General features: G+C 64.4%; 100 protein-coding genes, 1 other RNA gene, 1 pseudogene, 1 CRISPR repeat array and 1 riboswitch (1 of these 104 cut by a window edge). Of the genes and pseudogenes, 60 read left to right on the top strand and 42 right to left on the bottom strand.

Going from position 1 to position 112,955, the window contains the following annotated elements:
* The first annotated feature begins 11 nt into the window (after positions 1–11).
* Together XaFJ1_RS14340 and alr are read left to right on the top strand one after the other, a co-directional pair.
* A complete protein-coding gene (locus XaFJ1_RS14340) occupies positions 12–1,319 on the top strand; it encodes a D-amino acid dehydrogenase (protein ID WP_012917405.1) in 1,308 nt (435 codons plus the stop codon).
* Positions 1,298–2,371 carry an alanine racemase gene (gene alr / locus XaFJ1_RS14335; protein WP_012917404.1) on the top strand — a complete coding sequence of 358 codons (1,074 nt, stop codon included), beginning with the start codon at positions 1,298–1,300 and terminating at the stop codon, positions 2,369–2,371. Before XaFJ1_RS14340 ends, alr begins: the two co-directional genes overlap by 22 nt.
* A gap of 24 nt (positions 2,372–2,395) precedes the next feature.
* On the opposite strand, the gene XaFJ1_RS14330 is transcribed toward alr, so the two are convergent.
* From XaFJ1_RS14330 to XaFJ1_RS16585, 3 genes and pseudogenes are all read right to left on the bottom strand, one after another.
* Positions 2,396–2,965 (bottom strand): DUF3016 domain-containing protein, encoded by a 570-nt coding sequence (locus XaFJ1_RS14330; protein ID WP_012917403.1) that lies wholly within the window; start codon positions 2,963–2,965, stop codon positions 2,396–2,398.
* Between the two features lie 96 nt (positions 2,966–3,061).
* Positions 3,062–3,772: pseudogene (locus tag XaFJ1_RS14325) on the bottom strand (transposase); the annotation flags it as partial.
* A complete protein-coding gene (locus tag XaFJ1_RS16585; protein ID WP_012917401.1) occupies positions 3,703–3,978 on the bottom strand; it encodes a transposase in 276 nt (91 codons plus the stop codon). The gene XaFJ1_RS16585 and the pseudogene XaFJ1_RS14325, both read right to left, overlap by 70 nt.
* Positions 3,979–5,172: 1,194 nt before the next feature.
* Between XaFJ1_RS16585 and XaFJ1_RS14315 the strand changes: the two genes are divergently transcribed.
* Positions 5,173–7,173 (top strand): hybrid sensor histidine kinase/response regulator, encoded by a 2,001-nt coding sequence (locus tag XaFJ1_RS14315; RefSeq protein WP_012917399.1) that lies wholly within the window; start codon positions 5,173–5,175, stop codon positions 7,171–7,173.
* Between the two features lie 322 nt (positions 7,174–7,495).
* Positions 7,496–8,830 (top strand): PQQ-dependent sugar dehydrogenase, encoded by a 1,335-nt coding sequence (locus XaFJ1_RS14310; RefSeq protein WP_012917398.1) that lies wholly within the window; start codon positions 7,496–7,498, stop codon positions 8,828–8,830.
* Positions 8,831–8,988: 158 nt separating this feature from the next.
* Here XaFJ1_RS14310 and XaFJ1_RS14305 read toward each other — a convergent pair whose 3' ends face one another.
* Positions 8,989–9,252 carry a hypothetical protein gene (locus XaFJ1_RS14305; RefSeq protein WP_012917397.1) on the bottom strand — a complete coding sequence of 88 codons (264 nt, stop codon included), beginning with the start codon at positions 9,250–9,252 and terminating at the stop codon, positions 8,989–8,991.
* A gap of 142 nt (positions 9,253–9,394) precedes the next feature.
* Between XaFJ1_RS14305 and XaFJ1_RS14300 the strand changes: the two genes are divergently transcribed.
* Complete coding sequence (locus XaFJ1_RS14300) at positions 9,395–10,468, top strand: class I SAM-dependent methyltransferase (protein WP_012917396.1); 1,074 nt, start codon at positions 9,395–9,397, stop codon at positions 10,466–10,468.
* Positions 10,465–11,163 carry a pseudouridine synthase gene (locus tag XaFJ1_RS14295; protein WP_012917395.1) on the top strand — a complete coding sequence of 233 codons (699 nt, stop codon included), beginning with the start codon at positions 10,465–10,467 and terminating at the stop codon, positions 11,161–11,163. The genes XaFJ1_RS14300 and XaFJ1_RS14295 overlap by 4 nt, the downstream gene beginning before the upstream one ends.
* 174 nt (positions 11,164–11,337) lie before the next feature.
* Here XaFJ1_RS14295 and XaFJ1_RS14290 read toward each other — a convergent pair whose 3' ends face one another.
* Positions 11,338–11,892 carry a DUF1415 domain-containing protein gene (locus tag XaFJ1_RS14290; RefSeq protein ID WP_012917394.1) on the bottom strand — a complete coding sequence of 185 codons (555 nt, stop codon included), beginning with the start codon at positions 11,890–11,892 and terminating at the stop codon, positions 11,338–11,340.
* 141 nt (positions 11,893–12,033) lie between these two features.
* On the opposite strand from XaFJ1_RS14290, the gene XaFJ1_RS14285 reads away from it, so the two are divergent.
* The 5 genes from XaFJ1_RS14285 (at position 12,034) to XaFJ1_RS14265 (ending at position 16,265) form a co-directional block, all read left to right on the top strand.
* Entirely contained in the window at positions 12,034–12,516 is a 483-nt protein-coding gene (locus XaFJ1_RS14285; protein ID WP_012917393.1) for a YajQ family cyclic di-GMP-binding protein, read from the top strand.
* Positions 12,517–12,587: 71 nt separating this feature from the next.
* Positions 12,588–13,484 carry a DMT family transporter gene (locus XaFJ1_RS14280; RefSeq protein ID WP_012917392.1) on the top strand — a complete coding sequence of 299 codons (897 nt, stop codon included), beginning with the start codon at positions 12,588–12,590 and terminating at the stop codon, positions 13,482–13,484.
* A gap of 105 nt (positions 13,485–13,589) precedes the next feature.
* On the top strand, positions 13,590–14,597 hold the full coding sequence (locus tag XaFJ1_RS14275; RefSeq protein WP_045757416.1) for a methionine ABC transporter ATP-binding protein: 1,008 nt from the start codon (positions 13,590–13,592) through the stop codon (positions 14,595–14,597).
* Positions 14,594–15,289 carry a methionine ABC transporter permease gene (locus XaFJ1_RS14270; RefSeq protein WP_012917390.1) on the top strand — a complete coding sequence of 232 codons (696 nt, stop codon included), beginning with the start codon at positions 14,594–14,596 and terminating at the stop codon, positions 15,287–15,289. Before XaFJ1_RS14275 ends, XaFJ1_RS14270 begins: the two co-directional genes overlap by 4 nt.
* A 169-nt stretch (positions 15,290–15,458) precedes the next feature.
* Complete coding sequence (locus tag XaFJ1_RS14265) at positions 15,459–16,265, top strand: MetQ/NlpA family ABC transporter substrate-binding protein (protein WP_012917389.1); 807 nt, start codon at positions 15,459–15,461, stop codon at positions 16,263–16,265.
* Between the two features lie 112 nt (positions 16,266–16,377).
* On the opposite strand, the gene XaFJ1_RS14260 is transcribed toward XaFJ1_RS14265, so the two are convergent.
* A complete protein-coding gene (locus XaFJ1_RS14260) occupies positions 16,378–17,010 on the bottom strand; it encodes an OmpW/AlkL family protein (protein ID WP_012917388.1) in 633 nt (210 codons plus the stop codon).
* Between the two features lie 152 nt (positions 17,011–17,162).
* Between XaFJ1_RS14260 and XaFJ1_RS14255 the strand changes: the two genes are divergently transcribed.
* The gene (locus XaFJ1_RS14255) at positions 17,163–17,729 is read left to right on the top strand and encodes a DNA-deoxyinosine glycosylase (RefSeq protein ID WP_045757043.1); all 567 of its coding nucleotides are present in this window, start codon (positions 17,163–17,165) and stop codon (positions 17,727–17,729) included.
* A gap of 3 nt (positions 17,730–17,732) precedes the next feature.
* On the opposite strand, the gene XaFJ1_RS14250 is transcribed toward XaFJ1_RS14255, so the two are convergent.
* Entirely contained in the window at positions 17,733–18,464 is a 732-nt protein-coding gene (locus XaFJ1_RS14250; protein ID WP_045757415.1) for a hypothetical protein, read from the bottom strand.
* Between the two features lie 232 nt (positions 18,465–18,696).
* Here XaFJ1_RS14250 and aceF point away from each other — a divergent pair, with 232 nt between their 5' ends.
* From aceF to XaFJ1_RS14190, 12 genes are all read left to right on the top strand, one after another.
* Positions 18,697–20,409 (top strand): dihydrolipoyllysine-residue acetyltransferase, encoded by a 1,713-nt coding sequence (gene aceF, locus XaFJ1_RS14245; protein WP_012917385.1) that lies wholly within the window; start codon positions 18,697–18,699, stop codon positions 20,407–20,409.
* Between the two features lie 133 nt (positions 20,410–20,542).
* Positions 20,543–22,342: a dihydrolipoyl dehydrogenase gene (lpdA, locus tag XaFJ1_RS14240; protein ID WP_012917384.1), complete on the top strand. Its 1,800-nt coding sequence runs from the start codon at positions 20,543–20,545 to the stop codon at positions 22,340–22,342.
* Between the two features lie 559 nt (positions 22,343–22,901).
* The gene (locus XaFJ1_RS14235; RefSeq protein ID WP_012917383.1) at positions 22,902–23,267 is read left to right on the top strand and encodes a hypothetical protein; all 366 of its coding nucleotides are present in this window, start codon (positions 22,902–22,904) and stop codon (positions 23,265–23,267) included.
* Between the two features lie 26 nt (positions 23,268–23,293).
* Entirely contained in the window at positions 23,294–24,088 is a 795-nt protein-coding gene (atpB, locus tag XaFJ1_RS14230) for a F0F1 ATP synthase subunit A (protein ID WP_012917382.1), read from the top strand.
* An 82-nt stretch (positions 24,089–24,170) separates the two neighbouring features.
* Positions 24,171–24,470, top strand: coding sequence for a F0F1 ATP synthase subunit C (gene atpE, locus XaFJ1_RS14225; protein ID WP_012917381.1), 300 nt, complete (start codon positions 24,171–24,173; stop codon positions 24,468–24,470).
* A 114-nt stretch (positions 24,471–24,584) separates the two neighbouring features.
* Positions 24,585–25,055 carry a F0F1 ATP synthase subunit B gene (locus tag XaFJ1_RS14220; RefSeq protein ID WP_012917380.1) on the top strand — a complete coding sequence of 157 codons (471 nt, stop codon included), beginning with the start codon at positions 24,585–24,587 and terminating at the stop codon, positions 25,053–25,055.
* 1 nt (position 25,056) lies between these two features.
* Entirely contained in the window at positions 25,057–25,584 is a 528-nt protein-coding gene (locus tag XaFJ1_RS14215) for a F0F1 ATP synthase subunit delta (protein WP_012917379.1), read from the top strand.
* 147 nt (positions 25,585–25,731) lie between these two features.
* Entirely contained in the window at positions 25,732–27,279 is a 1,548-nt protein-coding gene (atpA, locus tag XaFJ1_RS14210; protein ID WP_012917378.1) for a F0F1 ATP synthase subunit alpha, read from the top strand.
* A 146-nt stretch (positions 27,280–27,425) separates the two neighbouring features.
* Entirely contained in the window at positions 27,426–28,289 is an 864-nt protein-coding gene (atpG, locus tag XaFJ1_RS14205) for a F0F1 ATP synthase subunit gamma (protein WP_012917377.1), read from the top strand.
* A 118-nt stretch (positions 28,290–28,407) separates the two neighbouring features.
* Positions 28,408–29,814 (top strand): F0F1 ATP synthase subunit beta, encoded by a 1,407-nt coding sequence (gene atpD, locus XaFJ1_RS14200; protein WP_012917376.1) that lies wholly within the window; start codon positions 28,408–28,410, stop codon positions 29,812–29,814.
* A gap of 170 nt (positions 29,815–29,984) precedes the next feature.
* A complete protein-coding gene (locus tag XaFJ1_RS14195; RefSeq protein ID WP_012917375.1) occupies positions 29,985–30,407 on the top strand; it encodes a F0F1 ATP synthase subunit epsilon in 423 nt (140 codons plus the stop codon).
* Between the two features lie 318 nt (positions 30,408–30,725).
* A complete protein-coding gene (locus XaFJ1_RS14190; protein WP_012917374.1) occupies positions 30,726–31,298 on the top strand; it encodes a chorismate mutase in 573 nt (190 codons plus the stop codon).
* Positions 31,299–31,468: 170 nt separating this feature from the next.
* On the opposite strand, the gene XaFJ1_RS14185 is transcribed toward XaFJ1_RS14190, so the two are convergent.
* Entirely contained in the window at positions 31,469–31,852 is a 384-nt protein-coding gene (locus XaFJ1_RS14185) for a GtrA family protein (RefSeq protein ID WP_045757041.1), read from the bottom strand.
* A 134-nt stretch (positions 31,853–31,986) separates the two neighbouring features.
* Here XaFJ1_RS14185 and glmU point away from each other — a divergent pair, with 134 nt between their 5' ends.
* Positions 31,987–33,354: a bifunctional UDP-N-acetylglucosamine diphosphorylase/glucosamine-1-phosphate N-acetyltransferase GlmU gene (glmU, locus tag XaFJ1_RS14180; RefSeq protein WP_012917372.1), complete on the top strand. Its 1,368-nt coding sequence runs from the start codon at positions 31,987–31,989 to the stop codon at positions 33,352–33,354.
* Between the two features lie 30 nt (positions 33,355–33,384).
* Here the strand turns inward: glmU and XaFJ1_RS14175 are convergent, their stop codons facing one another.
* The 8 genes from XaFJ1_RS14175 to XaFJ1_RS14140 form a co-directional block, all read right to left on the bottom strand.
* Positions 33,385–34,752 (bottom strand): sensor histidine kinase, encoded by a 1,368-nt coding sequence (locus XaFJ1_RS14175; RefSeq protein ID WP_012917371.1) that lies wholly within the window; start codon positions 34,750–34,752, stop codon positions 33,385–33,387.
* Positions 34,749–36,086, bottom strand: a complete 1,338-nt coding sequence (locus XaFJ1_RS14170; RefSeq protein WP_012917370.1) for a sigma-54-dependent transcriptional regulator — start codon at positions 36,084–36,086, stop codon at positions 34,749–34,751. The genes XaFJ1_RS14175 and XaFJ1_RS14170 overlap by 4 nt, the downstream gene beginning before the upstream one ends.
* Before the next feature lie 99 nt (positions 36,087–36,185).
* On the bottom strand, positions 36,186–37,427 hold the full coding sequence (locus tag XaFJ1_RS14165; protein WP_012917369.1) for an ABC transporter permease: 1,242 nt from the start codon (positions 37,425–37,427) through the stop codon (positions 36,186–36,188).
* A 7-nt stretch (positions 37,428–37,434) separates the two neighbouring features.
* Positions 37,435–38,766: an ABC transporter permease gene (locus XaFJ1_RS14160; protein ID WP_012917368.1), complete on the bottom strand. Its 1,332-nt coding sequence runs from the start codon at positions 38,764–38,766 to the stop codon at positions 37,435–37,437.
* Between the two features lie 47 nt (positions 38,767–38,813).
* Complete coding sequence (locus XaFJ1_RS14155; RefSeq protein ID WP_012917367.1) at positions 38,814–40,028, bottom strand: ABC transporter permease; 1,215 nt, start codon at positions 40,026–40,028, stop codon at positions 38,814–38,816.
* Positions 40,029–40,043: 15 nt separating this feature from the next.
* Positions 40,044–41,366, bottom strand: a complete 1,323-nt coding sequence (locus XaFJ1_RS14150; protein WP_012917366.1) for an ABC transporter permease — start codon at positions 41,364–41,366, stop codon at positions 40,044–40,046.
* A gap of 30 nt (positions 41,367–41,396) precedes the next feature.
* Positions 41,397–42,113: an ABC transporter ATP-binding protein gene (locus XaFJ1_RS14145; RefSeq protein ID WP_012917365.1), complete on the bottom strand. Its 717-nt coding sequence runs from the start codon at positions 42,111–42,113 to the stop codon at positions 41,397–41,399.
* Between the two features lie 118 nt (positions 42,114–42,231).
* The gene (locus XaFJ1_RS14140) at positions 42,232–43,500 is read right to left on the bottom strand and encodes an efflux RND transporter periplasmic adaptor subunit (RefSeq protein WP_012917364.1); all 1,269 of its coding nucleotides are present in this window, start codon (positions 43,498–43,500) and stop codon (positions 42,232–42,234) included.
* Positions 43,501–43,714: 214 nt separating this feature from the next.
* Between XaFJ1_RS14140 and glmS the strand changes: the two genes are divergently transcribed.
* Entirely contained in the window at positions 43,715–45,547 is a 1,833-nt protein-coding gene (gene glmS / locus XaFJ1_RS14135; RefSeq protein ID WP_012917363.1) for a glutamine--fructose-6-phosphate transaminase (isomerizing), read from the top strand.
* A 12-nt stretch (positions 45,548–45,559) separates the two neighbouring features.
* Positions 45,560–47,450: direct repeats of the CRISPR family, unit length 31 nt; unit sequence GTTTCAATCCACGCGCCCGTGAGGGCGCGAC.
* A 188-nt stretch (positions 47,451–47,638) separates the two neighbouring features.
* Here the strand turns inward: glmS and cas2 are convergent.
* The 9 genes from cas2 to XaFJ1_RS14090 form a co-directional block, all read right to left on the bottom strand.
* Positions 47,639–47,929 (bottom strand): CRISPR-associated endonuclease Cas2, encoded by a 291-nt coding sequence (cas2, locus tag XaFJ1_RS14130; RefSeq protein WP_012917362.1) that lies wholly within the window; start codon positions 47,927–47,929, stop codon positions 47,639–47,641.
* Positions 47,930–47,944: 15 nt separating this feature from the next.
* Positions 47,945–48,979 (bottom strand): type I-C CRISPR-associated endonuclease Cas1c, encoded by a 1,035-nt coding sequence (cas1c, locus tag XaFJ1_RS14125; protein ID WP_012917361.1) that lies wholly within the window; start codon positions 48,977–48,979, stop codon positions 47,945–47,947.
* Positions 48,980–48,981: 2 nt separating this feature from the next.
* A complete protein-coding gene (gene cas4, locus XaFJ1_RS14120; RefSeq protein ID WP_012917360.1) occupies positions 48,982–49,614 on the bottom strand; it encodes a CRISPR-associated protein Cas4 in 633 nt (210 codons plus the stop codon).
* Positions 49,615–49,632: 18 nt separating this feature from the next.
* The gene (cas7c, locus tag XaFJ1_RS14115; protein WP_012917359.1) at positions 49,633–50,499 is read right to left on the bottom strand and encodes a type I-C CRISPR-associated protein Cas7/Csd2; all 867 of its coding nucleotides are present in this window, start codon (positions 50,497–50,499) and stop codon (positions 49,633–49,635) included.
* The gene (gene cas8c / locus XaFJ1_RS14110; RefSeq protein ID WP_012917358.1) at positions 50,496–52,343 is read right to left on the bottom strand and encodes a type I-C CRISPR-associated protein Cas8c/Csd1; all 1,848 of its coding nucleotides are present in this window, start codon (positions 52,341–52,343) and stop codon (positions 50,496–50,498) included. The genes cas7c and cas8c overlap by 4 nt, the downstream gene beginning before the upstream one ends.
* Complete coding sequence (cas5c, locus tag XaFJ1_RS14105; protein ID WP_230596870.1) at positions 52,340–52,954, bottom strand: type I-C CRISPR-associated protein Cas5c; 615 nt, start codon at positions 52,952–52,954, stop codon at positions 52,340–52,342. The genes cas8c and cas5c overlap by 4 nt, the downstream gene beginning before the upstream one ends.
* Before the next feature lie 246 nt (positions 52,955–53,200).
* Positions 53,201–53,506, bottom strand: a complete 306-nt coding sequence (locus XaFJ1_RS14100) for a hypothetical protein (RefSeq protein WP_012917356.1) — start codon at positions 53,504–53,506, stop codon at positions 53,201–53,203.
* Between the two features lie 63 nt (positions 53,507–53,569).
* The gene (locus tag XaFJ1_RS14095) at positions 53,570–55,861 is read right to left on the bottom strand and encodes a CRISPR-associated endonuclease Cas3'' (protein WP_012917355.1); all 2,292 of its coding nucleotides are present in this window, start codon (positions 55,859–55,861) and stop codon (positions 53,570–53,572) included.
* Positions 55,862–56,041: 180 nt separating this feature from the next.
* The gene (locus XaFJ1_RS14090) at positions 56,042–56,542 is read right to left on the bottom strand and encodes a hypothetical protein (RefSeq protein ID WP_012917354.1); all 501 of its coding nucleotides are present in this window, start codon (positions 56,540–56,542) and stop codon (positions 56,042–56,044) included.
* Between the two features lie 156 nt (positions 56,543–56,698).
* Here XaFJ1_RS14090 and XaFJ1_RS14085 point away from each other — a divergent pair, with 156 nt between their 5' ends.
* Positions 56,699–58,930 (top strand): NADP-dependent isocitrate dehydrogenase, encoded by a 2,232-nt coding sequence (locus XaFJ1_RS14085; protein WP_012917353.1) that lies wholly within the window; start codon positions 56,699–56,701, stop codon positions 58,928–58,930.
* A 199-nt stretch (positions 58,931–59,129) separates the two neighbouring features.
* Here the strand turns inward: XaFJ1_RS14085 and rho are convergent, their stop codons facing one another.
* The gene (rho, locus tag XaFJ1_RS14080) at positions 59,130–60,875 is read right to left on the bottom strand and encodes a transcription termination factor Rho (protein ID WP_045757038.1); all 1,746 of its coding nucleotides are present in this window, start codon (positions 60,873–60,875) and stop codon (positions 59,130–59,132) included.
* Between the two features lie 241 nt (positions 60,876–61,116).
* The gene (gene trxA, locus XaFJ1_RS14075; protein WP_012917351.1) at positions 61,117–61,458 is read right to left on the bottom strand and encodes a thioredoxin TrxA; all 342 of its coding nucleotides are present in this window, start codon (positions 61,456–61,458) and stop codon (positions 61,117–61,119) included.
* Between the two features lie 203 nt (positions 61,459–61,661).
* Here trxA and rhlB point away from each other — a divergent pair, with 203 nt between their 5' ends.
* The 7 genes from rhlB to XaFJ1_RS14040 all read left to right on the top strand — a co-directional run bounded on the left by rhlB (position 61,662) and on the right by XaFJ1_RS14040 (position 68,583).
* On the top strand, positions 61,662–63,374 hold the full coding sequence (rhlB, locus tag XaFJ1_RS14070; RefSeq protein ID WP_012917350.1) for an ATP-dependent RNA helicase RhlB: 1,713 nt from the start codon (positions 61,662–61,664) through the stop codon (positions 63,372–63,374).
* A gap of 75 nt (positions 63,375–63,449) precedes the next feature.
* Entirely contained in the window at positions 63,450–64,136 is a 687-nt protein-coding gene (gene ftsE / locus XaFJ1_RS14065; RefSeq protein ID WP_012917349.1) for a cell division ATP-binding protein FtsE, read from the top strand.
* A complete protein-coding gene (gene ftsX / locus XaFJ1_RS14060) occupies positions 64,133–65,077 on the top strand; it encodes a permease-like cell division protein FtsX (protein WP_012917348.1) in 945 nt (314 codons plus the stop codon). Before ftsE ends, ftsX begins: the two co-directional genes overlap by 4 nt.
* 7 nt (positions 65,078–65,084) lie before the next feature.
* A complete protein-coding gene (locus tag XaFJ1_RS14055) occupies positions 65,085–65,909 on the top strand; it encodes a response regulator (RefSeq protein WP_012917347.1) in 825 nt (274 codons plus the stop codon).
* A gap of 43 nt (positions 65,910–65,952) precedes the next feature.
* Positions 65,953–66,693: a uracil-DNA glycosylase gene (gene ung, locus XaFJ1_RS14050; RefSeq protein WP_012917346.1), complete on the top strand. Its 741-nt coding sequence runs from the start codon at positions 65,953–65,955 to the stop codon at positions 66,691–66,693.
* 212 nt (positions 66,694–66,905) lie between these two features.
* Positions 66,906–67,784: an RNA polymerase sigma factor RpoH gene (rpoH, locus tag XaFJ1_RS14045; protein ID WP_012917345.1), complete on the top strand. Its 879-nt coding sequence runs from the start codon at positions 66,906–66,908 to the stop codon at positions 67,782–67,784.
* 310 nt (positions 67,785–68,094) lie between these two features.
* Entirely contained in the window at positions 68,095–68,583 is a 489-nt protein-coding gene (locus tag XaFJ1_RS14040; RefSeq protein ID WP_012917344.1) for a glycosyltransferase family protein, read from the top strand.
* A 16-nt stretch (positions 68,584–68,599) separates the two neighbouring features.
* Here the strand turns inward: XaFJ1_RS14040 and XaFJ1_RS14035 are convergent, their stop codons facing one another.
* Positions 68,600–70,789 (bottom strand): primosomal protein N', encoded by a 2,190-nt coding sequence (locus tag XaFJ1_RS14035; protein ID WP_012917343.1) that lies wholly within the window; start codon positions 70,787–70,789, stop codon positions 68,600–68,602.
* A 428-nt stretch (positions 70,790–71,217) separates the two neighbouring features.
* Between XaFJ1_RS14035 and XaFJ1_RS16280 the strand changes: the two genes are divergently transcribed.
* From XaFJ1_RS16280 to sppA, 3 genes are all read left to right on the top strand, one after another.
* On the top strand, positions 71,218–72,648 hold the full coding sequence (locus XaFJ1_RS16280; protein ID WP_012917342.1) for a hypothetical protein: 1,431 nt from the start codon (positions 71,218–71,220) through the stop codon (positions 72,646–72,648).
* Between the two features lie 162 nt (positions 72,649–72,810).
* Positions 72,811–74,169: an MATE family efflux transporter gene (locus tag XaFJ1_RS14025; protein WP_012917341.1), complete on the top strand. Its 1,359-nt coding sequence runs from the start codon at positions 72,811–72,813 to the stop codon at positions 74,167–74,169.
* Positions 74,170–74,245: 76 nt separating this feature from the next.
* Entirely contained in the window at positions 74,246–76,138 is a 1,893-nt protein-coding gene (sppA, locus tag XaFJ1_RS14020) for a signal peptide peptidase SppA (protein ID WP_012917340.1), read from the top strand.
* Between the two features lie 82 nt (positions 76,139–76,220).
* Here the strand turns inward: sppA and XaFJ1_RS14015 are convergent, their stop codons facing one another.
* Positions 76,221–76,448, bottom strand: coding sequence for a hypothetical protein (locus XaFJ1_RS14015; RefSeq protein WP_012917339.1), 228 nt, complete (start codon positions 76,446–76,448; stop codon positions 76,221–76,223).
* 66 nt (positions 76,449–76,514) lie between these two features.
* On the opposite strand from XaFJ1_RS14015, the gene XaFJ1_RS14010 reads away from it, so the two are divergent.
* Complete coding sequence (locus XaFJ1_RS14010) at positions 76,515–77,288, top strand: SDR family oxidoreductase (protein ID WP_012917338.1); 774 nt, start codon at positions 76,515–76,517, stop codon at positions 77,286–77,288.
* 141 nt (positions 77,289–77,429) lie between these two features.
* Here the strand turns inward: XaFJ1_RS14010 and XaFJ1_RS14005 are convergent, their stop codons facing one another.
* From XaFJ1_RS14005 to XaFJ1_RS13965, 9 genes are all read right to left on the bottom strand, one after another.
* Positions 77,430–78,056, bottom strand: a complete 627-nt coding sequence (locus XaFJ1_RS14005; protein ID WP_045757413.1) for a DUF4124 domain-containing protein — start codon at positions 78,054–78,056, stop codon at positions 77,430–77,432.
* Complete coding sequence (locus XaFJ1_RS14000) at positions 78,056–78,808, bottom strand: hypothetical protein (protein WP_045758463.1); 753 nt, start codon at positions 78,806–78,808, stop codon at positions 78,056–78,058. Before XaFJ1_RS14000 ends, XaFJ1_RS14005 begins: the two co-directional genes overlap by 1 nt.
* Before the next feature lie 94 nt (positions 78,809–78,902).
* The gene (tsaC, locus tag XaFJ1_RS13995; RefSeq protein ID WP_012917335.1) at positions 78,903–79,463 is read right to left on the bottom strand and encodes an L-threonylcarbamoyladenylate synthase type 1 TsaC; all 561 of its coding nucleotides are present in this window, start codon (positions 79,461–79,463) and stop codon (positions 78,903–78,905) included.
* Positions 79,464–79,599: 136 nt separating this feature from the next.
* On the bottom strand, positions 79,600–82,095 hold the full coding sequence (locus XaFJ1_RS13990) for a DNA topoisomerase I (protein WP_012917334.1): 2,496 nt from the start codon (positions 82,093–82,095) through the stop codon (positions 79,600–79,602).
* Positions 82,096–82,342: 247 nt separating this feature from the next.
* Entirely contained in the window at positions 82,343–83,275 is a 933-nt protein-coding gene (locus tag XaFJ1_RS13985) for an RDD family protein (protein WP_012917333.1), read from the bottom strand.
* Positions 83,276–83,312: 37 nt separating this feature from the next.
* Entirely contained in the window at positions 83,313–84,029 is a 717-nt protein-coding gene (locus tag XaFJ1_RS13980; RefSeq protein ID WP_012917332.1) for a pilin, read from the bottom strand.
* A 22-nt stretch (positions 84,030–84,051) separates the two neighbouring features.
* Positions 84,052–84,525 (bottom strand): DUF494 family protein, encoded by a 474-nt coding sequence (locus XaFJ1_RS13975; protein WP_012917331.1) that lies wholly within the window; start codon positions 84,523–84,525, stop codon positions 84,052–84,054.
* 43 nt (positions 84,526–84,568) lie between these two features.
* Entirely contained in the window at positions 84,569–85,723 is a 1,155-nt protein-coding gene (gene dprA / locus XaFJ1_RS13970) for a DNA-processing protein DprA (protein WP_012917330.1), read from the bottom strand.
* An 81-nt stretch (positions 85,724–85,804) separates the two neighbouring features.
* Positions 85,805–86,938 carry a LysM peptidoglycan-binding domain-containing protein gene (locus XaFJ1_RS13965; protein ID WP_012917329.1) on the bottom strand — a complete coding sequence of 378 codons (1,134 nt, stop codon included), beginning with the start codon at positions 86,936–86,938 and terminating at the stop codon, positions 85,805–85,807.
* A gap of 138 nt (positions 86,939–87,076) precedes the next feature.
* On the opposite strand from XaFJ1_RS13965, the gene def reads away from it, so the two are divergent.
* The 8 genes from def (at position 87,077) to XaFJ1_RS13925 (ending at position 96,114) form a co-directional block, all read left to right on the top strand.
* A complete protein-coding gene (gene def, locus XaFJ1_RS13960; RefSeq protein WP_012917328.1) occupies positions 87,077–87,589 on the top strand; it encodes a peptide deformylase in 513 nt (170 codons plus the stop codon).
* A gap of 104 nt (positions 87,590–87,693) precedes the next feature.
* Positions 87,694–88,617, top strand: coding sequence for a methionyl-tRNA formyltransferase (fmt, locus tag XaFJ1_RS13955; protein WP_012917327.1), 924 nt, complete (start codon positions 87,694–87,696; stop codon positions 88,615–88,617).
* A 17-nt stretch (positions 88,618–88,634) separates the two neighbouring features.
* Entirely contained in the window at positions 88,635–89,954 is a 1,320-nt protein-coding gene (rsmB, locus tag XaFJ1_RS13950) for a 16S rRNA (cytosine(967)-C(5))-methyltransferase RsmB (protein ID WP_045757036.1), read from the top strand.
* 25 nt (positions 89,955–89,979) lie between these two features.
* Positions 89,980–91,695, top strand: a complete 1,716-nt coding sequence (locus XaFJ1_RS13945; protein WP_012917325.1) for an ArnT family glycosyltransferase — start codon at positions 89,980–89,982, stop codon at positions 91,693–91,695.
* Between the two features lie 76 nt (positions 91,696–91,771).
* A complete protein-coding gene (locus XaFJ1_RS13940) occupies positions 91,772–92,809 on the top strand; it encodes a glycosyltransferase (protein ID WP_045757412.1) in 1,038 nt (345 codons plus the stop codon).
* A 68-nt stretch (positions 92,810–92,877) separates the two neighbouring features.
* Positions 92,878–94,164 (top strand): O-antigen ligase family protein, encoded by a 1,287-nt coding sequence (locus XaFJ1_RS13935; protein WP_045757035.1) that lies wholly within the window; start codon positions 92,878–92,880, stop codon positions 94,162–94,164.
* Positions 94,165–94,243: 79 nt separating this feature from the next.
* Entirely contained in the window at positions 94,244–95,077 is an 834-nt protein-coding gene (locus tag XaFJ1_RS13930) for a glycosyltransferase family 2 protein (protein ID WP_012917322.1), read from the top strand.
* Positions 95,077–96,114: a CDP-glycerol glycerophosphotransferase family protein gene (locus XaFJ1_RS13925; RefSeq protein ID WP_012917321.1), complete on the top strand. Its 1,038-nt coding sequence runs from the start codon at positions 95,077–95,079 to the stop codon at positions 96,112–96,114. Before XaFJ1_RS13930 ends, XaFJ1_RS13925 begins: the two co-directional genes overlap by 1 nt.
* Positions 96,115–96,226: 112 nt before the next feature.
* On the opposite strand, the gene XaFJ1_RS13920 is transcribed toward XaFJ1_RS13925, so the two are convergent.
* A non-coding RNA gene (locus XaFJ1_RS13920) (sX9 sRNA) lies at positions 96,227–96,299 on the bottom strand.
* Positions 96,300–96,355: 56 nt separating this feature from the next.
* A complete protein-coding gene (gene ribA / locus XaFJ1_RS13915) occupies positions 96,356–97,486 on the bottom strand; it encodes a GTP cyclohydrolase II RibA (RefSeq protein ID WP_012917320.1) in 1,131 nt (376 codons plus the stop codon).
* A gap of 271 nt (positions 97,487–97,757) precedes the next feature.
* Here ribA and XaFJ1_RS13910 point away from each other — a divergent pair, with 271 nt between their 5' ends.
* A complete protein-coding gene (locus XaFJ1_RS13910) occupies positions 97,758–98,279 on the top strand; it encodes a GNAT family N-acetyltransferase (protein ID WP_012917319.1) in 522 nt (173 codons plus the stop codon).
* 27 nt (positions 98,280–98,306) lie between these two features.
* Here the strand turns inward: XaFJ1_RS13910 and XaFJ1_RS13905 are convergent, their stop codons facing one another.
* Positions 98,307–99,221: a lauroyl acyltransferase gene (locus XaFJ1_RS13905; RefSeq protein WP_012917318.1), complete on the bottom strand. Its 915-nt coding sequence runs from the start codon at positions 99,219–99,221 to the stop codon at positions 98,307–98,309.
* A gap of 173 nt (positions 99,222–99,394) precedes the next feature.
* Here XaFJ1_RS13905 and dtd point away from each other — a divergent pair, with 173 nt between their 5' ends.
* Together dtd and rpoD are read left to right on the top strand one after the other, a co-directional pair.
* Positions 99,395–99,835: a D-aminoacyl-tRNA deacylase gene (gene dtd, locus XaFJ1_RS13900; RefSeq protein ID WP_012917317.1), complete on the top strand. Its 441-nt coding sequence runs from the start codon at positions 99,395–99,397 to the stop codon at positions 99,833–99,835.
* A gap of 152 nt (positions 99,836–99,987) precedes the next feature.
* Positions 99,988–101,850, top strand: a complete 1,863-nt coding sequence (gene rpoD, locus XaFJ1_RS13895) for an RNA polymerase sigma factor RpoD (RefSeq protein ID WP_012917316.1) — start codon at positions 99,988–99,990, stop codon at positions 101,848–101,850.
* Between the two features lie 178 nt (positions 101,851–102,028).
* Here the strand turns inward: rpoD and ettA are convergent, their stop codons facing one another.
* Positions 102,029–103,690, bottom strand: coding sequence for an energy-dependent translational throttle protein EttA (gene ettA, locus XaFJ1_RS13890; RefSeq protein ID WP_045757033.1), 1,662 nt, complete (start codon positions 103,688–103,690; stop codon positions 102,029–102,031).
* A 237-nt stretch (positions 103,691–103,927) separates the two neighbouring features.
* Here ettA and XaFJ1_RS13885 point away from each other — a divergent pair, with 237 nt between their 5' ends.
* From XaFJ1_RS13885 to XaFJ1_RS13835, 11 genes are all read left to right on the top strand, one after another.
* Entirely contained in the window at positions 103,928–104,368 is a 441-nt protein-coding gene (locus XaFJ1_RS13885; protein WP_012917314.1) for an RcnB family protein, read from the top strand.
* A 118-nt stretch (positions 104,369–104,486) separates the two neighbouring features.
* Positions 104,487–105,740 carry a serine hydroxymethyltransferase gene (gene glyA, locus XaFJ1_RS13880; RefSeq protein WP_012917313.1) on the top strand — a complete coding sequence of 418 codons (1,254 nt, stop codon included), beginning with the start codon at positions 104,487–104,489 and terminating at the stop codon, positions 105,738–105,740.
* 144 nt (positions 105,741–105,884) lie between these two features.
* Positions 105,885–106,415: a transcriptional regulator NrdR gene (gene nrdR / locus XaFJ1_RS13875; protein WP_012917312.1), complete on the top strand. Its 531-nt coding sequence runs from the start codon at positions 105,885–105,887 to the stop codon at positions 106,413–106,415.
* Between the two features lie 6 nt (positions 106,416–106,421).
* Positions 106,422–106,898: a GNAT family N-acetyltransferase gene (locus tag XaFJ1_RS13870; protein ID WP_012917311.1), complete on the top strand. Its 477-nt coding sequence runs from the start codon at positions 106,422–106,424 to the stop codon at positions 106,896–106,898.
* Entirely contained in the window at positions 106,895–108,004 is a 1,110-nt protein-coding gene (gene ribD / locus XaFJ1_RS13865; RefSeq protein ID WP_012917310.1) for a bifunctional diaminohydroxyphosphoribosylaminopyrimidine deaminase/5-amino-6-(5-phosphoribosylamino)uracil reductase RibD, read from the top strand. Before XaFJ1_RS13870 ends, ribD begins: the two co-directional genes overlap by 4 nt.
* Positions 108,005–108,118: 114 nt before the next feature.
* A riboswitch (FMN riboswitch) is annotated at positions 108,119–108,278 on the top strand.
* Between the two features lie 77 nt (positions 108,279–108,355).
* Entirely contained in the window at positions 108,356–108,955 is a 600-nt protein-coding gene (locus tag XaFJ1_RS13860) for a riboflavin synthase (protein ID WP_012917309.1), read from the top strand.
* Between the two features lie 106 nt (positions 108,956–109,061).
* The gene (gene ribB, locus XaFJ1_RS13855; RefSeq protein ID WP_045757411.1) at positions 109,062–110,195 is read left to right on the top strand and encodes a 3,4-dihydroxy-2-butanone-4-phosphate synthase; all 1,134 of its coding nucleotides are present in this window, start codon (positions 109,062–109,064) and stop codon (positions 110,193–110,195) included.
* 101 nt (positions 110,196–110,296) lie between these two features.
* The gene (gene ribH / locus XaFJ1_RS13850) at positions 110,297–110,764 is read left to right on the top strand and encodes a 6,7-dimethyl-8-ribityllumazine synthase (protein WP_012917307.1); all 468 of its coding nucleotides are present in this window, start codon (positions 110,297–110,299) and stop codon (positions 110,762–110,764) included.
* On the top strand, positions 110,761–111,228 hold the full coding sequence (gene nusB, locus XaFJ1_RS13845; protein ID WP_012917306.1) for a transcription antitermination factor NusB: 468 nt from the start codon (positions 110,761–110,763) through the stop codon (positions 111,226–111,228). Before ribH ends, nusB begins: the two co-directional genes overlap by 4 nt.
* A 94-nt stretch (positions 111,229–111,322) precedes the next feature.
* Positions 111,323–112,297 carry a thiamine-phosphate kinase gene (gene thiL, locus XaFJ1_RS13840; protein WP_012917305.1) on the top strand — a complete coding sequence of 325 codons (975 nt, stop codon included), beginning with the start codon at positions 111,323–111,325 and terminating at the stop codon, positions 112,295–112,297.
* Positions 112,298–112,708: 411 nt separating this feature from the next.
* Positions 112,709–112,955, top strand: partial view of an outer membrane beta-barrel protein gene (locus XaFJ1_RS13835; RefSeq protein WP_012917304.1) — the start only. The gene runs 1,268 nt beyond the window's last position; 247 of the gene's 1,515 nt are visible here — the first part of the coding sequence; it begins with the start codon at positions 112,709–112,711; the stop codon falls past the right edge of the window.

Below are 112,955 nucleotides of genomic sequence, written 5' to 3'. Positions count from 1 at the left end.
GAGGTAGATGCATGCGGGTCTTGATTCTCGGCAGTGGTGTGATCGGTACGGCCACGGCGTGGTATCTGGTCCGCAGCGGTTGCGATGTGACCGTGGTCGACCGCCAGCCAGCGGCCGGGCTGGAGACCAGCTATGCCAATGCCGGGCAGGTCTCGCCCGGCTACGCCTCGCCGTGGGCTGCCCCCGGTGTGCCGCTGAAAGCGTTGAAGTGGTTGTTTCAGCGCCACGCGCCGCTGGCGATCACCCCCACCGTCGATCTCAAGCAGTACCTGTGGCTGGCGCAGATGTTGCGCAATTGCACGGCTGAGCGCTATGCGATCAATAAGGCGCGCATGGTGCGCCTGTCCGAGTACAGCCGCGATTGCCTGGATCAGTTGCGCGCCGAGACCGGTATCGCCTACGAAGGGCGTCAGCTCGGCACCACCCAGTTGTTCCGTACCCAGGCCCAGTTGGACAGCGCGGCCAAGGACATCGCGGTGCTGCGCGAGTACGGCGTGCCCTACGAGTTGCTGGACCGCGCCGGCATTGCCCGGGTCGAGCCGGCCCTGGCCGACGCACCCGCCACGCTGGTTGGTGCGTTGCGCCTGCCCAATGATCAGACCGGCGATTGCCACTTGTTCACCCAGCGTCTGGCCGCGCTGGCGGCGGCGGCGGGTGTGCAGTTTCGCCATGGCGAGACGATCCAGGCGTTGCTGGCCGATGGCGACCGCCTCGATGGCGTGCGCATTGGTGGCCGTGTGGAGCGCGCCGACCGCTATGTGGTCGCGCTGGGCAGCTATTCCCCGGCGTTGCTCACGCCGTTGGGGATCCGCCTGCCGGTGTATCCGTTGAAGGGCTACTCGCTGACCCTGCCGATCCGCGATCCTGCACGGGCGCCCATCTCCACCATCCAGGACGAAACCTACAAGGTAGCGATCACTCGCTTCGACCAGCGCATTCGCGTCGGTGGCATGGCCGAACTGGCCGGTTTCGACCTGTCGCGGCCGGCGCGGCGCCGCGCCACTCTGGAGAAGGTAGTGCGCGAGTTGTATCCGTACGGAGGCGATCTGGCCGCCGCCGAATTCTGGACCGGGCTGCGCCCGGCCACCCCGGACGGCACCCCGGTGGTCGGCGCCACCAGCTACCGCAACCTGTTCCTCAATACCGGCCACGGCACCCTTGGCTGGACCATGGCCTGCGGTTCCGGCCGCTATCTGGCCGACTTGATTGCCTCGCGTCAGCCGCAGATCGACGGCGAAGGTCTGGATCTGTTCCGTTATTCACGTGCTGCCAGCGCACTTGCTGCGGAGGCTGCTGCGTGCGCCCAGCTCGTGCGCTGATCGATCTCGACGCGCTGCGCCATAACTATTGTCTGGCTCGGCGGCTCGGGGGCGGCAAGGTGCTGGCGGTGGTCAAGGCCGATGCCTATGGGCATGGCGCGGTGGCATGCGCGCGCGCGCTGGAGGCCGAGGCGGACGGGTTCGCGGTGGCCTGCATCGAGGAGGCGCTGGAACTGCGTCAGGCCGGCATCGCGGCGCCGATCCTGCTGCTGGAAGGTATCTTCGAGGCCGACGAATTGCCGCTGGTCGCCGCGCATCGGCTGTGGTGCGTGGTGGCCTCGCCCTGGCAGGTGGAGGCGATCGCCGCCTTCGACGCACCGCAGCCGCTGTGCCTGTGGCTGAAGCTGGACAGCGGCATGCACCGGCTCGGTCTAGCCCCGGACGCGTTTCGTGCCGCGCATGCGCGGCTGAGCGCGTTGCCGCAGGTCGAGCGGCTGGTGCTGATGAGCCATTTCGCGCGCGCCGACGAGCTGGAGAGCGCACGCACACTGGAACAGGTCGAGGTGTTCCGACAGACCACCGCCGACCTGGCCGGGGAGATCAGTCTGTGCAATTCGCCAGCCTTGCTGGGCTGGCCACAGGTGCACAGCGATTGGGCGCGTCCCGGTCTGATGTTGTACGGCGCCGACCCGTTCGCGGCGGCAGCGGCGCTACCGGGCGAACTGCGTCCGGTGATGACCCTGCAATCCAAGGTCATCGCGGTGCGCGATCTGGCGCCCGGCGAGCCGGTTGGCTACGGTGCGCGCTTCGTCGCGCCGCGGCCGACCCGGGTGGGGGTGGTCGCGATCGGCTATGCCGACGGTTATCCGCAGTTCGCGTCGAACGGCACGCCGGTGCTGATCGACGGGATGCCGGGCGAGCTGATCGGACGCGTGTCCATGGACATGCTGACCGTGGATCTGACCGAGCATCCGCAGGCCGGGCTTGGCAGTGTGGTGCAGTTGTGGGGCGCACAACCGCGGATCGATGCGCTGGCCGCACGCTGTGCTTCCAGTGCCTATCGCCTGCTGTGCGGGCTCAAGCGCGCGCCGCGCCACTACCTGGGCGGTTAGGGGGCGGCTCGCGCTCCCGCCGCATCAGCGCTCTGCAACGGTGGCATCCTTGCGCAACTCGCGATGCAGCCAGTCGTCGAGCATGCGCTTTTCGTAGCGCAGGGGATCGGTGTTCAGGCCGAGCGAGCTATTGAGCAGATAGCTGCCGTCCAACAGCTTGCGCTCGCCCTGTTCCACGACTTGGCCATTGGCACCATACAGGGTGAAGGTCAAATTGATCCGGGGCGGGTAGATGTCGCGCATCACCCGGACATCGCTCCATTGCAGGCCGTGCCAGGGCTCGTAGTCGCCAGCGCGCTTGATGTCGGTCAGCTCGATGTCCAGGCGTTGCCCGGGCTGCAATTGCTTGCTTGCCTGCTTCTGCAGGTATGCGGCCAGATCGTGTACCCAGTCGCCGCGCTCGGCGTCCCAGCGGTTGCGGCTCTGGCGCAGTTCGCTGAAGGTGGCCGGGTCGGCCCAGCCGACATGCACCGGGCTGTCGCCGGCGATGCTGCGCGCGGCCTGCGGATCGGTGACGTTGCGGACCTCGGCGCAGGCCCCGCCCGCCCACAGGCAGGCGATAGCCAGCGCCATCCAGGCAGAACGGATCGTCATGGCGGATCTCCAAGCACGTGTCGATCAAGTGTGCGCGCGTGCCGCCATGTCTGCAATCGCGGTGACCGGTGCATGTAAAGGTAGTTTTCGCCTGTCTCATGCGGCAATTGGAGTCTGCGTCGTTGCCGCGACGACCGTATCGTTTTCGGGATTGAGCGTGACCGCCTGGATCCGTTCCCAGCTTCGCGTTGGGCCACTCCAACGCAAGGGATGGGCATGACGGGCCTGTTGATACAGTGCATGGCGTGCTTGCAGCAGGTCCAAGTCCTGGCCGGTATGGCGTTGTTGCTGACTCACATACCCGATGCCGCTGTGCCGATGCGCGTGGTTGTACCACTGCACGAAGCTGGCCGCCCATTGGCGCGCAGCCTCCAGGTCAGCAAAGCCCTTGTTCGCAAACTCAGGCGGGTACTTGGCGGTGCGGAACAACGATTCGACGAAGGCGTTATCGTCGCTCACACGCGGGCGCGAGTACGAGGGCTTGATGCCCAGCCAGTGCAGCATCGTCAGCGCGCTGGTGGCCTTGAGCGCGGCGCCATTGTCGCCGTGCAGCACGGGGCGTTGGTCTGGTGCCTTGAGCGCGATCTGCTCGGCCAAGGCGGTGCGCTGGACCAGTTGGGTGGCGTGGTCGGCGCCGTCGCGCTCATGGACCTCCCAGCCGATGATCTTGCGGCTGTACACGTCCATGATCAGGAACAGGTAATACCAGTGCCCTACCACGTCGGTGGGCAGATAGGTCATGTCCCAGCACCAGACCTGGCCCGGCGCGGTGGCGATGTGCGTGCTCGGCGCTCGGCTTGGACGTGGCTCGCCGTCGTCAACACCGCATCAAACCGCGCCGCCGCCGTCCACACGCCGGCTCGCGGTGGCTCGGCCAACGATTGGCTCAGCCAGCGTTCCAGCGTCGCTTCCGAGACTCCAATCTCCAGCGAAAGCGCATCCACCGACGTACTCTCTGGCGACAGCAACCGCGCCACCGCCTTGTCCTTGAACTGCTGTCCGTATCGTGCCACGTCAACCTCTCGTTATCGCCCCCGCTGTAAATCCTATCCGGGCGACAACTACGCTGACATGGGGGGCGTCGATGGCACGGCGGATTGTTCGCTGATTCATCTGTGCGCCGTCCGCACCCGTTTGGTGGCTGCGTAGTAGTTTTGTTAGCCGCTCTAAATGGTGTCCCCTGGCCCATATCCTGACAGGGCGGGGCGATGCGATCGTGTCTGGAAGCGTCGCGCTCAGTCCACTGTAAATATTTTGTGATACGAAACTCATTTCGTCGTTGCTTCATGGCGAACTACTACGAAGCCTGCCTAATAATGGCGAGTGTCTTGCATTAACAACCGGTCCCCCAACGGTTGGTCAGTGCATCGCATCCCCCGCCACATTATCAAGAGGCATCCTCATGTACACACATTCGACCATTCGGAATTTCCGCAAAGCCGCGATATGCACGGTGCTCGCACTGGCTGCAGGTGCTTCCACATCCGGTAGCGCACAAGTAAAAATCGTGTCTGCTATTACGAAAAATTATGACGTCGGGGCGAAATCACTGATGATACAAGTCACCGGTCATCATAGTAACACGCCGGGGTGTGTCCAGCTGGTTCCGCCGACAAATAATCAGCCCGGCTACGGCCGCGTTCCGATTCTATTAGTCGGTTCCACTTACGACGTGTATGCGATGCGAGATGATGCCTGTAATTCATATGTAATCGGATCATACGTGACTGGGTACAACGTGAATAGTACGCGCAATCTACTGATTACTATTTCGAAAGAATTATATGATGCAGGGACTTTAACGATCGAACCGTTGAAATAAACAATTAACAGCCGTTGATGTACGCGGCGGCCCACCGTGCTACGGGCCGTCGCGTTGCCGATGTCAGCGCTACCGCGCACAATCCATCCAGCGGCGCGCATGATGTTCGTATCTCAGTCAAGGCGTTGCACACGCGCTGCCATACGCCCGACCCGCATGCCACAGATGGATTGCCGAAGGTGCCGAAGCGTTCGTGCAGAGCGTGTCGCTGCGTCTGCTAAGGCAAGTGGCGCTTCTGGCCGGTTGCGGCCAAGGCTTGACGGCAGCCGGGCCGTTTCAACAAGATGGAGGTTCATCCTTGGTGTCCTGGCGTGCTGTCTGTGCTGGGGAGGCTGATCGCATCGCCCATTCGCCAACGCAGGCCGCGTCTAGAACAATTGCCGTCATGTATGCCAGTTCCGATTCTTCCTCGTCTCCACTCGCGCAGGCGAAGGATCTGCATTACCGCGAGATTTTCGACAAGATCGATTACGGCTTTTCGGTGGTCCAGGTGTTGTTCGATGGCCCGCGTGCGGTGGATTACGTGTTCCTGGAGGTCAATGCGGCGTTCGAACGCCGAACCGGCATGCACGACGTGGTCGGCCGACGCATGCGCGAGTTGTCGCCGGCTCATGAGGAGCTCTGGTTCCAGCGTTACGGCGAAGTTGCGCTGAGCGGCCGTTCGGCCAAGTTCGAGAGCTTTGCCGCCGAGCAGGGCCGTTGGTGGGCGGTGGATGCGTTTCGTATCGGCGCGCCAGAGCTGTGCCAAATCGCCGTGCAGTTTCTCGACATCACCGAGCGCAAACGGGTGGAGCGCGATCTTGCCGAAAGCGAGGCGCGCTTCAGCGCGCTCGCCGAGGGCTTGCCCATGCCGGTGTGGGTGCTGGATGTCAGCGGTGAATTGCGCTTCACCAATACCGCCTACGCGGAATTCTTCGGCATCGATATGCAGGCCGACGATGCACGTCCGAGTTGGAGCGATGTGCTGCATCCTGAGGATGCAGGCGTGTTCGCTTTCGAATTGCGGAATGCGTTGTGCGATCAACGCAACCTGCGTGCGCTGGTGCGTGCGCGCCGCCATGACGGCCAATGGCGCTGGGTCGAAATGACCGCAGTGCCGCGTTACTCCGCCGAGGGTCAGTTCATCGGTCTGGCCGGCAGCAGTCCGGACGTCACCGAACGCCGCGATATCGAACTGGCGCGTGAGCAACTGCTGGAATCCGAGCGTACTGCGCGTAACGCTGCCGAGAGCATGGCACGGCTGAAAGACGAATTTCTGGCCACCTTGTCGCACGAGCTACGTACGCCGCTGACCACCATCCTCGGCTGGAGCGACCTGCTGTTGCAGCGATTGCTGCCGGACGATCCGAGCAGCAAGGGGTTGTCGGTCATTGCCAGTAGCGCGCGTGCGCAGCAGCGGTTGATCTCGGACATGCTCGATCTCAGCAGCATGCTGCTGGGCAAGGTGCAGTTGGAAGTAGAAGCGCTGGATCTGGCCGAGCAGGTGCGCGAGGCGATGCGCGCGCAGGAGCCTGTGGCCGATGGCAAGGATCAGGCATTGACCCTGCAGGCGCCATTGCAGCCGTGCATGGTGCTGGGCGACGCCACGCGTTTGCAGCAGGTGTTCTGGAACCTGTTGTCCAATGCGATCAAATTCACGCCTGCGCATGGGCGCATTGCCTTGACGATCGAGGTGGATGCAGACGGCGAGCACGTCAACATCGCGGTGCGCGATTCCGGCGATGGCATTCCTGCCGATTTCCTGCCGCATCTGTTCGGTCGGTTTCGCCAAGCCGACAGCACCACCACGCGCCTGCATGGCGGGCTGGGTCTTGGCTTGGCGATCGTGCAGCAATTGGTGGAGATGCACGGGGGACAGATCAGCGCGGCCAGCGAGGGTCGCGGTTGCGGCGCGGTGTTCACCGTGCGCCTGCCGTTGCACCGCGATGTATCGTGCAAGCGTCCGTTGCGCGAGGTGCGTGCGTTCGCGACGTCCGAGAAGGTGGTCGAGGCTTATGCGCTCAAGGGCATGCGTCTGCTGGCGGTGGAAGATCAGCCGGATATGCTCGATTACCTGCGGCGCTTGCTTGAAGCGCAGGGGGCGGAGGTCGTCGTGGCCGGTTCCGCCAGCGAAGCGCTGGAGGTGCTCGATGATGGTGGCCATACCGCCATCGACGTCTTGGTCACCGATATCGGCATGCCGGGCATGGACGGCTATGGCCTGATTCGCACCGTGCGCGAGATCATGTGCCTGGGTGCGGCCGAACTGCCGGCGGTGGCGGTGACCGCGCTGGCGCGCGACGACGATCGTCGCCGCGCGTTGCAGTCCGGGTTCCAGGAGCATCTGGCCAAGCCGTACAGCGTGGCGCAGTTGGTGTCGGCGGTGCGCTTCGCGCGACAAGCTTGAGTCGCGTCGCAGGCCGATGTGCGTCGCGGGTGCGATGATGGGCGCGTGTGCCCCAGGACGGTCTCGATTTTGCAGGGGATACAGGCTGCGCGGCGCAGGCGGCGGTGAAGGTGGTACTGCTCAGGAGCGCATTGACGACCTGGGCGATCCCGTCGATGCGGCATGAATTTTCTGGTTGCACGATCCGCACGGTGTGCCGATGGCCGTGGCGGTTCTGGTGCCGTGATCCCTGTGCTGCCGCTTCTTGACATGACTTTCACTTTTTCTGTGGCGGGGCTGTGCATCATCGTCGTCCGCCCGATTTCCTGGATCTCTACGACGCATGTCCATGTTTTCGTCGATTCGTGCCCGCTGGGTGGTGTGCTCCCTTGCGGTTGCCCTGCTCGCCGCTTGCGGCGACACCGCCAAATATTCCATCGAGGATGGCATGGGGCCGGATCCAGTATTGCCCGATCCGGTGAAGCAGATGATTCCCACTGTGAAGATCGCCGAGGTCAAGGGCTGGGTCGACGGTGCCATGCCGGTACCGGCCGCTGGCCTGGCGGTGCATGCATTCGCGCGCGATCTGGATCATCCACGCTGGCTGTATGTCCTGCCCAACGGCGATGTGTTGGTGGCCGAGACCGCGGCACCTCCAGCGCCGGATACGCAAGGCGGTGGCCTGCGCGACAAGATTCAGAGTGCGATGATGGCCAAGGCCGGTGCCGCGGTATCCAGTGCCAATCGCATTACCTTGCTGCGCGATGCCGACGGCGATGGCGTGGCCGAAGTGCGCACGCAGTTTCTGAAGGGCCTGTATTCCCCGTTCGGGATGGCCCTGGTCGGCGACCGCCTGTACGTTGCCAATGCCGATGCGCTCGTCAGCTTCCCCTACAATGATGGCGATACCCAAATCAGTGCTGCGCCCAGTTTCGTCGCCAACCTGCCCGGCGGTATCAATCACCACTGGACCAAGAGTCTGTTGGCCAGTCGCGATGGTAAGAAGCTCTACGTTGGCGTGGGTTCCAATAGCAACGTTGCCGAGAATGGCATGGAACAGGAGCTCAACCGCGCGGCGATCCTGGAAGTGGATGTGACCAGCGGCGCCACCCGGGTATTCGCCAGTGGCCTGCGTAATCCGGTGGGGTTGGCTTGGCAGCCCGGCACCGACACGCTGTGGACGGTGGTCAACGAGCGCGACGAACTCGGCAGCGATCTGGTCCCGGACTATATGACCTCGGTGCGCGAGGGTGGTTTTTACGGCTGGCCCTATAGCTATTACGGCCAGCATGTGGACGAGCGGGTGCAGCCGCAAAATCCGCAGTTGGTAGCGAGCGCGATCAAGCCAGACTATGCGCTTGGCGCACATACGGCGTCGCTGGGCCTGGTCTTTTACGAAGGTACGTTGTTGCCGCCGGCTTATCGTGGTGGCGCCTTCGTCGGCCAGCACGGCTCCTGGAATCGCGATCCGCCCTCCGGTTACAAGGTCATCTACGTCCCCTTTGTCGGTGGCAAGCCCATTGGCAAGCCGCAGGATGTGCTGACCGGTTTTCTCGACGTCGAAGGCCGCGCGCAAGGCCGCCCGGTGGGTGTGGCGGTGGACAAGCCGGGCGCGTTGCTGGTCGCCGACGATGTCGGCAACGTGGTCTGGCGGGTCACGCCGAAGATGGGCAGATAGGCATGAGCGGTTGCCGCACTCCCACGCGGAGTAACTAACAAAACGACTGCGTCGCCGCTGGACGGACGCTGACAGTGCTCGGAATTTTCATGTCCTCCGCGCTGCCCGCCACTGCCCGACAGCAACTCGCGACGTTTTGTGAGCCACTTTTAGAGCGCTCAATGCGCCACCAGCGCCGGTTCCACTCCGAAGCGGCGCGCATAGCCGCGTTCGTTGAACACGCGCTTGACCTCGGTGTCGTCCAGTCCTGGTGCGGCGTAAATGGCGTAGACCACTCGGCCGTCGTCGCGCTCTCCACGCTGGTGCAGACGATAGCGCAGGCGTTGACTGTCGGCGCTGTCCGGATAGTGCAACGGCGGTTGGTTGCCATCCAGTTCCACTTCGCTGTTGTCGACGACACCACCGATGAAGACTGCGCGCATGTTGCTTCTCCAAGCATTGGGTGCATCCCACACTAGGCGCGCACATGTTGCCGGCGCATCAAAGCGACGTTGGATTCGCGCAAAGTCCAGTCAACTGTCGCACTCCCGGTAGAATGGGCGTCCCACCCGAGTGCGATTCCAGATGCCGGCTGTGCAAGATGCTCCCCTCGACACGCTGTTCCTGCCGTTCGCCCAGGGCAGCCTGCGTTGGCCGGACGGCAAGGTGCTGTTCTTGCGCGCGCGCGAGGGTTGGGCGCTGCGCCAGCATGCGCAGGCGACGCAACTGGTCTGCGAACAGGATTACCGCCCATTTGCCACGGCTTTGCAGCAGGGTGGCTGGGAGGTTCGTGCGGAGCAGGTTGATAGCCACGACGATCCTGGCGGTTATGCGCTGGTGCTGGTGTTACCGCCACGCCAGCGCGAGGAGGCGCGGGCCCTGCTGGCACGTGCGTTGGCGCTGGCCGCGCCCGGTGGCGTGGTGGTCGCCTGCCAAGCGAATAATGAGGGCGCGCGCTCCGGCGAGGACGACCTGCGGCAATTGACTGGCCTCGGCGGCAAGCTGACCAAGCACCACTGCCGGGTGTATTGGACCGCGCCCCTGCACCAGACGCACGACGCCGCTTTGCAGCAGCGCTGGGCGGCCCTGGACGCGCCGCGGCCGATCCTCGACGGGCGCTTCCGTAGCCGTCCCGGTGTGTTCGCCTGGGACCGCATCGACCCGGCTTCGGCGCTCTTGGCCGCGCATTTGCCGGCGGACTTGCGCGGCCGTGCCGCCGATCTCGGTGCTGGCTACGGTTATCTGTCGGCCGAATTGCTGGCGCGCTGTCCACAGATCACGGCGTTGGATCTGTTCGAGGCCGATGCGCGCGCGTTGGCGTTGGCGCGCCACAACCTGGCACAGACTGCGGCCACGGTGGCGTTGGGTTTCCACTGGCACGATGTGACCGTGGGATTGCCTGCGCACTACGACGTCATCGTCAGCAATCCGCCGTTCCACGCGCCCGGGCGGATGGAACGACCGGACATCGGTCGCCGCTTTATCGCGGTGGCCGCGCAGGCGCTGGCGCCCGGCGGGCGCCTGTATCTGGTCGCCAACCGGCACCTGCCCTACGAGGCGGTGCTGGATGCCAGCTTCGGCGCGACCGAAGTGGTTGCCACCCGCGACGGTTTCAAGCTGATCTGTGCAGTGCGCAGTCGCATGACGGAACGTCGATGAAGCTGGTCAAACACCTGGCCAACCTGGGCTACGGCAGCCGCAAGCAAGTGGCGCTGATGTTCCGTGAGGGACGCATCACCGATGCCGATGGCGATGTCCTGTATGCCGACGATCAGGTCCCGCACGCGGCGATCCGGGTCGATGGCGAGGTGCTGGATCCGCCGCCGGGGCTGATCCTGGCGTTGCACAAGCCGGTCGGCTACACCTGTTCGACCAAGGACCCTGGACGTATCGTCTACGACTTGTTGCCATCGCGGTTTCGCCTGCGGTCGCCGCTGATGTCCACGGTCGGACGCCTGGACCGCGATACCAGCGGTCTGCTGTTGATGACCGACGACGGCGCCTTGCTGCATCGCATCGTTTCGCCGAAGTCGCGTCTGGCCAAGATCTACGAGGCGACCCTGGCCGAGGATCTGCGTGGCGATGAGGCCGCGCAGTTCGCCAGTGGCACGTTGTTGCTGGATGGCGAAACCACGCCCTTGTTGCCGGTGCAATTGGAGGTGCTGGGGCCGCGTCAGGTGCGCGTCGTCTTGCACGAGGGCCGTTACCACCAGGTGCGACGCATGTTCGCCGCGGTCGGCAACCATGTGCTCGCGCTGCACCGTAGCCGTATCGGTGGCCTGGCGTTGGACGCACTACCGGCCGGGCAGTGGCGTGCGCTGGAGCCAATGGAGCTGGCGCAGGTATTCGAGTAGCCGTCTGGATTGCGCAAAGTGCGCATGCCTTGCGCCGGGAACATCCTGGGTTCAGGAAAACCACGATGCGCGATGTGCGGTGACAGTGGCAGGGGTGACTGGGCAACCTGTCGCGATTGGTCCTGCTCCTACAATGGTCGATCCTTGCCGGAGGAAAACGCCCGGATCGGCGGCTTATCCGAATAATGTTTTCCAGCCGTCCACGCCCAGTGTCTCCAGCGTCTGCAGATTGCGTTCCACGATCACGTCCGCGTCCGGGAACGCGGCCACGGCACGTTCCACGCTGTCCTCGCGCAGCAGGTGCAGGGTGGGGAAGGGGGCGCGATTGGTGTAGTTGCCGATGTCGTCCGCTGCGGTGCCGGCGAATTGATAGTGCGGGTGGAAACTGGCGACTTGCAGGATGCCCAGCAGTTCCAGTGCGTCGACCGCCGCGTCGGCGTTGTCGAGGAAGTCGTTGTAGTCCAGGAAATCCTGCAGCACCTGCGGATGCACGATCAGCGTGGTGTCGATCTGTTCGGCTGGGGTATCGCGCAGCAGCAGCAGTTCCTCGGCCAATTCTTCGAGCAGGGCCTCGGGCGTGGTCGCATCGCTGAGCACGTAGCGCACTTGCTGCTTGACGTACACCGCCTTGGCGAACGGACACAGGTTCAGACCGATCACCGCGCGTTCCAGCCACTGGCGGGTCAGTGCGATGGGATCGGCGGTGTGGTGGGCGGGCGTGGGGTCCATGGCGGCGGCGACGTTGTGTAGAGCGCGGGCGGGCAAGTGTATGCCGGATGCGGGGTGTCCCGATGCGGCGGCTGGCACGGTGCGGGCAGCAGCGCGGCAACGACATCGGTAGGATAGACGTTCTTTTTTCGAGGAATCGCCATGCCGTCCTTCGACGTCGTTTCCGAAGTGGACAAGCACGAATTGACCAATGCGGTGGATCAGGCCAATCGGGAACTGGCCACGCGCTTCGACTTCAAGGGCGTGCAGGCCGCGTTCGAACTGGACGATCAGGTCATCGCCCAGTCCGCGCCCAGCGACTTCCAACTCAAGCAGATGACCGACATTTTGCGCGCGCGCCTGCTTGCTCGCGGCATCGACGTGCGCTGCCTGGAGTTTGGCGATGTGGAGACCAATCTGGCTGGCGCGCGGCAGAAAGTCACCGTCAAGCAAGGCATCGAGCAGAAGCTGGCCAAGAAGATCGTTGCCACGCTCAAGGAGGCCAAGCTCAAGGTGGAAGCCCAGATCAACGGCGAAAAACTGCGCGTCAGCGGCAAAAAGCGCGACGATCTACAGGATGCGATCGCCTTGCTGAAAAAGAGCGATTTCGAACTGCCGTTGCAGTTCGACAACTTCCGCGATTGATCCCAAGGCGGTGCGTGGACAACGCCGCATGCGCATAGGCATCCGGCGTCGATTGCGGCGATAATCCGCGCATGCCCCGTTCCCGTTCCAATGCTGTAGCTGCAGCGTGGATGATCGCTGCGGTCGCGTTTTTCTCGCTGATGGACGTGGCGATGAAGTTGCTCAGCGCGCATTATCCGGCGCTGCAGGTTGCAACGCTGCGCGGCGCCGCCTCGCTACCGTTCGTGTTGCTGTGGGTGCTGCTCAGCGCTGGGCCACGGGCGATCATGCCGGTGCGCTGGGGACTGCATCTGCTACGCGGTGTGCTTGGCATCGCGATGATTGCCTGCTTCGCCTGGGCGTTGCGCCACCTGTCGCTGTCCACCGCTTATACCATCTACTTCGTTTCGCCGCTGCTGGTGGCGGCGCTGTCGGTGCCGTTGCTTGGCGAACATGTCGGCCCGCGGCGCTGGGCCGCGATCGGCATCGGCTTGGTGGGCGTGTTGGTGGTGCTGCGGCCGGGTGTGGGAGGGCTGGTCTCGCTGCCAGGTCTGATGGTATTGCTGGCGGCCGGTGCCTATGCGGTGGCGACGATCCTGGTCAGCCTGCTGGCGCGCAGCGATACGCCACAATCGTTGGTGGTCTGGTTTTTATTGCTCATGGCATTAGGCGCTGGCGCGTTGGCGTTGCCGGGATGGACGCCGCTGCAACCGGCCGATGCGGGCTGGATCGCCCTGATGGGCTTGGCCGGGGCGCTGGGCCAAGTCGCGCTGACCCAGGCATTCCGCCGCGGCGACGCCTCCCTGATCGCGCCGCTGGAATACAGCGGCCTGCTGTGGGTGATCCCATGGGATTGGCTGCTGTGGCGCACGCTGCCCGATATCTGGACCTGGGTGGGCGGTGCGATCATCGTCGCCAGTGGCCTGTACCTGCTGCATCGCGAACGGGTACGCGCCGTACCCCATCCGCCGCCGCAGATGCACCCATGACCTAGTCGGTGCCGGCCACGCGATGCGGGGGTTAGAATCCGATGGAATAACACCCGCCATCCTGGCCTGATAGGCTTTGTCCCCCTTTGCTGATGGCACCGTGTGGTGATCCAGTTCGAGCGCTTGCACAAATCCTATCGCGTTGCCGGTCAGTCGGTCGTGGCGCTGCATCCGCTCGATCTGCGGATCGAGGCTGGCGAGGTGTTTGGCATCATCGGCCACTCCGGTGCCGGCAAATCCACCCTGATCCGGCTGATCAACCGGCTGGAGGAGCCCAGCGGTGGATGCTTGCGCATCGGGGGCGAGGACGTCACCGCGCTGGACCGTGCTGGGTTGCGTACGCTGCGCCAGCGCGTGGGCATGATCTTCCAGCACTTCAATCTGTTGTCCTCGCGCACGGTCGCCGGCAACGTCGCCTTCCCGCTGGAACTGGCAGGCACGCCGCGCGCGGACATCGACTTGCGGGTGGCCGAACTGCTGGCTCGGGTCGAATTGACCGAACACGCCGGGAAGTATCCGGCGCAATTGTCGGGCGGACAGAAGCAGCGCGTCGGCATCGCCCGCGCCCTGGCCACGCGGCCGCGCATCCTGCTGTGCGATGAGGCCACCAGTGCATTGGATCCGCAGACCACCGCCTCGGTGCTGGCGTTGCTGGCGCAGATCAACCGCGAGTTGGGCCTGACCATCGTGCTGATCACTCATGAAATGGAAGTGATCCGCCGGGTCTGCGATCGCGTGGCGGTGCTCGATGCCGGGCGTCTGGTGGAAATTGGAGCGGTGACCGATGTATTCCTGCATCCGCAGCATCCGACCACCCGCCGTTTCGTCTCCGAAGCCGAGCATGTGGACGAGAGCGAACTGCATCGCGACCTTGTCGCGGTGGCCGGGCGCGTCTTGCGGCTGACCTTCCTCGGTGCCGACACCTACGCGCCGCTGCTCGGGCATATCGCCCGCACCACCGCAGTAGACTACAACATCCTGTCCGGGCGCATCGATCGGATCAAGGACACCCCGTATGGCCAGCTCACCGTGGCCCTGGTCGGTGGCGACATCGACGCGGCGCAGGCCGCATTCGTCGCTGCCGGCGTGCATGTGGAGGAACTGCGCCGATGATTTGCTTCGCGATCGCTGCCGGCGGCTTATTCCGGCATCTCGATGCCGATAAATGGAACGAGATCGGCCGTGCCACGCTGGATACGCTAATGATGCTGGTTGGCGCGCTGCCGCTGACCTTGCTGATCGGCTTGCCGCTGGGCGTGCTGTTGTTTCTGGTCGGACCGCGCCAACTCCATCAGCGACCGTTGCTGTACGGCATGCTGGCGCTGGCGATCAATATGCTGCGTTCGGTCCCCTTCATCATCCTGATGATCGCGATGATTCCGCTGACCCTGTGGGCGATGGGCACTTCGTTGGGGGTGCGCGGTGCGATCCTGCCACTGGTGGTGGGCGCAGCACCGTTCTATGCGCGCTTGGTGGAGACGGCGTTGCGCGAAGTGGAGCGTGGCGTGGTCGAAGCCAGTCTTGCGATGGGCGCGACCACCTGGCAACTGGTGACGCGGGTGCTATTGCCGGAGGCGCGACCTGGCTTGATCGCCGGTGCCACCGTCACCACGATTGCGCTGATCGGTTTCACCGCGATGGGGGGCGCGATCGGTTCCGGTGGCCTTGGTGACCTGGCCTATCGCGATGGCTATCAACGCTCGCATGCCGACGTGGCGCTGGTCACGGTGTTGTTGCTGCTGGTATTGGTGCAGGCGTTGCAGATGCTCGGCGATCGTCTGGTTGCTCATTACAGCCGGCGCTGAGTGCAGTTGTCGCAGCGGCTTCAGCCGCGCATGCGTTTCATGCAATCCCCCGATTGCGGCGAAAACCGTTCTGACGCCGGGGGTGTTCCGTACGTTGCAGCCAGTCTGCTAGCGTGCGTTCATTGCGGTTGCTAGCCGCACTTCTTTCTCACGTTTTTGGATTCCTGCCATGACCAGACTCCCGTTTCGTCTCTTGCTCGCCGCAGCTGCCGTGCTTGCACTGGGTGCCTGCGCCAAGTCCGATTCCGCTGCCGACGTGTCGCACCTCAGCATTGCCGCCACGGCGGTGCCGCATGCCGAGATTCTGGAGGTGGTCAAGCCGATGCTGGAGCAGCAGGGTGTGATTTTGGACGTGCGCGTGTTCAACGATTACGTGCAGCCCAACGACCAGGTGGTGCAGAAGCAAATAGACGTGAACTACTTCCAGACCGAGCCGTATCTGCAAGCCTATAACCACGATCGCAAGAGCGATTTGGTCACCGTGGTCGGCGTGCATATCGAGCCATTCGGCGCCTATTCGCGTCGTTTCAAGTCGCTGGCCGAGTTACCGCAGGGCGCCGACGTGGTGATTCCCAACGATCCCAGCAACAACAGCCGTGCGTTGATCCTGCTGGACAAGGCCGGGGTCATTAAGCTCAAGGATCCGGGTAACGCGCTCTCGACTCAACGCGACATCGTGTCCAATCCCAAACAGTTGAAGTTTCGCGAACTGGATTCGGCGATGCTGCCACGGGTGCTGGAGCAGGTCGATCTGGCGTTGATCAACACCAACTACGCGCTCGATGCCGGGCTCAATCCGACCCGTGACGCGCTGGCGATCGAAAGCAAGGATTCGCCATACGTCAATTTCCTGGTCGCTCGGGCCGACAATAAGGACGATCCGCGCGTGCAGAAATTGGCCAAGGCGTTGACCAGTCCGGAGGTGAAAGCTTTCATCCTGCGCAAGTACCAGGGCGCGGTGCTGCCTGCATTCTGATGCGGGTGCTGGTGGTCAGGCAGTTGTGATCTTGTCTGTCGGCGTGTGGTGTCGCGACAAAAACAAACGGGCCCGTTCGGGCCCGTTTGCGTCTGCGATGCAACTCCGATGCTTAGAAGCGCGCACCGACACCGAAGCTGACCAACCACGGATCCAGCTTCAGCTCCTGACCGGTGCCGCTGCCGGCAACCTCCACTTCCGGACGCGAGCGCATGTAGCGGGCGTCGGCGCGGGCGAACCAGGTGGAGTTGATGTTCATGTCCACGCCGACGGTGCCGATCGCACCCTTGGCGGTGTCCAGACTCACGTGGTTGCCGGTGGCCGAGAGCGCATCGATCTTTTCGTGGCTGAAGTTGGACTGGTAGTAGCCGACGCCGACGAACGGACGGAACACGTTGTCCGCCGCACCGAAGTGGTACTGGCCGCTCAGCGCCACCGGCTGCTGCTTGACGTTACCGACCTTGCCGACGGCATCGGTGCGGACGCGGTGGCTGAACTTGTCTGGCGCGCCCCACAGTTCGACCGCCCAGTTGTCGTTGATCAGCCAGCTGGCGCTGATGGTCGGCGCCGGGCCGCCGTCAACGTGCAAGCCATTGGCAGGCTTGGAGTGCGGATCCAGCAGGGTTGCACTGCCGACGACGGAAAAGTGCTTGCCGGATGCGGTGTCGTCATCCTGCGCGAATGCGGCAGGCGCAAACGCAAGGGCGGAAAGCACAGCCAAGCTCAAAATTTGAATGGACCGCATGGGAATCTCCTCATTTTTCTTGTTGGCCACGGGAAGTGGGCGGGGACACCGTATCGATGGAAAGATGAATCCTCGCCGACCCTGGTCGGGCGAGTGCGGATGACGTTCAGGCACGTCCCTGCGACGCCCCAAATAACGAGGTTTTAAGACTTATGAGTGTTCAATTATGTGAAGTTGATGTGAAGGTTTTGCCATTATTGCAGGGCTTGCCTGCGCAGATCCGCGACGATTGTCGGGTGCTCGTGCTTGGCTCGATGCCTGGTGCGGCTTCCTTGCAACAGGCGCGCTACTACGCGCATCCGCGCAATCGGTTCTGGCCCCTGATGGCGGCGCTGTGCGGTTTCGATCCGGCCCTGGACGACGTGCAGCGCCTGCGCGCGCTGCACCTGGCTGGCATTGGTCTGTGGGACGTGATCGGTCAATGCCAGCGCCATGGCAGCCTGGACGCGGCGATCGTGCGCGGCAGCGAAGTACCCAACCCTTTGCCTCAGCGCATCGCGCAGTTGCGTCAGTTACGTGCGATTGCCTGCAACGGAGCTGCCGCAGCGCAGGCGTTCGCCCGTTTCGTGCACCCGCAGTTGTTGCCACGCGATCCACCGTTGCACCTGTTGAGATTGCCGTCCACCAGCCCGGCCAATGCGGGTTTTGCCCTGCCGCGCTTGCTGCAAGCGTGGATGCCGCTGCAGTCGTGGCTGATGTTGCCGCCGGCGTCGCGCTGAACATCAGCGCCGCGCGCGCAACCACAGCGTCTGTGCCAGCAGTGCCGCCGCCAGTGCCAGTGCCGCCCAGGCCGCGCTGTAAGCCCCGTCCAGGGGGCTGCCGATCTGCTTGACGTAGACCGCCGCCAGCGCCCACAGCGCGGCGGCGGCGTAGACCGGGTTGCCGCGCATCGCACGGTTCATGCTCAGTAGCAGTGCGGCGGCCAGTGCGAGCAACACCAGGTTCCACGGCAACATGTGCGTGGTCGACAGCCAGCGGTAAGCCACAATCACCTGCGCGGTGTTCAGGAAAACTGCCAGCGAGAGCCAGCCCGCATGTAGCGACAGTGGCAGCCACGCCCACGTCGTCTGCCTGGGTTCGGCAGCTCGCGTACGCGACAGCCGCAGCGCCGCCAGCGCGAGGCTGCCCAGCGCGGCCCAGATCACGGCCAGTGCCAGCAGGAAATGCTGTTGCGAAAACACCGGCATCCAGGCCGCAGTGAGCGCGAATCCCAGCGCCGCCGGCCATCGCACCCGTGCCAGGGTGCCGTCGCGTCGCGGTGTCAGTTGCCACAGGCCGAAGCCCACGTCGAGCAGGAAGATCAGGCCCCAGATCGCGAAGGCGTAGCCGGCGGCGACGATCAGAGTGGGGTAGCCGTCCGAGATCGCGCCGTTGCTCGGGCCGAACGTGCCACGTTGCGAAAACCAGGCGACCAAGGGCATCGCCAGCGACATCAACAACACTAGGACCCGCATGACCATCCTCACAAGAACCTGAGGGGATGCTAGAGATGCCCTTGTGAAGGCAGTGCGCCGTCGCGCGCTGCGCATCGGCGCAACATGCGCCAGCGTACAGTCCATTGTCGACGTTGTTTGCGTCGCTCCGCAGGCGTGCCATGATGGTTTTTGCTCCGGCAATGGTTGGCGCTGCGGCTGCATGCGGCCACAATAGGGGTTTCTACTCATCAAAGTTGCCGGAGTTCCCCGCATGGCCGAAATCAAGGAAGCACGTGTCCCCGATATCGGTGACTACAGCGACGTCCCGGTAATCGAAGTGCTGGTGGCGGTCGGCGACACGGTGAAAAAGGATCAGAGCCTGGTCACCCTGGAGTCGGACAAGGCAACCATGGAAGTGCCCTCGCCGTTTGCTGGCGTGGTCAAAGAGGTCAAGGTCAAGGTGGGCGACAGTCTGTCCGAGGGCAAGCTCGTGGCGCTGATCGAGGTGGCCGCAGCGGGCGCTTCCAGCGCGCCTGCGGCCCCGGCCGCCGCCAAGGCGCCGCCCGCGCCGGCCAAGCAGGACGTCGCCCCGGCTGCTCCCATCAAGCAGGAGACGGCCACGCCAGCACCGGCCGCAGCGGGCGGGGTGGTCGAGGCGCGGGTGCCGGACATCGGCGACTACAGCGATGTGCCGGTGATCGAGGTGCTGGTGGCCGTCGGTGACACGGTGAAGAAGGACCAGAGTCTGGTCACCCTGGAGTCGGACAAGGCGACGATGGAAGTGCCCTCGCCGTTCGCCGGTGTCGTCAAGGAGCTTAAGGTCAAGGTGGGCGACAGCCTGTCTCAAGGCAAGGTGGTGGCGCTGATCGAAGTGGCCGCCGCCGCTGCGCCGGGCGCTGGCGCGGTGCAGCCCAGCGCTCAAGCTGCTGGCGGTGCGACGGTGCCGGCAGCGGGCTCGCAGGCTCGGCGGGAGGACGCGCAGGCTCCGGTCAGGGCCGCTGCGCCGGCCGCGACGCAGAGCAGCCCACCAGTGGAATTCAATGCCGACAGCGTGCTGCCGCAAAAAGTGCCCTATGCCAGTCCGGCGGTGCGGGTGTTCGCGCGTGAGCTGGGAGTGGATCTGTCCCTGGTCAGTGGTTCCGAGCAGGGCGGCCGCATCAGCAAGGACGATGTGCAGCGCTACGTCAAGGCGGCGCTGTCCGGCGCTGTCCCGGTCGGTGCCGGGGCGGCGGCCGGCGGCAACGGCCTGAACCTGCTGCCGTGGCCGAAGGTGGACTTCGCCAAATTCGGCGAAGTCGAGGTCAAGCCGTTGTCGCGGATCAAGAAGATCTCTGGTGCCAATCTTGCGCGCAACTGGGCGATGATTCCGCACGTGACCCAGTTCGAGCAGGCCGACATCACCGATCTGGAAGCGCTGCGCGTGTTGCTGAACAAGGAGAACGAGAAGGCTGGCATCAAGTTGACCATGCTCGCCTTCCTGCTCAAGGCCAGTGCTGCGGCGCTGAGACAGTTCCCTGATTTCAACGCTTCGCTGGACGCCAGTGGAGAGAACCTGACCCTGAAAAAATACGTCCACATCGGTTTTGCCGCCGATACCCCGAACGGATTGGTGGTGCCGGTGATCCGCGACGTGGACAAGAAGGGCGTGGTCGAATTGGCACGCGAGAGCGGCGAGCTGGCCAAGAAGGCCCGCGATGGCAAGCTCGGCCCGGCCGAGATGAGCGGCGGCTGTTTCTCGATCAGCTCGCTCGGTGGCATTGGCGGCACCGCGTTCACTCCGATCGTCAATGCGCCGGAAGTGGCGATCCTGGGCGTGTCCAAATCGTCGATTCAACCGGTCTGGAACGGCAAGGAATTCGCGCCGAAATTGCTGCTGCCGCTGTCGCTGAGCTACGACCACCGGGTCATCGACGGTGCCGCGGCCGCACGCTTCACCACGTATCTGAGCCAGGTGCTGGCGGACATGCGTCGCGTGCTGCTGTAACGCTAGCTGCGCCGGCGCCGCGCTTGCCGCGGCGTCCGCTCCCCCTTACCTGCGTGCGCCGCGCTCAAGCGCGGTGCGTGCCGACGAACTGAAAATGCCCATCGCTGTGCCGGTGGGTCACAGGAGAAGCTGCATGGCGGTCATTGAGGTCAAAGTCCCGGATATCGGCGATTACCACGACGTTCCGGTCATCGAGGTGCTGGTCGCCGTCGGCGATGTGGTGAAAAAGGATCAGAGCCTGGTGACACTGGAGTCGGACAAGGCCACGTTGGAGGTGCCGTCCCCGGCGTCTGGCGTGATCAAAGAATTGAAGGTCAAGCTCGGTGACACCTTGTCCGAAGGGTCAGTGATCGCGCTATTGGAAGCCGAGCAGGCCAGTGCCGCGTCGTCGGTAGCCACGCCCGCCGGCAAAACCGAGGCGCCTGCCAGCACGCCGCCACTGGCGTCTTCGCAGCGTGCCCCGGCCGAGCCGTCGGCGCCAGCGATGTCCAGCGGCAAGCCTGCCGATATCACTTGCAAAATGGTGGTGCTCGGCGCCGGCCCTGGTGGCTACACCGCCGCGTTCCGGGCCGCCGACCTGGGGTTGGACACGGTGCTGGTCGAGCGCTATTCCAGCCTCGGCGGGGTCTGCCTCAATGTCGGTTGTATCCCCTCCAAGGCGCTGCTGCACGCGGCGGCGGTGATCGATGAGGTTGCGCATGCCGGCGAGTTCGGTGTGAATTTCGGCGCGCCCAAGATCACCCTCGATCGGTTGCGCGGGTACAAGGAAAAAGTGGTCGGCAAGTTGACCGGCGGCCTGGCTGGCATGGCCAAACAGCGCAAGGTCCGCACTGTCACCGGCGTGGCCAGTTTCGTCTCGCCCAATGAGCTGGAGATCGTCGGTAGCGACGGCAAGACCCAGTTGCTGCGCTTCGAGTATTGCGTCGTCGCCGCCGGTTCGCAGGCGGTGAAGCTGCCGAACTTCCCGTGGGACGACAAGCGGGTCATGGATTCCACCGACGCACTGGAATTGCAGGAGATCCCCAAGACCCTGCTGGTGGTCGGCGGCGGCATCATTGGTCTGGAAATGGCCACGGTGTACAGCGCATTGGGCAGCAAGGTTAGCGTGGTCGAGTTCATGGACCAACTGATGCCGGGTGCCGACAAGGACCTGGTCAAGCCGCTGGCCGACCGGCTGAAGCAGCAGGGGGTGGAGATCCACCTCGGGACCAAGGCGGCGACGGTGAGGGCCGAGAAGAAAGGCATCACGGTGACGTTCGAGGCCGCTGCGGCGGGGGCGGCGCCAGCATTGGCCGCGACCACCTACGACCGGGTGCTGGTCGCGGTGGGGCGCGCGCCCAACGGCAAGAAGATCGGTGCTGACAAGGCCGGCATCCATGTCACCGAGCGCGGTTTCATCCCGGTCGATCGGCAAATGCGCACCAACGTGCCGCATATCTTCGCCATCGGCGACATCGTCGGGAACCCGATGCTGGCGCACAAGGCCACTCATGAAGGCAAGCTGGCCGCCGAAGTGGCCGCTGGCGAAAAGAAGGAGTGGGTGGCGCGGGTGATCCCATCGGTGGCCTATACCAATCCGGAGGTCGCCTGGGTCGGGGTTACCGAGACCGAAGCCAAGGCCAAGGCGCTGAAGGTGGGCGTGGCCAAGTTCCCGTGGGCGGCCAGTGGCCGCGCTATCGGCATCGGCCGCACCGAAGGCTTCACCAAGCTGATCTTCGACGAGCAGACGCACCGGGTCATTGGCGGCGCCATCGTGGGCGTGCATGCCGGTGACTTGCTGGCCGAAATTTGCCTGGCGATCGAGATGGGAGCTGAGGGCGAGGATATCGGCCACACCATCCATGCGCATCCGACCCTGAGCGAGTCGGTCGGGATGGCGGCGGAGATCTACGATGGCACGATTACCGATTTGTACATCCCGAAGAAGAAATAGCAACCAGGCCGCGCCGCTTCCTGCTCGCGCTGAAGCGGCGCATGGAGACATCGGCAGGTCGCGCGCTGCGCAAGAAAGCTGCGTCGGCATGAGAAGGCGGCACCATCGGCCGACAGGCAACATGCAGCGAAGGGTGAGTTGGTTGTCTAACTCCTTCAGGTCGGTCGGTTGTCGTGGTGCCGCGATAAGTGCTCGCCATTCGCAGGAGTATGTGGCCGCGCTTGCCGCGCAGAGGATAAGCACAAGGGCAGGAAAAAGAGCCCCGGGGCGACCGGGGCTCCGTGGGTCTGCGCGCTGGTGACGACGAGGATGAGCGCAGTCCCTATGTCATAGACAGCAGGTGCGATCAAACGTTCCCTGCAGATTCTTGTTGCGTTGCGACAATCCGGGGCCGATACCGCACGTTCTGCGTGTTATGGTGCTCCACCCCGCCCGTGGCTGATGTCGGGGGCGGTAAAGGGCCGATGGCGGTTGTCTGGCAAATTGTCCCATTGCTATAATTCTGCGTCTCGATGGACGCCAAAACGTCCTCAATCCACCACCAACTGCAGGTTTTTCCGTGCTGAACTCCGTTGATGCGAGTCGGCGGCTGATGCTGCGCGCAGCGATTTACCCATTGGTGGCGGTGGTTGTGGTGTCCCTGGCGTTTTCGTGCCTGGGGATGAAATACGCCATCGGTGCCGCTGTGACCGGGCTGGCGACTGTGGCAGGGGGGTGGTTGGCGGCACGCACGGCGCTCGGTGGCGGTGTGCAGGCAGCGGGTTCGGCGATGGCGCGGTTGATCGTGGCCATGGTGTTCAAATGGGTGTTGGTGTTCGCGGTACTGGCGCTGGGTTTTGCCTGGTGGCGGTTGCCTCCTATGGCCCTGTTGGCGGGTATCGCCGTCGGGTTGATGTTCCAGGTTCTGGCTTTGGCCAGGCGTTGATCGAATCGAAAAAAGGCTCAGGACTCATGGCGGGCGAGGCAGCAACCCCTACCTCCTACATCCAGCATCACCTCAAGAACCTCACCTTCCAGGTGCAGGAGGGCGGTTTCTGGCAATTGCATATCGACACGCTGGTGATGTCGCTGCTGATGGGCCTGTTGATGGTGTTTGCCTTCTGGATGGCCACGCGCAAAGCCACCGCTGGCGTGCCGGGCAAGTGGCAGGCGTTCGTGGAAATCATGCTGGAGTTCGTCGACCGTCAGGCCAAGGACACCTACCATGGCACCAGCAAGTTGGTGACGCCCATCGCGATCACGCTGTTTTTCTGGATCTTGATGATGAACCTCATCAAGCTGATCCCGGCGGACTTCATCGCCAAGCCGCTGGAGTTGGCTGGCGTGCATCACTGGAAGCCGGTGCCCACGGCCGACGTCAATGCCACGCTCGGCATGTCGATCAGTGTGTTCTTCCTGATGGTGTTTTTCTCGCTGCGCTCCAAGGGTGTGGGCGGGATGGCCAAGGAATTCCTCACGGCGCCGTTCGGCAAGTGGATGCTGCCGTTCAACCTGATTCTCAACATCGTCGAATGGCTGAGCAAGCCGGTGTCGCTGGGAATGCGATTGTTCGGCAACATGTTTGGCGGCGAGATCGTGTTCCTGCTGATCTGGGTGCTGGGCGGTGCCGGCATCTTCGGTGCGTTGGCCGGCGGCGCGTTCGGCTTTGGCTGGATGCTGTTCCACCTGCTGGTGATCCCGTTGCAAGCGTTCATTTTCATGATGTTGTCCATCGTGTACCTGAGCCTGGCGGAAGACAGCCACTAACGTTTCGTTTTCTGTTTCATCTGTTTCTGTAACCCTTCGTTCGCTTCACCATCCTCAAGCAACTTTGTTCCTGGAGAAAACCATGTTCTTTGCCGTTCTGACCAACCTCGCCCAAGTCCAGAGCTCCACCATCCTCGCCGTCGGCATCATGATCGGCTTGGCCGCGCTGGGTGCTGGCCTCGGTTTGGCCATCATGGCCGGCAAGTTCCTGGAGTCGGCCGCGCGCCAGCCGGAATTGATCCCGGTGTTGCAGGTCCGCATGTTCATCACCGCCGGCCTGATCGACGCCGCGTTCATCATCAGCGTCGCGGTCGGTCTGCTGTTCGCGATCGCCAACCCGATGATCGGCGAGTTCGTCGCGCGTCTGCCGCAGGTCGGTTGATCCCGTCGCACCGGCACGCGGTCGCCTCAGGCGGCCGCCGTTGCGGAGGAAGGTTCGGACGCGTCGCCGTGCTGGCGGCGCGCCCACCACGTCACCTTTGGTTGAGCGTACCCCATGAATATCGGTCTCACCCTTTTTGCCCAGGCGCTGGCCTTCGCCGGTCTGATCTGGATCGTCGCGACCAAGATCTGGCCGCCACTGATGCAGGCCATCGAAGCGCGTCAGCAGAAGATCGCCGAAGGTCTTGCCGCGGCCGATCGCAGTCAGAAGGATCTGGCGCAGGCACAGGAAAAGGTCAACGAAGCGTTGAAGGACGCGCGCAGCAAGGCTAACGAGATCATCGACCAGGCCCACGCGCGTGCCAACCAGATCGTCGAGGCGGCCAGACACGAAGCGGTTGTCGAAGCCAACCGGCAGAAGGAGCTGGCGCAGGCCGAGATCGAGGCGGCGGCCAATCGTGCGCGCGAAGACCTGCGTCGCCAGGTCTCGCTGCTGGCGGTGAGCGGTGCCGAAAAGCTGCTCAAGCGCGAAATCGATGCCAATGCGCACAAGACGCTGCTCGACGCGTTGGCGGCGGAGCTCTGAGATGAGTCAGTCCCTCACACTGGCACGTCCCTACGCCCGTGCCGCGTTCGCTGCGGCGAGTGATGCCGGCAAGCTCGTGCCGTGGTCGCAGGCGCTGGCGTTCTCCGCCCAGGTCGCGGCCGATCCACGCGTGGCCGCGTTGTTGCACAACCCGCAGTTGCAGCGCGAACAGGCGGTGACGCTGCTCGCGCCGGAGCAGGCCGACGAGCAGTATCGGCGCTTTCTGAGCCTGCTGGCGGAAGGTCAGCGCCTGCCGCTGCTGCCGGAGATCGCCGGGCTGTACGATCAGTTGCGTGCCGACGCCGAGCGCGTGGTCAAGGCCAACGTGACTTCCGCCGCCGCCCTGAGCGATGCGGAAGTGGCCTCGTTGAAGCTGGCATTGCAGCAGCGTTTCGGCCGCGAGGTCGAGATCGCCACGATGGTGGACGCCTCGCTGATCGGCGGTGCGGTGATCGACGCGGGCGATGTGGTCATCGATGGCTCGTTGAAAGGCAAGCTATCGCGTCTGCAATCCGCATTGGTCCACTAAGAACCGGGAATGGCGAAGAGAGAAGAGACAACCCGGCCTGGCGACGATGCCCTGCGCGATTTCCGATTCTCCATTCCCGATTCTCAAAAAAGCTAACCACACGTCGCCATTCGCCGCTGTGCGATGGACGATACGAAGGAAACCAAGATGGCAACCACGCTCAACCCCTCCGAAATCAGCGAACTGATCAAGAACCGCATCGAGCAGGTCAAGCTGGCCGCGGAGTCGCGCAACGAAGGCACGGTCACCAGCGTGTCCGACGGCATCGTGCGCATCTTCGGCTTGGCCGACGTGATGCAGGGCGAAATGATCGAACTGCCGAACGACACCTATGCCCTGGCCCTGAACCTGGAGCGTGACTCGGTCGGTGCCGTGGTGCTTGGCGACTACGAGAACCTGCGCGAAGGCGACATCGCCAAGACCACCGGCCGCATCCTGGAAGTGCCGGTGGGCAAGGAGTTGCTGGGCCGCGTGGTCAACGCGCTGGGCGAGCCGATCGACGGCAAGGGCCCGCTGGGCACCCGTGCGACCGCGCCGGTGGAGCGCGTGGCGCCGGGCGTGATCTGGCGCAAGTCGGTGGATCAGCCGGTGCAGACCGGATACAAGTCGGTCGATGCGATGATCCCGATCGGCCGCGGCCAGCGCGAGTTGCTCATCGGGGATCGTCAGACCGGTAAGACCGCGCTGGCCATCGACGCGGTGATCAACCAGAAGACCACCGGCATCAAGTGCGTGTACGTGGCAATCGGGCAGAAGGCTTCGACCGTCGCCAACATCGTGCGCAAGCTGGAAGAGAACGGCGCGCTGGCGCACACCATCGTGGTCGCCGCGACGGCCTCCGAATCGGCGGCGATGCAATACATCAGCGCCTACGCCGGCTGCACCATGGGCGAATACTTCATGGACCGCGGCGAAGACGCGCTGATCGTGTACGACGATCTGTCCAAGCAGGCCGTGGCCTACCGGCAGATCTCGTTGCTGTTGAAGCGCCCGCCGGGTCGCGAAGCGTATCCGGGCGACGTGTTCTACCTGCACAGCCGTCTGCTGGAGCGCGCCGCGCGCGTGTCCGAGGAGTACGTGGAGCAGTTCACCAAGGGCGAGGTCAAGGGCAAGACCGGGTCGCTGACCGCGCTGCCGATCATCGAGACCCAGGCCGGCGACGTATCCGCGTTCGTGCCGACCAACGTGATTTCGATCACCGACGGCCAGATCTTCCTGGAAACCGACCTGTTCAACGCCGGCATCCGCCCGGCGGTGAACGCGGGCATTTCGGTGTCGCGCGTCGGCGGCGCCGCGCAGACCAAGATCATCAAGAAGCTCTCCGGCGGTATCCGCATCTCGCTGGCGCAGTACCGCGAGCTGGCGGCGTTCGCGCAGTTCGCCTCGGACCTGGACGAAGCCACCCGCAAGCAGCTCGAGCGCGGTCAGCGCGTCACCGAGTTGATGAAGCAGAAGCAGTACCTACCGATGTCCATCGCCAACCAGGCCTTGTCGATCTACGCGGTCAACGAGGGTTACCTGGACGACGTGCCGGTCAACAAGATCGGCGCGTTCGAGGAAGGCCTGCACGCGCACTTCGCCAACACCGCCGGCGAGTTGATCGCCAAGGTCAACGAGACCGGCGACTGGAATGGCGAGATCGAGGCGGCGTTCAAGAAAGGTATCGGCGAATTCAAGACCACCGGTAGCTGGTAAAGCGCCGGGACCCGGAATCCGGGACCCGGGACCCGCGAAAGCGGAGTCCCTGGGACCGTGACCTGGGCGCCGGGTGACAACAACGAGTCGTGATCCAGGGCCTTTACCGGGTCCCGGATTCCGGGTCCAGAGTCCCGAGAAGAGAAATGGCAGGCGGACGCGAAATCAAATCCAAGATCAAGAGCGTGCAGAACACCCGCAAGGTGACTCGTGCGCTCGAGATGGTCTCGGCCTCCAAGATCCGCAAGGCGCAGGATCGGATGAAGACCTCGCGGCCCTACGCGCAGGCGATGAAGCAGGTGATCGGGCATCTGGCGCAGGCCAACACCGAGTACACGCACCCGTTCCTGGTGCAGCGCGAGACGGTCAAGCGCGTCGGTTATATCGTGATCTCCTCTGATCGCGGCTTGGCCGGTGGCTTGAACAACAACCTGTTCCGCAAGATGCTGGGCGAAGTGCGCCAGTGGCAGGACCAGGGCGCTGAGGTGGACGTGGTCACCATCGGGCAAAAGGCGTCGGTGTTTTTCCGCCGGCTCAAGGTGAATATGGTCGGCAGCGTCAGCCACCTTGGCGATGTGCCGCACCTGGAACAGTTGGTCGGTGTGATCAAGGTCATGCTGGACGCGTTCACCGAGGGCACGCTGGATCGCGTGTATCTGGTCTACAACCACTTCATCAACACGATGACGCAGAAGGCCAGTTTCGACCAGTTGCTGCCGCTGCCAGCGGCGGAATACAAGGTCGCGCACCACGACTGGGATTATCTGTACGAACCCGATGCCGCGACCGTGCTGGAGCATGTGATGCGCCGTTACATCGAGTCGCTGGTGTACCAGGCGGTGCTGGAGAACGTGGCCTCCGAGCATGCGGCGCGCATGGTCGCGATGAAGGCGGCCAGCGACAACGCCAGCAAGCTGATCAGCACCTTGCAGTTGGTTTACAACAAGGCACGTCAGGCGGCGATTACCCAAGAAATTTCCGAAATCGTCGGCGGCGCGGCCGCTGTGTAGCCGGGAATCGGGAAAGATGCCGGAGTGCTCGCTGCCGTAAGCCGCTCCTCCCGCGTCAGATTCCCCGTTCCCCATTCCCGATACCAGATTCGCATAGACATTAAGTGGAGTTACCCAAATGAGTCAGGGCAAGATCGTTCAGATCATCGGCGCGGTCGTCGACGTCGAATTCGCGCGGGCCGATGTGCCGAAGATTTACGACGCATTGAAGGTCGAAGGCACCGCCATCACGCTGGAAGTACAGCAGCAGCTGGGCGATGGCGTTGTGCGCACCATTGCCCTCGGCTCCACCGATGGCCTCAAGCGCAACCTGGTCGCGACCAACACTGGCCGCGCGATCGCGGTGCCGGTCGGCGCGGGCACGCTGGGCCGCATCATGGACGTGCTGGGCCGTCCGATCGACGAAGCCGGTGAGGTGCAGGCCACCGACCATTGGGAAATCCACCGCGCTGCGCCGACATATGAAGATCAGTCCTCGGCCACCGAATTGCTGGAAACCGGCATCAAGGTCATCGACCTGATGTGCCCGTTCGCCAAGGGCGGCAAGGTCGGCCTGTTCGGCGGCGCCGGTGTCGGCAAGACCGTCAACATGATGGAGCTGATCAACAACATCGCCAAGGCACACGCAGGCTTGTCGGTGTTTGCTGGCGTGGGCGAGCGGACCCGCGAGGGCAACGATTTCTACCACGAAATGAAGGACTCCAACGTCCTGGACAAGGTCGCGATGGTGTATGGCCAGATGAACGAGCCGCCGGGCAACCGATTGCGCGTCGCACTGACCGGCCTGACCATGGCCGAGTACTTCCGCGACGAAAAGGATGCTTCGGGCAAGGGCAAGGACGTGCTGCTGTTCGTCGATAACATCTACCGCTACACCCTGGCCGGTACCGAAGTGTCGGCGTTGCTGGGCCGCATGCCGTCGGCGGTGGGTTACCAGCCGACCCTGGCCGAGGAAATGGGCGTGTTGCAGGAGCGCATCACCTCCACCAAGAACGGCTCGATCACCTCGATCCAGGCGGTGTACGTGCCCGCGGACGACCTCACCGACCCGTCGCCGGCGACCACCTTCGCCCACCTCGACGCCACCGTCGTGCTGTCGCGTAACATCGCCTCGCTGGGCATCTATCCGGCGGTGGACCCGTTGGATTCGACCAGCCGCCAGCTCGATCCGAACGTGATCGGCCACGAGCATTACGACACCGCGCGCCGCGTGCAGTCCACCTTGCAGAAGTACAAGGAGCTGAAGGACATCATCGCGATCCTGGGCATGGACGAACTGTCCGAAGAGGACAAGCAGGCCGTGTCGCGCGCGCGCAAGATCGAGCGCTTCTTCAGCCAGCCGTTCCACGTGGCCGAAGTGTTCACCGGCTCGCCGGGCAAGTACGTGTCGCTGAAGGACACCATCCGCGGCTTCAAGGCGATCGTCGATGGCGAGTACGACCACCTGCCGGAGCAGGCGTTCTACATGGTCGGCGGCATCGAGGAAGCGGTCGAGAAAGCCAAGAAGATGGCCGAAAAGGCCTGATCTGTGCAGCCGGCTGCACGCGGTCGGCGCACGCATCCGCACGTCAGTTGTCAGCTATCGTCAAGGTGGGGCGCAGGACATCGAAGCACCGGGCAAGTCACGCGACCGTTGAGCCGCCTGGCCAATTCCGCCGCCGCAGTCCAGCGTCCCACCTCATCCAGTGAGGCACCATGAGCACCATCCGTTGCGACATCGTCAGCGCCGAGAATGAGATCTACCACGGCGAGGCGACCCTGGTGGTCGTCACCGGCGAGCTGGGCGAGTTGGGCATCGCACCCAAGCATGCACCGCTGATCACCCGGCTCAAGCCCGGCAAGGTGGTGGTGACCACCGCCAGTGGCGAACAGTTGGACTTCGCCATTTCTGGCGGCATTCTTGAGGTGCAGCCGCAGGTGGTCACGATCCTGGCCGACACCGCGATCCGTGCGCAGGATATCGACGAGGCGTCGGTGCGCAAGGCCAAGGAAGAAGCCGAGCGTTTGCTCGCCGGTCGCGGTGAAGGCATCGACGTGGCCGAAGCGCAGGCCAAGCTGGCGCAAGTGACTGCCCAGTTGCAGGCGCTGGAACGCCTGCGCAGGAATCTCAGGCACTGAGTGCCATGTGCGGCCGATGGGCGGTCGCATGCGCGATGAAGACGCCGGCGGTTGCCGGCGTTGTCGTGTCTGCGCGATGCCATGTCGCTGCCGCTTCAAGCCGCAGGACTGCGACGGGGATGTTGGACACGCCTGTTGCATCGCTGTCGTGGTGGATTGTGACGGAAGCATGCTTCTGGCTTTATCGTTGCTGACTCGATGGCGGTGGCGAGAGACAACATGGCGTTGCGTCATTGCATGCCTCAACGGCTGCGGCAAGATGTCGGCCCGATCTGCGCATCCTTCCCCTCGCCTGCAGACGGTTCTCGGAGACTCACGATGACCACAACCGCTTCCTCTTCCCTTACGCATGCGCTGACGGCGCTGCTGGCCGGTGCCGCTTTGATGGGGTGTGCGATTCCCGCCCGCAGCTCGACCCCGCTGGAGCCGCTGCTCGATCGTATCGTCGCGCGCAATGCCATCGCCGACCAGGTGGCGCTGAGCAAATGGGATAGCGGCAAGCCGGTGCTGGATAGCGTGCGCGAGGCCGCCGTACTGGCCAAGGTGCGCGAACAGGCCCCGGCGCATGGTGTGGATCCCGACGATGCGGCGCGCTTTTTCAGCATGCAGATCGAATCCAACAAGCTGGTGCAGTACGAATTGTTGTCGCGTTGGCACCTGCGTGGTCGCGCGCCCAACCGTCCGCGTCCGGATCTGAGCGCGCTGCGCACACGCCTGGATCAATTGCAGGGCGAGATGCTCGATGCCTTGCAGGCCAGCGCGACGCTGCGGCAGGCGTCGGACTGTCCGACCACGACTGCCCGCGCCGCAGAAGTCTATGCCCAGCGCTGGCAACTGGATCAACTCCACCACACCGCGCTGGTCCGCAGCCTGGGCGATTTCTGCCACTGAGTGTCGAGGTGGCGCGGCGGGTGTTGCACCGAGGTGCTTTAGGAACGAGTCGAGTCGCGGCTGCGCTGTCGTCCGTCCTGTGTCGGTCGCAGCCAACAGCGTCGACATGAACAAGCGCGTGCGATGGCGTCCATGCCATCGCACGCGGTCGAGTGCCGCAGGCCGCGCGGTCAGCGATACACCAACTGTCGGCCGAGAAAGAACGACGCCACGGACAGCATGCCTTCGACCAGCGGCTTGCCCAACCAGGCCAGACGCAGACCCAGCGCGGTCGCGCACAACGACACCAGCCAACTGCTGAGGATGGTGAGCGCAAGCCACAGCGCGGCGAAGCGACCGAAGCGTTGCCAGCCCAGGCGGGGGACGTTGCCGTTGGCGAAGGTGATGCGGCCGTTGAGCCAGAACCCGAGCATGGCTCCGCAGATGCGGCCCAGCACGTTGCCGGGAATCGGCGGCATGCCTGCGGCGGTCGTCCCCACGAAGACACTCCAATCGACCAGCAATTGCAGCAGGCCGATCAGCACAAATTGGCTGCTCTGTCGCAGGAGACTCATGCACATCCAGGGTGAGGGGCTGACCGCGCATGCTAGCGGTTGCCGTGCCGAGATACACTCCCGCCTCGTGCAGGACACAGCGCACGGCACTGCAAGCCTTTAACATTGCCCATCGTCCGAAACGGAACCGCCGCATGAGCCTGCCACTGCACGTCGTGATTCTCGCCGCCGGCGCGGGCAAACGGATGAAGTCGGCCAAGTCCAAGGTCCTCCACTGCATTGCCGGCCGCCCGATGCTGGCGCACGTGATCGAGGCCGCACGCCAGTTGCATCCGCAGGCGATCCACATCGTCTACGGGCATGGCGGCGACGCGGTGCGGGCCGCCTTCGCCGAGCAGACGGATTTGCTGTGGGCCGAACAGTCCCAGCAATTGGGAACCGGCCATGCAGTGCAGCAGGCGATGGAGGCGGTGCCGGATGCGGCCACCGTATTGGTGTTGTATGGCGACGTGCCGTTGATCCGTACCGACACGTTGTTGCGCCTGTTGCACGCACCAGGCCGTTTGGCGGTGTTGGTGGCCGAGCCAGACGACCCGACCGGCTATGGCCGTATCGTGCGCGATGCAGCCGGCAAGGTCGCGGCGATCGTCGAACAGAAGGACGCTGACGATGCGCAGCGCCGCATCCGGACCGTCAACACCGGCATCGTCACCGCCGAATCCACGGCATTGCGACGCTGGTTGGCGGGGCTGCGCAACGACAACGCGCAGGGCGAGTATTACCTGACCGACGTGTTCGCCGCCGCCGCTGCCGAGTTCACCCCGGCGGAGATGGTGCTGGTGGACGATCCGATCGAAGCCGAAGGCGCCAATGATCCATGGCAACTGGCGCAGTTGGAGCGCGCCTGGCAGCTGCGCGCGGCACGCGCGCTGTGCGAACAGGGCGTGCAGGTGCTGGACCCCAATCGCCTGGACCAGCGCGGCCGCGTGCGCGTGGGCCGCGATGTGCGTATCGATGTGAATGTGATCCTGGAAGGCGAGGTGGAGCTTGGCGACGATGTCAGCATCGGCCCATTCGTCCGGCTGAAGGATGTGGTGCTGGGGCCAGGCACCGAGGTGCGCGCGCATTGCGATCTGGAAGGCGTGGTCGCCGAAGGCGCGGTGCAGATCGGGCCGTTCGCGCGGCTGCGGCCGGGCACCGTGTTGGCCGATGGTGTGCACATCGGCAACTTCGTCGAGACCAAGCAGGCGGTCCTCGGTGTCGGCAGCAAGGCCAATCACCTGAGCTACCTGGGCGATGCGAAGATCGGCAGCGGGGTCAATCTCGGCGCCGGTACCATTACCTGCAACTACGATGGCGTGAACAAGTCGCAGACCATCATCGGCGATGGCGTGTTCGTCGGTTCCAACAGTGCGCTGGTGGCGCCGCTGGAGATCGGTGCCGGCGCCACCATCGGTGCCGGCTCGGTGATCACCCGCAGCGCGCCGGCCGGCAAGCTGAGCGTGGCTCGCGTGCGCCAGGAAACCATCGAGGGCTGGAAGCGCCCGAGCAAGCGCGACTGAGTCGGCGGCATGGGGGGCGTGGAGTGCGACTCAGCCCAGACTGTTAATCGAGATGGTGATGGGCAGCGCAATGGTCACGCATAGCCCGCCGGCATCGCGGTTGTGCAGCGACAGGCGGCCGCCGTGCGCTTCGACGATTTCCCGGGTTAATGCCAAGCCGAGGCCGGTGCCATTGCGCTTGGTCGAGTAGAACGGCATCAGCGCGTGATGCAGCACCGCTTCGCTCATGCCGCTGCCGCGGTCCAGCACCTCGATGCGCAGCCAGTCCGGACGCGTGGACACGCGCACGCGCACGCCGTCGGCTGACATCAACTGCTCGGGGCTGGATTCGTGTGCGTTTTTGAGCAGATTGAGCAGCGCCTGCTGCAGTTGTGCTGGATCGACTCGGCTGTGCAGATCAGGCGCTTCCAGGTCCAGTGCGAACGGAATCTGCTGCTGGAGTCCGGCCAGGAATTGCGCCCAGTGCACGCTCTGCAATTGCGGCTGGGGTAGTTTGGCGAAGTGCGCGTAGCTGCGGATGAAGCCCTCTAGGTGTCGTGCGCGTTCCTCGATGGTGCCGAATACTTCTTCTAGTCGCTCTACTTTCTGTCGCCGTACCAACTCGGCGCCGGAATGCGCCAGCGAAGCGATCGGGGCCAGCGAGTTGTTCAGTTCGTGGCTGATGACCCGGATCACTTTTTTCCAGGTATGCACTTCCTGTCGGCGCAGTTCGGCGGTGAGCAGGCGCAGCAACAGCAGTTCGTGCGGACGCCCGTTGAGATGAAAGCCACGCCGCGACAGATGATAAATCTGTTCTTCCTCCGGATCCTGCGTGTGGTCCTCGATCGAGAACAGGCTGTCGCCGCCGCGCGCGATGGCGTCGCGCAGCGGCGCCGGTACAGCCAGCAGCAGATCGTCCAGGCGTTGTCCTTCCAGCTTCCAGCCGCCATGCAGCAGCTTGCGCGCGGCCAGGTTGGAGAAGATCACACGGTGCAGGCCATCGCCGCCCTTGCAGGTCAGCAGCATCGCCACCGGGGTGTTCTGCACCATGGTGTCGAGCATCAGCTCGCGCTGTATCAGTGCTTGTCGTTGCTCGCGCAGGATCTCGCCGAGCTGTTGGTGCGCTGCCACCATTTTCCCCAATTCGTCGTCGCTGCGCCATGACACGCTGACGTTGTACTCGCCGTCGCGGTAGCTGCCGATGATGCTGGCCAGGGCGCGGAACAGCGAACGCATCGGCGCGGTGGCGTGGTGCAGGGCCAACCACGTCAGTGCGATCAGCACCAGAGCCGACAGCGTCATTGCTCCCCAGCTGTGCTCCATGCAGTGCGCCAGCAGCCACGGCAATGTCGCCGCCAGCGCCAGCAGTGGCAGCAGGCGCAGGAACAACTCGGTGGTGAAGGAAGGGCGCAGTCTCATTCGCGTGGGATGCCGTAGCGTTCCATGCGTCGGTACAGCGCTTGCCGGCTCATGCCCAGTTCGGCCGCGGCCTGGGCGATGACACCGTGAGCGCGCTTCAGCACGGTTACGATGCGCTCGCGGTCCGGTTCGTCCGTGTGGCTGCTGCGTTGCGGCGCGGGCCTGGGCAGATTGAGGTCGGCGGACTGGATCTGTGCGCCGCTGGCCAGTAATTCGGCACGTTGGATTACGTTGCGCAGCTCGCGCACGTTGCCGGGCCAGGTATGCCGTTGCAGTGCCTGCGTGGCGCCGATCGACAGCGTCTTGGTGCTGGATAGAAACCCTTCGGCCAGCGGCAGGATATCCCCAGGACGCTCGGCGAGCGCCGGCAGCGACAGTTCCACCGCATTGAGCCGGTAGTACAGATCCTCGCGGAATGTACCTGCGCGGATCATCGCGCTCACGTCGGCATTGGTGGCGCTGATGACCCGGACCTTGACCTGCCGCTCGCGGTTGGAACCGAGCCGCTCGAAGCGACCGGTCTCCAGCACGCGCAGCAGTTTCATCTGCCCGGCCAGCGATAGATTGCCGATCTCGTCTAGGAACAGCGTGCCGCCATCGGCGGCCTCGAACTTGCCTTCTCGGGCCTTGGTGGCGCCGGTGTAGGCGCCGGCCTCGGCGCCGAACAGTTCGGCTTCGATCAGTTCGGCTGGAAGCGCAGCGCAGTTCAGGGCTACAAATGGGCCGTCTCGCACCGGCGAGTTGGCCTGGATGATCTCGGCGATCTTTTCTTTACCGCTGCCGTTGGGCCCGGTGATGAGCACCGGCAACGCCGAGCGTGCAATCTGGCAGGCCAGGGCGATGGCGCGCGCGCTGGCGGGATCGGCGAACACGGCGCCGCGTAGATCGTAGCGGCGTGCCAGATCCGCGCGATGGCGGCGCTCGCCGTCGCGGCGGCGCTCCAGTTCGCGGCGGGTTTCGGATAGCTCCAGCAAATTGTTGACCGTGGTCAGCAGCTTGCGATCGTCCCAGGGCTTGGCCAGGTAGTCGGCGGCACCCGCCTTGACCAGCTCCACCGCGCTGCTGAGTTGGGTCCAGGCAGTCAGTAGGATCACCGGCATGTCCGGGTGGCGTGCGCGGATCGCCTCGAACAATGCGGCACCCTCCTCGCCGGAGGTGGTGTCTGCGCTGAAGTTCATGTCCTGCAGTACCAGATCGATGCCGCCATCGGCCAGGCGTTGCAGGCCGGCCTGCGGGCTGTCGGCGTAGGCGGTCTCGATCTCGTGCAGGGAAAACAGCACTTCCAGCGCAGTGGCGACGGCGGGGTTGTCGTCGATGATCAACAGGCAGGGCATCGTGAACCTTGAAGGCGGGCCGGCATGCCGACGCCGGCAGATGGACAGGATGGCATCATCGCAGCCCGTGCCAGACTTGTCGTGTGGATTGCCGCGCTATCAGGCATGACGGGTGGCGATGGCCGGCGGCATGGCGGCGGCGCGACGTGCCGGCCCGAACACGGCGAGCTGACCCATTATCAACAAGACACCCACCCCGATCGGCAGGCAGATCGCCGGTAAGCGCGTCAGTTCGTAGTGCTGCATCAGCCACAGATTGGCGGCGTAGGCCATGGGGATGCCCAAGACCAGCCCGGTGCCGATAATCAGCAGGTTCTCCAATTGGAACTGGTGCAGGATCTGCGTGCGGGTCGCACCGAGTGCGCGGCGGATGCCGATCTGGCGCGTGCGTTGCTGGATCCAGAAACCGCTGAGGCTGGCGATGCCGATCAAGGTGATGGCCGTGACCAGCACGCTCACCGAGCCGAACAGCCACACAGCGGCGCGGCGTGGTTTCAGGTGTGCGTTGCGCTGTGATTCGTAGTCACTGACCTTGGGTTCGGTGCCGTGCATCAGGTCTGCACCGAGTGCGCGCTTGAGCTGTGGCGCGATCTGTGCAATCACTGCATCGCGTTGTTCCGGCGCGACGCGCACGGCATAGTTCAGAATGGGCGTGTTGGTGATTTTGCCGGGTGTCAGCATCGAGAACTCGGCTTTGCCATCGTCGAGTTCGTCGAGCTGGTAGCGCAGCAGGTGCCTTACCAGACCGACCACCACGAAGTGATCGGTGTCTTGCGGATCCCTGCTGGTGAGGATGCCACCCAATGCGGGGTGCGCGCCGAACAGCCTACGCGCCAGCGCCTCGGTGAGGATGACGGGGGTGTTACCTTTGTTGAGCACGGCCGACGTTAACAGGTCGATGTTGTACATTTCATTGGGGCTGAAGCGGCGGCCAGCGCTGAGCTCCAAGCCCAGCGCATCGAGTGCGGTGTCGCCGCTGTACAGGCTTGGGATTTCCGATCCGGCGGGACCTTTCAGCAGGACCGTCACCGTTAACGAAGAGCTCATCGGCAATCCAATCATCGGTGACACCGCCTTGACGCCAGGGATCTTGCGTAGCGCATCGGTTGCCGTGAGGATCTGCGCGGCGTTCCAGTTGCCGGCCTGGTTGATCACTTGGTCCACGATCACCAGCTCCCCGCGTGGGATGCCATCGGCGACCAACATCGGTGCGAGCTTTTGCCAGAGCAGAAACAGCACGTTGAGCAGAATCGCGCATGCCACGGTGGTTTGTGCGATGACCAGTAGCGGCATCAGCGGATGTCGTCGTAACGGAGCGAGATAAGGACGCAGAATAGACATAAGCACCTCAGAGGCTCTTGACTTGCATGGCCGGTGAAAGTCGCGACGCGCGCCATGCGGGGATGAGGCCGACCAGCAGGCCGGTGCCGATCGCCAGCAGCAGCAACAGGCCGAATAGATCAGCCCGGAACTGGGCCAAGTCGCTGTACGTCGTGTTCTGTATGCGCACCACCCACAGGCCGAATAGTGTCGCCGGTAATGCCAATATGCCGCCCAGCAATCCGATCAACCCGGACTCGGTCAGGCAGCGCACAAACACCGCGTGGCGTGGTGCGCCCAGTACACGATGGATGCCGATTTCGTTAGCGCGGCGCAGGAAGCGTGCCGCGAGCAAGCCGGCGACGTTGAGAATACACAAGCCCAGCAGTGCCAAGGCCAGCCACGCGTTTAAATGCACGGTATCGGGCACGATGCGATTGGCGGCCAGCCATGCGAACACGTTGTACAGCATGGCTTTCGGAGCTCGTGGAAATACACCGGCAGTGTGCTGTGCCTGTGCGAAGGTCAACAACGCTGCGCGGTAGTTGTCTACTTGTGCCTCGGTCTGCAACTGCGCCCACAGCATCAGCCAGCGGCAGGCGTGCAGATTGATCTCATTGAAGCGCATGCCACCGGAGCTATTATCGTCACACTGCATCCCCACCGATGGTGGGGCATCGGCATCGAGCGCGGCTTGCGCTGGGACAAAGAATTCGATCGGTAAGTCGCTCCATGCCTGATCCAGTGATTGCAGGAAGTAGAACGCCGGCCTCGGTCCCCAATTGTCGCTGATGCCGATGACCCGAAACAGATGTTTGCCCAAGCGCAGTTGGTGGCCCAGCCCATGTTCGGTGCCGAATAACCGCAGACTCTGCCGATGGCCGATGATCGCCACCGGCACACGGTCGCGCTCTTCCTGCTCGGTCCAATAGCGGCCTTCGCGCAGTGGCACGCCAAAGATGCGGGGCATCGGACCCAATGCCGCCACGCCACCAACAGATGCGCTCTGGCGCTGATCTTCGTTGGTGATCGTGAACTGGCTGGAAGCCAGTGCGGTCTGTGGGATGTCCGGATGTGACGCCATGAAGCGTTGAACATCGGCTATTTTCCACTGTGATGGCGGCAGTGGGTGTGGTTCGTCGAGCGTGTTGTCGGTGGCGGCCTCGCGCGAATCCACCCAGCCCAGATACAACTGCTGGCTGAGTCCTGGTAATGGATCGGCGGAGAGCACCTTCAGCAGTGTCAGCATCGTCATCACCGCAGCCAGGCCGAGCGCGAGCGTCAGCATGGTCAGTAGCATGGTGCGCGGATGGCGACGTGCGCCGCGTATTCCGAGTTCAACGGCGTATGGCAGTGGCATCAGTGGATCCGCGAGGATGGAGATGGAAAAACATCGCGTACTTCTGCTTACGCGCTGCGCGTAGCGATGGCCGGTGGCACGGCAGCGGCGCGCAGCGCCGGGCCGAGGACGGCGAGTTGGCCGAGTGCGCACAGTAGTACGGCGCCGACAGGTAGATCGCCGACCGGCAAGCGCTCTACTTCGAAGAACCGCATCAGCAGCACGTTCCCGCCATAGGCCAACACCATGCCCAGTGCCACGCCCGCACCGACGATGAGCAGGTTCTCGATCTGGAAGTAGTGCAGGATGTCGTGGCGGGTGGCGCCGAGCGCGCGGCGGATGCCGATCTGCTTGGTGCGTTGCTGTACCCAAAAGCTGGCTAGGCCGATGATACCGAGCGCGGTGACCAGCAGCATCGCGACGATGACGGCGACCAGCAAGCGGGTCATCGCACGGTCGTTCTGGAAATAGACTTGGCGCAGTTCGTCCAGCGGTCGGCTGTACACCTTGTCCAGGACGGCGTCGGGCGCGGCGCGCGTTACCGCGGCGCGCGCCTGCGCGAGGACGCGCGGCAACGCATGCGGATCGGCGCGCAGCACGTACATGCCCGATTGCGCCGCCTCGCTTACCGGGATCAGCACCGACCAGTCGCTGCCGATCGCGCCATCTTCGCTGCGGCCTGGATCGGGCCGGGCCAGGTGATCGAGCACGCCGATCACCCGGAAGTGGCTGCTCGACCAGAATTCTCGGCCCAACGGATCCTGCCCTGGCCACAGGTGTTCGGCCAGCGCGCGGGTGATCCAGACGTCGGCCTGTGCCGAGGCGAAATGCTCGAACGGTTGATAGTCCGCGTCGTTGAACTCGCGACCACGGCTGGGGTGCAGGCCCAGGGCGGCGACCGCGCCAGGGCTGGCGGTGTAGAAGTGCGGCACTCCATCGTTCGTGGTGCAGTCTCGATCCAGGCACACGCCGTTATTGCCGGTCGGCGGGACGAAGGGCACGCTGTTGATGCTGCCTGCCGCGCGCACGCCGGGCGTGCGGCGAATGGCATCGAGTACCCGCGCGTCCAGATCCATCGTGTTGCAGCCGTCGCAGCCGTGAAGGGACACCAGCCCCAGCGCGGCTTCGTCGATACCGCTATGCAGATGCACCAACTCCAGGCGGTTGCCGATCAGCAAGAAGGCATTGCACAGCACCGCGCAGGCCAACGCGACTTCCAGCCCGATCAGCATTGCGGCGATGCGGTGGCGGAACAGGGCGGACAGAATGGGTCTGATCTGCATCGGATGTTCCCTCGCTCACAAGCTCTTGAGTTGCAGGGCCGGCGCGATGCGGCTGGCACGCAGCGCGGGAAACACGCCGGCAGCGAGGCTGCAGGCCACGGTCAGGACGAAGGTGCCGGCAAACATCGGCACGTCCAAGTGCGCCAGATCGGCGTAGGCGGTGGATTGCTGGCGCACGCTCCACAGTCCGATCAGGGTCAGTAGCCAGCCGCCGCTGCCACCGATGACGCCGATGACGCTGGCTTCGACCAGGCACTGGGCGAAGATCGCGCGCCTGGATGCACCCAGCGCGCGGCGCACGCCGATTTCACCGCCACGGCGTAGGAACTTCGCCAGTAGCAGGCCGACGCTGTTGAACAGACACAGGCCCAGAAACGCCAGCGCCAGCCAGTTCTGCAGGCGCACGTCGTCGGGGACGACCCGGTTGTGGTCCAGCCACTGCGGCAGGGATAGCAAGCGTGCCGTGTCGGAGTGGCCGATGCGTCCGGCGGCGTGTTGCTCGGTGGCGTAGTCGGCGAGCAGGCGACGGTAGGCGGCGACCTTGTCGGGCGAGTCCAGTTGTACCCACAACTGTAGCCATACGCACGGTGCGCTGCGCAGATCCAGTGGCTGTGTCGACCGGCCGAAACAGGTCCACGGCTGTAGATTGCCGGCGTTGATCTCCAGGCTGCTGGACAGCGGCATGAACACGTCCTGCGGCTTGCCGTAGAAGCTGGCGGTATCGCCATGTGCGAAGCTGCCGCCGGCCAGTGTGTAGAACTGCGGCGAGGGCCGCCAGGGCGCCAGTACGCCGACGATGCGCACGACGGCGCCGCGCACCAGCAGGTGCTGGCCGACGCTGTTGCGGCCCTGGAACAGCTTGGTATTCAAATCGTCCGAGATCACCGCTACGCGCGCATGGTCGCGGTCATCCTGCGCGCGCCAGCCACTGCCGTCAGCGAACGGCACCTGAAACATCGGGAAAAAATCCGCTTGCGTGGACAACAGTTGGGTCATGAACGCCGGGCCGGTGCCGTCGGCTGCGCGCAACTTGATCTCACTCTCGGCGACCATGGCCTGGCGATCGGCGTGCGCGTTCTTCCACAGATCCATCGCGGTGAGGTAGTCGAGTTTGTCGAGCGGCTGCCGGGCTTGGCTGCCGGGCGGGCGCGGGTCGACCTGCGGATAGAAGATCCGCTGGCTGTGTCCGGGCAGTGGATCGCCGGACAGCAAGCGCATCACCGTCAGCGTGGTCATGGCCGCGCCGATGCCCACGGCGATGGACAGCACCATCAGCGTGGTGAGCACCGGGCTGCGGCGCAGGCTGCGTAGCGCCAGATGCAGGTAATAGCCGAGCATGGCGTTCCTCGTGGTTCTTTGCCGTGCCGGTTACGTATTCGTCGCTGCGTCGTTGCCGGCATCCGTTAGCATCGGTTCGCGCAGCAGGTCGGTGGCCTGCCCGTCGACAATATGCACGTTGCGTTGTGCGCGTGCGGCCAGGTCGGGGTCGTGGGTGACCATGACGATGGTGGCGCCCTGTGTGTTGATCTCCTCCAGCAGTTCCATTACTCCGCGCGCCATCTGCGAGTCGAGGTTGCCGGTCGGTTCGTCGGCCAGCAACAGGCGCGGACTGCCAGCCAGTGCACGCGCGATCGCCGCGCGCTGCTGCTGGCCGCCGGAAAGTTCGGACGGGTAATGTTTCATCCGCGACCCCAGCCCGACCCGGCCCAGCGCGTCTTCGATACGTCGCTTGCGTTCGGCGGCGGCCATGCGGCGATAGCGCAACGGCACATCGACGTTGTCGAACAGGTTCAGATCGGGGATCAAGTTGAAACCCTGGAAAATGAAACCGATTTTTTGGTTGCGCATGCGCGAGCGCGCATCGTCGTTGAGATGGCTCACGTCCTGCCCGTCGAGCAGATACTGGCCGCTGCTGAAGGTTTCCAGCAGCCCGGCGATGTTGAGGAAGGTGGTTTTGCCGGAGCCCGATGGCCCGGTCACGGCGACGAATTCGCCTTCGCGCACATGCAGATCCAGCGAGCGCAACGCATGCGTCTGGACCTGTTCGGTACGAAAAACTTTGGAGACGGAGTGCATTTGCAGCATGACGGTGTTCCTTGAAAGGGGAGTGGTGTGTGGAGTCGGGATTTGCAAACGCCAACGTATTCGATTCGCTTGTGCCGTTGCTGTTGATGTTTCGTTTGCATGTTCCGAATCGCAGATGTCAGTGGATCGTCACGCGCGGCGCATCCCCGAACAAGTCGCTGCCGGAGACCACGACCCGGTCGCCCACCTGTAGGCCCGAGCGCACTTCGACTTCGCTCAGGCTGGTGACGCCCAATTGCAACGGGCGGCGGACTGCGGAGTCGCCGTCCATGACGTAAGCGAAGTGGCCGCCGGATTGTTCGACGAACGGACCGCGTTCGAGTTTGAGCACGTTGTGGCGGGTGTCCAGCAACACCCGCGCGCTCATCCGCTGGCTCTGGCGCAGGCCCGGCGGTTGTGTGTCGGTGAAACGAATGCGTGCGTTGACCTCGCCGTTGACCACTTCCGGGGACACCGCCGAGAGCGCGCCGGCGAACGGTTCGCCGGCGCCGCTGGTCAACTGTGCCGGCATGCCGATCGCCAAGTCGCGGGCAAAACTTTCCGGCACTTTGATCTCCAGTTCGAACTTGGACAGATCGACTACGCTCAACACCGGTGCGTTGGCGGCGAGGTTGGTGTGCTGCGACACCTGCACCTGGCCGACCTGACCATCGAACGGCGCGCGCAAGGTCAGCAGATCCACCTGGCGCTGCACCTCGGCGACCACCGCGCGTTGGCGCTCGGCCAGCAGGCGCTTGTTGCGCGCGTCCAGGCTCGCGCCGCGGCTCTGCAGATCGGCGTCTTTTTGCGCGTGGCGCATCGCGATATCGGCTTTTTTCAAGGTGTCCTCCGCCTTGGCCAACTCCACCTGCGGCACCGCGCCGCCAGCGTAACCGCGCTGGTAGCGCTCCAGATCGCGGCTGGCGGCCTGACGCTCGATCTGCGCCTGGTCGATGGATTTGCTGGCGTTGGCACGCGCCAGCACCGCATCCAGATCGGCGCGGCTTGCCTCCGCTTCCAGGCCGGCCAGCGTCGCTTCTTCCTGGGCCAGCTTGCTGCGCAGTTCCGGACTGTCGATCTCGGCCAGTTCCTGATCTTTTTTGACCACGTCGCCGGCGACTACTTTCAGCGTTACGGTGCCGGCGGAGATCGCGTACAGGATGGGGCTGTTGGCGGCAATCAGGCGACCGTCGGCGGAGATATCGCGGACCAGGTCGCCGCGATTGACCGTGGCGATGCGGACCCGTTGCGCGTCGAACGAGCGGCTGCCGGCGATCCAGCCACGCACGGCGAAGCCGATGCCCAGCAGTAACGCCAGCCCGATCAGTCCCGGCCATAGCCAACGGCGCCACGCGACGGTGCGGGGGAGAGTGAGGACCTGATCCTGGGCGGAGGTGTCGCGGATCATCGAGTGGTGGTAGCGTGGTAGTGAGGATGGTCCATCCCAAGCACGGCTTGTGCCAGCTGCAACTAATTGAATTTCATTGAATTTGTGCGGTCGAGATGGGTGTCCGGCTGTCCGCGGACGTGTTCGCGGACATCTTGTCCATTCGACGTCAATGACGAGACATTTCGTGGACACGGTGAATAAAATGCATGCTTTCGACAAATAAGGCGTGGCTATGTGCGGAATCGTCGGCGCGATTGCGGATCGCGATGTCATCGCACACCTGATCGAGGGGCTGAAGCGGCTGGAGTACCGCGGCTACGACTCCGCCGGCATCGCCGCGATTGCCGATGGTCGCGTGCATCGTGTGCGTCGTACCGGTCGCGTGGCGGAAATGGAAAGCGCCGCACTCGCTGACGGATTGCGGGCCACCGTGGGTATCGGCCACACCCGTTGGGCCACCCATGGCGGCGTCACCGAGGCCAATGCGCATCCGCACGTGAGCCATGGCGATCTGGCCCTGGTCCACAATGGCATCATCGAAAATCACGAACAGCAGCGCGAACGCCTGCGTGCGCTGGGTTATACGTTCGAATCGCAGACCGACACCGAGGTCATTGCGCACCTGATCCACCATCACATGGCCCAGGGCCGCGATCTGCTCGGCGCGTTGCAGGCGACAGTGAAGGAACTGACCGGCGCCTATGCGCTGGCGGCGCTCAGTAAGGCGTATCCAGATGTGCTGGTCTGCGCGCGCATGGGCTGTCCGTTGCTGATTGGCTTGGGCGAGGGCGAACACTTCATCGCTTCCGACGTTTCAGCGGTGATCCAGGCCACGCGCCGGGTGATTTTTCTGGAGGAGGGCGACACGGCGCTGCTGCGCCGCGATGGCGTGCAGGTGTACGACGCGGCCGACCATGCGGTGCAGCGCGAGGCGCACGTCTCCGACGTCTCGCTGGCGTCGCTGGAACTGGGGCCCTACCGCCACTTCATGCAGAAGGAAATCCACGAACAGCCGCGTGCGTTGGCCGACACGTTGGAAGCGTTGTGCGATGCCGGCAGTTTCGATAGCGCGCTGTTCGGCGCCAACGCCGACGCGCTGTTGGCCGATGTGGACGGCGTGCAACTGCTGGCTTGCGGCACCAGCTACTACGCCGGGCTCACCGCGCGTTACTGGATCGAAGCCATTGCCGGCGTGCCGTGCAGTGTGGAAATCGCCAGCGAATACCGCTATCGCGACGCCTGCGCCAACCCGCGGCAATTGATCGTGACCATCTCCCAGTCCGGCGAAACCTTGGACACGATGGAAGCGCTGAAATACGCCAAGTCACTGGGCCATACCAAGACCTTGTCGATCTGCAACGTGCCGGAGAGCGCGATCCCGCGCGCCAGCGCACTGGTGATGTACACCCGTGCTGGCGCCGAGATCGGCGTGGCCTCGACCAAGGCGTTCACCACCCAATTGGCGGCGCTGTTCCAACTTGCCTGTGTGCTGGGCAAGCAGCGCGGACGGCTGAGCGCGACGCAGGAAGCCGACTACCTGGAGCAACTACGTCATCTGCCGGGCAGCGTGCAGCACGTGCTCAACCTGGAGCCGCAGATCGCGGTGTGGGCCGAGCGTTTTGCCGACAAGCACAATGCGCTGTTTCTCGGTCGCGGACTGCATTATCCGATTGCGTTGGAGGGCGCGCTCAAACTCAAGGAAATCACCTATATCCATGCGGAAGGCTATCCCGCTGGTGAACTCAAGCATGGCCCATTGGCGTTGGTGGACGCGACCATGCCAGTAGTGGTGATCGCGCCCAACGATGCGCTCCTGGAAAAGGTGAAATCCAACATGCAGGAAGTGCGTGCACGCGGTGGTGAACTGTTCGTCTTCGCCGATCAGGACAGCAATTTCCACGCATCCGAAGGCGTACACGTGATTCGCACGCCGCGTCACGCGGGCCTGCTCAGCCCGGTGCTGCACACCGTGCCGGTGCAATTGCTTGCCTATCACACTGCGCTGGCGCGCGGCACCGATGTGGACAAGCCGCGCAATTTGGCTAAGTCGGTGACGGTGGAGTAATCCAAGGTGTTCGTTTCAATACAGGCGCCCTTGAGGGCGCGACTAGCCTAGCCACCACCAGCGTGCGAAATGACAAGGTTTCAATCCACGCGCCCGTGAGGGCGCGACGCCTGCAGGGTGTGCCGGATGGCTGGACGCTTGTGCCGTTTCAATCCACGCGCCCGTGAGGGCGCGACAAGCCGCGCTGCCGTGAATCTCTCCACGTTGACTGGCGTTTCAATCCACGCGCCCGTGAGGGCGCGACCGGCTCATGCGATGGCCCTCCCGTGTACGTAGTACATGTTTCAATCCACGCGCCCGTGAGGGCGCGACCTGGCATCAGCCCATACAGCTACGGAGAGGACGAAATCGTTTCAATCCACGCGCCCGTGAAGGCGCGACCGCGCGCGCCCAGTCCTCAGCGGCCTTCCTACCGTTGTTTCAATCCACGCGCCCGTGAGGGCGCGACTTGCCCATTTGAACAGTGAGGGAGAGTCAGATGAGTTTCAATCCACGCGCCCGTGAGGGCGCGACCTGTAACGCCAGACCAGCGGGCCGCGGCTGAACTCGTTTCAATCCACGCGCCCGTGAGGGCGCGACGCGCCGCCCTTGACAATTGCGACAATAGCCAGGATGTTTCAATCCACGCGCCCGTGAGGGCGCGACCTTGCTGAAGCGCATCGCTCAAGAGGCCCAGACTGTGTTTCAATCCACGCGCCCGTGAGGGCGCGACCCAGATAGCGCATGGGGTGGGTGAGCATTTCCAAAGGTTTCAATCCACGCGCCCGTGAGGGCGCGACCCGGCTCATAGGCGGGTTCTTTGCCGAGGTCTAGGCGTTTCAATCCACGCGCCCGTGAGGGCGCGACCCATCATTCGGCCCCGACCGTCGTGCATTCGCACATGCGTTTCAATCCACGCGCCCGTGAGGGCGCGACCGTCAGATCACGTCCGGACGCAACAGGGTTAGGAGTTTCAATCCACGCGCCCGTGAGGGCGCGACCCACTCCCAAGATGCCAACGGCGCAGCTGTATACCGTTTCAATCCACGCGCCCGTGAGGGCGCGACAGTTGCAGACCCTGCTGGGCAATCAGGATGAAGTCGTTTCAATCCACGCGCCCGTGAGGGCGCGACCGACCATCAATCTCTATGAGTACGCCAGCAAGGTCGTTTCAATCCACGCGCCCGTGAGGGCGCGACCGTACAGATTGAGTCGGGAAGGCAATACGTCGTAGTTTCAATCCACGCGCCCGTGAGGGCGCGACCTCGCGACTACTACGACGGCGCGCAGCTTACGGCTGTTTCAATCCACGCGCCCGTGAGGGCGCGACCTCGATGAAATTGTCGGGGCGAATGCCCCTGTGCAAGTTTCAATCCACGCGCCCGTGAGGGCGCGACCCCGTACCGAGTGCCAAGCGTTGCTGGCACGACAAACGTTTCAATCCACGCGCCCGTGAGGGCGCGACCCCAAGCGCGAGCGCCAAGAAGGCTAGCTCGCGCAAGTTTCAATCCACGCGCCCGTGAGGGCGCGACCTCTGCATCGCCTCAGCGTCCGCACGATCATTGCGGTTTCAATCCACGCGCCCGTGAGGGCGCGACCCATCTGACACTGAAAGGAGCATCCCCGTTATGAAGTTTCAATCCACGCGCCCGTGAGGGCGCGACGCATGGTGCTCGAACAGGTCTCGCGCAGCTACCAAGTTTCAATCCACGCGCCCGTGAGGGCGCGACGTGTGCGCGGCGCCAGGACGAAGCGCGATTGGTGGTTTCAATCCACGCGCCCGTGAGGGCGCGACTCGCTACGACAAGGTGCGCGGCGGCGTGCGCAACGTTTCAATCCACGCGCCCGTGAGGGCGCGACCATGCCGTGCTGTTCGGACATGCGGCGGATCCAGTTTCAATCCACGCGCCCGTGAGGGCGCGACCCCCGTCAGGATAAAGCCTGGCGTGTGCTTGAGGAAAAAACCTGTTTTCGCGAATCGCATCTCGACCGGGCGATTGCATGCTCTTGTGTCCGGGGGGGGAGGGTCTGAGAGTCGGCTTTCTTTTTTATATCAATAGTTTGCATTTTTTGCGAACCTGCGGGTGAATTCCCGGTCGCTTGGGGTTCGCGTCAAAAGATCAGTGGGCCTTTGAGGTCAAGGCTGGGTTTGGCGCCGACGTGTTCGACGCGGGCTTCCCACTTTGCACCGAGGTGGTAGAACCTCAGGCTGTCGATGTCCGGGTCTATCAGGTCGCACAGGCGTTGTCGTAGTGCGGTCCATTGCGCCGGGTCCACTTCGATCTCGAAGACCGAGAACTGCACGCGTTGACCCAGGTCGCGACAGGCTTTGGCTACCTTGCGCAGGCGCTTGTCGCCTCCCGGTGAGCTAGTGCTGACATCGTAGCTGACCAAGACCATCATGTGACGACTGCCATTTTATTTCCAGAAAAAGGAGGGGTAGCCATCGAGGTCGCCGCGCAAGTGCCGGGCCAGGAGTTGCGCCTGGACGAAGGGCAACAAGCCAATGTCGACTTTTTCGCCCAGGAATGCATGCTGGAGTTGCTCGCGTTTTCGTTCCTGATAAGCGATCAGGACAGTTTTGCGAGCATCGTCCTTCAGTAGGACTGCACCATTGTCGAAGACCTGGAAATCGCGTTCGTTCAATTGTCGGCGGTTGATCAGCGACAGCGCCAGCCGCTCCCCTAGCAAGGGCCGGAATTCCTCTGCCAGATCCAGGGCGAGACTGGGGCGTCCTGGTCGGTCGCGATGCAGGAAGCCGACCGCCGGGTCCAGGCCGACGGTCTCCAGGGCCGAGCGGCAATCGTGGGTGAGCAGGGTGTAGAGGAACGAAAGCAGTGCGTTGAAGGCGTCGCGGGGCGGTCGGCGATTGCGTCCGCCGAAGCGCAGTAGCGGCTGTTCGGTGCGCACCAGTTGATCGAAGACGTTGAAGTAGGCCTGCGCCGCTTCACCTTCCAATCCGCGCAACACGTCCACCTCGGTTTCGATGAGGATGCGCTGGGGAATGCGCTTGAGCCGCTTCAATGCGTGCTGAAAGGCGGGCACATCGGTCAGTCGGTCGCCATGGTCGCGCCAGCCGCGCGCCAGCACCGCACGCTGGTTGTGGATCTTGCCCGCCAACAGGTGACGGACGATGGTGGCGCAGCGGGCCGGATCGTCGCTGCGCCGGTATTGCTCGCGTCGCAGCAGCACGTTGCCGGAGACCGGGCCTTCGACGCGCGCCAGGAAGCGCCCCTGCGGAGTGAGGTAGCAAATACTGATGCCTTGCTCGGCGCAGAAACCCAGCAGTTGCGGTGAGACCGCGACGCGGCCGATGCAGACCAGGCTCTCGAGCATGTGCACGGGTAGCCGGGCGCGCTCCTGGCGCTCCACTTCCATGACGATATTGGCGCCGTCCTTGCGTAGCCAGGCGCCATCGGTGGTGGCGTACAGGGTGTTGAGCTGGCGGCGCATGTTCAGTCTTCCTCGGCGTCGATCTGACGGCGCAACCAGGCTTCGACGCTGCCTTGGCCAAGCAGGCGTGGCTGGCAGAGGTCGATCAAGGAGCAGGCATCGCAGCGCCGTGCATCGTAACGTGCGCTTGGTGTGGTGCCAGCGTGCAGCATCGCGCGTGTGTCGGCGATGGTGCGCAGGGTGAGGTCGCGCAAGGCGGAATCGAAGGCAACCTCCTTGCGTCGGCGTGTTTGTCCATAGAACAGCGCGCCGCTGAGAATCGTGCGGCCCAGCATGTGTTCCAGGCACAAGGCCTGTGCGCATAGCTGCACTTCGTCGGCGCGATGCGCCTTGGGGCGACCGCGCTTGTATTCCACGGGGAAGGCGATCTCGCCATCGCCGTCGTGATGGAATTCCACCACGTCGGCTTTGCCGGTAATGCCCAGGTCCTGTGCCAACAACGGCATCGCGGTGACGGTACGCACGCCACGCCGGCGCTCGGCCTGCGGCGCATCGGCGCGCTGATGCAACAGCCGCCCCTCGGCGGTCTGTCGGTTCTCCGCCCATTGCTGCTCCACATGGATCAGCGCGCACTGACGCGGGCAATACAGGTAGTGCTGCAGGGCGGAGAGCGGGATCAGGTCGGCGTCGTCCATGTCCCGCTCCCGGGTCGATCAGAACAGCTCGGTCAAGGTAATGCCAGCCGGCAGATCGCGATCGATGACCACGCGGTAGTCGGCGAAGCTACGTGCCGGTCCGTTGTCGGAACCTTCGTCTCGCTCAACCTTGACCTTGTCGAATAGCATGTGTGCTGGCGCGTTACCCATTGGATGTTCGTGTTTGAACACGATCAGCTTGCGTGCGGCCATCTCGCCGCGCGCAGCGGAGCGGTCGTGCTCGAACAGGTTGGTGAGCGCACGCCACAGCAACTGTAGGTCTTCCTCGGAGAAACCCGTGCGTTCGGCCAGTTTTGCGGAAATGAAGCCGTGAGCGCGGTACAGGCCGTATGGCAGGATGTGCTTGCGGCCCATGGTGCGCTCTTTTTCGAGGTCTTTCTCGTGGGTGACCGCCACGCGGGTGATCGATACTTCCAGCGGCAGCACCGGCTCCACCGAACTGGCGAAGGCAAGTTGGACAGGGCCACGCACTTGTCCGGAGTTGACCTCGGTGGTCATCACGGCACCGAAGCTGCGTACATCGAAGAAATTGGCGCACATCCACGCGGTGAGTTCGCGCGCTTTAGCCTCGTCCTTGGGTAGCTTCTTGGTCTCTGGTTCGATGCCCAGTGCAGCATAAGCCTGCTTGTGCTGATTATTGAGTACCGACTTTTCCTGCATGTAGATCGCATAGCCGGATTGGCCTTCCTTTTCCAGCGCGACGTAGTTGCGGATCTTGCGCTTGAGCGCCACATCGGTGACGAGCCCACGGTTGGTTTCCGGGTCCAGTCGCGGCAGGTTGCCAGCGTCGGGATCGCCGTTGGGATTGCCGTTGGTGACGTCGAACAGGTAAACGAACTCGTAGCGGTGGGCAATGGCGCTCATACGTTCTCTCCTTCGGAAGTGGTGTCGTGGGCGTCCTGGCCGTCCTTGCGGACGAAGCGCGCTTTGGACTGATGGTAGTAGCCAATCGAGAAAAATCCTTGGCTCTCAATTTTTAAGGATCGCGGATATGGACCTTTCAGATGACTAATGATTTCTTCGACATCTCGCTCGATAGCACCGGCAATGCGCTTTTCACCTTCGCCCATCTTTCTTAACTTTGAAATATGATTCTGGAAGTTTTTTATTAGGGAAGGGAAGACTAGCCTTGGAGTGGTTGATGCAGATCCATAGTACTTGTCCTTTATATTTGAGCTTACAGCGCCCAATGCTTTCTCTTGAGCGTTATAAAATAGGAAAAAAAGCCGTCCGAGTAGGTAGCCTGGGTCGGTGTTGCTTGTGTCAAGACTCATGGGTGGTTCCTTCTGGTCGGTGGGCAGTCCCTGTTGCGTGTTCAAACGCGCCTGGCGTGCCAAAACGGCTCGGCACAGGGCAATGCGTAATGGAGTGAGTTGTCCGTCGGCGCGGAAGCGCATGACGATCGCGCCGAGCAAGCTGCCCGGATAGCGTGTGCCGGCAAGAATCGACCGGGTCAATTCGCCTGCGAGCAAGGGCGAGACGTCTTCGGCCTTGGGTTTGCCATGCTCGCCGTAAACGGGCGCGGTTTGCAGGGCAAGGAAGGCGGGCGTTGGCGGGCGTTTCCATGCCGCTGGGACGAGCGTCAGATCGTCGTAGTGGTCTGCCTGGCGTTTGACGAACTGGCGGAGTGTCTGTGTCTCCCAGAAGCGGATGGACAGGCGCGAGGCATTGGGTGCCAGCCCGAGCACGAAAATGCGGGCGTCGTCATCCAGCGTGTCGTCCAACTCGCGCAGGGGCAGTGCCTGTCTTACCTGTTCGAGGGCCAACTCCAGGCGTCGGGTAACCTGGCCGTCGGCTATGCTGGGGTCGTCAGCTTCGTCGACGCGCATGAAGTCGGCGAAGACGTCCTCGGCATTTTGTGCGTGTTCCGCCGTTTTCGCTTGCGCCCAGAACACCACGGTGGTGTCGCCGATCTGCACGCGCTGACGGTTATGCGGGTCGCGCCGCAGCAGGTGATTGAGTGCGGTGGTGTAGGCGAAGGCGGCCTGCTCTGACACTGGGGCGTTTTCGCCCTGGCTTTTGCCGTAGGAGGTGAAGGCCTCGAGATTGAACGAAACGATGGAAGCGCCGGAACTCTGTGCACCGTTCACGCCCTTGATGGCAGGATGCAGCCGCGCTAGCGGCGCGTGCCTGCCGCTGACCAGGCAGATGCCTTCGGGGCTATCAGTGCCATGGCCTTGTTGTCGGTCCCACGCCGCACGCGCGGCTGTGCGTTGATGCAAATAACCGCTGTCGCCTTGCAGCTTGAACACGATGTTCGCATCCAGCAAGGCCTCGCCATGACTGACGAACTGCGGGTGGTCTGTATACTGCGCAGGCGTCCACGTTTGCAGAAACGCCAGCAACGCCCGCAGGCCAGGATCGTCGCTGCCGGCCAGCGCTTGCTGATGTAAGGCGATGAAGGCGGCATGTTCCTGCTCGCTGCGCTTGCTGCTGGCGCTGATGCCGAGTGTGTAGCTGGTTTTGTCCCACAAGAAGTTGGACTTGATTCCCGCAGTGCGCTTTTCCGGCTGTGGCACGCTCATCGCCATGGCGAGCCGTTTTTTGCCCTCGGTGCTGTGTTCGTCATTCACATCGACGACGCGACCGTCGGCGGCCAGCACGACGGTGTAGCCGATGTTCTGCTGGCTGTAGCCGGGCGCAGCGATACCAGATTCGGGATCGTCCAGTAATCGCTGGTAGAAATCGGCGAGGGCAGACAGAATCATGTGTGCACCTCGTCGTCGTGCGAGGGTGGCACCACGACGCGACCATCCACCATGTGTGCGCGAAAGAAGCGTGGGGTCATGCCATCGGCAAAGTCGATGTCGTGCAGCATCCAGCCCAGGTCGCGTTCGCCGCCCAGCGACGGATCGCTGGGCGGTGGTGCATCGTCAGCTTCGAGCAGGGAGAAGCTGGCCGGGAATTCGCGGGTGCCCAGACAAGGCGCCTGGAAGCATTGTCCGCGCCGCGCGCGGCGGTTGAAGATGTCCAAGTGCTTGCCGACGTTGTCGTCGGGGCCAGCCTTATCGGTCAACTCGAAGTGCGCGGCGATAACGTAGCCGACATCGCGTAGCAGGGTGGCTGCGCGCTGTTGCCGATCCTCATCGACGTAGCTGACCAAGCCATCGGTGCGCCCGGCTTTGATCGCCTTGCTGACGCTGGCGGCCGACAGCTTGCCACCAACTTCGTTGCGGCGGATCGACTCGAAGCGGATGGGCTTGAGCACCTGGATGCTGTCCACCACCCAGCGGATCGATGGCTTCCAGTGGATCGCTTCCAGAATGCCGCGTGCCGCTGATGGCGTGATGATGTCATACGACATCCGTTCTACTTTCATTTCCGGACGCGTAAACAGCGCCCGTTCGCCCCAGATATGGAGCCTGACTCCGTAGCTCATCCTTGTTCTCCTTTGCTTATTTAAGGTATTTCCAAAGTTATTGCATCCGCATTTGATTAAGTTGAAGTGCATTCGATGACATCAGGAGCATCAACGATAGCAAGATGTTTGGAAGTCCCTCTCTGACAGTCGTCAAAGAGGGAGTGCTTCCGATTCAGCATTTCTCCGTCAGTTTCAATCCACGCCCTATAACAATTTCTCGATCAAATGGTCGATGAAATGGGAGCCGAGAATCGTGGCAACGAGGGCGACAATCCAAACCCAGGTCGATGGCGTGTCACGTCTTTTGATGTCCATCTTGTCGATCAACTTATCGATGAATGCTTGCGCGACAAGCATGCGTTCTATATCAGTAGAGGTGATATCCATCTTGTCGATCAAATGATCGATGAGGGAAGGCTGGACGAGAATCGCGGCAACGAGTAGAGCAATCCAAACCCAGGTTGATGGGTACTTGGAGTCCGGATCTTTTTCGTATGGCGACGAGTTCATGTCTGTGGCCGCTTTGGTTTGGACGGCGCCACTATAACATTTCTTCTGACGAAGTAAAGCTGATCACCAAAAAAGCTGCTCTCCCTCCAAAAACTGCGGGTTGTCCCAATGCAACCCGAACCGGGCGTCGTACAGGCGTGGATTACACAGGCGCACGAATTGCTCCTCGCCGCAGCGCTCGGGTGCGACCGGGGCGATAGCGTGCGCCTGCCAGAGCGCCTTGTAGGCCTGCTCGGGCACCTGGACCAGCCAGGATTGCAGGCGGCGGGCGGCACCGGCCACGCTGACACGCTCGGCATGCTCAAGCTCGTGCAGGACTTCGGCGACCTCGGGCACTTCCTTGTCCGACTCCATCGCGTAGGGGGCGTAAGGCACGATCAATGGACGCATGGTGGTCTGGATCACGTTGAACTTGCGCGCAAGTGTGTTCAGGGGAAGATTGTCGATGGTGGACTTGCGCAGTAGGCTCAGGATTGCCTCGTTGTCGAGTCTGTCATCGCCAAGACGATGATAGAGTTTGCGAAAGTAGCTGTGGATGGCGTCCATTGCCAGCAGGTCGCCGTGATGCTCGCGCTCGACATCGCGGAAGACTTCGGCGAACAGTTCCAGTTCCCTCGGTGGCTTCCAGTTTGTGTTGGTTGGCGCGAAGACGCGTACTTCGCTGCTGTCGATGTCCCACTCCATGTTGCGATTGCAGCGACCAGCGGCCTGGGCAATGGAATCCAGTCCTGCTTCGGCGCGTAGCACCAGCGGTACGCTCAGATCTATCCCAGCTTCAATCAAACTGGTCGAGACAATCCGGCATGGCCGGCCTTCCTGCAAATCTTTTCGTATCTGTGCGAGCACCACACGGCGATGCCGCGCATGCATCAGCGTGGTCAGATGGCGTGCGCCCGGCTGATCGGCGATTGCGTTGAACAAGGCATGTGCGTGGCGACGGTTGTTGACGATGCATAGCACCTGCTCGCGTTGCCGGAGCTGATCGGCCAGCGCATCGTCGTCCAGAGGGCCGACATGCCGCACGCGTACACGGCGCAGTTGCGTGTACAGCGCCTGCGGTTCATTCGCCAGTTCCTCCACCTGTTCGAGGCCGTCGGCGAAGCCCTGGTCCTGGCGCAGCGCGGGTTGGGTGGCGGTACACAGCACCGGGCTGACCCGATAGTTGAGCGCCAGCTCGTCCAGCAGCGCCACACACGGGCGCAATAATTTGTATGGCAGGGTCTGTGCTTCGTCCAGGATCACCACGCTGCCGGGGATGTTGTGCAGCTTGCGGCAGCGCGAGGGGCGGTCGGTAAACAGGCTTTCGAAAAACTGCACGGCGGTGGTGACCACGATCGGCGCGTCCCAGTTGTCCATCGCCAGTTTGCGCTTTTCGATCGCCTGCGGCGCCTTGCTCGGATCGTCGAAGAAGGCGCTGTGATGTTCCAGCACCACAGCGCTGTTGTCCTGCGCGCCGAGCGCGTGACGGAAGACGCTGGCGGTCTGGTCGACGATGCTGGTGAACGGAATGACGTAGATCACCCGGCGCAGCCCGTGCACGATGGCGTGATCCAACGCGAATGCCAGCGATGCCAGGGTCTTGCCGCCGCCGGTCGGCACGGTGAGCGAGAACAGGCCAGTGCGCAGATGGGCCTTGGCGCGCACGTCGTGCAGAATCTGCGCCCGTACCGGATTGATGCCACCTTTGCTCGGGAGGCCAGCCAGATGCGTGTCGAGGCGTTCGCGCAGTTCTGCCAGTGTCGGCTGCGCACCCACTTCTTCTTCGCGTGTCTTGCGGCCTTCGATGCGCCGGTAGAAGTCGTCGGTATCGACGAAATCGGCATCCACTAGACAGGAGAAGATCATCCGTGCCAGTAGCGTCATCTGGAAGGCGCGGCGTTCTGGACGGGGATGGCGGGCGAAGCCCTGCGGAAATTCCAGCTTGGCCGGCAGTGTCAGTTCGCGCTCCCAGTCAGGTAATAAGGGAGGCAACGCCTGTGCGCGATACTCCTCCGACAGCCGTTCGTGTAGCGAGGTGCGAGAGGAGTCTTTGTCCTGGCGTCCGTCCGCCAGCCCGGCGTGATGTCCAGCGATGGTGTAGGCCAGAAGTTTCCCACCATCGCCATAACGCGCACAAGCAATCCGCGCCCCCCAAGTGGCGTGATCCACCTTGGCGGGGTCGCCGTCTAGGCGCGCCTGGAATTTCTCGGTGTATTTGCCGAGATCGTGCAATTGCCCAGCGACCCGGGCCAGCAGTTGTCCGCCGAAGGGCCCGGCGTGGCGCGCGGCACGCTCGCCGACGCCGTTCAGATGATCGGCCAGACCTTGCCAATTGCTACGATCGCTGCGTTCGGTCGAATGCGCATAGAACGCCATCGTGTCTCCCTGTCTCCATTCCATAGAGGGCGTGCCCTGGAACCGCCGCCGATGCGCCGAGCATACGCTGGCCGTGCGTGGGGGATGCAGACAAATCGCAGGAGCATGCTGGGGTCGTGCCGACCGCTACCAAGCGCCGTGCGGCGGCCTTTGGGCAGGCGCACGGCACGGCGCTTTACCTCATCGCGTGGGCGGTGTCGCGGTCACCGGGAAACGATGGTCCAGCAATTCGATCAAGTTACGTTTGCGTTGATAACGCTGCCGCAGTTGCGCAAGGTAAAGGTCGAAGCGGGTCGGGTCGCCCTGGTGGCGATAGATCCGTTGCAGTGTCGGTAACAAGTCCATTGCCGTCAGATACTCTTGGTGCTGGGTGCGCGCGATGGCGGTTTCGATCAGGTGCTCGCAGATCGGCAGGGTGGCGGTTGGATCGAGTGCTTCTGCCTCGGTCAGGAGGTACGTCAAGGTTCGGGACGAGAGCGTCGGGATGTGTCCTTGCGCCATGTCCAGGGCGCGCTGCGCTTGTCCTTCGGCAAGCAACAGGCAGATGCGCAGCTCACGCACACTGGTACCCCTGCGCCGCGCTGTGCGGTCATCGCGTGCTTCCAACGCACGTTCGCGCCATGGCGCCCAGGGGGCGAGTGCCAGTGCGGCTTCGCGCAGTGCCAGGTAGGTGCTTTCCATCGGCCGCTGGCGCTTTGCCCGCGGCCTAAAGACACGCGACAATGCACGGTATAGCCGATGTTCGGCGTTCCTCGGTTTCGCGCTCATTGGTCGAAACATACCTCGCCGCACTGTCGGTCCTGCTTTCTTCTCATGCCAGAGGTCATCCATCGCGTCATGTCGAATACGCCCAAAATCCTTTACACGCTCACCGATGAAGCTCCGTACCTGGCGACGCAGTCGCTGCTGCCGATCGTCGCGGCGTTCGCCGGTACCGCGGGCATCGCGGTGGAGACGCGCGACATCTCATTGGCCGGTCGTTTGATCGCGCAGTTTCCGGAGTCTCTGCGCGAGGACCAGCGCATCGCCGACGATCTGGCCGAATTGGGGCAGCTGGCCACCACGCCGGAAGCCAACATCATCAAGTTGCCCAACATCAGCGCCTCGGTGCCGCAGCTCAAGGCGGCGATCAAGGAACTGCAGCAGCAGGGCTATGCGTTGCCCGATTACGTGGACGAGCCGAAGAACGCGCAGGAGCGCGACGCCAAGGCGCGCTACGACCGGGTCAAGGGCAGTGCGGTCAATCCGGTGCTGCGCGAGGGCAATTCCGACCGCCGTGCGCCGGCGTCGGTGAAGCAGTACGCGCGCAAGCATCCGCATCGTATGGGCGCGTGGAGCGCGCAGTCCAAATCGCATGTGGCGCATATGGACGCGGGCGATTTCTACGGTAGCGAGCGCTCTGCGCTGATCGAACAAGCCGGCAGCGTCAAGATCGAGTTGATCGGCAAGGACGGCACGGTGTCGGTGCTGAAGGAAAAGACCGCGGTGCAGGCCAGCGAGATCATCGATGCGGCGGTGATGAGCAAGCGTGCGCTGGCGGCCTTCGTGCAGGCGCAGATCGCCGATGCCAAGCAGCAGGGCGTGTTGTTCTCGCTGCATCTGAAGGCGACGATGATGAAGGTCTCCGACCCGATCATGTTCGGTGTGGTGGTGGAGGCGTTCTATCGCGACGTGCTGGACAAGTACGCGGCCACGCTGAAGCAGGTGGGCTTCGATGCGAACAATGGCATCGGCGATCTGTATGCGCGCATCGCGGCGTTGCCGGACGCGCAGCGTGCTTCCATCGAGGCCGATCTGCAGGCCCTGTACGCGCAGCGTCCGAGCTTGGCGATGGTCAACTCCGATAAGGGCATCACCAATTTGCACGTGCCCAGCGACGTGATCGTCGATGCCTCGATGCCGGCGATGATCCGCGACTCGGGCTGCATGTGGAACGCGCAAGGCAAGCTGCAAGATACCAAGGCGGTGATTCCGGACCGCTGCTATGCCGGCGTCTACCAGGCGGTGATCGAGGACTGCAAGCGGCATGGCGCGTTCGATCCGGCGACGATGGGCAGCGTGCCCAACGTCGGCCTGATGGCGCAGAAGGCCGAGGAATACGGTTCGCACGACAAGACCTTCCAGATCGCCGCCGATGGCGTGGTGCGGGTCAGCGCTACCAGCGGTCAGGTGCTGTTGGAGCATGCGGTGGAAGCCGGCGATATCTGGCGCATGTGCCAGACCAAGGACGCGCCGATCCAGGATTGGGTCAAGCTGGCGGTCGAGCGCGCGCGCCTGAGCGCGACCCCGGCGGTGTTCTGGCTGGATCCGCAGCGCGCCCACGATGCGTTGATGATCCAGAAGGTGGAGCGTTACTTGCGCGATCACGACGTGACTGGCCTGGATATCCGCATCCTGCCGCCGGTGGAGGCCACCGCGTTGTCGTTGCAGCGCATTCGCAAGGGCGAGGACACCATTTCGGTGACCGGCAACGTGCTGCGCGATTACCTCACCGACCTGTTCCCGATCATGGAACTGGGCACCAGCGCGAAGATGCTGTCGATCGTGCCGTTGATGGCCGGTGGCGGCCTGTTCGAGACCGGTGCCGGCGGTTCGGCGCCCAAGCACGTGCAGCAGTTCGTCGAAGAGAATTATTTGCGCTGGGATTCGCTGGGCGAGTTCCTGGCCCTGGCCGCGTCGCTGGAACATCTGGGCCAGCGCCACCACAGTGCCACCATCGGCGTGCTGGCGCGCACCCTGGATCAGGCCAACGGTCGGTTCCTGGACACCGACAAGTCGCCCTCGCGTCAGGTGGGGGGGCTGGACAACCGTGGCAGTCACTTCTACCTCGCGCTGTACTGGGCGCAGGCGCTGGCCGCCCAGCACGAGGACGCCGCGTTGCAGGCGCGCTTCGCGCCGCTGGCCAAACGGCTGACCGAGCAGGAAGCGACCATCGTCGCCGAACTCAACGGCGTGCAGGGCCAGCCGGTGGACATCGCCGGTTATTACCGCCCGGACCTGGCCAAGGTGGCCGCTGCGATGCGACCGAGCAAGACCTTCAACGACGCGCTGGCGTTGTTGTCGGCCTGAGTCGTCGCACGTCACGCACCCGCTGCCGCAGATCGCGGTCGCGGGTGTGTGTGGGGCCGTTGTGCTGCTGCGTGCGTCGCGACGCCGCTCGATAGACAGACGCTCGGATCGTCCGCTGCGCAGCGTCGGCGGGCATTGACCGCCAGAAACGCAAACGCCCCGCCGAAGCGGGGCGTTTGGGGCGAAGCGGCGCCGGACTTCAGCGCTTCATCGAGCTGAAGAACTCGTCGTTGGACTTGGTGTTCTTCATCTTGTCCAACAGGAATTCCATCGCGGCGATCTCGTCCATCGGGTGGAGCAATTTGCGCAGGATCCAGATCTTCTGCAGCAGTTCCGGATCGATCAACAGGTCTTCGCGGCGGGTGCCGGAGCGGTTGATGTCGATGGCCGGGTACACGCGCTTCTCAGCGATGCGGCGGTTCAGATGCACTTCGCTGTTGCCGGTGCCCTTGAACTCTTCGTAGATCACCTCGTCCATCTTGCTGCCGGTCTCCACCAGTGCCGTGGCGATGATGGTCAGCGAGCCGCCTTCCTCGACATTGCGCGCCGCGCCGAAGAAGCGCTTCGGGCGGTGTAGCGCATTGGCGTCGACGCCGCCGCTGAGCACTTTGCCGGAGGACGGCACCACGTTGTTGTAGGCGCGGGCCAGGCGGGTGATCGAGTCGAGCAGGATCACCACGTCCTTCTTGTGTTCGACCAGGCGCTTGGCGCGCTCGATCACCATTTCGGCGACCTGCACGTGGCGCGCGGCCGGTTCGTCGAAGGTGGAGGAGATGACCTCGCCGCGCACGGTGCGCTGCATTTCGGTCACTTCTTCCGGGCGTTCGTCGATCAACAGCACGATCAGGTGTACGTCCGGATGGTTGGTGGTGATCGCCGTGGCCACCTGCTGCATCAGCATGGTTTTACCGGCCTTGGGCGGGGATACGATCAGTGCGCGCTGGCCTTTGCCTTGCGGCGCCATCAGGTCGAGGATGCGGCCGGAGATGTCTTCGGAGGAACCGTTGCCGCGTTCCAGGGTGAAGCGCTTGCGCGGGAACAGCGCGGTGAGGTTCTCGAACAGGACCTTGTTCTTGCTCGCTTCCAGCGGCTCGCCGTTGATGGTGTCGACGATCGACAAGGCGAAATAGCGTTCGCCGTCCTTGGGAAAACGGATGCGACCGGAGAGATGGTCGCCGGTACGCAGGTTGAAGCGGCGGATCTGGCTGGGCGAGATGTAGGTGTCGTCCGGGCCGGCCAGGTAGCTGGCCTCGGCCGCGCGCAGGAAGCCGAAGCCGTCCGGCAGGATCTCCAGCACGCCGTCGGCGGCGACGCCTTCGCCGTGGCGGGTGAGCACCTTGAGCAGCGCGAAGATCACATCTTGCTTGCGCGCACGCGCCACGCCGTCCTGGATGTTGAGTTGTTCGGCGATGTCGAGCAGCTTCTGCGCCGGCATCCGCTTCAGGTCGCTCAAGGAGTAGATTGGGAAGCCTTCAGGCACGCTGGCGTGCACCCGCGGGACGAAGACTTCGTTGGCGCCGTTGTCGCTGGGCAGGCCGTTGTCCTGGAAGCGCTCGCGGTTGCGGTCGCGGCGATTGCGGAAGCGGTCGCGGCGATTGCCCTGCTGATTGTTGTTCTGGTTCTGATTGTTGAAGCGCGGGTTGCCGCCTTCGCGCGGCTCTCCGCCATCGTTGGCGTTGCTTGCGTGTGGCGGCGGAGCCGGTTGCTCGCCGTTGCCGGCTGCGCCGCCATGGCTGGATGGCGCCGGTGCATGTTCTTGGGCAACTGGGCGGGGCGCATCGGCCTGGACCGGCGCAGCGGGCAGCGGCAGGTTCGGCGGCGCAGGCGTACCGTGGTCGGCGCCACCCTCGGTGTCAGCCGTGGCCCTGTTGACGCGCGGCTTGCGCACGCGTTTCTCGGCGGGAGCGTCGATGCTCCCGGGTTCGGAGATGGTGTGATCGGACAAAGTGGTGGTTCCTCGCTTAAGAGTGCGAGCACCCAAACGTAGGGAGCAAATGGATTGGGAGCGGGTCTGGGAGAGAAACTTCCAGAGGGGGTGCGGTGCGCGAATGCCACCGGATGCGCCGACACTATCACCGCCGTGTAACTACGGCAAGCCCGCGCTTGCAGGCGGTTCAGCTACCAGCGTAAGGCCACCGGCGTACCCGCGAGCCGCTACGGAACGGAGCGGCTCGCCACGGCGGGCGTCAGGCGGCTGCGCCGCCCAGAGTCTTGTCGATCATCTGGGTCAGCTGGCCCTTGCCGACCGCACCGATCTGGGTGGCCTGGATCTGGCCGTTCTTGAACAGCAGCAGCATCGGAATCGAGCGGACGTGGTACTTGATGGCCGTGGCGCGGTTCTCGTCCACATTGATCTTCGCCACCTTCAGCCGGCCGTCGTAGGCCTCGGCGAGATCGTCTAGGACCGGCGCGATCATCTTGCACGGGCCGCACCATTCGGCCCAGAAATCCACTAGGACCGCCTCGTCCGATTGCAGCACCGCGGTATCGAAATCGGCGTCGCCGACGTGTAGGACCTTGTCGCTCACTTTGGAAAATCTCCTGGGTCAATGCGAGCGACCGGACCGGGTGGCCGCCGCATTGCGGTAAACTGGGGTATTGCGCGTCGAAATCAAGGGATTCCCCCTGTCGCGCGACCCGGTATGGAAGACGCCAGTGTGCGACGCTGCCGGGACCGACGCAAGCTGCGACCTTACGCCTTGGGCGGGGGTGGCCCCAAGAAGATGGAAAGATGAGCGACAAACCGCTGACAGATTTGACTTTTTCCGCGTTCGACCTGCAACCGGCACTGCTGGCAGGGCTAGAAGGCGCGGGCTTTACCCGCTGTACGCCGATCCAGGCGCTGACCCTGCCGGTGGCCTTGCCGGGCCGCGACGTGGCCGGGCAGGCCCAGACCGGCACCGGCAAGACACTGGCGTTCCTAGTGGCGGTGATGAACCGTCTGCTCAGCCGCCCGGCGTTGGCCGATCGCAAGCCGGAGGACCCGCGTGCGCTGATCCTGGCGCCGACCCGCGAACTGGCGATCCAGATCCACAAGGACGCGGTCAAGTTCGGCGCCGACCTCGGTCTGCGTTTTGCGCTGGTCTATGGCGGTGTGGATTACGACAAACAGCGCGAACTGCTGCAGCAGGGCGTGGATGTGATCATCGCCACCCCTGGGCGGCTGATCGACTACGTCAAACAGCACAAAGTGGTGTCCCTGCACGCCTGCGAGATCTGCGTGCTGGACGAAGCCGACCGCATGTTCGATCTGGGTTTCATCAAGGACATCCGTTTTCTGCTGCGGCGCATGCCCGAGCGCGGGACTCGGCAGACCTTGCTGTTCTCGGCCACGCTCAGCCATCGCGTGCTGGAGCTGGCCTATGAGCACATGAACGAGCCGGAAAAGCTCGTGGTCGAAACCGAAAGCATCACCGCCGCGCGCGTGCGCCAGCGCATCTATTTCCCTGCCGACGAGGAGAAGCTGACCCTGCTGCTGGGTCTGCTCTCGCGCAGCGAGGGCGCGCGCACCATGGTGTTCGTCAACACCAAAGCGTTCGTCGAGCGCGTGGCGCGGGCGCTGGAACGCAACGGCTACCGGGTCGGCGTGCTTTCCGGCGACGTGCCGCAAAAGAAGCGCGAGACGCTGCTCAACCGCTTCCAGAAGGGCCAGTTGGAAATCCTGGTGGTCACCGATGTGGCCGCGCGCGGCCTGCATATCGACGGTGTCAAATACGTCTACAACTACGACCTGCCGTTCGACGCGGAGGATTACGTGCACCGCATCGGCCGCACTGCGCGGCTGGGCGAGGAAGGCGATGCGATCAGTTTCGCCTGCGAACGCTACGCGATGAGCCTGCCGGACATCGAGGCCTACATCGAGCAGAAGATCCCGGTCGAGCCGGTGACGGCGGAGCTGCTGGTGGCACTGCCACGCACCCCGCGCGTGGCGGTGGAAGGCGAGGCCGCCGAGGCCGAGGGTGATGACAGCATCGGTGAGATCTTCCGCGAGGCGCGCGCTCAGCGCGAGGCCGACGAGCAACGTCGCGGCGGCGGCAAGTCCGGCGGTGGCCGTAGCGGCCCTGGTGGGCGCGGTGAATCGCGCGGTGCCGATGGCAACCCACGACGCCGGCCACGCACCCCGCGCCCAGTCGACGCCGCCGCAGTGACCGATGCTCCTGCGCCCGCCGTACCGAAGCCTGCCCGCGTGGCCGCCGAGGGCGTGCCGCTGGTAGAGGGCGAGCGTCCGCCGCGTAAGCGCAGGCGCCGTCGCGGTGGGCGGCCACTGGACGCGGCCGAGGGCGTGCAGTCCGGCAACGTCGCGGTGTCGGCCAAGCCGGTGCAGGTCGTGGCTACGCCGGTCAAGGCCGCACGCCAGGGCGAGCGCGCGGCGGCGTCGGTCAAGAACGATTCGTTCCTGACCCGTCTCGGCCGCAAGCTGCGTTCGCTGGTCTCCGGTTCCTGAGCCGCGGCGTCCGTCCGCCGTGCGCTGTATGTGTTCGGTGGACGAATACCCTGGGCGCTCCGGCATAATCGTCTGATGAGCGTTCTGCGATTCGACAATGTCAGTAAACAATACGCCGGCGGCCATACGGCGTTGGTGGATGTCAGCTTCCAGGTTGAGGAGGGCGAGATGCTGTTCGTCACCGGTCATTCCGGTGCGGGCAAGAGCACCTTGCTCAAGCTCATCCACCTCAGCGAGCGGCCCACCCACGGTGCGGTGCTGTTCGATGAGCGTAACCTGCTCAAAGTGCGTGGGCGGCGCGTGCCGTTGCATCGGCGCGAGGTCGGCGCGGTCTACCAGGACCATCGCTTGCTCAACGATCGCAGCATCGCCGAGAACGTTGCACTGCCGTTGATCCTGCGCGGCACCCGCCGCGCCGAGATCGGCAAACGCGTGCGCTCGGTGCTCGAACGCATGGGCCTGGGGCATCGCGAGAAAGCCTTGCCCTCGCAGTTGTCGGCCGGCGAACAGCAGCGCGTTGGCATCGCCCGGGCGATGGTCGGCGAGCCGCGGTTGCTGGTTGCCGACGAACCCACCGGCAACCTCGACCCGACCCTGTCTGCCGAGATCATGCAACTGTTCGCGCAACTGCCGGCGCGCGGTACCAGCGTGCTGGTGGTCAGCCACGACCTGGCGCTGCTCAGACAGATGCGCAAGCGCGTATTGATCCTGGATCATGGCCGTCTGGTCGACGATATTTCTCCGCAGGATCTGGCCGAATGAGCGCACGCAATACCGGCGCCACCGCGCCATCGCGTCTGGGCGTGTGGTGTGACCACCACCTGCATAGCATCGTCTATAGCCTCGGCCGCGCCATGCGCAAGCCATGGGCCACGCTGCTGACGATGGCGGTGATGGCCCTGGCTTTCACCTTGCCATTGGGGTTGTCGATCGCGCTGGATAACCTCAAGCAGTTCGCCGGCACGGTGCAGCAGTCGCGCGAGATCAACGTGTTCCTGAAGACCAATGTGGATGTCGCCGCAGCACAGACGCTGGCGCAGACGTTGCGTGGGCGTGCCGATGTCGCCGCAGTGAACTTGCGTACACCTGCGCAGGGCATGGCCGAACTGCGCGATAGCGCTGGGCTGGGCGAGGCGCTGGATGCCCTGCACGACAATCCATTGCCGACATTGCTGACCGTAATCCCCGCCGTAGCCGACGACACCCCGCTGGCGATGGCGTTGAGCGCCTTGCCGCAAGCCGATTTGGTCCAGCACGACGCGCTGTGGCGTAAACGCCTGGACGGTTGGCTGCATTTCGGTCAGCGCCTGGTGCAGGTGTTGTCGCTGCTGCTCGGCGTTGGTGCGGTGCTTGTGGTCGGCAACACCGTGCGCCTGGATATCCAGGCGCGGCGCGAGGAAATCGGCGTGCTGCAATTGCTCGGCGCCAGCGATGGCTTCATCCGTCGCCCGTTCCTGTACCTTGGGGCCTGGTATGGCTTCGGCGCCGGTGTGTTGGCGCTGGCATTGCTTGCCGTCGCCGGTGCGGCACTGGGGCCGCCGCTGGCGGCGCTGGCGGACAGCTACGGTAGCCATTTCCTGCTGCATGGACTGGACGTATTACACGTGCCGCTGGTTCTGCTCGGCACCTTGTTGCTTGGCTGGCTCGGCGCCTGGCTGGTGACCGGCCACTTCCTGCGTCAGACACGGCCCACCGATACGTGAAGTGCGCATGTCTGTGCACGAGTTCAAGCACCTGATCAACGCCGCCCCGCGGGTGATGGTGGTCGATGGATCCAAGCTGGTGCGCAAGCTGATCGCCGATGTGCTGCACCGCGAGTTGCTGGATGTCGAGGTGGTCGGCTGCGCCAGCATCGCCGAGGCGCGTGCGGCGCTGGAGGCTGGCCCGGTCGATCTGGTCACCACCTCGCTGGCGCTACCCGATGGCGACGGCCTGGCCCTGGCGCGCAGCGTGCGCGAGGCCGCTGGGCAGGCTTATGTGCCAGTGATCGTGGTCTCTGGCGATGCTCAGCGGCATCTGGTGGAACGCCGATTTACCGAATACGTCACCGACTATTTCGACAAGGCCCTGGGCCACAAGGCGTTGGCGACCTTCGTCCGCGGCTATGTGCAGCCGCAGCCGATGGTTGGGGCAACCGTCCTTTATATCGAGGACAGCCGGGTGGTTGCCGAGGCGACCAAGCGCATGCTCGAGCGCCAGCGATTGCAGGTGCTGCATGTCTTGAGCGCCGAGGAGGCGTTCGTTTTGCTGACCGCCGAATCCCTTGGTCACACCACGCACCGCATCGATCTTGTGTTGACCGACGTCACCCTCAAGGGTGAACTCAACGGTCGCGACGTGGTCCAGCGGATCCGCTTGGATTTTGCCTACGGCAAGCGGCGCATGCCGGTGTTGGTGATGACCGGCGACAGCAATCCTTACAATCAGTCCGCGCTGCTGCTTGCTGGCGCCAACGACTTGGTGCAAAAGCCGATCGAAGAGCGTTTGCTGGTGACCAAGGTGTTGTTCCAGTTGCGTCTAGCCAGACTCAATTAGGAACGCGGTGACCTTTTGACTTGACGTGCCGAGTCCGTATGCAATGACCAACAACGAAGACGAGAGCCGGATCCAGTTGGAGCCGTCGTGGAAGGCGCAGGTCGGCGACTGGCTGTTGCGCCCGGAAATGCGCGAGTTGGCCGCCTATCTGCGCCAGCGCAAGGCGGCCGGCGCACACGTGTTCCCGCCGGGACGGCAGATCTTCGCCGCATTCCAGGCTACCCCGTTCGATGCGGTGAAGGTGGTGATCCTGGGCCAGGATCCTTACCACGGGCGTGGTCAGGCGCATGGCTTGTGTTTCTCGGTGCTGCCCGGCGTGCCGGTGCCGCCATCCCTGCTTAACATCTACAAAGAGATCGAGGACGACTTGGGCATCCGCCGTCCCGATCATGGCTGCCTGCTGCCCTGGGCGCAGCGCGGTGTGCTGCTGCTCAATGCGGTGCTCACGGTCGAGGAAGGCCGTGCCGGTGCCCACCAGGGCAAAGGCTGGGAAGGCTTCACCGACCACGTGGTGGAGACACTCAACCGCGAGCGCGAGGGGCTGGTGTTCCTGTTATGGGGGAGTTATGCGCAGGCCAAGGGCAAGGTCATCGATACCCGGCGCCACCGGGTGCTGAAGGCGCCGCATCCCTCGCCGCTGTCCGCGCACCGTGGTTTCCTGGGCTGCAAGCATTTCTCCGCCGCCAACGAATACCTGTGCCGTCGGGGGAGCGCCCCGATCGACTGGAGCCTGCCGGCGCGCGTAGATCTGGAAGCGCGGGGTTACCCGATGCCTGAACTGTGATGGGATGTCGCGTCGACACGGGGGCTGTATGGACGCCATTTTCGCGAAGCGGGTGCTAAATTCGTAACCCAAACGGGCTGCTTCATTGTTCCGTCCGATCGTTGCAATATCTCTGTCATGGCATTTTTTTGACTCGAATGTTTCATAAACAGAACGAAGGAACTTTTTACTGAACCCGGCAGTCCAATTAGTTGACTGCTAAGATGACCACTATGAGCCAGACTCTTCCTACCACCGCATTGGTGGCCAACAATCTTCCGATTCCCAGTCCGCTCGGTTCGCTGGATGCCTATATCGGCGCCGTGCACCAGATCCCGGTGCTGACGTCCGAGGAGGAGCACGCCTTGGCGGTGCGCTACCGCGACCAGGAGGACCTGGATGCGGCCCGCGAACTGGTCCATTCCCACTTGCGCTTCGTGGTCCATGTAGCCCGCGGCTACAACGGCTATGGTCTGCCGCTGGGCGATCTTGTTCAGGAGGGCAACATCGGCCTGATGAAGGCGGTCAAGCGCTTCGACCCGGACATGGGCGTGCGTTTGGTCAGCTTCGCGGTGCACTGGATCCGTGCCGAGATGCACGAGTACATTCTGAAGAACTGGCGTATCGTCAAGGTCGCTACGACCAAGGCGCAGCGCAAGCTGTTCTTCAACCTGCGCAAGTCCAAGACCCGCCTGGGCTGGATGAACGCGGCAGAAGTGACGGCGGTCGCCAAGGACCTCAACGTGTCCGAGCGCGAGGTGCTGGAGATGGAATCGCGTCTGTCAGGTCGCGACATCGGCTTCGACGCCCCGTCCGACGAGGACGACGATCATGCGCCGCCCTCGCCGGCTGCCTATCTGATGGCCAACGAGGAAGATCCTTCGCAGGCCTACGAACGTGCCGACAGCGATGACAATCAACTGCAACTGTTGCGCGAAGGCTTGGCGGAATTGGATGCGCGCTCGCGCGACATCATCGAGCGTCGCTGGTTGGACGCGGACAGTAAGATCACGCTACAGGAACTAGCCGACGAGTATGGCGTTTCGGCCGAACGCATCCGCCAGATCGAGGCCAACGCGCTGAAGAAGATGAAGGCGCTGTTCGTCGCCTGATACGCCTGCACGCCGCCCGAATCCGGAAGGCATAAACGCCCGTTTCGGCCCCATGACAGCCGGTTAAAGCTGCCGTTGGCTTGAGACGCAACTGGACTTAAGCTTGGATCGACAAGCGCAGCCTAACAAGCCCGCCCGCCAGCGCTTAGGCGAAGCATCTGGCGGAGCGTTTCTAGCCTGCTGAGACTGGTCCCGTACCGAACCGGCAAGGCACGGGCAGGCATCGCAGTCACTCCGATCTGCCGATGTGCGTGCCACCTAGCGCGCGGCCCTGGCGCAGGCGCGTCACTGGATTACCCCGCACGGCGAGTTGCTGGCGCTTGCGGATGGACGTGGCATCGCGCTGGCCTGGCAGGTGCCGGCGCTGCCGGCAGTCCCGGCCACGGCTATTGCCATGGTCGAAGACACTACCGAATGCACCACACCACGGGTGTTGCTGGCCGCCGCCTCGCTGGCGCGCAAGGGCGCGTTCGAACTGCGCGAGGCGCTGCGTGGTCTCCCGCTGCAATTGTTACTGCCGCCTGGTGCGCAGGAAACGATGGATTTCTGGAGCGGCTTCGACGTGCGCCGGGTGGCCTCGATGGCGGCGGGCGTGCATGCGGCGACCATCGTGGTATTGCCTGCCTGGATCGAACAGCAGCCGCGCGGGCTGCTGTTGGCGTTGGTCGCTGACAAACCGGTGGTGGCCACCGCCGCCGGCGGCCTTGGTACGGATGCCGGCCTCTGGCGCTGCGTGGAGGCTAGCGACTACGCGGCGCTGCGCGTGCAGCTGCTGCTGGCGTTGCAAGGCGGCAGCTGAGCAGCGCGCTGGCGCTTCAATACAGATCCTGCGGGTCCACGTCCAGCGACCAGCGTACCCGCCGTGCCTGCGTTAGTGCATGGATTGCCGGCACGGCCGCATCCAGCAGGCGATGCAGTGCACGCCGGGTACTGGCCGAGAGCAGCAGCTGGGTACGTTGGAAACCTGCGCGGCGTGGCATTGGCGCCGGCATTGGGCCGAAGCGCTGTACCTGATCGTGCGCTGGCAGCAGCGCACGCACTGCGGCGAGAAAGGCGTTGGCGTGATCGACCTGCTTGGCCTCGGCGCGCAGCAGTGCCAGATGCGCGAATGGTGGGAAGCCGGCGGCTTCGCGCTGCGCCAGTTCCGCTGCGGCGAAGGCGTGGTAGCCGCCGTGCACTAAGATTTCCAGTAGCGGATGACCGGGATGGTGGGTCTGCAACCAGACGTCACCGGGGCGTGTGGCGCGGCCGGCGCGGCCGGCGACCTGGATCAACTGCTGCGCCAGTTTCTCGCTAGCGCGGAAGTCGGCTGAAAACAGCCCTTCGTCGATTCCCACCACCACGACTCGGCTCAGTTGCGGCAGGTCGTGCCCCTTCGCCAGGATCTGCGTGCCGACCAGGATCCCAGGAGCGTTGCCGAGTGTGGCCAATTGCGTTTCCAGCCCATCGCGGCGCTGGGTGGTGCCGCGGTCGATGCGCAGCACCGGCACCTCCGGAAAGGCGTGCACCAGGCGTTCTTCCAGACGTTCGGTCCCGATGCCTTGCGGTTGCAGGGCTAGGCTGCCGCAGTCCGGGCAGGCCAGGGGTGCTGGTTGCCGCGCACCGCAGTGGTGGCATTGCAATCGCCTGCCGCCGGCATGCACGGTCATCGGCGTGGTGTGCAGCGGTGTGCTGCAGCGCTGGCACGGTGCGGTCCAGCCGCAGTCATGGCATAGCAGCACTGGCGCGTAGCCACGGCGGTTTTTGAACACCAAAACCTGGCCGCCCTCGGCGAGCGTGGCGCCGATGCCGGTCAGCACCTCCGGCGACAGCCCGTCCTGCAGGGGCCGCTTGCGCACGTCGAGCACGCGCACCGTCGGTGGTCGCGCGTCGCCGGCGCGATGGGTCAGGCGCAGGTGCGTGTAGCGGCCGCTATTGGCGTTGTGCAGGCTCTCCAGCGACGGCGTGGCGCTGCCCAGCAGCACCGGCACGTCCAGCGCCTTGGCGCGGACCAGGGCGAAATCGCGAGCGTGGTAGCGGATGCCGTCTTGCTGCTTATAACTGCCGTCGTGTTCTTCGTCGATCACGATCAGCCCGGCCTGCGGCAACGGCACGAACACCGCCGAGCGGGTGCCGACCACCACCCATGCTTCGCCGCGCCAGGCGGCGGTCCAGACCCGCGCGCGTTCGTTGTCGTTGAGTCCGGAATGCAGCGCATGCACCGGTACCCCCAGACGTGCGCGGAACCGTGCCAAGGTCTGCGGAGTCAGGCCGATCTCTGGCACCAGCACCAGCGCCTGACGGCCGCGCGCCAGACAGGCGGCGATTGCCTGCAGGTAGACCTCGGTCTTGCCGCTGCCGGTGACGCCGTCGAGCAGGAACGCGGCGAAGCCCTGGGTGGCGTGGAGGGTGTCGATCGCGGCTTGCTGCTCTGGGTTCGCCATCGGTCCGGTTTGCGGCTGCGGCGCGCTGGCGTCGGCGGGTACCGCGATCCGTTCGGCGTGATCGCGCTTGGCCAGCGCCCGCGCGGCGCTGCGCCAGTCGTGCATCGCCTGATCCAACTGCTCCTCGTGCAGCGGTCCGGGCGCGAGCAGTTCGGCCAAGCGATGCGGGCGGGTACCAGGGCGGGTGCGGTGACCGGCGCCGGCTTCGGTCAGGCGCCAGGCCCATGCATGGGTGTCGGGTAATGGTTCGCCGCGGCGCAGGGTCACCGGTAGCGCGGTCGCCAGCACTTCGCCCAGCGGCGCGTGGCTGTAGCGAGCCAGCCAGCGCAGCGAGTCGGCCAGTTCGCCGTGCAGCAGTGGCACTGGGTCCAGCCAGGCCAGCGCTGCACGCAGACCGGGGCTGTGCTCGGCCTCGCCAAGCGCAGCCACCACTCCGCTCATCTGGCGATTGCCGAACGGCACCTGCACGCGTCGGCCGATGTCGCCTTGACTGGGAGCGCTGCCTTGCGGGGGCAGGTAGTCGAACAACTGTGGCAACGGCAATGGCAGGGCGACGCGGAGTGTGACGGCGGGAGCTGGCATCGGCCTAGTCTAGCGGTCGGCGTGGGCCGTTACGGCCCACGCATGTTGCCGACGATCCCTGTCAGTAAAGCGCTAAACAGGTCGTAAATAGCCGCCGTAATTAAAGAATCAAATTTATCCACACGCACTGTGGATAAAGCTGTGCATGAGCACGATGCTCCACGCTGTGAAGACGGACTCACAAGCCTCTGCAACGAGTTGGACAAAAAAGCGCCAATCATATTTATATCTTTATAAACAGATACTTATCCGTGAAACATGGATGCAACACAGTGTTGTGATGGCTTGACAAGGAAGGAGATGGCCGATTTGGGGCGCTGTGTACAACCTGCCGTTGCGATTGTGACCGGAGCATTGATTTGTGGCCTGCTGTCAAGCGCGCGGCCTGACGCGCGTCTCGCTATCATCACGCCGATGATGGAGTTCCGATGACCGTTGTGTTCCCCTCCGGCGGCGCCGCTGCGCCGACTGCGCTGTCCGCGTTCTTGCGCGGCATCGAACGCCGCGTCGCGGTGCTGGCTGAACTGCAGAGCGGCAGCCTGGAAAGCGGTGCCCCGGCTCTGGCCGCCGCGATGCGTGCCTTCGGCCGTCATGCCGCGGCCCTGCCCATGACCGATTGGCCGCTGCATTTCTGGAAGCTGCTTGCTGCGGTGCCGATGCTACGCCAGGCCACGGTGACGACCGGTGGTGCCTGGCCGGCGCCGTTTGCACATCTGGCGACGTTGCAGCCAGCAGACCGCCTGGCATTGCTGCTGCGTATCGTGGCCGGGCTGGACGAGCCGCTTGCCGCACAGGTGCTGCAACTGTCCATCGCGGATTATCAGCAGGCACTGGCACGGGCGTGTCCGCGCGATGATGGCGGTCATCCGGATGCCGCCGCGTGGCGCGCATTGGCCGAGGCCGCGCAGCAGCATCTGCGTGATCTGCCGTCGGCAAGGTTGCAGATGCTGGCGCAACTGCGCGATGCGGCGATCATCGAGACTGCGTCGCCTGTGCTTGTCCCATCTCGGGCCCTGCCAGCGCCGCCTGTGCGGCGCGCAGGCAAGCGTGGCGCAAGCCGTGCGCGCTTGGCTGCCGCAGTGATCGTGGTGGTGGCTGTGGCGCTGGTCGGGACCCTGTGCTGGGAGCATCTGCCGTCGCGGCATGCCGTTGCCGCAGTGGGCGACGACCCGCACCAGATGCTGGGCGATATCGGCCCGGTCCGGGTGGAAGCGCTGCCGCCGGAATCGGACACCGCCACCGCCCCGCCGCTGCCGGTTGCGGCACCTATTTCATTGCCGGAACCGGTGGTTGACGATCTGGATTTCTATGCGTGGTATGCCGCCAGCGCCCCTTCGGCGCGGATCGAGCGCAGCCCTCCCAGTGCAGCTGATCTTGCCGATGCCGCAGCTGCGGCAGTCGTTGCGCCTGCAGTGATCGCCCCATCCTCCACGCTGTCTTCTGCATTGACCCCCGTGCAACTTCACGAGCGTCAGGTTGCATGGCAGGCATTTGAGCCAGCCACGCAGGCGCGCCTGCGTCAGGCGGCCACCACGTTCGCCGCATTGCCAGTGGAGCAGCAGCACGCATTGCGTGCGCAATTCGCCGAGATGGACGCCCTCGAGCGCCGCGGTTGGTTACTTGGCCCGGAGTTGGGTGCGGAGTTCTGGGCGCTGCAACCGCTGTTCGGTTACGTGCCCGGCGTGCAGCGCCAGGCATTGTTGAATCTGCTGCGCCGCATGCCGGCTGAACAGCGTACCCATCTGGTGCTGCTGTCGCAGCGTACCCCGCCGCAGGACAGGGCTGGGTTGCTCCGGGATTTGCTGGCGCAGAGCACCGACAGCCGCGACACCTGGTTGCGCCAACATGTGGCCCGTTGATCGGCCTGCAATGGGGGGGCGGTTAGCGGGCTGTTGCCTGCACCTGCTCTAGGTTCCGATTCTCTGCAATATTCCACCGTCACGCGTAAAATGCCGCTACTCCGTCGCCCCGTGCCGGCGCTTTCCGCGTAGTCGCAGTGGCGGGATCGCTAGAGTCTTGCAATGGTTTTGTCTTCCAACACGCTGATGGTCCGGGGCGGCGAGCTGCGCAGCACCGCGCAGCTTGCCCTGCCACTGGTTCTGGGCCATGTCTCCACCGGTCTGATCAGCTTTGTCGACAACGTGATCGCCGGTCACCATGGCACCGGCACCCTGGCTGCGGTGACTGTCGGCACGGGCTTGCTATGGCTGCCGATGATGATTCCGATCGGTACCCTGATCGCCCTGACAGCGTTGGTGTCGCAACTCGACGGCGGTAAGCGCTTCGCGCAGATCGGGCCGCTGTTCCGCCAGGCGCTGTGGTTGTCGCTGGGCATGGGCGTGCTGATGTTCGCGTTTCTGAGCGTGCTGCCGATGGCGCTGCCACAAATGGGCATTGCGACGGAAATCGTGTCGGGCGCGCACGATTTTCTGTATGCGATTCGCTGGGGCGTGCCGGCGCTGGTGTTGTACTTCTGCATGCGCTATCTGAGCGAAGGCATGCACTGGACTTTACCGACGATGTTGCTTGGTTTCGGTGGCCTGCTGTTGCTGGCGCCGCTGGGCTACGTGTTGACCTTCGGCTTGTTCGGTCTGCGCGCGCGTGGTGCAGGTGGCCTGGGAATGGCGTCGGCGATCATGATGTGGGCGCAGGTGCTGTGCTTTGCCGTCTATCTGGCGCGGGCCAAGCGCTTCGCGTCGTTACGCCTGTTCGCGCGGTGCGAGGCACCGGATCTGCGCGTGATCGGTGGATTGCTGAAGACCGGGATGCCGATCGGCGTCACCATCCTGATGGAAGGGGGGCTGTTCATCGTCACCGCGCTGCTGATCGCGCGGCTCGGCGCGGTGCCGGCGGCCGCGCACCAGATCGCGATCAACGTGGCGCAGTTGTGCTTCATGCTGCCGATGGGCGTGGCCGAGGCGACCACGGTGCGGGTGGGCCGCGCCGCAGGTGCCGGCGATGCGGTCGGCGTGCGTGGCGCGGCCTGGGCCGGTTACGCCATCGTGCTTGGCACCCAGGCGCTGTCGGCGCTTGTGTTGCTGTTGGGTCACGACGCCATTGTCGGCATCTACACGCGCGACATCTCTGTGGCGACGTTGGCGTCCACGTTGCTGCTGTACGCGGCCACCTTCCAGTTCCCCGATGGCGTGCAGGTGCTGTCCGCTGGGGCACTGCGTGGACTCAAGGATACCCGTGTGCCGATGTTGCTGGCGCTGTGTGCCTACTGGGGCCTGGGCATGCCGCTCGGTGCCGGTCTGGGTCTATGGCTGGGCTGGGGGCCGCAAGGCATGTGGGTCGGTCTAATTTTGGGCCTGACGGCGGCGGCGGTGATGATGGCCGCGCGTTTGCGTTGGAGCTGTGCGCGTCTGTTCGCCCCCTGACTTCAGACGGATGTGCGGCGCTTGATGCAGCCGGTATGCTGCGCAGGCGCAAGATGCCTTCCTTCCGGAGCTTTCCATGAACCAACCCGTGCGTCGCAGCCCCATCGTCAGCTTCTTCGTCGGCTTGTGGGATGTGATGAATTTTACCCGCCGGCTGATCCTGAACCTGGTGTTCTTCGGCTTCCTTTTCGTGCTGCTGTTGTTGTTGGTGTTCGCGATGGCGCGCGGCGATGGCGCCAAGGCCTTGCGCGACCGCACCACGCTGTTGATTGCACCGGAGGGCAAGCTCGTCGAGCAGTTCAGCGCCGATCCGTTCAGTCGTGCGCTGGCCAAGGCGATGAGCGACAAGGGCGCGCAGGAGATCCAGTTGCGCGATCTGGTACGGGCGATTGAAGCGGCCAAGACCGACCCGAAGATCGAGCGGGTAGCACTGCGTCTGGACAAGCTGCAGCCGAGCGGCTTCGCTTCGATGCGCGAAGTGGCCGCGGCGCTGGAGGATCTGCGCAGTTCGGGCAAACAGATCGTGGCCTATAGCGACACGCTGAATCAATCGCAATATCTGCTGGCCGCGCAGGCCAACGAAGTCTATCTGGACCCGATGGGCTCGATGGTGCTGGAAGGCCTTGGCCACTATCGCCAGTATTTCCGCCAGGGCTTGCAGGACAAGCTCGGTGTGGACGTGCATCTGTTCAAGGTCGGCGAGTACAAATCCGCAGCTGAACCGTATGTGCTCGACGCCGCGTCGCCTGCGGCCAAGGAAGCCGACCTGTTCTGGATGAACGATGTGTGGCAGCGCTACTTGGCCGACATCGCCAAGGCGCGCAAGTTGTCGCCAGTGCAGATCAGCGCCGGCATCGACAGCATGCCCGAGGGTATTGTTGCGGCTGGTGGCGATATGGCCAAGTTCGCACTGCAGCAGAAGCTGGTGGATGGGCTCAAGACCCGCGATGAAGTCGAACAGCTGCTGGCCAAGCGTGGCGTCGCCGATGCCGATACCATCTTCCGCAAGGTCGATCTGGATGGCTATCTGCAGCAATTGGATCTACGCCGTTCGCCGATGGATGCGCGGCCGCAGGTGGCGGTGGTGGTCGCGGCGGGCGAAATCAGCGCCGGCGAACAGCCAGCCGGTCGCATTGGTGGCGAATCGACCGTGCAACTGCTGCGTCAGGCACGCGAGGACGATGCGGTCAAGGCGGTAGTGTTGCGGGTGGATTCGCCAGGTGGCGAGGTATTCGCCTCCGAGCAGATCCGCCGCGAGGTGGTGGCGCTGAAAGCCGCTGGCAAGCCGGTCGTGGTGTCGATGGGCGACTATGCCGCCTCCGGTGGCTACTGGATCAGCATGAGTGCCGATCGCATCTACGCCGATCCGTCGACGATTACCGGCTCGATCGGCATCTTTGGCATGGTTCCCAACATCGCCCGCGCGCTGGACAAGATTGGCGTGCATACCGATGGCGTCGGTACTACCCGCTACGCCGGTGCATTCGACATCTCGCGGCCGATGGATCCGATCGTGGGACAGCTGATCCAGTCGGCCATCAACAAGGGCTATGCCGACTTTACCGGTAAGGTGGCACAGGCACGCGGTAAGTCGGTCGAGGCCATCGATCAGGTCGCGCGGGGCCGTGTCTGGAGTGGCGCGCAGGCCAAGGAGCGTGGGCTGGTCGACGCGTTCGGTGGCTTCAAGGATGCGGTGGCCGACGCCGCCGCGCGCGCCAAGCTTGGCGGCCAAGATAAATACCGAGTGCGTTACATCGAAAAGCCCGCTTCGCCATTCGCACAGTTCGTCAACGGTTTCGCCGGTAGCCGCATGGGCGTCTGGATGCTGGGCGACTCCGCGCTGGGACACGCACTGTTGCTGCGCAGCTTGCCGGAATTGGACACGCAGTTGCATTTCGTCAAGGACGCGGCCGATACGCGTTCGGGCGTGCCGGTGAAGGCGCTGGCCTACTGTTTCTGCGGTTTATGATCTAGCACTGAAGCTGCTTCTGCGCGCCCGTGATGGGCGCGTCGTGCGACGCTTTAACGCCGGCCATGGTGGCCGGTGTTTTTCATTGTGCGGTGGCAGCGTCGATTGCGGCGTTCTGCGCTGCGGCGGCGCGTTCGACCGTAGCCTGCGCCTGCTTGGCGCGGTCCAGCGGCTGTGCGATGGCGGTGCGCAGTGCGGTGGCCTGCGGTGCTGGCGGTGCGTCGGCCGGTTTGGGTGGTTCCGGCTTGCATGCGGCCAATATTGACAGCAGCGGCAGTGCCAACATCATCCCGCGCAGTGGTGTGGACATGGCGGCGACCTCATCGAAGGTGGGGGTATTATCCTACGCCTATCCCGTAGCCAAGCAGGCAGGACCATGCAGCACCGTTGGCGGCTGGACGGACAGACCGCGCTGATCACCGGTGCCAGTGCCGGCATCGGCCTAGCCATCGCAAGCGAATTGCTCGGTTTTGGTGCCGACCTGTTGCTGGTGGCGCGCGATCTCGATGCACTGGCCGCCGCCCGCGATGAACTGAGCGAGGCCTTTCCCGAGCGTCGCATCCTGGCGCTGGCCGCCGACGTGTCCGACGATGAGGACCGTCGCGAGATTCTGGACTGGGTCGAGGATCATGCCGACGGCCTGCACCTGCTCATCAACAATGCCGGCGGTAACGTCAGCAAGGCGGCGGTGGATTACACCGAGGACGAGTGGCGCGCTATCTTCGAAACCAACCTGTTCTCCGCCTTCGAGCTGTCGCGTTACGCCCATCCGCTCCTCGCGCAACATGCCGCCTCGGCGATCGTCAATGTCGGCAGTGTGTCCGGGCTGACCCATGTGCGCAGCGGTGCGCCCTACGGCATGACCAAGGCGGCGTTGCATCAACTCACCCGCAACCTTGCCGCGGAGTGGGCTGAGGATGGCATTCGGGTCAACGCGGTGGCGCCATGGTATATCCGCACCCGCCGTACCTCCGGCCCCCTCTCCGATCCGGACTACTACGAGCAGGTGATCGAGCGCACGCCGATGCGCCGGATCGGCGAGCCGGACGAGGTGGCCGCCGCAGTAAGCTTCCTGTGTTTGCCGGCGGCCAGCTACATCACTGGCGAATGTATCGCGGTGGACGGGGGGTTCTTGCGCTACGGGTTCTAGGCCGCCCTGTCGCAGTCATGTTGGGGGGCGTCGCTTCGCGAGGCCTTTGTCGCGTGTTGCCGTATTTCGTGCGAGCCGGCCATCTCTGGTTTACGTCGGCCACTGGCAAAGATGAACGGTGGTCTTGTGTCGGATCGTGCGTTACGGCGACGTGGCGCAGTCGCTCGCCTGCAACAACTGCTGGCGGCGCTGGAACTCCTCGCGCAGTGCCTCGGTATGTTCCGGGATGGCAAAACGCCAGTGGGTTTCGGCCTCGGCCACGTAGGCCTGCCATGCCGCGCACAGTCCGTCGCTGGGCAGCGCCTGACATTGGTCGTGGACGACCTCGCAGGCGCTGCCGCCGGCGCGGTCGGGGCTGCCGTCCAGACCCTGGGTGGGCAAGGGGATGCAGCGTGGTGGTGGCTCGGCCACTTCACCGGTGTAACGCTGCTGCTCGCGCGTTGTGCAACTGTACAGCGCAGGGGGCGGGGGGCGTGGCGCCGCGACTGGCGCGGGTTCTGCGGTGGTGGTTGGAGACGCGGTCGCTACAACCGGTGGTGCTACAGCGGATGCCGCTGGCGGCGGCCGTTTTGTGGCCGGTTCGGGGGGCAGCGGAGCGCTGCTGACACCTTGCATGATCTTCTTTTGTTGGCGCATGCCTTTGGGGCACGGCTGGTTCTGCACGGTCAGGTTGTCCTGCGCGTCGGTGCAGCGATAGAACACGACCGGCTCGGCGTGCGCCAACCCTGCCCAGCTCAGCAATGCGATCAAATAACCTGTGTGGCGCATCAGTTGCCAACACAATCCCGAGCCAAGCGCGCATCGATGCCGCGCTGTTCGGTTTCCATCGCGCGGCGCTCGCTCTGTAACGCGCTGTTGTAGCGGCGGATCAATTCCCAGCGGCGGTCGGTCAAGCGCGCGCAGACCTCTTGCCGCGGCAGCGCGGTGCAGGTGTCGCGGACCAGAGTGCTGCCTGCCGGCACGATCACGCCAGCGCCTGGATAGACCACATGCGGCGGCGGAGGTGGTCCAGGCGAGTGCGGCGCGCCGGACGGCGGCCCGGGTGGCCCGGGGGGGCGGCTGTCCGGACCGCGTCCGCGTGGCCGTCCGTCTTCGTCGTCTGCGTAGCCGAATGCCCACAGCGGGACCCAGCGCGGATTGCCGGCATTGTCGTCGCTGGTGTAGCGCTGGCCGTCGCTGGTGACGCACTCGTACATCGGTTGTGGCGGTTGCACGCTGACGATGCGGATCTCGCGCTGCGGTAGTGGTGCCGGCGCCGCTGCGGCACGCGCTGGATCGGTGCTGAGCGTTGTAGTCGGGCGTGTCAGCGGATCGCGCGGCCGCTGCATGTCCAGCACCTGTTGCGGGCGCCCGCTTTCGCACGGAATGCTTTGCAGGCTGGTCGTGCCGGAGGTGTTGATGCAGCGGTAGATACGCACGTCTCCACTGCTGCCGTCGCTGCGCACACTCTGCGCCCAGGCGCTGCCGGTCGAGGACAGCAGCAGGCTCAGCAACATAAGCAAGCGTGGTAGGACGGACATGGGCGCATCTTGCGCGCCTTCTTCGGTCGGGGAAAGAGCGGATGCGCCATCGCATCCGCTGGATGACGTCAAGATGCGACCAGGGCAGCCGGTCTCAGGCGCGCAGGATCTCGCCGCTGATAGCGTCGCGGATCGGGGTCGGTTGGGCCAGGCCACCCGTTTCGCCGTGGAGCAGGCCGTCGAGTTCGGCCAGCAATTGCGGATCCAGTTCCTCGCGTTGCCGTGCCGGTGGTTCGCCGCCGCGGTTGGCACTGGTGGAGACCAGCGCGCCTGCCCAGTGTCGGCACAGTGCGGTCACCAGTGGATGTGCACTGATGCGCACGGCGATGCCGTTGTGGGTGCCGGTGATCCAGGGCGGGGCCTGCGCGGTGGCGGGCAGGATCCAGGTATGCGGGCCTGGCCAACTGGCCAGTACCGCAGCGAGCCGCTCTGGCGGCAGTGCCGACAGGTCGAGTAGCGGGTGCAGTGCATCGAGTTCGGCGGCGACCACGATCAGGCCCTTTTCCACTGGGCGTTGCTTGATGCGCAGCAGGCGGTTCACTGCCGCCGCGTCGTATGGATCGCAGCCGAGGCCCCAGACGGCTTCGGTGGGATAGGCAATGATGCCGCCCTGGCGTAGGGCAGTGACGGCTTGGCTCAGCGACAGATCGGTCATGTGTGCATCATGCGGTACGTGCCGGTGTTCGAACAATGCGCGCGTCTGCGCTGTGAGTGAGTCTCGTGGCGCGACATCGCGCTGTCGCGCATCGGCGTGCGTCATGCGGCGCGCGCCGATACCTGGGCGGCTTGGATCAGGCCCCCTTGGCGACCTTGGCGACGGTTTTCTTGGCCGCTTTTTTCACTGCCTTCTTGACGGTTTTCTTCGTGGCTTTCTTGACCGCCTTCTTCGCGGCCGTCTTGGTCGGCGTATCGGCGACGGTCTTCTTGGCCGGGCTCTTCTTCGGCGCGGCTTCCTTCTTGGCGGCGACCTTCTTGGCGCCGAATCCGCGGCGCACCGGCTTGCCGGTTTCCTCCAGCAGCTTCTGTACCTCGTCCAGGGTCAGGGTGGAGGGTTCGCGGTCCTTGGGGATCTTGCCGTTGAGCTTGCCATCGCTGATGTACGGGCCGAAACGGCCGTTGAGCACCTGAATATCGCTGTCGGGGAATTGCTTGATGATGCGGTTGCGGGCGATTTCTTCCTTCTCCTCGATCAGGAACACGGCGCGTGCCAGATCGATGGTGTAGGGGTCGTCTTCCTTCTTCAGCGAGGCGTAGACGCTGCCACGCTTGGCGAACGGGCCGAAGCGGCCGATGCCGACGCTGACGTCATCGCCCTTGTCCTGGCCGAGCAGGCGCGGCATCAGGAACAGCTCCAGCGCCTCCTCCAGGGTAATCGTGTGCATGCTCTGCCCCGGACGTAGCGAGGCGAACTTGGGCTTGTCCTCGGCGTCCTCGGCGGTGCTGCCGATCGCCGCATACGGCCCGAACCGGCCCAGGCGCACGCTGACCGGTTTGCCGGTCTTGGGGTCGGTACCGAGCTCGCGCGCGCCGGTGGCCTCGGAGCGGTCCACCGATTCCTTTTTCTCCTCGACCAGTTCCTTGAACGGACCCCAGAACTTCTCCATCAACGGCCGCCATTCTTCCTCGCCACGCGATACCGCGTCGAGGTCGTCCTCGAGCTTGGCGGTGAAGTCGTAGTCGACATAGCGGGTGAAGTGTCCGGACAGGAACTTGCTTACCGCGCGGCCGACGTCGGTCGGTCGGAAGCGGCGCGCGTCCAGTTCCACGTATTTGCGGAACATCAGGGTCTGGATGATGGAGGCGTAGGTCGAGGGACGGCCGATGCCGTATTCCTCCAGCGTCTTGACCAGCGAGGCTTCTGAGTAGCGCGGCGGCGGCTCGGTGAAGTGCTGGTCGGCGTGGATACGGTCCAGTGGGATGCGGTCGCCGGGCTTCATCGCCGGCAGCTTGCGGCCTTCGTCCTCGTCCTCGGCGGCCTTCTGATCCTTGCCTTCTTCGTAGACCGCCAGGAAGCCCGGGTCAATCACCGTGGTGCCGCTGGCACGGAAGCTGTGCTCGCTGCCGGCGGCCAGTTCCACGGTGACGGTGTTCATCGTTGCTGGCACCATCTGGCAGGCCACGGCGCGCTTCCAAATCAATTCGTACAGGCGGCGGCCATCGTCGTCCAGGTACTTGGCCATCTGTGCCGGCGTGCGCAGTGCGCTGGTCGGGCGGATCGCCTCGTGCGCTTCTTGCGCGTTCTTGGACTTGGTCTGGTAGGTGTTGGGCTTGTCCGGTAATGCGCCGGTGCCGAAGTCGCGCGCGATCACGTCGCGGATTTCCACCAGCGCATCCTGCGACAGGTTCACCGAGTCGGTACGCATGTAGCTGATCAGGCCGACGGTGCCCTCGTCGCCGACGGTCACGCCTTCGTACAGTTTCTGCGCCACGCGCATGGTGCGGCTGGTGGTGAAGCCGAGCTTGCGCGAGGCTTCCTGCTGCAAGGTGGAGGTGGTGAACGGTGGCGCGGGGCGGCGCTTGCGTTCCTTGCTGGTCACGTCGGTGACGTGCAGTGCGCCTTGTGCGGCCTTCTGCAGGCGCATCCGCGCGTCTTCGGCGGTGGCACCGTCGGTGATGGTGAATTGTTCGAATTTCTGTCCGTCGAGCTTGACCAGTTTGGCGGCGAACGGCTGCGACGGATGCGCGCATTCGGCGCCGATGGTCCAGTACTCGCGCGCGAGGAACGCTTCGATTTCCTCCTCGCGCTCGACGATCATGCGCAACGCCGGCGACTGCACACGACCGGCAGATAGGCCGCGCTGCACTTTGCGCCAGAGCACCGGCGAGAGGTTGAAGCCGACCAGGTAATCCAGTGCGCGCCGCGCCTGTTGCGCATCGACCAAGTCGCCGGCGATCTGCCGCGGGTGCGCCATGGCTTCCTTGATCGCGCGCGGGGTGATCTCGGTGAATACCACGCGGTGCAGCGGCTTGCCCTTGAGCAGGCCACGTTCTTGCAGAATTTCGGCGATGTGCCAGCTGATTGCTTCTCCCTCGCGATCCGGGTCGGTCGCCAGATAGATGTCGTCGGCCGCCTTGGCCGCCTTGGCAATGGCATCGACGTGTTTTTCGTTCTTGTCGATCAGCGCGTAGCGCATCGCGAAGCCGTCGTCCGGATCGACCGCGCCTTCCTTCGGAATTAGGTCGCGCACGTGCCCATACGAGGCCAGGACATGGAAATCCTTGCCGAGGTATTTGTTGATCGTCTTGGCCTTGGCGGGCGATTCGACGATGAGCAGGTGCTTGGACATGGTGTGTCGGGCTTCGATAGGCGGGGCGGTGGACGCCCCAGGGGGCGGTAGGGTGGCGCAATTGCTCTGGTTAGTGAAGCGCTGAGGTGTCGCACAGAGGCTGGTACTCGGGGCAGACACCCCGAGCGTTCAGCTAAGGTGCTTATTTATTAGTGGTCATGTCTGGCGCCTGCTGTCAAGCTGGGGCGGTTGCGCCGTGCGGCCTGGTGCCCCGTTTCAGTGGCGCTGTTGCCACAGGGCGTCGCGCTCAGTGCAATTTGCCTTGGGCGGCTAGGCTGATCACCAGCAGCAGCACCATCAGCAGCACCGCCGCCGTTATCAGGACGCCGAACAGCACCAGGGTCACCACAGTGACCGTGCCGAGTTTGCGTTGCTGCCGCTCTGGATGGTCGGTGTATGCCCATTTGTCCACGACCAGCGTATCGCAGAGCATGTCGTGCAGGGCTTGCTTGCGCTTGGTGAAGGCGGCCAGCAGGAAGCCGCCGATGGTTATGCTGCTCAGCATGAAGCCGAAGTAGCGACCGATGGCCCGGACAAAGGTTATGCGGCTGCCATCGCCGCGGACCACCTTGATGCCGATTGCCATCTTGCCCAGCGTGGCCTGCTTGGTGGAACTGTGGCACAGGCTGTAGTAGAACGCCCAGATTGTCAGTGGCAGTAGGTATATCGGCAGCAACATGGCGATGCCTGCGGCGGTCGAAAGATTAGGGGGATTGCGAAAACCGCGAGCGCCAAAGATGGCGAGCATGACCACGAACTGGATCACATTGGCGACGATGCTGACCAGCACACTGTCGATAAAGTTGGCGGCGACGCGCTTCCAGAAGCCGGCCTGCACCACCTCGCCGTTGTTCACGACTCGCGCGTCACCGTTTGACCATGCGCTGGGGGCTGTGTAGGTCGATTGTGCCCCGGCAGGTTTGGCCGCTTTCCAGGCATCGGGTAGCGACGGTTCCGACGGCGGGGCCGTTGGCGGTGTGTCGGCCATGGCGTGCGCAGGCGGCTGGATCAGGCCGAGTTCGTCGGCGCACTCGGCCAGCGTGCGCCACTCGCTGAGGCCATCCCGCCAAACCAGGGTGGATAGATCGATCTCGCCGCGCTGGAAGCACTGTTGCAAGTTGGTGGCTGGCATCGGTCCATGTTGCTGCTGCGCCGCATCGGCGTAGTACCACTCACTCATGTGTATCCCCGGATTGTTGTCGAAAAAAGTGTGCTGTTCACGCGCCATGGCACTGAGCAGGTAGGTCGCGCTGGTTCAGGTTGGAGCGGCAGTGCCACGTGGAGGTTCGCGCATCGTAGTCCAGCCACAGTGCTTTGCCATCGAGTCTGATGCGATTGGGCGCGCGCAGTGTGGCTTCCAGACCGCAATGGCCGTTGTCGAAGCGGCCAATGCGGACCTGGCCGATGAAGGGGCTGGCGTCGTGTTGTGGCATGCCGAAACCAGTGTCGCTATTCGTTGCGCAACGCTGATGTTGTGCAGCGAACTCGGCGATTTCGGTCTGTAGTGGCGCCAGGCTGTCGAGTGCCAGGGTGACCTGTGAGCGTGCCAGATAGCTCTGATAAAGGGGTATGGCGATGGCGGCGAGGATGCCCAATACCGGTATCAGTGCGATGCCCGTACCCACTGCGAAGATAGCGGCGATAGCGCAACCAGGCAAACCACGGTGACGTGCAGGTGCGTTCGTCGTCGGGGTGTATGTGCGTGCATCCGGTAGCGGCAATGGTGGTGGTGTCGCCGGGAGGCATAGCTCAAGTTGCAGAGCGACGGTATGCAGTGGCTGCCACCAGATCATGCCCTCGCGCCAGACCAAGTTGTCGCGAGTCAGTAGGCCCTCGTCCAGCCGTGCGCGCAGCGTTTGCGCAGTCAGTGGGCCGTGCGGCTCGCGTGCTGCGTCGATGTAATACCAGATGGTGTTGGGGTCTTCTGTGTGCATCCGTGCAATGGCCGTCAGTGTCTCAGTGCAGTGGCTCGGGCTCGTCGACGAACATCTGCGTCTCCATCCATGCGTAGGCCGCCTCGGCGCCGGGCTGGTTGAACAGGACCATCAGCACCACCCATTTCAGGTCGTCCAGATCCAGTTCGTCCTGGTCCAGGGCCATGGCGCGGTCCAGCACCAACTCGCGCTGGTCGCTATCCAGGATGCCGTGTTGTTCCAGGAACAGCAGAAAGCCACGGCATTCCACGTCCAACTTATCCAGCTCCGGTCCGTGATAGAGCCGGATCGGGCCGTCGATGCGAGATTGCGCCACCGCCGGGCGCTGATCTGCCAGAGCGTCTAGCCAGTCGAACGCCTTGCTGATTTCGGTGGGGCTGAAACCTGCTTGGATTAAGCCATTCTGGAGGGAGTCGCGATCACGGACCGGGTCGGCGTCTTCGCTGAAATAGTGTTCGAACAGGTACAGCAAGACATCCAGAATGCTCTCTTTCATTGCCCCTCGGCCTGCGTCGGCAGACGCTGTGGAGGTGAAGAAACTAGGGTTTGCGGGTGTAACGACCGCGTTCAACCGCCACGTAGCCATCCAGTTCCATGGTTAGCAGCATGGAGGACACCGCTGCAGCCGTCAATCCGCTGCGTGTGATGAGGGAATCCATACAGAGGGGGTCGTGCCCCAGCGCCTGCCACAAGTTCTGGTAGTCCGGGTTGGGGAAGTCTGGCGTGGTGCGGCGCTCGACGGTAGTTCCTTGAGTGGGGGGGGATAGACGCGTGCGCAAGGCGTCTGCCAGTTGGGCGGCTAACGGCCCGATACCGGCGATGACCTCCTCGGCGCTTTCCACCAGCCCGGCGCCATCGCGAATCAGGCGATGGCAGCCGCGTGCAAGCGGGTTGTGGATCGAGCCGGGAAGTGCGAACACCTCGCGCCCTGCCTCGGCGGACAAGCGCGCTGTGATCAGTGCGCCCGAGCGCGTGGCGGCTTCGATGACCAGGGTTGCCAGGCTCAGTCCGGCGATGATTCGGTTGCGGGCTGGGAAGTGGCCGGCCCTAGGCGGGGTGCCGGGCGGATGTTCGCTGATCACCGCGCCATGTGTCGCAATGCGTTCTCGCAGTTCCGCGTGTTGGCGTGGGTAGGCTAGGTCCGCCCCGGTGCCGACCACTGCGAGGGTGAGGCCGCCCTGGTGCGATAGGGCCGCCGTGTGCGCTGCCGCATCGATCCCGGCGGCCATGCCGCTGGTCACCGCGATTCCAGCGGCCGTCAGCGCCAGGGCGAAGCATGCGGCATTGTCGCGTCCGCCTGCGCTAGGGGCGCGGCTGCCTACGATAGCCACAGCCGGATGCCACAGTATGGAGGGGTCGCCTTCCACATAAAGTGCTAAGGGTGGGTTCGGTGTGCGTAGCAGTAGTGCCGGGTAATCCGGGTCGTGGCAGCCGAGCAGGTGCCGGCGTGGCCCTGCCAGCCAACGTTGCGCGTTGTCGAGTGCGTCGTAATCGGGCTGGCGCAGCGCCGCGATCTGCGCGGGCTCCAGGCCTGCAGCGCGCCAGGCGATGGGCCCCGCATCCAGGGCGGTGGCAGGACTGCCGTGGCGCTGTAGCAGGCGCCGACGTGGGGCGCAGGCGCCACCGGCCAGCGAGAGTGCCAACAATGAGGTATCGCCGTCGTCCGAGTTGGAAAATTGGGGCGCATGGGACATCTACCCAGGCTAGGCCGCAAAGGCAGACGGCGCCATCGGGCGCCGCCTGTTTCGATCGTAGGACTACCCCGCGTGCGCGGGTCAGTGTGCGTCCGGATGCTTGGCGTCGTAGCCGATGCGGGTCGGCTTGATGCCGTCCATCACCAGCGCGTAGCTGACCTTGTCGAAGGTGCGGAACACCATGGCGTGGGCGGCGTATTCGTCCGGCAGGGCCACGCTGCCGCTGCCGCCGGTGAATCCGTCGTCGGCGCGCGAGGTGTTGGGGCGCCGTAGGCGGTCGTTGACCCGTGTTCCATGGCGCCACAGCGAGACCACGCTGCCGTTGTCGATGCCCTCGCGGCGGCCGCCGGACAGGGCGATCACATCGCGTGGGCCGGCCGCACTGAACGCGTCAGCCACCGCCAGTACCCGCATCCCGGCCGCCAGTGCCTGCTTGGATGCTGGATGCGGGACGAATTGCAGGTCGTAGGGTTGCGCCTCGACCGCGATCAGACGGTCGCCGGCGCGCACTTCGCGCGCGCTGTCCTGCAACAGCAGGGTGGTGGCCTGGTTGTCGTTGCCTGATGCGCGAGTGACGGTGCCGATGTTGACCTGGGCCAGTTCGTAGCCGAGTGACTCGCGGCGCTTGTCCGGCGGCACGAAGGTCTGCCAGAGGTTGCCGCTCCCCGGGATGCTGCGGCCTGCGGCGTCGAGGTCGTCGCTGAGCTTGGGCAGTACGTAGCGCACGGTCGGGCGCACCACGGCATACCGCTGCCCGACCTGGGACGTGCCCAGCCCGACGGCGTAGACCAGTTGTCCGGTGGTCGCGCGCATGCGGTTGTCCTCAAGGCCGACCACGTAGGGCAGGCCGTCGATACGGTCGACCACGCGCAGATTCTTCAGGAACGGCTCGATCTGGGACAGAGGGATCGTGTCGATCGGCGCCTCCTGGCGCGGGCCTGGCTTGATCTCGGCGTGCGCTACCCGGTCTAGGTAGGCCAGGCTGAGGACGTCGCCGGGATAGATCAGGTGCGGGTTCTGCACCTGCGGGTTGGCCTGCCAGATTTCCGGCCACAACCATGGCTTGCCGAGGAAGCGTCCGGCGATGGCCCACAGGGTGTCGCCTTTGCGCACCACATAGGTATCGGGATGTTCGGCGGCCATGCTCGCCGAGACGGCATAGGTCGCTACGGTGAGCATCGCGACGGCGACGACCGTACGGAGTCGATTGAACATGAGTGAGCAGCCTGATTCCCCAACAGGTTGACGCACTATAGTCTAGAACCCTGGGCGTGGCGCAAGCGCCGGATTCAGAAACGGGTAGAATCTGCTGGTCTTGCCGAATTGTTTCGTGCCCCCATCCTGGGTACCGCCATGGCCTTGCTCACAATCCTCGAGTTTCCCGATTCGCGCCTGCGCACCAAGGCCGAGCCGGTCGATCCTGCCGAAGTCGCCAGTGTGGCGTTCCAGCGTCTGCTCGACGACATGTTCGACACCATGTACGCGGCCCCCGGTATCGGCCTGGCGGCCAGTCAGGTGGACGTGCACAAACGGTTCATGGTGATCGACGTGAGCGAGGAGAAAAATGCCCCGCATGTGTTCGTCAATCCGCAGATCGTGCAGCGCGAGGGCGAGCAAGTGCACCAAGAGGGCTGTCTGTCGGTGCCTGGGATCTACGCCGATGTGACCCGCTCCGAGTCCATCACCGTGCGCTACCTGGACCGTCAGGGCCAGTCGCAGGAGTTGACCACCGATGGCTTGCTGGCGGTGTGCGTGCAGCATGAGATGGATCACCTCGACGGTAAGTTGTTCGTCGACTACTTGTCCCCGCTCAAGCGTGAAATGGTGCGCAAGAAGCTAGTCAAGGCGCGCAAGCACGTGGCCTGAGAGCCTGGCGTTGCGCGGCCGGGTGGTGGCGCCGCAATGCCGCTGTTGGGTCGGCCGCTGTCTACCAGGCGCATTCCTCTTTTCCTTTTTCGACATCCTTGCCAATGAGAATCGTCTTTGCCGGTACGCCGGACTTCGCCGTGCCGTCGTTGCGCGCGGCTGCGCAGCGCCATGAAGTCATCGCGGTTTACACGCAGCCCGACCGGCCTGCTGGTCGTGGTCGTGGTTTGACGCCGTCGCCGGTCAAGTTGGAAGCGGTGGCACGCGGTATTCCGGTGTTGCAGCCGAATACCCTGCGTGCGCCGGAGTCGTTGCAGGCGCTGCGCGCGCTGCAACCGGATTTGATGGTAGTGGTGGCCTACGGCTTGATCCTGCCCAAGGCAGTGTTGGCCATTCCGACTCACGGCTGCTGGAACGTGCATGCTTCGCTACTGCCCCGTTGGCGTGGCGCCGCGCCGATCCAGCGCGCGATCGAGGCCGGGGATGCCGAGACCGGGGTGTGTCTGATGCAGATGGACGCCAGCCTGGACACCGGTCCAGTGTTGCTCTCCCAGCGCACTCCGATCGACGAGGCCGAAACCGGTGGGCAATTGCATGATCGGCTGGCGGCCCTCGGCGCACGGGTGTTGTCCGACGGTCTAGGTCTGCTGCGCGCGGGATTGCGCCCGGTGGCGCAGCCGCAGTCCGCGACCGGCGTTACCTACGCGCACAAGCTGGACAAGGCGCAGGCACGGCTGGACTGGCAGCAGTCGGCAGCGCATCTGGCACGGCAGGTGCGTGCCTTCACTCCGTGGCCGGTCGCTGAAGCGGTGCTGGCTGGCGAGCGGGTCCGAGTACACGGCGCGATCGCGCTTGACTTGGCGCATAAGCAGCAGCCTGGCACTTTGCTGACCGCGTCCAAGCAGGGTATCGACATCGCGTGCGGTCAGGGCGCGTTGCGCCTGCGCATACTGCAGCGGGAGGGAGGCAAGGCGATTACCGCAGCCGATTATCTCAACGCGCGGCGCGACCTGCCGGTGTTGGCCTGAAATTGGGGCATTCGGCGATGAGCGTGCCGTCAACCGTCGGGTTGCCACCGGGCGTGGCGCCGCGGGTCGTCGCTGCCCGGGTGCTAGTGGCGGTGATCGATCGCGGTCGCTCGTTGAAGGCCGAACTTGCCGCTGCGCTGCCGGGGTTACCCGATGCGCGCGACCGCGCGCTGGTGGAGGCGATCTGCTTTGCCGTGTTGCGCCGGCGTCCTGCCTATGAGGCGGCGCTGCGTTTGTGGTTGCAGAAACAATTGCCGCAACGCGATGCCGAACTACGTGCCCTGTTGCTGGCCGGGTTTGCCCAGCTTGATGTGCTGGGGTTGGCGCCGCACGCCGCGCTGTCGGCGACGGTCGAGGCGACGCGTGCGCTGGAGCGGCCGCGCCAGGCCGGGTTGGTCAATGCGTTGCTGCGGCGCGCGTTGCGCGATGGGTTACCTGAGGTTCCCGCCGATGCCGGTTGGCCGCTGTGGTTGCGCGATGCGGTATGTGCCGACTGGCCCGAACAAGCCGAGGCGATCTTTGCCGCCAGCCAGCAGCCCGCGCCGCTATGGCTGCGGGTCAACCGCCAGCGCGGCACGCGCGCGACTTACCTACAGGCGCTGGCCGATGCCGGCATCGCCGCGCAGGCAGCGTCGGCACTCGCCGATGCGGTTTGTCTTCACGTGCCGATGGCGGTGAGTGCCTTGCCTGGTTTCGCCGAGGGCTGGGTTTCGGTACAGGATGCCTCCGCGCAACAGGTCGCCGATGTGCTGGCGCCGGCACCGGGTGCGCGCGTGCTCGACGCTTGCGCCGCGCCCGGCGGCAAATCCGCACATTTGCTCGAACGCGATCCGACTTTGTGCCTGACCGCGTTGGATGTGGACGCCCGGCGTCTGCAGCGCGTGCGCGAGACATTCGAGCGTATCGGTAGCGGGACGCAGGCTCGACTGCAGGTCGCCGACGCGGCGCAGCCGCAGACATGGTGGGATGGCGTGCCGTTCGACGCGGTGCTGCTCGATGCGCCGTGCTCGGCCACTGGCATCGTGCGTCGCCAGCCGGACGTGCTGCTGCACCGGCGAGGCGAGGACCTGATCGCGCTGCAAGCGCTGCAGGCGCGCCTGCTGGATGCCGGCTGGCAGGTGTTGCGGCCGGGCGGGGTGCTGGTTTACGCCACCTGTTCGCTGTTGCAGGATGAGAATGCGCGGCAGTTGCAGGCGCTGTTGGCGCGCCATGCGGACGCGGCGCTGGAGGATCCGGGCGCTGCCTGCGGGCATCCCAGTGGCGGCGGCCGCCAGCGTCTGCCCGGCGAGCAGCATGCCGATGGGTTCTTCTACGCCCGTCTGCGCAAGACGGCGTGAACCGGTCCCGGTATCATCGCGCCCCATGCTGAAGACCCGCGCGTCTCGAGAGTTCTGGTTGCTGGCCGTGCTGGCTTTGCTGGTGCTCGGCGCCGGCCTCGGTCTGCGCGATCCGCATCCGGCGGACGAGCCGCGCTTTGCGTTGGTCGCCAAGCAGATGGTGGAGAGCGGCGATTGGCTGTTCCCGCGTCGCGGGACCGAGTTGTACTCGGACAAACCGCCGATGCTGATGTGGCTGCAAGCCAGCGTCTACACGTTGCTGGGGAATTGGCGGGTGGCGTTTCTGCTGCCGTCGTTGCTGGCGGGATTGGGCACGCTGGCCTGTGTCTACGATCTGGGCCGGCGCCTGTGGACGCGCCGGGTCGGAATGTACGCGGCCTACGCGCTGCTGTTCGCCTTTCAATTCACTTATCAGGCGAAGAGGGCGCAAATCGATCCATTGGTGGTGTTCTACATCACCCTGGCGAATTACGCTCTGCTGCGCCACCTGTTGCGTGGCCCGGATTGGCGGCTGTGGGCGTTAGGCTGGTTCGCTGCGGGCCTGGGCACGATCACCAAGGGCGTGGGCGCGCTGGCGTTGCTGATGGTGCTGCCGGCCGCCGCGGCGTCGCTGGCGCACTGGCGCGGCTGCGTCGTCGGTGCGCGTGATCGGCGCTTCTGGTGGGGGCCATTGGCGTTCCTGGTGGCGGTGTCGCTCTGGTTGGTGCCGATGGTGACCATGGCGTTGTCGGCGCACGCGCCGGAATACCGCGCCTATCTCAACGACATCCTGTTCCGGCAAACGGCCGGGCGCTATGCCAAGTCCTGGGACCACGCGCACGGGCCGTTGTACTTTTTCGGGGTGATGCCGAGCATGTGGCTGCCGGTGCTGCTGGCCTTGCCCTGGGCGATCCCTGCCTGGGCAAGGCGCCTGCGTCGGCGCGATGCGCGTTACCTGCTGCCGCTGGCGTGGTGGGGGCTGATCGTGCTGTTTTTCTCGATCCCCAGCGGCAAGCGCGATGTCTACGTTCTGCCGGCCTTGCCGATGCTGTGCTTGGCGATGGCGCCGCTGCTCCCCGGGTTGTTACGCAAGACCGGGATCAAGCGTGTGTTGCGCGCGTTCACTGTGTTGCTGACGCTGGTCATCGGCGGCGTCGGTGCGGCGATCCTGCTCAATCATGGCTTCCGCGTGCGGATGATGCAGGATCGCGGTATCGATTTGACCACGGTGCAGTTGCTTGGTTGGACGCTGTTGGCGATCGGGCTATGGGGCGTGGTCAGCCTGACGGTCTTTGTGCGGCGGCGTCCCGAACTGGCGATGGTGTCGCTGCTGACCATGGTCTGGGTGCTGGCTGGGGTGCTGGTGTACCCGCTGATCAACGTGTCCAGTTCTGCGCGTGGTGTGATGGACGCGGTCGGGCGCCGGGTCGGTCCGGATGCCGAACTGGGTCTGGTCGCATGGAAGGAACAAAACCTGCTGATGGCCGACCGGCCTGCCGTTACCTTCGGTTTTGTGGTGCCATGGGACGAGCAGTTGCGTCGTGGCATTGCTTGGCAGGCGCAGGCGCCGCAACGGCGCTGGCTGCTGGTCCAGGACACGGCGATGCTGAGCTGCATCCAACGCCGCGCCAGCACCCTGATTGGTGAGTCCAACCGGCGGACCTGGTGGCTGGTTCCGGCCGCTGCCGTGCATGGCCGCTGCGTGGTCACCGATGACGACCGCGATCGCTTGCGTGAGCAGGAAAAGGAGCGTTTTGAATGATCTGCGATCATCCTCCTTCGTGGCGTTGCAGGGTCGGTGACGGGGCGTGTGCCTCACGCCTGGGAGGCGATGCATGATGCGGCCACGCCTAATCCGCGTCATCAGCCGCGATAACGGCAGTGGCTTGAGCCGCGATCTGCAGTTGGTCGCCGAGACCTTGCGCAGCAGTGGCCGTTATCAGGTCGAAGTGTTGGGGTTCGGCACCGTGCGCCTGTCCAATCATTTGCGGGAACTGCGCCTGTGCTTGTACAGCCTGTTGTGCGGGCGCGCCGACCTGCAGATCTTCCTGGAGCGTGTGTATCCGCGCTGCCTGAACAGCGGCCGCTGCAACGCCTTGGTGCCCAATCCGGAATGGTTCCTCGCCAAGTGGCTGCCTTGGCTGCCGCGCTTCAAACAGGTGTTGTGCAAGACCCGTCAGGCCGAGCAACGCTTCTCCACGATGGGGCCGGCGACCGCCTTCATCGGTTTCTGCAGTGACGACTGCTACCGCCCGGAGGTGCCGCGCGAGCGCGCCTGCTTGCACGTGGCCGGACGCAGTACGGCCAAAGGCACCGCGCTGTTGCTGCAGGCCTGGGCGCAGCATCCGGAGTGGCCGCGGCTGACAGTGGTGCAGAGTGCCAAGAGGTCGCATTCCATCCAGGCCGAGAACATCGATTATCTGACCGGCTATCTGGACCAGGGCGAATTGCGCCGCCTGCAGAATGTGCACCGCTTCCACCTGTGTCCGTCCGAGGTCGAAGGCTTTGGCCATTACATCATGGAGGCGATGAGCGTCGGCGCGGTGGTGATCACCACCAATGGCGCGCCGATGAACGAACTGGTGACGGTCGAGCGTGGGGTGCTGGTCGATCCGGTCGGCGAGGGCGTCGACAACCTCGGTGTGCGCTATCGGATCGACGTCGCCGGCATCGAACGGGCAGTGGCGCAGGCCTTGGCGCTCTCGCCGATGCAGTGCGATGCCCTGGGCACGGCGGCGCGTGGGTTCTTCGAGTTGCGTCGGCGCGAGTTCGACCAATGCCTGCATGCCGCCGTGGCCGACCTGCTCGGTGAAGTCTTGCCGTCCGATCAGCCAAGCCCCAGCGACACCGATCGCGAGCAGGTCAGGTCGGGTTAGGTCTCCAACTTGGATCATCGCCGCTCCTTCTCCTTCTCCTTCTCCTTCTCCTTCTCGCTGTCATTTTGATGCCTCGATCCAGCGTGCCTCGACATGCTTTCTTCGCATTTTCTCGCCAGGCCATTGCTGAGCGGGGAGCGGCGCTGGCGTTGTTATGCCTGCCGGCGCTGGTGGTGAGCCTGCGCGGCGGACTGCTGCCGTTCGGTCTATTGCTGCTGACCACCAGCCTGTTGGCGCTGCCGCGCCTGGGTCAGGCGGTGCGGCCGTTGCATCCCTCACTGCGCTGGCTTTGGATCCTGGCGTTGTTGGTGATCGGGTTGTCGCTGTGCTCGCTGCTTCACTTCGGGCAGCCGCTGAAGGAGATCGATAATCGCACCCGTTTTCTGGTGTTGCCGTGGACGGCGTTGTGGGTGTACGCGTTGCGCCCGCCGCAACGGTTGTTGTGGTGTGGCGCGCTGCTCGGCATCTTCGGCGCACTGGTGCTGGCCAGCGTACAGGTGTTGCAGGGCCAGCCGCGCGCGGAGGGATGGACCAACGCCATCGTGCTGGCCGATGTGGTGCTGGTGCTGATGGTGCTGGCGGTGTTCTGCCGCCCGCGTGGCCACTGGTTGTGGACGATCGGTGCGGTCGTGGCCGGTGGCGCGACCATTTTGCTCAGCGGTAGCCGTGGCGTATGGCTGGGCGTGCTGCTGTTACTGCTGGTCACCGCGCTGTGCGGCGTGCGTTGGCGCAGTGGCGCGACCCGGCTGTTGATCCTGGGCGTGCTCGCCGCGCTGGCGGCGATTCTGGTCTTGAGTATCCCCTCGCTGAGCCGTCAGACCCGCCTGAGCGAATTGCATCACGATGTGCTGCGCTATGAACGCGGCGATAGCGATTCTTCGGCCGGCGCGCGCATCGAGCGCATCCAGGTGGCGGTGGCGACCTTCGTTGACCATCCGTTGCTCGGCGTTGGTGTCGGTCGTTTCGACACCGCCATGCTGCGCCTGCCGGACTGCCGGCGACGCACCTGGGTGGAGCGCTGCCATCTTGGGCACGCGCACAACGATCTGGCCGAGTGGAGTGCCACCCAGGGTATCCCCGGCACATTGTTGATCCTGATGGTCTATGGCGTGCCGATGTGGGTGCTGGTGCGTCTGTACCGACGGCGTCAGCAGCGCGAGTTCCATGGCCCTGCGGCGGCGGGAATCATGGTGGTTGCGGCCTATGTGTTGTGCGGCATGACCCAGTCGATGTTTGCGCACCAGGTGACGACCGGGTTTTACGTCGCGTTGGTCGGCGTGTTGATCGGCCTGGCGGCGCGCGAGGCCGCCGAGGCGACGGGCGCGACCGCTGAAGGTGCGGCGCGAAGCCGTTAGACTGCCGATCCCGCAGCTCGCGGTGTGGCGCCTGGTATCGCTGGCCGTCCGCATCGCACTCTTCCGGATACCGCGCGCCATGGCCGACGCCGCCGTGACCACCTTGCCGCTCAGCCTGGTGGTGATGACTTACAACGAAGCCGCCAACATCGCGCGCTGCCTGGACAGCGTGCCGTTCGCTGGCGATAAGCTGGTGGTGGACTGCGGCAGTACCGATGACACCGTGGCGATCGCCCGTGCGCATGGTGCGCGCGTGGTCGAGCAGGCATGGCTGGGCTTTGGCCCGCAGCGCAATTTCGCCTCCACGCAGGCCGCATACGACTGGATCCTGGTGCTGGACGCCGATGAATTTCTATCTGATGCCTTGCGTGTCGAATGCTTGGCGCGGCTCCCGTCGCTGTTGCGCGACAATCGCGTGGATGCGGTGTGGCTGCGGCGTAGCACTTGGTACATGGGCGCGCCGATGCGCTGGTACAAACCCATGGTCGGCGAACGCCTGGCACGTCTGTATCACCGTGGGCGGGCGCGCTGGAGGGAGGCACGCGTGCATGAGTCGCTGCGCTTCGATGGCGCCAGCGCCGAGTTCGCGCCGCCTTTTCATCACTTGCACAATCCGACCTTGGTGCATAAGCAGCTCAAGGTGTTGCGTTATGCCGAACTGAAGGCGCTTGGCTGGCGCGACAAACGTAAGCCGGTGAGAATGTGGCAGAGCCCGTTCGTGTTCGTCGGCGCTTTCCTTAAAGATTATCTGCTGCGCTTGGCGTGCCTGGATGGGTGGCGAGGCTTTATCGTGGCGCAGACTGCAGCCAGTTATGCACTTTACAAGCGCATGCGCTACTACGAGATGCAGTACAACCCGGCCTCTGTGGAACAGGCGCGGACGCAACTGCAACGGCACGATCTGGAGCATTGATGAGCAAGCACTATTTGCTGTACGGGTCTGAACGCTACGCACTGGCGATCCTGCGCCCATTGCAGGCGGCGATCCGCGCGCGTGGCGATGAGGCAGCGTGGTTTTTCGATGGCCCTGGCGCCGAGGAGTTGAGCGCCGACGAGCGACACCTGGCCACGGTGGAGCAGGTGCTGGCGTGGAATCCCTATGCGGTGATCACCTCCAGCAATGCGGTGCCGCATTTCTTCCCGGGAGTGAAAGTCGAGACCTTCCACGGTTTCGACGCCGGTAAGCCGCGTCACATTTATGTTCGCGGGTTTTTCGATCTGTACTGCACCACTGGTCCGCGCGACACCCAGGCGTTTGGCGCGCTGGCGCGCAAGCTCGGCCACTTCGCCGTCAAGGAAACCGGTTTCCCCAAGCTCGATCCTTTCATGCGCGAAATCGGTGCCGAACTCGTCCCAGTGCGGCAGCCGCCGGTGATCCTGTATCACTCGACGTTCTCGCCATCGTGGAGCGCGGCCGGTCTGCTTTACGACGAGGTGGCGCGGCTTTCGCGCAGCGGCGAGTGGCGCTGGATCGTGACCTTTCATCCGAAGATGGACCCGGCGATAGTCGCGCGTTATCGCGCGCTGGAGAGTGCGTTTCTGCACTTCGCCGAGAACGACAATATTCTGGAACTTTTCCCGCAGGTGGACATAATGTGCTCGGATACCTCGTCCGCGCTCAACGAATTCCTGCTCACGTACAAGCCCGTGGTGACTTTCAAGAATCGACGTCCGGGGCCTCACCTGATCGACATCGACGATCCGGCGCAGTTCGAGCCGGCGATCCGCCGTGCGTTGCAGCGCCCGCCGGAGTTGATGGCGGCGATCCGTGCGTTTGCCGACGGCCTGCATCCGTATCGCGATGGCCTGTCCAGCGAGCGGGTGCTGCGTGCGATCGATGACTTTGTCGCCGAAGGCGGACGCAACCCCCGGCGCAAGCCGTGGAATTTCTGGCGCAAACTGAAGATCCGTCGCCGCATCGGCTATTGGGGGCGCGCGGTGGATCGCTGAGGGCACATGCGGTGCTCGAGGTGCGTTGCGCTCCGATTGGCCGACTGTGCATGCTTTGTCTCAACGCGCCTCAGCTGGCTTCGCGCGCAATTCAACGTGCATCACACCCAGTGGCTAACAAAACGTCGCGAGTCGCTGTCGGGTGGGGGCGTACAGCGCGCAGGAACCGCAGTGAGCGGGTACATGAGGATTTCCTAGCACTGCCCGCGCCCGTCCGGCAGCGACGTAGTCGTTTTGTTAGCTACAGTTCGCGTCCGGCTCGCAGCAAAGTGTCCACGTCCAGCGCATGGCCGGCGCGGGCGGCTTTGGTGCGCAGATAGCCTTCGTTCTCGGCGGTGATCGCGCCGGTGACCGGGATGCGCTCGGTGACTTCGACACCGGCTGCACGCAGGCGCTCGGCCTTGGACGGATTATTGGTCAGCAGGCGCACCCGAGCGATGCCCAACCCGCGCAGCATCGCCACCGCACCGGCGTAGCGGCGCTCGTCGGCGCCGAAACCCAGTTGTGCGTCGGCGTCGATGGTGTCCAGGCCGTCATGCTGGTAGCCGTAGGCGCGCATTTTGGTGGCGATGCCGGTACCGCGGCCTTCCTGGTCCAGATACAGCAGCACGCCGCCGCCGAGTTGCTTGAGCATGGCCAGGCCGTGCCGTAACTGGTCGCCGCAATCGCACTTGAGCGAACCGAACAGGTCGCCGGTCAAGCAGGACGAGTGCACCCGCACTGGCACCGGCGCGGTTAGGTCGGGTTGGCCGATCACGATCGCCACCTGGTCGCGTTGCGCCACCCCACCACGAAACACGACGAATTCGCAGGGGCCGAGGTCGCGCAGCGGCACCTGGGTACGGGTGACCAGTTCGTAACTGTCGGCGGCTGCCAAGGTGCATGCGTGTTCCAGGTCCGCCAATTGCAGTGTATGGCAGCCTTGGAATGCGCTGTCGTCACGGTCGAGTTCTACGGCGACGATGGCTGGCAGTAGCAGCCCCAGCCGCGCGATGTCGGCGGCGCCTGCATCGAGTGCGTCGCCCGGTCGCCACTGCACGGGCGCCGGACTATCCCGCAGGTAGGCCAGCGTCGCCAGAGCGTCGTAGGACTGCCCAGCCAGAGCAATGCGTGCACCCTGCGGTGCGTCCAGGCCCAACACCTGCGCGCGGGTGGACGTCACGAACAGGTAGTGCCGGTGCGCCGCGGCCTGAGCGAAACGGTGGTAGGACTGCGCGGTGCTGCTGTCCAGCGCCATAGCTGCACGGAGATGGCCGCTGTGGTTCTGGATCAGCACGGGGCGTCCGGCGCGCAGTTCCGAGGCAGCGCGTTCGCTGCGGATCGCGCCAGGGTCGCCGAAGGCATGTGCGGACATGTCAGGTGGACGGTTCATGCACGATTCCAGATGGGGGGCGGCGCCGGCGCTTCAAGGCTGGCATGGTCTTGAAGTGCGCGGCGGTGGCGGGGATGGGCGCGTGCGCTATTGTCGCGCGCTTTGCGTGCGTCGCGAGCGTTTATGGGGTGGAACGCACTGTGCCTGCTCGCGCGGGGCCGGCGATGCAACCGGATGCGCCGAATGCGGCAACGCGACTGGGGAGAGCGGCGGTTTTCAAGTGTTGTCGATTGGTTTCTACTGTGCCGTATCCCCCTCAACGCCGTTCCGCATGCACCTTGTCCACTGCACCGAGCCGCGCCATGCGATGGCGATCCTGGAGATCTTCAACGAGGTCATCGTGCATTCCACCGCGCTCTACGATTACCGTCCGCGACCGCCGGAGAGCATGTCGGCCTGGTTCGCGGCCAAGCATGCCGGCGCATTGCCGGTGCTTGGACTCGAAGACGAGGTCGGCACGTTGCTCGGTTTCGCCACGTATGGCCCCTTCCGCGCCTGGCCCGCGTTCAAATACAGCGTCGAGCATTCGGTCTACGTACATTGCGGGCATCGCGGCAAGGGGGTTGGGCGGCGCCTGCTGCAGGCGCTGATCGACACCGCGAAGGCCCGCGGAGTGCATGTGCTGGTTGGAGGCATCGACGCCAGCAACGCTGGCAGCATCGCGCTGCACGAACAACTGGGCTTCGTGCATGCCGGTACCGTGCGCGAAGCCGGTTTCAAGTTCGGGCGCTGGCTGGACCTGGCGTTCTATCAGCGCATCCTCGATGGTCCCGTCGATCCCCAGGACGATTGATCCCGCGTTCTGGTTTGCCGGCCGCGTTCAGTGCGGATGACGGGCTGTGGCATAGGGATTGGGTTCGGTCGGATCCGGACGCAGGGTGTAGCGCTTGTACGTCCACTGATACTGTGCCGGGTCGCGTCGGGCCACGCGCTCGACCCCGGCGTTGAGCGCAGTGGCCGCACGCAGGGGATCCGCGTCGGCGACCGCTGGCGGCGCCGGTTGCACGTGCAGGGCGAATTCCAGGTCGTTGCCCACGCGTTCGCACCAGGCGAACAGGACGGTCGCGTTGGTGCGTTCGGCCAGACGGTTGACCAGGGTCATGGTCAGCGCCGGCACCCCGAAGAAGGGCGCGAATACCCCGTCGCCGGCTTTGGGTTGTTGGTCGGGCAGGATGCCGACCGCGCCGCCGTCCTTGAGCACCTTGAACAACTGGCGTACCGCGGGCCCTTCCGCACGCACCTGACGCACGCCCTCGCCGCGGCGCACCCGTTGCAGGAAGGCGTCGCCGATTGCCGACTCCGGCACGCGGTAGACGATGGCGATGTCCCCGCGCGAGGCCAACCACTGGTTGAGCAATTCCCAATTGCCGAAGTGCGGTGCGGCTACGATCACCCCACGGCCGCAGGCCAGCGCGGCGTCGTAGAGTTCCTGGCCGTGGCGCTGGCGTAGCCGTGCTAGGTTCTGTGCGGGTGGTCGGGTCCACAACACGAGGGTTTCGAACGCCTGCCGCGCGGTGGAGCGCAGCACGTCGCGATGCAGGGCGATGCGTTCGCTGGGGAGCAGTTCGGGATAGGCGAGTTCCAGGTTACGCCGCACCACCCGGCTTTCGCGCACGTCTTTACGTTGCCACAGCCAGGCCAGGCCATCGGCCAGGCGTCGCAACCATGGCCAGGGCAGGCGTGCCACGGCGGCGGCGCAGCGGTACAGCAGGGAAGCGCATGTGGCGGGTTTCATTGCCGCAGTTTATCCGCTCGGCAGGACGCGTCAGGCTGGCTAGCGCGGGGATCGGTCCGCGCGCCGGGGTGAGCCGGTGTCCCTCACCTGTGTAAGTCGTGCGGGTGAGGTGACAGTGGGGGTGTCGAAGTCGCATGCTTTTGCGTTACCAGTTCGGCGTTCGGCGGTTACACATGCTCTCCTTGATCCAGCGCGTCACCCAGGCCTCGGTCAGTGTCGACGGGGAGGTGATCGGTCGCATCGGGCCCGGCCTGCTGGCGCTGGTGGCGGTGGAGCCGGGAGACCACGATGCCACGTTCCGACGCATGGCCGAACGCCTGCTCGGCTACCGGGTATTTGCCGACACCAGAGGGCGCATGAACCGCTCGTTGCGCGAGACAGCCGGTGGTCTGTTACTGGTCAGTCAGTTCACTCTGGCTGCCGATACGGACACGGGGATGCGCCCCAGCTTCACCGCCGCCGCGCCCCCTGTCGAGGCTGAACACGGTTTCAATCGCTTGCTGGAGTTGTGCCGGGCGCAGCACCCACCAGGGGTGGAAAGTGGTCGCTTCGGTGCCCATATGGTGATCAGCCTAGTCAATGACGGCCCGGTCACGTTCCTGCTGCGCCCTTGAAAGAGCGTAACGTGCTTTGATTCGAAGTGAGATGCGTTGCCGCAGGGCAACTGGGCGTAGCAATTCAGACACATGGTCCGACAACCGGCGGTCCAGGCTGTTATAATGCTAGGTTCACTCCTTCATCATCTATGCCGGTGGCGCGCGCACTCATGGCCAACGAACGTCCTGCCCAGCAATCCGACATCAAGCAACTGATCAGCAAGGGCCTGGAACAGGGCTATCTGACCTACGCCGAAGTCAACGACCACCTTCCCGACGATTTGGTCGATCCTGAACAGATCGAAGACATCATCGGCATGATCAACGGCATGGGCATCGATGTCCATGAGGTTGCGCCAGATGCCGAGACGTTACTGCTGAACGACGGCAACACCGGCAACCGCGAAGTCGACGACACCGCCGCCGAAGAAGCCGCTGCCGCGTTGACCGCGCTCGACACCGAGGGTGGCCGCACCACCGATCCGGTGCGCATGTACATGCGCGAGATGGGCACAGTAGAGCTGTTGACCCGTGAAGGCGAGATCGCGATCGCCAAGCGCATCGAGGAGGGGCTGAGCCAGGTCCAGGCCGCGCTCGGCGCGTTCCCGCTGGCGGTGGAGACCCTGCTCGAGGATTACGAGCAGCACAAGGAAGGCAAGAAGCGGCTGGCCGAGATCGTGGTCGGTTTCAACGATCTGATCGAGGAAGAGCCGGCGCCGGTGGTGGTGGCCGAGGACGATAGCGCCGCTGCCGATGCCGCCGGGGATGAGGATGAAGACGCCGATGTCGATGCCAGCGAAGAGGATGCGGGCCCGACGGGTCCGGATCCGGCCGAGGTCGCACGGCGGATGGAAGTCCTGTCCGCCGAGTACGCCAAGTTCAAAAAGGCCTATGCCAAGAACGGCGCCGAACACAAGCTGGTTGCCAAGCTGCGCAACGACATTGCCGAGGTGTTTGTCACCTTGAAGCTGCCGCTACCGCTGACCGATGCCCTGGTGCGCAAGCTGCGCGATGCCATGGCGCAGGTCAAGGAACACGAACGTCGCGTGCTGCACCTGGCGACCCATGTGGCGCGCATGCCGCGCAAGGATTTCATCCGTTCCTGGGAAGGCAATCAGACCAACGTGGTCTGGGTCGATGACGCACTCAAGCGCAAGCAGAAATGGTCCTCGGCGTTGCGCGATGTCAAGGATCAGATCATTGCCGAGCAGGAAGCCACTGTGGGGGTGGAGCAGTCCACCTACCTCAGCCTGACCGAGTTGAAGGAGATCAGCCGGGCCATGGCCTACGGCGAAGCCAAGGCGCGCAAGGCCAAGAAGGAAATGGTCGAGGCCAACCTGCGCCTGGTGATCTCCATCGCCAAGAAGTACACCAACCGCGGTCTGCAGTTTCTCGACCTGATCCAGGAAGGCAACATCGGCTTGATGAAGGCGGTGGACAAGTTCGAATACCGTCGCGGCTACAAGTTCTCGACGTATGCCACCTGGTGGATCCGTCAGGCGATCACCCGCTCGATCGCCGATCAGGCGCGCACCATCCGCATCCCGGTGCACATGATCGAGACGATCAACAAGCTCAACCGCATTTCCCGGCAGATGCTCCAACAGTATGGCCGCGAGGCCACGCCGGAGGAGCTGGCCAAGGAAATGGACATGCCCGAGGACAAGATTCGCAAGGTGATGAAGATCGCCAAGGAGCCGATCTCGATGGAGACCCCGATCGGCGACGACGAGGATTCGCATCTGGGCGATTTCATCGAGGACACCAATGTGGAGTCCCCGATCGAGAACACCACCAACATCAACCTCTCCGAGACCGTGCGCGATGTGCTGGCGGGGCTGACTCCACGCGAAGCCAAGGTGCTGCGCATGCGCTTCGGCATCGACATGAATACCGACCACACGCTCGAAGAAGTCGGTAAGCAATTCGACGTCACCCGCGAGCGCATCCGTCAGATAGAGGCCAAGGCGCTGCGCAAGTTGCGGCACCCCAGTCGTTCGGAGCAGTTACGCAGCTTCCTCGATATCGACTGATCGCACGCGTTACGGCGTACCACGCAAAAGCCCCGCTAAATGCGGGGCTTTTTTGTTGGCGAGTGCGGATCGGCTCGGTGCGGTGTCGGTGTGCGATCGGCATGCACACGTATGCCGCCCGCAACGCGTACGGCCCGCTGCGGAATCTGCGAGCGCCGTGCGCGTGCGGTGGAAGGCGTTACTTCAGTGCCTTGAAGCGCAGCCGCTTGGGGCCGGCATCGTCGCCCAGGCGGCGCTTCTTGTCCTCTTCGTATTCGCGGTAGTTGCCCTGGAAGAACTCCACGTGCGAATCGCCTTCGAAGGCGAGGATGTGCGTGGCGATGCGATCCAGGAACCAACGGTCGTGCGAAATCACGAAGGTGTTGCCCGGGAACTCCAGCAGCGCGTCTTCCAGTGCGCGCAGGGTTTCGATGTCCAAGTCGTTGGACGGCTCGTCGAGCAACAGCACGTTGCCGCCCTGCAACAGGGTCTTGGCCATGTGCAGGCGGCCGCGCTCGCCGCCGGACAGCGAGCCGACCAGTTTCTGTTGATCCTGGCCCTTGAAGTTGAAGCGGCCGATGTAAGCGCGCGACTGGATCTCCACACCATTGATGTTGAGGATGTCCAGGCCGCCTGAAATTTCCTGGAACACGTTGTGGTTGCCTTGCAGCGTGTCGCGGCTCTGGTCGACGTAGGACAGTTGCACGGTCGGGCCGACCACGATCTCGCCCGCGTCAGGTTTTTCCTGGGCAGTGATCATCTTGAACAGCGTGGACTTGCCGGCACCGTTGGGGCCGATGATGCCGACGATTGCGCCGGGCGGGACGATCATCGACAGGTTGTCGATCAGCAGGCGGTCGCCGAATTTCTTGGAGACGTTTTTGAATTCCATCACCGCGTTGCCCAGGCGCTCGCCCGGTGGGATGAACAGTTCGTTGGTCTCGTTGCGCTTCTGATAATCGACCGATTGCAGTTCTTCCAGGCGGGCCAGGCGCGCCTTGCCTTTGGTGCGGCCGCCCTTGGCGTTCTGTCGCGACCATTCCAGTTCCTTCTGGATCGCCTTCTGCCGTGCCTTTTCCTGGTTGTCTTCCTGCTTGAGGCGCTCGTCCTTTTGCATCAACCACTCGGTGTAGTTTCCCTTCCACGGAATGCCGCGGCCGCGGTCCAGTTCCAGAATCCACTCGGCGGCGTTGTCGAGAAAGTAGCGGTCGTGGGTGACCGCCACCACGGTGCCGGCATAGCGCGCCAGGAACTGCTCCAGCCACTCCACGGATTCGGCGTCGAGGTGGTTGGTGGGTTCGTCGAGCAGCAGCATGTCCGGTTTTTGCAGCAGCAGCCGGCACAACGCCACGCGGCGCTTCTCGCCACCGGAAAGGTTGGCGATCTTGGCCTCCCATGGCGGCAGGCGCAGCGCGTCGGCGGCGATGTCGAGCTGATTCTCCAGCGTGTGCGCATCGCCCGCTGCCAGGATCGCCTCCAGACGCTCCTGCTCCTTGGCCAGTGCGTCGAAATCGGCGCCTTCTTCGGCATAGGCGGCGTAGACCGCCTCCAGTGCGGCCTGTGCTTGCAGCACCTCGCCCACGCCTTCCTCGACCGATTCGCGGACGGTCTTGTTGGGATCCAACTCCGGTTCCTGCGCCAGGTAGCCGACCTTGGTGCCGGGTTGTGGCCGTGCCTCGCCCTCGAAATCGGTATCTACGCCGGCCATGATCTTCAGCACGGTCGACTTGCCGGCGCCGTTGAGGCCAAGTAGACCGATTTTGGCACCGGGAAAGAACGACAGCGAGATGTCCTTGATGATCTGACGCTTGGGCGGCACGATCTTGCTGACCCGGTTCATGGTGTAGATGTATTGCGACATGGGGACTCCGTAGCGCATACCGATGCCCGGCCGGGGCGGCCGGACAGCGGCAGAAAAGGGATGGAGAACAGTATAACGGCAAGGCCGATTCGGCTGCGGCGCAGCCGCCGTCGCGGTGTTCGAATGAATGCCACCTTAGCTCGTTCGAGCAAGCTGAATACGTAATCGGTTGCAGCAGGAGGCGGTTCAGACGTGTGCGGCATTAATGCAATCGCCACATCACGTGATGGAGTTGCCATGAACGTCAAACGCTTTGCCACCCTTGCCCTTTGCTCAGCGCTGGCGCTGGGTTGTATGGCGCCCACGGCATTTGCCTGGGAGCCCTATGGCCCGTATCGCGATTGGGACGGTCGCGGTTGGCGCGAGGTCGACCGCGACGACTATTGGCGCGAACGCGAACATGAGCGGCACCGAGCGCGACGCGCCTACGAGCGCGGCTACCGCGACGGCTACCGCGAGCGCGCTGATGTCGTCTATTACCGCCCGCCGCCGCCGCCGCCGTACTGGGCGCGTGGCCAGCGATACGACGGTCCCAACGACGTGGTCTACGACTACGACCGTTATCGGGTCAGTCGTCCACCCTATGGTTATCGCTGGGTCCGCGACGATCGGGGCGACCTGCTGTTGGTCGCGATCGCCACCGGCGTCATCGCCGACCTGGTCCTCAATGGCCGTTGAGGATGGTCCCGGGAGTATGGTGGCGGTCGCGAAGGCCGCCGCCATCTCGGGTTCGCGCTTGGGGCCGTGCGCGGCTTAAACTAGCGCTCTGCCTTTTGCTGATCCTCCCGGAGACCCGATGTTCCCGCGCGCCACCCGTATCGAAACCTACGATCCCGAACTGGCTCGGGCAATTGCCGCCGAAGCCGGTCGCCAGGAAGACCATGTCGAACTGATCGCCAGCGAGAACTACTGCAGCCCGCTGGTGATGGAGGCACAGGGCAGCCAACTGACCAACAAGTACGCCGAAGGCTATCCGGGTAAGCGCTATTACGGTGGCTGCGAGTTCGTCGATGTCGCCGAGCAGTTGGCGATCGAGCGGGTCAAGCAACTCTTCGGCGCCGATTACGCCAACGTGCAGCCGCACAGTGGCTCGCAGGCCAATCAAGCGGTGTTCCTGGCACTGTTGCAGCCCGGCGATACCATCCTGGGCATGTCGCTGGCGCACGGCGGCCACCTGACCCATGGCGCCAAGGTCAATGCTTCCGGCAAGCTGTTCAACGCGGTGCAGTACGGCGTCAACGACCAGGGGCTGATCGACTACGACGAAGTCGAGCGGCTGGCCCTGGAACACAAGCCGAAGATGGTGATCGGGGGTTTTTCCGCCTACTCGCAGGCCGTCGATTGGGCGCGTTTCCGCGCCATTGCCGACAAGGTCGGTGCCTATTTCTTGGTGGACATGGCGCATGTGGCCGGGTTGGTCGCCGCCGGTGTCTACCCGAACCCGCTGCCGCATGCGCACGTGGTCACCTCCACCACGCACAAGACCTTGCGCGGTCCGCGCGGCGGCATCATCGTGGCCCAGGGCGCGAGCGAGGAACTGGCCAAGAAGCTGCAGTCGATCGTGTTCCCCGGCATTCAGGGTGGTCCGCTGATGCATGTGATCGCGGCCAAGGCGGTGGCATTCAAGGAAGCTCTGGAGCCGGAGTTCAAGACCTATCAGCAGCAGGTGGTGAAGAACGCCCAGGCGATGGCGAGGACGCTGATCGCGCGCGGCTACAAGATCGTCTCCGGCGGCACCGAAAACCACCTGATGCTGGTGGACATGATCGGCAAGGACGTGTCCGGCAAAGATGCGGAGGCCGCGTTGGGCAAGGCCCACATCACCGTGAACAAGAACGCGGTGCCCAACGATCCGCGCTCGCCGTTCGTGACCTCGGGCCTGCGCCTGGGCACCCCGGCAATCACCACCCGCGGTTATCTGGAACAGGACAGCATCGATCTGGCCAACTGGATCGCCGACGTCCTCGATGCCCCGACCGATGAGGCCGTGCTGGCCCGCGTGCGTCAGGCGGTGACCGCGCAGTGCAGGAAATACCCGGTGTATGGTTAAGAAGCCGGGACCAGGGGCCCGGAACCCGGGTCCCGCGAAAGCGCCGGTCCCTGCATTCGCACGCCTGACCTTGCGGCTGAGTAGTGCGTGCCATTCGCCTTTTTTCGGGGCTGCGCTCGCGGATCCCGAGTCCCGGCTGCGCTGATGCACTGCCCGTTCTGCCAGCACAGCGATACCCGGGTGATCGATTCGCGCGTGTCCGAGGATGGCGCCACGATCCGCCGGCGCCGCGAATGCGAGGCGTGCGGCGAGCGTTTCAGCACCCTGGAGACAGTCGAACTCAAATTGCCGACCGTGGTCAAGAGCGATGGCAGTCGCGAAGCGTTCGACGCGCGCAAGTTGCGCATCAGTTTCGATCGCGCGCTGCAGAAGCGCCCGGTGGGCGAGGAACAGATCGAAGCGGCGGTGCGCGCGGTGGTGCATCAGGTGCGCATGTCTGGCGAACGCGAACTGCCTTCGATCCGAGTCGGTGAGTATGTGATGGCGGAACTGCGCAAGCTCGATCATGTTGGCTATGTGCGTTTCGCTTCGGTCTACCGCAGCTTCCAGGACGTGGCTGATTTTCGCGAGGAGATCGAGAAGCTCGAACGCGAACTGCCGGTAGGCAGCGAACAGTTGCCACTATTGGACTTTGTACGTACTGGCAAGCCGGGCGACAAGTCCGGCAAGCGTTAAAGGCGCATGCGCATCGTTTGTTTGGCCGAGGCGGCCCAGCATATTCCGGCCCTGGCGCAGGAGCACATGCAGGCATTCGGCACGCTGCTGGGCGACTGGAGCCTGGCCGAAACCGAGGCCGATCTGCGCAGCCACCGCTGCGATACCCGGATCCCGACCAGTTGGATCGCCCTCGACGGTCAGACATGGCTGGGTTCGGTCAGCCTGCTGCAGAACGAGGTGGCGTGTGTCCGCCCGTTTTCGCCGTGGCTGGCGAGTCTGTACGTGCGCCCGCAGGCGCGTGGCAGCGGTGTCGGTGCAGCCTTGCTTACGCATGGCATGCAGGCTGCGGCACGGTTTTCGGTGCAGTGGCTGTACTTGTATTGCGAACTGCCACTGGTGGAGTTCTACCGACGGCTGGGCTGGCAACGGCATGCGGATCTGCCGCTGGGTCTGTTGCAGGTGGTGGTGATGCGCATCGACGCCGGTGCGTGCGCCGCATGAGTGGCTTCTCCGCGGCCGATCATCGCTGGATGGCGCAGGCGCTGCGCTTGGCCGAGCGTGGCGCCTACACCACGCGTCCAAACCCGATGGTCGGTTGCGTGATCGTGCGCGATGACGAACAAGTCGGCGAGGGCTTCCATCAGCGCGCCGGTGGTCCGCACGCGGAGGTGTTCGCGTTGCGCGCGGCCGGCGAGTATGCCCGTGGCGCCACCGCTTACGTCACCTTGGAGCCGTGTGCGCACTACGGCCGCACCCCACCATGTGCGCTGGCATTGATCGAAGCCGGCGTGGCGCGGGTGGTGGTGGCGATGGCCGATCCGTTCCCACAGGTCAACGGCGGTGGTTTCGCGTTATTGCGCGAGGCTGGAATCGCGGTGCAGTCGGGGTTGATGGAGGAGCAGGCGCGCGCGCTCAATCGCGGTTTTCTGTCGCGGGTGGAGCGCGGGCGGCCATGGCTGCGGGTCAAGTTGGGGGCCAGCCTGGACGGGCGCACTGCCCTGGCCAGCGGTGAATCCAAGTGGATCACCGGGGCCGCCGCGCGCCAGGACGTGCAGCGCTGGCGCGCGCGCGCCGGGGCGATCCTCAGCGGTGCCGGTACCGTGTTGGCCGATGATCCTGTGCTGACCGTGCGCCTGGGCGAGGCGACCGAGGTACTGCCGCCGTTGCGCGTGGTGCTCGATGCGCAGTTACGCACATTGGCGCGGAGCAAGGTGCGCGACGGCGCCGCACCGACCCTCTACCTGCATGCGCCCGCGTCGGTGCCGCCGACACTGCCGAACGCCGAGTTCGCCGCAGTCGCGCTGCATGAGGGACGCCTGGATCTGGACGCGGTGCTGCGTCTGTTGGCCGCCCGCGGCATCAACGAGGTGCAGGTCGAGGCCGGCGCGACCCTCGGCGGCGCTTTGCTGCGCGCTGGCATGGTCGACGAAGTGCTGGTGTATCTGGCGCCGGTGTTGCTCGGCGACGCCGCGCGCCCGCTGCTGGCCGGGCTGCAGATCGACACGCTGGCGCAGCGGTGTCCATTGCAGCTGCTGGATGTGCGTCAGCTCGGCGACGATCTGCGCCTGCTGTTGCGCCCGGTTGCCGCAGACGTCGCGTCTGCGTAGCGGCGTAGGTGGGTGTACCCACGCGGAAGGTTACCGCGTGAACTGCGACGCTGCGTCCGATCGGTGCCGCAGCGCCGCCTGTTAGAATACGTCTGCCGGTTCGCCGGCGACCACAAACGTCTTCAGGGCGGGGTGCGATTCCCCACCGGCGGTAGGTGCGTTCGCGCACGAGCCCGCGAGCGCTTCCCACGGCCGCCTGTGCGGCGATGGCAAGGTCAGCAGATCCGGTGCGATGCCGGAGCCGACGGTATAGTCCGGATGAAAGAAGACAGCTGACGCACGGCCTCGCGGCTGGGCGCGCGCCTGTTTGCCTTGTGGCGTTTTTCGCTCACTGCATCGCGAGAAACGGATATGTTCACTGGGATCATCGAAGGTGTCGGCCATCTCGCCGCGCGTCAGCCGCAGGGCGGCGACGTCCGCTTCACCTTCGCGACCGGCAGCCTGCCGTTCGCTGATGTGCAGCTCGGCGAGAGCATCGCGGTCAATGGCGTGTGCCTGACCGTGATCGCCTTCGACGCGGACGCGTTCCAAGCCGACGCTTCCACCGAAACCCTGGGCCTGACCACGCTCGGCACGCTGGCCGAAGGCGCGGCGCTGAATCTGGAACGGGCGATGCGCCCCACCGACCGTCTCGGCGGGCACCTGGTCAGCGGCCATGTCGATGGTCTCGGCCGGGTGTTGGCGATTCACCACGATGCGCGCGCGCAGCGCTGGCGTTTTGCCGCGCCGTCGGCGCTGCTGCGCTATATCGCCAAGAAGGGGTCGATTTGCGTGGACGGGGTCAGCCTCACCGTCAATGCGGTCGATGCCGACGGCTTCGAGGTCGCGTTGATTCCGCACACCGTGGCGCACACCGCGTTCGCGCAGACCACAGTGGGGGCACCAGTGAACCTGGAGATCGATCTGGTCGCGCGTTACGTCGAACGCCTGCTGCAGGGCGGCCGGGACTGACCCTGGCCGTTGCCGTTTTTTCGCCGTGGCGCGTCGTTGTCTGCGATGCCTGCGGTGCCCACCGTCTTCCGCGAGTCGCCGCATGTCGCCTTCCACTCTCCCGAGCCTGAACTTCGCCCCTATCCCCGTGTTGCTGGAAGAACTGCGTGCTGGACGCATGGTCGTCATCGTCGACGACGAGGACCGCGAAAACGAGGGCGACCTCATCATGGCTGCCGAGCTGGTCAAGCCCTCTGACATCAACTTCATGGTCACCCACGCGCGCGGCCTGGTGTGCCTATCGCTTACCCGCGAGCGCTGCGCGCAGCTCGGCTTGGCGCCGATGGTCCAGCACAACACCGCGCAGTTCCATACCAACTTCACCGTCAGCATCGAGGCGGCCGAAGGCGTGACCACCGGCATTTCCGCTTACGACCGCGCGCATACCGTACGTACCGCGGTCAAGCCCGATGCCAAGCCGCACGACCTGAGTCAGCCGGGCCACATCTTCCCGTTGATCGCCCACCCCGGCGGTGTGCTGACCCGTGCCGGCCACACCGAGGCCGCCAGCGATCTACCGATGCTGGCGGGGCTGGAACCGGCCGGCGTTCTGGTGGAAGTACTGAACCCCGACGGCAGCATGGCGCGGCGTCCGCAGCTGGAGGAGTTCGCACGCACGCACGGGCTCAAGATGGGCTGCATCGCCGATCTCATCGCCTATCGCCTGGCGACCGAGCACACCGTCGAGCGCATCGACGAGCGTCCCATCGTCACCGAGTTCGGCGATTTCACCCTGGTGACCTACCGTGATCGCATCGCGCACGATCTGCACTTCGCCCTGGTCCGTGGCCCGTTGGACGCGGACACGCCGACCCTGGTGCGGGTACAGGTGGAGAACCCGCTGGCAGACTTATTGCACTGGCGTCGCGAGGATTTTGGTGTGGCCGCCAGCGATGCGTTACGCGCCATCGCCACCGCCGACCGGGGTGTGATGGTGGTGCTGTCGGCGCCGCGCGACAGTCAGGCATTGCTGGCGCGGCTGCGCGCGCAACCGGAGGCCGCCCACGGCAAGGACGTGGGCCAGTGGCGCCGCAATGGGGCCGGCAGTCAGATCCTGGCCGACCTGGGTCTGGGCAAGCTGCGCGTACTGGGCACGCCGCGCCGGCAGATCGGCCTGGCCGGCTTCGGCTTGGAGGTGGTGGAGCATGTGGAGGTCGAACCGGGCCTGGGGATTGGCGACCTGGGTTCAGGAAACGCGTGATGTCCAGGCAGGACGCCTGATCGGCGCGCCGTGCGCGTGCATGTCCCGAGCCCCGGCTGCTCGCCTGCTAAACTTTGCAGCCCACTGAACCTGATACCACCATGACCCACTACGAAGGCGATCTTCGCGCTCCCGCATCGGCCCGCTTCGCGATCGTCGCCAGCCGCTGGAACGCCCGCATCACCGACGTACTGGTCGCCGGCGCACGCACGAGTCTGGCCGGCAACGGCATCGCCGAGGATGCGGTGGACGTGATTCGCGTGCCTGGCGCGTGGGAGCTGCCGCTGGCCGCCGCGCATCTGGCAGCGACCGGCCGCCATGCGGCGATCATCGCGCTGGGCTGCGTGATCCGCGGCGATACCCGTCACTACGAACATGTCGCCGACGGTTGTGCACAGGGACTGCTGCGGGTGTCGCTGGATTTCCGTATCCCGGTGCTCAACGGCGTGCTGGCCGTGGAGCGGGTCGAAGACGCCGAAGCACGTGCCGGCGGCAGTCACGGCAACAAGGGCGAGGAAGCGGCGCTGGGTGCGCTGGAGATGGTCAATTTGCTGGAGCAACTGCCGTGAGCAAGTCCGCCGGGCACAGGCACCCGCGCCGCGATGGCGTCGATCCGGTGTTGCGTTCGCGCGCGCGGCGACGCGCGTTGCAGGCGATCTATGCCTGGCAGATTTCCGGCGGCAATGCGCAGCACGTGATCGCCCAGTTCGCCCACGAACAGGCGCACGAAATCGCCGATCTGGTGTACTTCGAAAACCTTGTCGAGGGCGTGCTCAAGCATCGCGCCGAACTGGACGCGGCGCTGGTCGGCTATTTGGATCGCACCGTGGAGGAAGTGGATGCGATCGAGCGCGCTGTGCTGCGCTTGGCCGCCTACGAACTGCTGTATCGGATGGACGTGCCGTACCGCGTGGTGATCAACGAAGCGATCGAGACCGCCAAGCGTTTCGGCTCCGAACATGGCCACACCTACGTCAACGGGGTGTTGGACCGTGCCGCGCTGGAATGGCGCGCGGTCGAGTCGGGCGGCTGAGCATGGGCGCCGGGGCCTGCGACCAGGGACCGGGAATCTACCAGTGCGGTCATTGCGGGCCGATGGCGCGATGCGCGATGCGCGACCCATTGCGATGGTCGAGTTCGATCTGATCCAGCGGCTGCGCGCGCGCAGCGGTACGCGCGCGGACGTGGTTTTGGGCATCGGTGACGATGCCGCGCTGCTGCGCGTGCCGCCGGGCGAACTGTTGGCAGTCACCACTGACACGTTGAACGTCGGCGTGCATTTCCCTGCCGAGACCGCAGCGGCTGACTTGGGTTGGAAAACCCTGGCGGTGAATCTCTCCGACCTCGCCGCGATGGGCGCACAGCCGCGCTGGTGCACGCTGTCGCTGTCGTTGCCGCAGGCGGATCCGGCCTGGGTGGACAGCTTCGCCGACGGCTTTTTCGCGCTGGCCGAGGCGCATGGCATCGTGCTGGCGGGAGGCGACACGACGCGTGGACCGCTGTCGCTGTCGGTCACCGCGCTCGGCAGCGTGCCAGCGGCCGCCGCGTTGCGTCGCGATGCCGCGCAGCCCGGCGACGACGTCTGGATCACCGGACAGCCTGGGGAGGCCGCTGCCGGGTTGGCGCTGTGGCAGGCCGGACGGCTGGATGTGGCACAACCAGCCACCGATCCGGTCCACGAGCACCTGCGCCAGCGCTTGCTGCGGCCCACCCCGCGCGTGCAGGCCGGGCACTGCCTGCGCGGTCTGGCGCGGGCCTGCGTGGACATTTCCGATGGCCTGCTGGCCGATCTGGAACATATCTGCGTGCGCAGCGGTGTCGCTGCCGAGTTATCCCTGGCGGCGTTGCCGGTTGTCGCCGCTCCGTCTGAGGCGAGCACAGCGCAGGTACATGCCTGGCAATTGGGCGGCGGCGACGACTACGAGTTGTGTTTCACGTCTCCTCCAGCGCAGCGCGAAGCGATTATTCAGGCGCTGCAGGGCTGTGCGGTGGCGGCGACGCGGATTGGGCGCATCGTGGCCGGCAGGGGCATCGTCGTGCGCGATGCGGACGGTCGGCCTTGGGTGCCGTCGCGAAACGGCTACGTGCATTTCGTCGGATAAAACCCCTCGCGTGGCCTCGGCGGGCCGTGCCATGGCGCGTGATGGTGCAGAGGCGGAATTTACGCAGAATTTATTCAAATCCGTTTGCGTTTTGCAACGAAGATATTCGGCGATTTCTATACTTTCCTCGCTGCTGCAGGGGCGTTGGATCGATGGCGGGAGGTGTGCGTTTGTCGCTGACGGCGACGCCGCTCTGGATCCGCCGCTGCGCCCGGCGCGCTCTGGTATCGGGTCGCGTGCGGGCCTATGCGCCGCCCGACGCCATCGGTTGTTGTCGATCTGCGGTGCCAGCATCCCGCTGCGGTCAGTGATGAGCGCAGCGCAGGATGTCGGAATGCCGCAGGTGTGGTGTGTGTCCCTGTGTCTTATCTATCACCCCAAGAGGACGGCTCGTTGCGAGCCGATGTTGCAATGTCCATGAAGATTCATCCCTTATTCGTGTCCCTGGCCCTGCTCTGCACCGGCAAGGCGGTTGCGGCCGACGTCACGGTTCCCCTGTCGGTGGCCATGCCGGCGATGCTGCAGGAAAGCGCCGCTGCAGCTCAGCCGGTGAGCGCAGACTGCTCCAACGGTTTCTTCTCGCGCTTTGTGGCCGCGTATCGCGAAGACGCCCAGCCTGCCGACCCGAATGCGCTGGCTCCGGCACGGCGCGGCATGG

Origin of the sequence: Xanthomonas albilineans (assembly GCF_009931595.1) — a bacterium.
Classification (GTDB): Bacteria; Pseudomonadota; Gammaproteobacteria; order Xanthomonadales; family Xanthomonadaceae; genus Xanthomonas_A; species Xanthomonas_A albilineans.
The sequence above is the reverse complement of the archived record's forward strand: the minus strand, read 5'-3'. Positions and strand labels throughout refer to the sequence as shown.

Excerpts from the sequence above, each read along its gene's own strand:
- atpA (WP_012917378.1), top strand. The coding sequence starts at position 25,732 with ATGGCAACCACGCTCAACCCCTCCGAAATCAGCGAACTGATCAAGAAC.
- atpE (WP_012917381.1), top strand. The coding sequence starts at position 24,171 with ATGTTCTTTGCCGTTCTGACCAACCTCGCCCAAGTCCAGAGCTCCACC.
- XaFJ1_RS14250 (WP_045757415.1), bottom strand. The coding sequence starts at position 18,464 with ATGCGGGTCCTAGTGTTGTTGATGTCGCTGGCGATGCCCTTGGTCGCC.
- lpdA (WP_012917384.1), top strand. The coding sequence starts at position 20,543 with ATGGCGGTCATTGAGGTCAAAGTCCCGGATATCGGCGATTACCACGAC.
- ribH (WP_012917307.1), top strand. The coding sequence starts at position 110,297 with ATGACCCACTACGAAGGCGATCTTCGCGCTCCCGCATCGGCCCGCTTC.
- glmU (WP_012917372.1), top strand. The coding sequence starts at position 31,987 with ATGAGCCTGCCACTGCACGTCGTGATTCTCGCCGCCGGCGCGGGCAAA.
- XaFJ1_RS14215 (WP_012917379.1), top strand. The coding sequence starts at position 25,057 with ATGAGTCAGTCCCTCACACTGGCACGTCCCTACGCCCGTGCCGCGTTC.
- XaFJ1_RS13910 (WP_012917319.1), top strand. The coding sequence starts at position 97,758 with ATGCACCTTGTCCACTGCACCGAGCCGCGCCATGCGATGGCGATCCTG.
- cas7c (WP_012917359.1), bottom strand. The coding sequence starts at position 50,499 with ATGAGCGCCATTGCCCACCGCTACGAGTTCGTTTACCTGTTCGACGTC.
- XaFJ1_RS14150 (WP_012917366.1), bottom strand. The coding sequence starts at position 41,366 with ATGCTCGGCTATTACCTGCATCTGGCGCTACGCAGCCTGCGCCGCAGC.
- XaFJ1_RS13990 (WP_012917334.1), bottom strand. The coding sequence starts at position 82,095 with ATGTCCAAGCACCTGCTCATCGTCGAATCGCCCGCCAAGGCCAAGACG.
- fmt (WP_012917327.1), top strand. The coding sequence starts at position 87,694 with ATGAGAATCGTCTTTGCCGGTACGCCGGACTTCGCCGTGCCGTCGTTG.
- cas5c (WP_230596870.1), bottom strand. The coding sequence starts at position 52,954 with ATGAAAGTAGAACGGATGTCGTATGACATCATCACGCCATCAGCGGCA.
- XaFJ1_RS14340 (WP_012917405.1), top strand. The coding sequence starts at position 12 with ATGCGGGTCTTGATTCTCGGCAGTGGTGTGATCGGTACGGCCACGGCG.
- XaFJ1_RS13860 (WP_012917309.1), top strand. The coding sequence starts at position 108,356 with ATGTTCACTGGGATCATCGAAGGTGTCGGCCATCTCGCCGCGCGTCAG.
- XaFJ1_RS14265 (WP_012917389.1), top strand. The coding sequence starts at position 15,459 with ATGACCAGACTCCCGTTTCGTCTCTTGCTCGCCGCAGCTGCCGTGCTT.
- def (WP_012917328.1), top strand. The coding sequence starts at position 87,077 with ATGGCCTTGCTCACAATCCTCGAGTTTCCCGATTCGCGCCTGCGCACC.
- XaFJ1_RS14035 (WP_012917343.1), bottom strand. The coding sequence starts at position 70,789 with ATGCCAGCTCCCGCCGTCACACTCCGCGTCGCCCTGCCATTGCCGTTG.
- rpoH (WP_012917345.1), top strand. The coding sequence starts at position 66,906 with ATGAGCCAGACTCTTCCTACCACCGCATTGGTGGCCAACAATCTTCCG.
- XaFJ1_RS14085 (WP_012917353.1), top strand. The coding sequence starts at position 56,699 with ATGTCGAATACGCCCAAAATCCTTTACACGCTCACCGATGAAGCTCCG.
- rsmB (WP_045757036.1), top strand. The coding sequence starts at position 88,635 with ATGAGCGTGCCGTCAACCGTCGGGTTGCCACCGGGCGTGGCGCCGCGG.
- XaFJ1_RS14090 (WP_012917354.1), bottom strand. The coding sequence starts at position 56,542 with ATGGAAAGCACCTACCTGGCACTGCGCGAAGCCGCACTGGCACTCGCC.
- XaFJ1_RS14010 (WP_012917338.1), top strand. The coding sequence starts at position 76,515 with ATGCAGCACCGTTGGCGGCTGGACGGACAGACCGCGCTGATCACCGGT.
- XaFJ1_RS13885 (WP_012917314.1), top strand. The coding sequence starts at position 103,928 with ATGAACGTCAAACGCTTTGCCACCCTTGCCCTTTGCTCAGCGCTGGCG.
- XaFJ1_RS14145 (WP_012917365.1), bottom strand. The coding sequence starts at position 42,113 with ATGCTGCAAATGCACTCCGTCTCCAAAGTTTTTCGTACCGAACAGGTC.
- XaFJ1_RS14255 (WP_045757043.1), top strand. The coding sequence starts at position 17,163 with ATGAGTGTTCAATTATGTGAAGTTGATGTGAAGGTTTTGCCATTATTG.
- XaFJ1_RS14270 (WP_012917390.1), top strand. The coding sequence starts at position 14,594 with ATGATTTGCTTCGCGATCGCTGCCGGCGGCTTATTCCGGCATCTCGAT.
- XaFJ1_RS14055 (WP_012917347.1), top strand. The coding sequence starts at position 65,085 with ATGTCTGTGCACGAGTTCAAGCACCTGATCAACGCCGCCCCGCGGGTG.
- XaFJ1_RS14155 (WP_012917367.1), bottom strand. The coding sequence starts at position 40,028 with ATGCAGATCAGACCCATTCTGTCCGCCCTGTTCCGCCACCGCATCGCC.
- XaFJ1_RS14000 (WP_045758463.1), bottom strand. The coding sequence starts at position 78,808 with ATGTCCGTCCTACCACGCTTGCTTATGTTGCTGAGCCTGCTGCTGTCC.
- XaFJ1_RS13940 (WP_045757412.1), top strand. The coding sequence starts at position 91,772 with ATGCGGCCACGCCTAATCCGCGTCATCAGCCGCGATAACGGCAGTGGC.
- ettA (WP_045757033.1), bottom strand. The coding sequence starts at position 103,690 with ATGTCGCAATACATCTACACCATGAACCGGGTCAGCAAGATCGTGCCG.
- XaFJ1_RS13870 (WP_012917311.1), top strand. The coding sequence starts at position 106,422 with ATGCGCATCGTTTGTTTGGCCGAGGCGGCCCAGCATATTCCGGCCCTG.
- ftsE (WP_012917349.1), top strand. The coding sequence starts at position 63,450 with ATGAGCGTTCTGCGATTCGACAATGTCAGTAAACAATACGCCGGCGGC.
- XaFJ1_RS14195 (WP_012917375.1), top strand. The coding sequence starts at position 29,985 with ATGAGCACCATCCGTTGCGACATCGTCAGCGCCGAGAATGAGATCTAC.
- XaFJ1_RS13925 (WP_012917321.1), top strand. The coding sequence starts at position 95,077 with ATGAGCAAGCACTATTTGCTGTACGGGTCTGAACGCTACGCACTGGCG.
- XaFJ1_RS13965 (WP_012917329.1), bottom strand. The coding sequence starts at position 86,938 with ATGTTCAATCGACTCCGTACGGTCGTCGCCGTCGCGATGCTCACCGTA.
- glmS (WP_012917363.1), top strand. The coding sequence starts at position 43,715 with ATGTGCGGAATCGTCGGCGCGATTGCGGATCGCGATGTCATCGCACAC.
- atpG (WP_012917377.1), top strand. The coding sequence starts at position 27,426 with ATGGCAGGCGGACGCGAAATCAAATCCAAGATCAAGAGCGTGCAGAAC.
- XaFJ1_RS14170 (WP_012917370.1), bottom strand. The coding sequence starts at position 36,086 with ATGCCCTGCCTGTTGATCATCGACGACAACCCCGCCGTCGCCACTGCG.
- XaFJ1_RS14305 (WP_012917397.1), bottom strand. The coding sequence starts at position 9,252 with ATGCGCGCAGTCTTCATCGGTGGTGTCGTCGACAACAGCGAAGTGGAA.
- XaFJ1_RS14285 (WP_012917393.1), top strand. The coding sequence starts at position 12,034 with ATGCCGTCCTTCGACGTCGTTTCCGAAGTGGACAAGCACGAATTGACC.
- XaFJ1_RS14280 (WP_012917392.1), top strand. The coding sequence starts at position 12,588 with ATGCCCCGTTCCCGTTCCAATGCTGTAGCTGCAGCGTGGATGATCGCT.
- thiL (WP_012917305.1), top strand. The coding sequence starts at position 111,323 with ATGGTCGAGTTCGATCTGATCCAGCGGCTGCGCGCGCGCAGCGGTACG.
- XaFJ1_RS14315 (WP_012917399.1), top strand. The coding sequence starts at position 5,173 with ATGTATGCCAGTTCCGATTCTTCCTCGTCTCCACTCGCGCAGGCGAAG.
- nrdR (WP_012917312.1), top strand. The coding sequence starts at position 105,885 with ATGCACTGCCCGTTCTGCCAGCACAGCGATACCCGGGTGATCGATTCG.
- tsaC (WP_012917335.1), bottom strand. The coding sequence starts at position 79,463 with ATGACCGATCTGTCGCTGAGCCAAGCCGTCACTGCCCTACGCCAGGGC.
- XaFJ1_RS16280 (WP_012917342.1), top strand. The coding sequence starts at position 71,218 with ATGACCGTTGTGTTCCCCTCCGGCGGCGCCGCTGCGCCGACTGCGCTG.
- atpB (WP_012917382.1), top strand. The coding sequence starts at position 23,294 with ATGGCGGGCGAGGCAGCAACCCCTACCTCCTACATCCAGCATCACCTC.
- XaFJ1_RS14160 (WP_012917368.1), bottom strand. The coding sequence starts at position 38,766 with ATGCCACTGCCATACGCCGTTGAACTCGGAATACGCGGCGCACGTCGC.
- cas2 (WP_012917362.1), bottom strand. The coding sequence starts at position 47,929 with ATGATGGTCTTGGTCAGCTACGATGTCAGCACTAGCTCACCGGGAGGC.
- XaFJ1_RS14175 (WP_012917371.1), bottom strand. The coding sequence starts at position 34,752 with ATGAGACTGCGCCCTTCCTTCACCACCGAGTTGTTCCTGCGCCTGCTG.
- XaFJ1_RS14095 (WP_012917355.1), bottom strand. The coding sequence starts at position 55,861 with ATGGCGTTCTATGCGCATTCGACCGAACGCAGCGATCGTAGCAATTGG.
- atpD (WP_012917376.1), top strand. The coding sequence starts at position 28,408 with ATGAGTCAGGGCAAGATCGTTCAGATCATCGGCGCGGTCGTCGACGTC.
- XaFJ1_RS14220 (WP_012917380.1), top strand. The coding sequence starts at position 24,585 with ATGAATATCGGTCTCACCCTTTTTGCCCAGGCGCTGGCCTTCGCCGGT.
- XaFJ1_RS14310 (WP_012917398.1), top strand. The coding sequence starts at position 7,496 with ATGTCCATGTTTTCGTCGATTCGTGCCCGCTGGGTGGTGTGCTCCCTT.
- ribD (WP_012917310.1), top strand. The coding sequence starts at position 106,895 with ATGAGTGGCTTCTCCGCGGCCGATCATCGCTGGATGGCGCAGGCGCTG.
- XaFJ1_RS14295 (WP_012917395.1), top strand. The coding sequence starts at position 10,465 with ATGAAGCTGGTCAAACACCTGGCCAACCTGGGCTACGGCAGCCGCAAG.
- XaFJ1_RS14165 (WP_012917369.1), bottom strand. The coding sequence starts at position 37,427 with ATGTCTATTCTGCGTCCTTATCTCGCTCCGTTACGACGACATCCGCTG.
- XaFJ1_RS13930 (WP_012917322.1), top strand. The coding sequence starts at position 94,244 with ATGGCCGACGCCGCCGTGACCACCTTGCCGCTCAGCCTGGTGGTGATG.
- dtd (WP_012917317.1), top strand. The coding sequence starts at position 99,395 with ATGCTCTCCTTGATCCAGCGCGTCACCCAGGCCTCGGTCAGTGTCGAC.
- XaFJ1_RS14300 (WP_012917396.1), top strand. The coding sequence starts at position 9,395 with ATGCCGGCTGTGCAAGATGCTCCCCTCGACACGCTGTTCCTGCCGTTC.
- XaFJ1_RS13985 (WP_012917333.1), bottom strand. The coding sequence starts at position 83,275 with ATGAGTGAGTGGTACTACGCCGATGCGGCGCAGCAGCAACATGGACCG.
- sppA (WP_012917340.1), top strand. The coding sequence starts at position 74,246 with ATGAACCAACCCGTGCGTCGCAGCCCCATCGTCAGCTTCTTCGTCGGC.
- dprA (WP_012917330.1), bottom strand. The coding sequence starts at position 85,723 with ATGTCCCATGCGCCCCAATTTTCCAACTCGGACGACGGCGATACCTCA.
- rpoD (WP_012917316.1), top strand. The coding sequence starts at position 99,988 with ATGGCCAACGAACGTCCTGCCCAGCAATCCGACATCAAGCAACTGATC.
- cas8c (WP_012917358.1), bottom strand. The coding sequence starts at position 52,343 with ATGATTCTGTCTGCCCTCGCCGATTTCTACCAGCGATTACTGGACGAT.
- XaFJ1_RS14185 (WP_045757041.1), bottom strand. The coding sequence starts at position 31,852 with ATGAGTCTCCTGCGACAGAGCAGCCAATTTGTGCTGATCGGCCTGCTG.
- XaFJ1_RS14330 (WP_012917403.1), bottom strand. The coding sequence starts at position 2,965 with ATGACGATCCGTTCTGCCTGGATGGCGCTGGCTATCGCCTGCCTGTGG.
- XaFJ1_RS14025 (WP_012917341.1), top strand. The coding sequence starts at position 72,811 with ATGGTTTTGTCTTCCAACACGCTGATGGTCCGGGGCGGCGAGCTGCGC.
- ftsX (WP_012917348.1), top strand. The coding sequence starts at position 64,133 with ATGAGCGCACGCAATACCGGCGCCACCGCGCCATCGCGTCTGGGCGTG.
- aceF (WP_012917385.1), top strand. The coding sequence starts at position 18,697 with ATGGCCGAAATCAAGGAAGCACGTGTCCCCGATATCGGTGACTACAGC.
- XaFJ1_RS13980 (WP_012917332.1), bottom strand. The coding sequence starts at position 84,029 with ATGCACACAGAAGACCCCAACACCATCTGGTATTACATCGACGCAGCA.
- XaFJ1_RS14005 (WP_045757413.1), bottom strand. The coding sequence starts at position 78,056 with ATGCGCCACACAGGTTATTTGATCGCATTGCTGAGCTGGGCAGGGTTG.
- XaFJ1_RS13975 (WP_012917331.1), bottom strand. The coding sequence starts at position 84,525 with ATGAAAGAGAGCATTCTGGATGTCTTGCTGTACCTGTTCGAACACTAT.
- XaFJ1_RS14190 (WP_012917374.1), top strand. The coding sequence starts at position 30,726 with ATGACCACAACCGCTTCCTCTTCCCTTACGCATGCGCTGACGGCGCTG.
- XaFJ1_RS14140 (WP_012917364.1), bottom strand. The coding sequence starts at position 43,500 with ATGATCCGCGACACCTCCGCCCAGGATCAGGTCCTCACTCTCCCCCGC.
- cas1c (WP_012917361.1), bottom strand. The coding sequence starts at position 48,979 with ATGCGCCGCCAGCTCAACACCCTGTACGCCACCACCGATGGCGCCTGG.
- glyA (WP_012917313.1), top strand. The coding sequence starts at position 104,487 with ATGTTCCCGCGCGCCACCCGTATCGAAACCTACGATCCCGAACTGGCT.
- ribA (WP_012917320.1), bottom strand. The coding sequence starts at position 97,486 with ATGAACCGTCCACCTGACATGTCCGCACATGCCTTCGGCGACCCTGGC.
- XaFJ1_RS14290 (WP_012917394.1), bottom strand. The coding sequence starts at position 11,892 with ATGGACCCCACGCCCGCCCACCACACCGCCGATCCCATCGCACTGACC.
- XaFJ1_RS13935 (WP_045757035.1), top strand. The coding sequence starts at position 92,878 with ATGCCTCGATCCAGCGTGCCTCGACATGCTTTCTTCGCATTTTCTCGC.
- cas4 (WP_012917360.1), bottom strand. The coding sequence starts at position 49,614 with ATGGACGACGCCGACCTGATCCCGCTCTCCGCCCTGCAGCACTACCTG.
- rhlB (WP_012917350.1), top strand. The coding sequence starts at position 61,662 with ATGAGCGACAAACCGCTGACAGATTTGACTTTTTCCGCGTTCGACCTG.
- XaFJ1_RS14100 (WP_012917356.1), bottom strand. The coding sequence starts at position 53,506 with ATGAACTCGTCGCCATACGAAAAAGATCCGGACTCCAAGTACCCATCA.
- XaFJ1_RS13945 (WP_012917325.1), top strand. The coding sequence starts at position 89,980 with ATGCTGAAGACCCGCGCGTCTCGAGAGTTCTGGTTGCTGGCCGTGCTG.
- XaFJ1_RS14260 (WP_012917388.1), bottom strand. The coding sequence starts at position 17,010 with ATGCGGTCCATTCAAATTTTGAGCTTGGCTGTGCTTTCCGCCCTTGCG.
- XaFJ1_RS14015 (WP_012917339.1), bottom strand. The coding sequence starts at position 76,448 with ATGTCCACACCACTGCGCGGGATGATGTTGGCACTGCCGCTGCTGTCA.
- XaFJ1_RS13905 (WP_012917318.1), bottom strand. The coding sequence starts at position 99,221 with ATGAAACCCGCCACATGCGCTTCCCTGCTGTACCGCTGCGCCGCCGCC.
- ung (WP_012917346.1), top strand. The coding sequence starts at position 65,953 with ATGACCAACAACGAAGACGAGAGCCGGATCCAGTTGGAGCCGTCGTGG.